General features: G+C 71.6%; 72 protein-coding genes, 1 tRNA gene and 1 rRNA gene (1 of these 74 cut by a window edge). 49 read left to right on the top strand and 25 right to left on the bottom strand.

What is annotated here, in order from left to right; all coding sequences use genetic code 11:
• The 3 genes from rrf to ACZ4U1_RS34195 all read left to right on the top strand — a co-directional run.
• Positions 1-93 (top strand): 5S ribosomal RNA (gene rrf, locus ACZ4U1_RS34205); the annotation flags it as partial.
• A gap of 115 nt (positions 94-208) precedes the next feature.
• Complete coding sequence (locus ACZ4U1_RS34200; protein WP_467908063.1) at positions 209-871, top strand: DegT/DnrJ/EryC1/StrS family aminotransferase; 663 nt, start codon at positions 209-211, stop codon at positions 869-871.
• Positions 872-955: 84 nt separating this feature from the next.
• Positions 956-1031 (top strand) — tRNA-Thr (locus ACZ4U1_RS34195).
• 58 nt (positions 1032-1089) lie between these two features.
• Here ACZ4U1_RS34195 and ACZ4U1_RS34190 read toward each other — a convergent pair.
• Entirely contained in the window at positions 1090-3849 is a 2760-nt protein-coding gene (locus tag ACZ4U1_RS34190; RefSeq protein ID WP_467908057.1) for a SpoIIE family protein phosphatase, read from the bottom strand.
• Between the two features lie 411 nt (positions 3850-4260).
• On the opposite strand from ACZ4U1_RS34190, the gene ACZ4U1_RS34185 reads away from it, so the two are divergent.
• From ACZ4U1_RS34185 to ACZ4U1_RS34145, 9 genes are all read left to right on the top strand, one after another.
• The gene (locus tag ACZ4U1_RS34185) at positions 4261-9726 is read left to right on the top strand and encodes a HAMP domain-containing protein (protein WP_467908056.1); all 5466 of its coding nucleotides are present in this window, start codon (positions 4261-4263) and stop codon (positions 9724-9726) included.
• A 283-nt stretch (positions 9727-10009) separates the two neighbouring features.
• Positions 10010-10690: a response regulator gene (locus ACZ4U1_RS34180; RefSeq protein ID WP_059252944.1), complete on the top strand. Its 681-nt coding sequence runs from the start codon at positions 10010-10012 to the stop codon at positions 10688-10690.
• A 124-nt stretch (positions 10691-10814) separates the two neighbouring features.
• Positions 10815-13595 carry a DNA translocase FtsK gene (locus ACZ4U1_RS34175; RefSeq protein ID WP_467908055.1) on the top strand — a complete coding sequence of 927 codons (2781 nt, stop codon included), beginning with the start codon at positions 10815-10817 and terminating at the stop codon, positions 13593-13595.
• A 282-nt stretch (positions 13596-13877) separates the two neighbouring features.
• Positions 13878-14720 carry a helix-turn-helix domain-containing protein gene (locus ACZ4U1_RS34170; protein ID WP_467908054.1) on the top strand — a complete coding sequence of 281 codons (843 nt, stop codon included), beginning with the start codon at positions 13878-13880 and terminating at the stop codon, positions 14718-14720.
• A gap of 97 nt (positions 14721-14817) precedes the next feature.
• Entirely contained in the window at positions 14818-16290 is a 1473-nt protein-coding gene (gene rimO, locus ACZ4U1_RS34165) for a 30S ribosomal protein S12 methylthiotransferase RimO (protein WP_467908053.1), read from the top strand.
• On the top strand, positions 16287-17051 hold the full coding sequence (pgsA, locus tag ACZ4U1_RS34160) for a CDP-diacylglycerol--glycerol-3-phosphate 3-phosphatidyltransferase (protein WP_467908052.1): 765 nt from the start codon (positions 16287-16289) through the stop codon (positions 17049-17051). Before rimO ends, pgsA begins: the two co-directional genes overlap by 4 nt.
• Entirely contained in the window at positions 17048-17593 is a 546-nt protein-coding gene (locus ACZ4U1_RS34155) for a CinA family protein (RefSeq protein ID WP_467908051.1), read from the top strand. Before pgsA ends, ACZ4U1_RS34155 begins: the two co-directional genes overlap by 4 nt.
• A 109-nt stretch (positions 17594-17702) precedes the next feature.
• Entirely contained in the window at positions 17703-18077 is a 375-nt protein-coding gene (locus tag ACZ4U1_RS34150) for a helix-turn-helix domain-containing protein (RefSeq protein ID WP_053666341.1), read from the top strand.
• Between the two features lie 206 nt (positions 18078-18283).
• Complete coding sequence (locus ACZ4U1_RS34145) at positions 18284-18754, top strand: Dps family protein (RefSeq protein ID WP_467908050.1); 471 nt, start codon at positions 18284-18286, stop codon at positions 18752-18754.
• A 360-nt stretch (positions 18755-19114) separates the two neighbouring features.
• Here ACZ4U1_RS34145 and ACZ4U1_RS34140 read toward each other — a convergent pair whose 3' ends face one another.
• From ACZ4U1_RS34140 to ACZ4U1_RS34130, 3 genes are all read right to left on the bottom strand, one after another.
• Entirely contained in the window at positions 19115-19879 is a 765-nt protein-coding gene (locus tag ACZ4U1_RS34140) for an SDR family NAD(P)-dependent oxidoreductase (protein WP_467908049.1), read from the bottom strand.
• Between the two features lie 121 nt (positions 19880-20000).
• Positions 20001-20846, bottom strand: a complete 846-nt coding sequence (locus ACZ4U1_RS34135; RefSeq protein ID WP_467908048.1) for an Fpg/Nei family DNA glycosylase — start codon at positions 20844-20846, stop codon at positions 20001-20003.
• Between the two features lie 198 nt (positions 20847-21044).
• The gene (locus ACZ4U1_RS34130; protein ID WP_467908047.1) at positions 21045-26084 is read right to left on the bottom strand and encodes an ATP-dependent helicase; all 5040 of its coding nucleotides are present in this window, start codon (positions 26082-26084) and stop codon (positions 21045-21047) included.
• A gap of 109 nt (positions 26085-26193) precedes the next feature.
• On the opposite strand from ACZ4U1_RS34130, the gene ACZ4U1_RS34125 reads away from it, so the two are divergent.
• The 3 genes from ACZ4U1_RS34125 to ACZ4U1_RS34115 are packed head-to-tail and all read left to right on the top strand — an operon-like array spanning position 26194 to position 28135.
• On the top strand, positions 26194-27051 hold the full coding sequence (locus tag ACZ4U1_RS34125; protein WP_467908046.1) for an AraC family transcriptional regulator: 858 nt from the start codon (positions 26194-26196) through the stop codon (positions 27049-27051).
• Positions 27052-27074: 23 nt separating this feature from the next.
• Complete coding sequence (locus tag ACZ4U1_RS34120; RefSeq protein WP_467908045.1) at positions 27075-27830, top strand: AzlC family ABC transporter permease; 756 nt, start codon at positions 27075-27077, stop codon at positions 27828-27830.
• A complete protein-coding gene (locus ACZ4U1_RS34115) occupies positions 27827-28135 on the top strand; it encodes an AzlD domain-containing protein (protein ID WP_467908044.1) in 309 nt (102 codons plus the stop codon). Before ACZ4U1_RS34120 ends, ACZ4U1_RS34115 begins: the two co-directional genes overlap by 4 nt.
• 168 nt (positions 28136-28303) lie before the next feature.
• Here ACZ4U1_RS34115 and ACZ4U1_RS34110 read toward each other — a convergent pair whose 3' ends face one another.
• Positions 28304-29248 (bottom strand): hypothetical protein, encoded by a 945-nt coding sequence (locus tag ACZ4U1_RS34110; protein ID WP_467908043.1) that lies wholly within the window; start codon positions 29246-29248, stop codon positions 28304-28306.
• A gap of 80 nt (positions 29249-29328) precedes the next feature.
• Between ACZ4U1_RS34110 and ACZ4U1_RS34105 the strand changes: the two genes are divergently transcribed.
• A complete protein-coding gene (locus ACZ4U1_RS34105; RefSeq protein ID WP_467908042.1) occupies positions 29329-29523 on the top strand; it encodes a DUF3046 domain-containing protein in 195 nt (64 codons plus the stop codon).
• Between the two features lie 283 nt (positions 29524-29806).
• Positions 29807-30943: an AI-2E family transporter gene (locus ACZ4U1_RS34100; RefSeq protein ID WP_467908061.1), complete on the top strand. Its 1137-nt coding sequence runs from the start codon at positions 29807-29809 to the stop codon at positions 30941-30943.
• Positions 30944-31007: 64 nt separating this feature from the next.
• Here ACZ4U1_RS34100 and ACZ4U1_RS34095 read toward each other — a convergent pair whose 3' ends face one another.
• Entirely contained in the window at positions 31008-31511 is a 504-nt protein-coding gene (locus ACZ4U1_RS34095; protein ID WP_467908041.1) for a hypothetical protein, read from the bottom strand.
• Positions 31512-31656: 145 nt separating this feature from the next.
• Here ACZ4U1_RS34095 and ACZ4U1_RS34090 point away from each other — a divergent pair, with 145 nt between their 5' ends.
• Positions 31657-32193, top strand: coding sequence for a hypothetical protein (locus ACZ4U1_RS34090; RefSeq protein ID WP_467908040.1), 537 nt, complete (start codon positions 31657-31659; stop codon positions 32191-32193).
• Between the two features lie 12 nt (positions 32194-32205).
• Here the strand turns inward: ACZ4U1_RS34090 and ACZ4U1_RS34085 are convergent, their stop codons facing one another.
• Positions 32206-33147 carry an aminoglycoside phosphotransferase family protein gene (locus ACZ4U1_RS34085; protein WP_467908039.1) on the bottom strand — a complete coding sequence of 314 codons (942 nt, stop codon included), beginning with the start codon at positions 33145-33147 and terminating at the stop codon, positions 32206-32208.
• A 282-nt stretch (positions 33148-33429) separates the two neighbouring features.
• On the opposite strand from ACZ4U1_RS34085, the gene recA reads away from it, so the two are divergent.
• From recA to ACZ4U1_RS34070, 3 genes are all read left to right on the top strand, one after another.
• Entirely contained in the window at positions 33430-34557 is a 1128-nt protein-coding gene (gene recA / locus ACZ4U1_RS34080; protein ID WP_467908038.1) for a recombinase RecA, read from the top strand.
• A 3-nt stretch (positions 34558-34560) separates the two neighbouring features.
• Positions 34561-35493, top strand: coding sequence for a recombination regulator RecX (gene recX, locus ACZ4U1_RS34075; RefSeq protein WP_467908037.1), 933 nt, complete (start codon positions 34561-34563; stop codon positions 35491-35493).
• A 263-nt stretch (positions 35494-35756) separates the two neighbouring features.
• Complete coding sequence (locus ACZ4U1_RS34070; RefSeq protein WP_467908036.1) at positions 35757-38285, top strand: ABC transporter permease; 2529 nt, start codon at positions 35757-35759, stop codon at positions 38283-38285.
• A 39-nt stretch (positions 38286-38324) separates the two neighbouring features.
• On the opposite strand, the gene ACZ4U1_RS34065 is transcribed toward ACZ4U1_RS34070, so the two are convergent.
• From ACZ4U1_RS34065 to ACZ4U1_RS34050, 4 genes are all read right to left on the bottom strand, one after another.
• Positions 38325-38756, bottom strand: coding sequence for a rhodanese-like domain-containing protein (locus tag ACZ4U1_RS34065; RefSeq protein WP_467908060.1), 432 nt, complete (start codon positions 38754-38756; stop codon positions 38325-38327).
• Between the two features lie 23 nt (positions 38757-38779).
• A complete protein-coding gene (locus tag ACZ4U1_RS34060) occupies positions 38780-39325 on the bottom strand; it encodes a cupin domain-containing protein (protein ID WP_467908035.1) in 546 nt (181 codons plus the stop codon).
• 70 nt (positions 39326-39395) lie between these two features.
• Positions 39396-39467, bottom strand: a complete 72-nt coding sequence (locus tag ACZ4U1_RS34055) for a putative leader peptide (protein WP_309544753.1) — start codon at positions 39465-39467, stop codon at positions 39396-39398.
• Positions 39468-39715: 248 nt separating this feature from the next.
• Entirely contained in the window at positions 39716-41350 is a 1635-nt protein-coding gene (locus tag ACZ4U1_RS34050; protein WP_467908034.1) for an FAD-dependent monooxygenase, read from the bottom strand.
• Positions 41351-41843: 493 nt separating this feature from the next.
• Between ACZ4U1_RS34050 and ACZ4U1_RS34045 the strand changes: the two genes are divergently transcribed.
• From ACZ4U1_RS34045 to ACZ4U1_RS34025, 5 genes are all read left to right on the top strand, one after another.
• A complete protein-coding gene (locus tag ACZ4U1_RS34045; RefSeq protein ID WP_467908033.1) occupies positions 41844-42071 on the top strand; it encodes a hypothetical protein in 228 nt (75 codons plus the stop codon).
• 108 nt (positions 42072-42179) lie between these two features.
• Positions 42180-42719: a MauE/DoxX family redox-associated membrane protein gene (locus ACZ4U1_RS34040; RefSeq protein WP_467908032.1), complete on the top strand. Its 540-nt coding sequence runs from the start codon at positions 42180-42182 to the stop codon at positions 42717-42719.
• A 40-nt stretch (positions 42720-42759) separates the two neighbouring features.
• A complete protein-coding gene (locus tag ACZ4U1_RS34035; protein WP_467908031.1) occupies positions 42760-43284 on the top strand; it encodes a TlpA family protein disulfide reductase in 525 nt (174 codons plus the stop codon).
• A 14-nt stretch (positions 43285-43298) separates the two neighbouring features.
• Positions 43299-45179 (top strand): ABC transporter ATP-binding protein, encoded by a 1881-nt coding sequence (locus ACZ4U1_RS34030; protein ID WP_467908030.1) that lies wholly within the window; start codon positions 43299-43301, stop codon positions 45177-45179.
• Positions 45180-45260: 81 nt separating this feature from the next.
• Positions 45261-45707 carry a S26 family signal peptidase gene (locus ACZ4U1_RS34025; protein WP_467908029.1) on the top strand — a complete coding sequence of 149 codons (447 nt, stop codon included), beginning with the start codon at positions 45261-45263 and terminating at the stop codon, positions 45705-45707.
• A 20-nt stretch (positions 45708-45727) separates the two neighbouring features.
• Here the strand turns inward: ACZ4U1_RS34025 and ACZ4U1_RS34020 are convergent, their stop codons facing one another.
• The 4 genes from ACZ4U1_RS34020 to ACZ4U1_RS34005 form a co-directional block, all read right to left on the bottom strand.
• Positions 45728-46666 carry an amino acid ABC transporter permease gene (locus tag ACZ4U1_RS34020; protein ID WP_467908028.1) on the bottom strand — a complete coding sequence of 313 codons (939 nt, stop codon included), beginning with the start codon at positions 46664-46666 and terminating at the stop codon, positions 45728-45730.
• Positions 46663-47310 (bottom strand): amino acid ABC transporter permease, encoded by a 648-nt coding sequence (locus ACZ4U1_RS34015; protein WP_467908027.1) that lies wholly within the window; start codon positions 47308-47310, stop codon positions 46663-46665. The genes ACZ4U1_RS34020 and ACZ4U1_RS34015 overlap by 4 nt, the downstream gene beginning before the upstream one ends.
• A 164-nt stretch (positions 47311-47474) precedes the next feature.
• On the bottom strand, positions 47475-48392 hold the full coding sequence (locus ACZ4U1_RS34010; RefSeq protein WP_467908026.1) for a glutamate ABC transporter substrate-binding protein: 918 nt from the start codon (positions 48390-48392) through the stop codon (positions 47475-47477).
• A 75-nt stretch (positions 48393-48467) separates the two neighbouring features.
• The gene (locus tag ACZ4U1_RS34005; RefSeq protein WP_467908025.1) at positions 48468-49244 is read right to left on the bottom strand and encodes an amino acid ABC transporter ATP-binding protein; all 777 of its coding nucleotides are present in this window, start codon (positions 49242-49244) and stop codon (positions 48468-48470) included.
• 296 nt (positions 49245-49540) lie between these two features.
• Between ACZ4U1_RS34005 and ACZ4U1_RS34000 the strand changes: the two genes are divergently transcribed.
• A complete protein-coding gene (locus tag ACZ4U1_RS34000) occupies positions 49541-50227 on the top strand; it encodes a response regulator transcription factor (RefSeq protein WP_467908024.1) in 687 nt (228 codons plus the stop codon).
• Positions 50228-50236: 9 nt separating this feature from the next.
• Entirely contained in the window at positions 50237-51667 is a 1431-nt protein-coding gene (locus ACZ4U1_RS33995; RefSeq protein WP_467908023.1) for a sensor histidine kinase, read from the top strand.
• 129 nt (positions 51668-51796) lie between these two features.
• Here the strand turns inward: ACZ4U1_RS33995 and ACZ4U1_RS33990 are convergent, their stop codons facing one another.
• Positions 51797-52795, bottom strand: a complete 999-nt coding sequence (locus ACZ4U1_RS33990; protein ID WP_467908022.1) for a TAXI family TRAP transporter solute-binding subunit — start codon at positions 52793-52795, stop codon at positions 51797-51799.
• Positions 52796-52888: 93 nt separating this feature from the next.
• Here ACZ4U1_RS33990 and ACZ4U1_RS33985 point away from each other — a divergent pair, with 93 nt between their 5' ends.
• Positions 52889-53296, top strand: a complete 408-nt coding sequence (locus ACZ4U1_RS33985) for a pyrophosphohydrolase domain-containing protein (protein WP_467908021.1) — start codon at positions 52889-52891, stop codon at positions 53294-53296.
• A 21-nt stretch (positions 53297-53317) separates the two neighbouring features.
• On the opposite strand, the gene ACZ4U1_RS33980 is transcribed toward ACZ4U1_RS33985, so the two are convergent.
• From ACZ4U1_RS33980 to ACZ4U1_RS33970, 3 genes are all read right to left on the bottom strand, one after another.
• Positions 53318-54787, bottom strand: a complete 1470-nt coding sequence (locus ACZ4U1_RS33980) for a hypothetical protein (protein ID WP_467908020.1) — start codon at positions 54785-54787, stop codon at positions 53318-53320.
• Between the two features lie 222 nt (positions 54788-55009).
• Positions 55010-55453 carry a MarR family winged helix-turn-helix transcriptional regulator gene (locus tag ACZ4U1_RS33975; RefSeq protein WP_467908019.1) on the bottom strand — a complete coding sequence of 148 codons (444 nt, stop codon included), beginning with the start codon at positions 55451-55453 and terminating at the stop codon, positions 55010-55012.
• An 89-nt stretch (positions 55454-55542) separates the two neighbouring features.
• Entirely contained in the window at positions 55543-55902 is a 360-nt protein-coding gene (locus tag ACZ4U1_RS33970; RefSeq protein ID WP_467908018.1) for a DUF6204 family protein, read from the bottom strand.
• A 221-nt stretch (positions 55903-56123) separates the two neighbouring features.
• Between ACZ4U1_RS33970 and ACZ4U1_RS33965 the strand changes: the two genes are divergently transcribed.
• The 5 genes from ACZ4U1_RS33965 (at position 56124) to ACZ4U1_RS33945 (ending at position 59818) form a co-directional block, all read left to right on the top strand.
• Positions 56124-56666 carry a hypothetical protein gene (locus tag ACZ4U1_RS33965; protein WP_467908017.1) on the top strand — a complete coding sequence of 181 codons (543 nt, stop codon included), beginning with the start codon at positions 56124-56126 and terminating at the stop codon, positions 56664-56666.
• Positions 56667-56854: 188 nt separating this feature from the next.
• Positions 56855-57538 (top strand): hypothetical protein, encoded by a 684-nt coding sequence (locus tag ACZ4U1_RS33960; RefSeq protein ID WP_467908016.1) that lies wholly within the window; start codon positions 56855-56857, stop codon positions 57536-57538.
• The gene (locus ACZ4U1_RS33955; protein ID WP_467908015.1) at positions 57538-58209 is read left to right on the top strand and encodes an RES family NAD+ phosphorylase; all 672 of its coding nucleotides are present in this window, start codon (positions 57538-57540) and stop codon (positions 58207-58209) included. The genes ACZ4U1_RS33960 and ACZ4U1_RS33955 overlap by 1 nt, the downstream gene beginning before the upstream one ends.
• 32 nt (positions 58210-58241) lie before the next feature.
• Positions 58242-58811: a DUF1697 domain-containing protein gene (locus ACZ4U1_RS33950; protein WP_467908014.1), complete on the top strand. Its 570-nt coding sequence runs from the start codon at positions 58242-58244 to the stop codon at positions 58809-58811.
• Positions 58812-59005: 194 nt separating this feature from the next.
• Positions 59006-59818, top strand: coding sequence for an SDR family NAD(P)-dependent oxidoreductase (locus ACZ4U1_RS33945; RefSeq protein ID WP_467908013.1), 813 nt, complete (start codon positions 59006-59008; stop codon positions 59816-59818).
• Positions 59819-60588: 770 nt separating this feature from the next.
• Here ACZ4U1_RS33945 and ACZ4U1_RS33940 read toward each other — a convergent pair.
• Entirely contained in the window at positions 60589-61740 is a 1152-nt protein-coding gene (locus ACZ4U1_RS33940) for an MAB_1171c family putative transporter (RefSeq protein WP_467908012.1), read from the bottom strand.
• Entirely contained in the window at positions 61733-62275 is a 543-nt protein-coding gene (locus ACZ4U1_RS33935) for a regulator component (protein ID WP_467908011.1), read from the bottom strand. The genes ACZ4U1_RS33940 and ACZ4U1_RS33935 overlap by 8 nt, the downstream gene beginning before the upstream one ends.
• 334 nt (positions 62276-62609) lie before the next feature.
• Here ACZ4U1_RS33935 and miaB point away from each other — a divergent pair, with 334 nt between their 5' ends.
• Together miaB and ACZ4U1_RS33925 are read left to right on the top strand one after the other, a co-directional pair.
• The gene (gene miaB / locus ACZ4U1_RS33930; RefSeq protein WP_467908010.1) at positions 62610-64139 is read left to right on the top strand and encodes a tRNA (N6-isopentenyl adenosine(37)-C2)-methylthiotransferase MiaB; all 1530 of its coding nucleotides are present in this window, start codon (positions 62610-62612) and stop codon (positions 64137-64139) included.
• A gap of 237 nt (positions 64140-64376) precedes the next feature.
• Positions 64377-65090 (top strand): class III extradiol dioxygenase subunit B-like domain-containing protein, encoded by a 714-nt coding sequence (locus ACZ4U1_RS33925; protein ID WP_467908009.1) that lies wholly within the window; start codon positions 64377-64379, stop codon positions 65088-65090.
• Positions 65091-65271: 181 nt separating this feature from the next.
• On the opposite strand, the gene ACZ4U1_RS33920 is transcribed toward ACZ4U1_RS33925, so the two are convergent.
• Both ACZ4U1_RS33920 and ACZ4U1_RS33915 read right to left on the bottom strand, forming a co-directional pair.
• Complete coding sequence (locus tag ACZ4U1_RS33920) at positions 65272-65559, bottom strand: antitoxin (protein ID WP_467908008.1); 288 nt, start codon at positions 65557-65559, stop codon at positions 65272-65274.
• 24 nt (positions 65560-65583) lie between these two features.
• The gene (locus tag ACZ4U1_RS33915; protein WP_467908007.1) at positions 65584-65880 is read right to left on the bottom strand and encodes a hypothetical protein; all 297 of its coding nucleotides are present in this window, start codon (positions 65878-65880) and stop codon (positions 65584-65586) included.
• 183 nt (positions 65881-66063) lie between these two features.
• On the opposite strand from ACZ4U1_RS33915, the gene miaA reads away from it, so the two are divergent.
• From miaA to hflX, 6 genes are all read left to right on the top strand, one after another.
• A complete protein-coding gene (gene miaA, locus ACZ4U1_RS33910; RefSeq protein WP_467908006.1) occupies positions 66064-67002 on the top strand; it encodes a tRNA (adenosine(37)-N6)-dimethylallyltransferase MiaA in 939 nt (312 codons plus the stop codon).
• Positions 67003-67109: 107 nt separating this feature from the next.
• Entirely contained in the window at positions 67110-67718 is a 609-nt protein-coding gene (locus ACZ4U1_RS33905; RefSeq protein ID WP_467908059.1) for a hypothetical protein, read from the top strand.
• Between the two features lie 99 nt (positions 67719-67817).
• The gene (dapF, locus tag ACZ4U1_RS33900) at positions 67818-68687 is read left to right on the top strand and encodes a diaminopimelate epimerase (RefSeq protein ID WP_467908005.1); all 870 of its coding nucleotides are present in this window, start codon (positions 67818-67820) and stop codon (positions 68685-68687) included.
• 185 nt (positions 68688-68872) lie between these two features.
• Complete coding sequence (locus tag ACZ4U1_RS33895; RefSeq protein WP_467908004.1) at positions 68873-71176, top strand: RelA/SpoT family protein; 2304 nt, start codon at positions 68873-68875, stop codon at positions 71174-71176.
• Between the two features lie 85 nt (positions 71177-71261).
• Complete coding sequence (locus ACZ4U1_RS33890; RefSeq protein ID WP_467908003.1) at positions 71262-72791, top strand: M1 family metallopeptidase; 1530 nt, start codon at positions 71262-71264, stop codon at positions 72789-72791.
• Between the two features lie 175 nt (positions 72792-72966).
• On the top strand, positions 72967-74457 hold the full coding sequence (gene hflX, locus ACZ4U1_RS33885; RefSeq protein ID WP_467908002.1) for a GTPase HflX: 1491 nt from the start codon (positions 72967-72969) through the stop codon (positions 74455-74457).
• A gap of 65 nt (positions 74458-74522) precedes the next feature.
• On the opposite strand, the gene ACZ4U1_RS33880 is transcribed toward hflX, so the two are convergent.
• Positions 74523-75749: a trypsin-like serine peptidase gene (locus tag ACZ4U1_RS33880; protein ID WP_467908001.1), complete on the bottom strand. Its 1227-nt coding sequence runs from the start codon at positions 75747-75749 to the stop codon at positions 74523-74525.
• A 357-nt stretch (positions 75750-76106) separates the two neighbouring features.
• Between ACZ4U1_RS33880 and ACZ4U1_RS33875 the strand changes: the two genes are divergently transcribed.
• The 4 genes from ACZ4U1_RS33875 to ACZ4U1_RS33860 all read left to right on the top strand — a co-directional run bounded on the left by ACZ4U1_RS33875 (position 76107) and on the right by ACZ4U1_RS33860 (position 83345).
• Positions 76107-77564: a diaminobutyrate--2-oxoglutarate transaminase family protein gene (locus ACZ4U1_RS33875; protein WP_467908000.1), complete on the top strand. Its 1458-nt coding sequence runs from the start codon at positions 76107-76109 to the stop codon at positions 77562-77564.
• Positions 77565-77777: 213 nt separating this feature from the next.
• A complete protein-coding gene (locus ACZ4U1_RS33870) occupies positions 77778-79841 on the top strand; it encodes an IucA/IucC family protein (protein WP_467907999.1) in 2064 nt (687 codons plus the stop codon).
• 122 nt (positions 79842-79963) lie between these two features.
• The gene (locus ACZ4U1_RS33865) at positions 79964-80734 is read left to right on the top strand and encodes a GNAT family N-acetyltransferase (protein ID WP_467907998.1); all 771 of its coding nucleotides are present in this window, start codon (positions 79964-79966) and stop codon (positions 80732-80734) included.
• A 619-nt stretch (positions 80735-81353) separates the two neighbouring features.
• On the top strand, positions 81354-83345 hold the full coding sequence (locus ACZ4U1_RS33860; RefSeq protein WP_467907997.1) for an ATP-dependent DNA helicase: 1992 nt from the start codon (positions 81354-81356) through the stop codon (positions 83343-83345).
• 175 nt (positions 83346-83520) lie between these two features.
• Here the strand turns inward: ACZ4U1_RS33860 and lexA are convergent, their stop codons facing one another.
• The gene (lexA, locus tag ACZ4U1_RS33855; protein ID WP_030750750.1) at positions 83521-84300 is read right to left on the bottom strand and encodes a transcriptional repressor LexA; all 780 of its coding nucleotides are present in this window, start codon (positions 84298-84300) and stop codon (positions 83521-83523) included.
• Between the two features lie 585 nt (positions 84301-84885).
• Here lexA and nrdR point away from each other — a divergent pair.
• From nrdR to ACZ4U1_RS33840, 3 genes are all read left to right on the top strand, one after another.
• Entirely contained in the window at positions 84886-85437 is a 552-nt protein-coding gene (nrdR, locus tag ACZ4U1_RS33850) for a transcriptional regulator NrdR (RefSeq protein WP_467907996.1), read from the top strand.
• A 164-nt stretch (positions 85438-85601) separates the two neighbouring features.
• A complete protein-coding gene (locus ACZ4U1_RS33845; RefSeq protein ID WP_467907995.1) occupies positions 85602-88490 on the top strand; it encodes a vitamin B12-dependent ribonucleotide reductase in 2889 nt (962 codons plus the stop codon).
• Between the two features lie 185 nt (positions 88491-88675).
• Positions 88676-89358, top strand: partial view of a hypothetical protein gene (locus ACZ4U1_RS33840; protein ID WP_467907994.1) — the 5' portion only. Its footprint extends 436 nt past the window's final position; 683 of the gene's 1119 nt are visible here — the first part of the coding sequence; the start codon lies at positions 88676-88678; its stop codon lies off the right edge, out of view.

The raw sequence follows: 89358 nt of genomic DNA, 5'->3' as shown, positions 1-89358 counted from the left end.
ACGCCCGGTTACATTCCGAACCCGGAAGCTAAGCCTCACAGCGCCGATGGTACTGCAGGGGGGACCCTGTGGGAGAGTAGGACGCCGCCGAACAAATTTTGATAAAGGTCGGATCCTGAACTTCGGTTCGGGGTCCGGCCTTTTTCTGTTGTGCGTAACGTGTCGTTCACGTTGCGAGCCCAGCATCCCAGACATGGGTACAGCAGCAATGCTCAGGGCCGCCGGCGTAGGCGTCGGTGACGAGGTCGTCGTACCGGCCTTCGGGAACGTCGAGGTCGCCGAGGCCGTGACCCTGGCCGGTGCGCTCCCGGTGTTCGCGGACATAGATCCGGTGACCTACTGCCTCGACCCGGACGCGGTCGAGGCGGCCGTAACCTCCCGTACCGCTGCGGTCGTTGCCGTACACCGCTTCGGACGGCACGCCGACATCGCGCGGTTGCACGCGCTCGGGCAGCGGCACGGGCTGCTGGTGCTGGAGCAGGGCGAGTCCGAGGCGCCGTACGACGAGATAGCGCAGCGCAGGCAGCGGGCCGCCTATCTCGACGCCCGGCTGAAGGGCGTACGGACGCCGGACGGTGGGGACGGGCACACCTATCAGCAGTACGTCGTGCGTGTGCCGGGGAACGGCCGGCCGGACCGGGACGCCTTCGCACGGGCCGTGCGCGCCAAGGGAGTTGAGTGCCGGGTGCCGGTGAAGACGCCCGTGCACCGGCTGCCGGAGTTCCGTCGGTACGTGTCGCTGCCGGAGACCGAGCGGGCCGCCGACGAGACGCTCGCGCTGCCAGTGGACGCCGCGCTCACCAAGCGGGACATGCACCGCGTCGTGTCCGCCTGCAACGCCCTCGGCGGCCTGCTGCAGCCCGCCTTCTGACCGGGCACCGAACGAATTTGGGAACTGGGGCCTGCTCGGGGTACAGTTTCTTTGTCGCCGCGAGGGAAACCTCGAAAACGACAGGCCCCTATAGCTCAGTCGGCAGAGCGTCTCCATGGTAAGGAGAAGGTCAACGGTTCGATTCCGTTTGGGGGCTCCAGTAAAAGGGCCCCACCCTTTCGGGTGGGGCCTTTTCGTGCTTCCCCGGGGCTCCCCCCTCAGGCCTCCGTGTGGATTCCCGGGACTCGCATCGCCAGAATCGCCATGTCGTCGGAGGGTGCGTCCGAGGCGAAGCGCTCCACCGCGCGCATGATGCGTGCCGCGACCGCTCCCGCCGTCAGACCCGTGCACGTGGTGAGGACGTCGGCGAGGCCGTCGTCGCCCAGCATGCGCGTGCCCTCCCGGCGCTCGGTGACGCCGTCCGTGACGCAGAGCAGCACGTCACCGGGGTCGAGGGTGACCGTCTCCTCGTACAGCTCCAGATCCTCGATCACCCCCAGCAGCGGCTGTGGTTCGGCCGCGGCCACCACCGTGCCGTCCTGGCGCAGGCGCAGTGGCAGCGGATGGCCGGCGCAGACCACCTTCAGCTCGGCGCTGCCGTCGTCCTGTGGGCGCAACTCGCCGTAGAGCAGGGTCAGGAAGCGGCTGCGGTCGCCCTCGTCGAGGATGGCGGAGTTCAGGCGCTCCAGCACGGCCGGGCCGGACAGGCCCTCGCGGGCGAGCAGGCGCAGGGCGTGCCGGGCCAGGCCGGTGACCGCCGCCGCGTTGGGGCCCGTACCGCAGACGTCGCCGATGGCGAAGCCGTACGCGCCGTTGCCGATCGGGAAGAGGTCGTAGAAGTCGCCGCCGACCTCGTTGCCCTCGCCGGCCGCGCGGTAGATGACCTCGACCTCGACGCCGTCGATCTGGGGCAGACCCGGGGGGAGCAGGCTGCGCTGGAGGGACTGGCTGATGGCCGTGCGCTCCGAGTACAGGCGGGCGTTGTCCAGGGCGAGGGCGGCCCGGCGGGACAGGTCCTCGGCGAGTTCCAGGATCTCCTGGCGGAAGTGTTCGTCGGTGGGCTTGCCGAGGGTCAGCATGCCGATGACGCGGTTGCGGGCGACGAGCGGCAGCACGACCGTCTCGCCGCCGACCGCGGAGGCCGTCGCGAGGGTCGGGCCGATGCCGGAGGCGACCCGGTGGGTGGGGCCGCCGGCCAGGCCGAGGCTGCGCATGGAGCTGCGCAGGGCCGCCTGGTGGGCGACCTCGCCGGGGGTCGTCCACACGCGGGCGCCGGGCGTCGGTACCGGATCCGGCGGGGGGATCTTCGACAACAACGACTTGATGCCGTCGATGAGTTCCTCGTCCTCGTGCAGGACGTACGACAGGTAGGGGTCGGAGGCCTGGTCGGCGATCGTGTACACCGCGCACCAGGTGGCCAGGGTGGGGACCGTCATCTGGGCCATCAGGGCCAGCGTCTGGTCCCGGTCCAGGGTGCCGGCCAGCAGGTCGGAGGCCTCGACCAGGAAGCTCAGGGAGCCGCGGCGTAGCCGTTCCAGTTCGCCGAGGCGGGCCGACTCGACGGCCAGGGCGATGCGGTCGGCGGCGAACTGCAGGCGCAGCGCCTCCTCGTTGGTGTACCGGCCGGGTGCTTCCGCCGCGACGCCGAGGGAGCCGGTGAGGCGGCCCTCGACCTTGAGCGGGACGGTGACGACCGAGCGCATGCCGGTGCCGGCGAGCAGCGGTACGGCCCCCGGGACGGCGGTGAGGTCGTCGTGGACGGCGGGCATGCGGGCGGAGCCGTAGCGGCCGGGGCCCGCCTCGACGGGCACGCGCGCGAAGCGCTGGCGTGCGGAGGGCAGGCCGGTGGAGGCGCGGACCTCCAGTTCCGTCTCGTCGTCGGTGGCGAGCAGCAGGAACGCGGAGTCGCCGTCGAGCATGTCGCGGGCGCGTTCCACCGTGCGCTGGAGCAGGCCGTCGAGGTCGTCCGGGGCGGGGGAGCCGATGAACAGTTCGAAGGGGTCGGCGCTCTGCCCGTCGGATGATTGGGGCTGGTCGGTGGCCGGGACGCGGGACGGCGTCTGCAGGACGGCGCGTTCGTGGTCGCGGACCAGGAGGCAGACGGTGGAGGGTTCGCCTCCGGTGTCGCGGACCCTGAGGTGGGAGGCGTACACCTGGGCCACGCGGCCGTCGGCGCCGCGGATGCCGTAGGTGCCCTCCCAGCGGGAGAGCTGGAGGGCCTCGGCGATGCCGGTGCCGGTACCGGGCGTGTGCGGCCAGGCGGCCAGGTCGGTGAGGGGCTTGCCGATGACGTCGCCCGCCGGGTAGCCGAACAGCTCTTCCGCGTCCTCGTTCCAGGCGCTGACGCTGCCCTTCCGGTCGACCTGGAGGACGGCGACGCGGACCCGGCCGTCGGCCAGGGGGAGGAGGTCGGCGGGCAGGGCGGGGCCGGCGGTGCGGGTGCCGACCGGGCGTTCGGGGAGGTTGAGCTGGAACCAGACGTTCTTGTGGGTCGGCGTGTAGTCGACGCCCCAGCGGGTGGCCAGGGCCGCGCACAGCTGGAGGCCGCGGCCGCCCTCGCGGTCGGGGCTGCCCATGGTGGCGGCGGAGTTCTGGAGCGGGACCTCGCGCTCCGGGTAGCGGTCGGAGACCTCGATGCGCACGCCGTCCTCCGTGCGCAGGCACAGCACGTCCGCGTGCGTGCCCGCGTGGACGACAGCGTTGGTCACCAGCTCGCTGGTGAGGACGACCGCGTCGTCGACGATGTCGGCGAAGCCCCAGCCCTGGAGGGTGTCACGGACGAAGGACCGGGCGGTCGCGACCGATCGTCCGACGGGCTCGAAACTGGCGGCCGCGCGCGCGGTGATCACAGAACTCCTCGGCCGGTTGTCGACATGCGGGGCTGCGTGGCCGGGCGGCTCGCGCCGCTGCTGCGGCATCAACTCGCCCGTCGGCTGTGGCTCCGGGGGCTGTCCCCCGGGGATCAGTCCGGTGGTCATGGTGTCCGGCCGCCCCTCCGATGCCCGCTGGTACTCGTGCCACCGCCCAGGCCGGTCGGACCGGTGCGGCTGGACAGCCGCATGCAAGGTTACTTACCTTCGCGGTCCGAGCGGATGCCGGTCGTAGGTGTTTACGCCCCCAGGGTGTGCGGACGATGTGCGAAGCTGCCGAACTGTTATGGCCTGGTTCGGCCGGGGTGAAACACTGGGCAAGCTTCTGACGAAGGTCGGGTCGGGTTGCGTGTGTTCCGTGTACGGCGGGCAGCAGCCCCTGGTGTGGCCGGATCTCGTCTGGCAGATATACGCAGCAGTAACCGGTACGCGGAAGTAACCGGTATGCCGATGACCGGCACGCCGGGGCCGAAGCGGCCGAGCACAGCAGTAACGGTCTACCCCTCCGGGAGGGACACAGTGGAGTCTGGCGCGGCGACGCGAGGCACGAGGACGCGCGCGAAAGGCGGACCTTCCCTGGGCAGGAGCGGCGGCACCACCGCCGTGGACACGGCTGCCCTGAACCGGCTGCTGACGGCTCTCGTGGCGATGCGTGACGGGAACTTCCGCAAACGGCTCACGGTGTCCGGTGACGGCGTGATGTCGGAGATCGCGGCCGTCTTCAACGAGGTGGCCGACCGGAATCTGCATCTGACCGGTGAGCTGGCGCGGGTGCGGCGCATGGTCGGGCGTGAGGGAAAGCTCACGGAACGGCTGGAGACGGGGGCCTGCGAGGGCTCCTGGGCGACGGCCATCGAGCACTCCAACGCGCTGGTGGACGATCTCGTCTGGCCGGTCTCGGAGGTCAGCCGGGTGCTCACGGCGGTCGCCGACGGCGATCTGTCGCCGCGGATGGAGCTGCGGACGCAGGCGCAGGACGACGGTGCGGGCCATCCCCTGCGGGGTGAGTTCCTGAAGGTCGGCCGGACCGTCAACAACCTGGTCGACCAGCTGTCGACGTTCACCGACGAGGTCACGCGCGTGGCCAGCGAGGTCGGGACCGAGGGCAAGCTCGGCGGTCAGGCCCGGGTGCGCGGTATGTCCGGTTCGTGGAAGGACCTGACCGAGTCCGTCAACACGATGGCGTACCGGCTGACCGCGCAGGTGCGGGACATCGCGCTGGTGACCACGGCGGTCGCCAAGGGTGACCTGTCGCGCAAGGTGACCGTCCATGTCGCCGGCGAGATGCTGGAGCTGAAGAACACCGTCAACACGATGGTGGACCAGCTGTCGTCCTTCTCCTCCGAGGTCACCCGGGTGGCCCGTGAGGTGGGTACCGAGGGCATCCTGGGCGGTCAGGCGCAGGTGCCCGGGGTGGCCGGCGTGTGGAAGGAGCTGACCGACTCCGTCAACACGATGGCGGGCAACCTGACCGCGCAGGTGCGGGGGATCTCCCAGGTCACGACCGCTGTCGCCAACGGTGATCTGTCGCAGAAGGTGACCGTCCCCGCGCGCGGGGAGGTGGCGCAGCTCGCCGAGACGATCAACCAGATGACCGAGACGCTGCGGATCTTCGCGGACGAGGTCACGCGGGTGGCGAACGAGGTCGGCGCGGAGGGCCGGCTCGGCGGGCAGGCGAACGTGCCGGGGGCGGCCGGTACGTGGAAGGACCTGACGGACTCCGTCAACACGGTCTTCCGGAACCTGACCACGCAGGTGCGGGACATCGCCGCTGTGACGACCGCGGTGGCCAGCGGTGACCTGTCGCAGAAGGTCACCGTGGACGTGGCCGGCGAGATGCTGGAGCTGAAGAACACCGTCAACGGGATGGTGGACCAGCTGTCCGCGTTCGGTGCCGAGGTGACCCGGGTCGCGCGGGAGATCGGTGTCGAGGGTGAGCTGGGCGGCCAGGCGCAGGTGCCGGGGGCGGCCGGTACGTGGAAGGACCTGACGGACTCCGTCAACACCGCGTTCCGCAACCTCACCGGGCAGGTGCGCAACATCGCCCAGGTGACCACGGCGGTGGCCAACGGTGATCTGTCGCAGAAGGTCACCGTGGACGTCTCCGGTGAGATGCTCCAGCTGAAGAACACCGTGAACACGATGGTCGACCAGCTGTCGAGCTTCGCGGACCAGGTCACGCGGATGGCCCGGGACGTGGGTACGGAGGGCCGGCTGGGCGGTCAGGCCCGGGTGGACGGTGTCTCCGGCACCTGGAAGGAGTTGACGGACTCCGTCAACTTCATGGCCGGCAACCTGACCTCCCAGGTGCGGCAGATCGCCCAGGTGACGACGGCCGTGGCGCGCGGTGACCTGTCGCAGAAGATCGACGTCGACGCGCGCGGCGAGATCCTCGAGCTGAAGAACACGATCAACACCATGGTTGATCAGCTGTCCGCCTTCGCCGACCAGGTGACCCGGGTCGCGCGCGACGTGGGGACGGAGGGCCGCCTCGGCGGGCAGGCGCAGGTGCCCGGTGTCGCCGGTGTGTGGCGGGACCTGACCGACTCCGTGAACGGCATGGCCGGCAACCTGACGGCCCAGGTGCGCAACATCGCGCAGGTCGCCACGGCGGTGGCGCGCGGTGACCTCTCCCAGAAGATCACCGTGGACGCGCGCGGGGAGATCCTGGAGCTGAAGAACACCCTGAACACGATGGTGGACCAGCTGTCGTCGTTCGCCCAGGAGGTCACGCGCGTGGCCCGTGAGGTGGGTACGGAGGGCATCCTCGGCGGTCAGGCCGAGGTGCAGGGTGTCTCCGGCACCTGGAAGGACCTCACGCAGTCCGTGAACTTCATGGCGAACAACCTGACGATCCAGGTGCGCAACATCGCCGAGGTGACGACGGCGGTCGCCAAGGGTGACCTGTCGAAGAAGATCACTGTTGACGCGAAGGGCGAGATCCTTGAGCTCGTCACGACGGTCAACACGATGGTTGATCAGCTGTCAAGCTTCGCCGAGCAGGTGACCCGCGTGGCCCGTGAGGTGGGCACCGAGGGCATCCTGGGCGGGCAGGCGCACGTACCGGGCGTGACCGGTATCTGGAAGGACCTCAGCAACAACGTCAACCTGATGGCCAACAACCTGACCATGCAGGTGCGGAACATCTCCCAGGTGGCCGCGGCCGTCGCCAACGGTGACCTGACGCGGCAGGTGACGATCGAGGCGCGCGGTGAGGTCGCGCAGCTCGCGGACACCATCAACACCATGGTGAAGACGCTGAGTTCGTTCGCCGACCAGGTCACCAAGGTGGCCCGCGAGGTGGGCACGGACGGCATCCTGGGCGGCCAGGCGCACGTGCCCGGCGTGGCCGGAACCTGGAAGGACCTCACCGAGTCGGTGAACCAGATGGCGTCCAACCTGACCGGGCAGGTGCGCAACATCGCCATGGTCACCACGGCCATCGCCAAGGGTGACCTGACGAAGAAGATCGACATTGACGCCCGCGGCGAGATCCTCGAGCTGAAGACGACGATCAACACGATGGTCGACCAGCTGTCCAGCTTCGCCGAGGAGGTCACGCGGGTGGCCCGTGAGGTGGGTACGGAAGGACAGCTGGGCGGTCAGGCACGCGTGCGCGACGTCGACGGCACCTGGCGGGACCTGACCGAGTCCGTGAACGAGATGGCCGGGAACCTGACCCGGCAGGTGCGGGCCATCGCGCGCGTGGCGACCGCGGTGACCCGCGGCGACCTGAACCTCAAGATCGACGTGGACGCGTCCGGCGAGATCCAGGAGCTGCAGGACTACATCAACAAGATGATCGCCAACCTGCGCGACACCACGATCGCCAACAAGGAGCAGGACTGGCTCAAGGGCAACCTGGCCCGGATCTCCGCCCTCATGCAGGGCCGCCGGGACCTGGAGGACGTCGCCTCGCTGATCATGAGCGAGCTGACGCCGGTGGTGTCCGCGCAGCACGGCGCGTTCTTCCTGGCCATGCCGCTCATGGAGGGCAAGGACGTGGGCACCGGCGAGGACGACTACGAGCTGCGGATGCTGGGCTCGTACGGCTACTCGATGGGCTCCATGCCGACGTCGTTCCGGCCCGGTGAGGCCCTGATCGGCACGGCCGCCCAGGAGAAGCGCACGATCCTGGTGGACCGGGCGCCCAGCGGCTACCTGAAGATCTCCTCCGGGCTCGGCGAGGCACCGCCCGCGCAGGTGATCGTGCTGCCGGTGCTGTTCGAGGGCAAGGTGCTCGGCGTGATCGAGCTGGCGTCCTTCACGCCGTTCACGCAGATCCAGAAGGACTTCCTCAACCAGATCGCCGAGATGATCGCGACCAGCGTCAACACCATCTCGGTCAACACCAAGACCGAACAACTGCTCAAGCAGTCGCAGGAGCTGACCGAGCAGCTGCGGGAGCGGTCGGCGGAGCTGGAGAACCGGCAGAAGGCGCTGCAGGCCTCCAACGCCGAGCTGGAGGAGAAGGCCGAGCTGCTGGCCCGGCAGAACCGGGACATCGAGGTGAAGAACACCGAGATCGAGGAGGCCCGGCAGGTCCTGGAGGAGCGCGCCGAGCAGCTCGCGGTCTCCATGCGCTACAAGAGCGAGTTCCTCGCCAACATGTCGCACGAGCTGCGCACCCCGCTCAACTCGCTGCTCATCCTGGCGAAGCTGCTCGCCGACAACGCCGAGGGCAACCTCTCGCCGAAGCAGGTGGAGTTCGCCGAGACCATCCACGGTGCCGGCTCCGACCTGCTCCAGCTGATCAACGACATCCTGGACCTGTCGAAGGTCGAGGCGGGCAAGATGGACGTCTCCCCGACGCGGATCGCGCTCGTCCAGCTCGTGGACTACGTCGAGGCCACCTTCCGGCCGCTGACCGCGGAGAAGGGCCTGGACCTGTCCGTACGGGTCTCCCCGGAGCTGCCGGCCACCCTGCACACCGACGAGCAGCGGCTGCTGCAGGTGCTGCGCAACCTGCTGTCCAACGCGGTGAAGTTCACCGACTCCGGGTCGGTGGAGCTGGTGATCCGGCCCGCCGGCGCGGATGTGCCGCAGTCCATCCGGGAGCAGTTGCTGGAGGCCGGTTCGCTGAGGGATCCGGACGGGGACCTGATCGCCTTCTCGGTGACGGACACCGGCATCGGCATCGCGGCCAGCAAGATGCGGGTGATCTTCGAGGCGTTCAAGCAGGCGGACGGCACCACCAGCCGCAAGTACGGCGGCACCGGCCTCGGCCTGTCGATCTCGCGGGAGATCGCGCAGCTGCTCGGCGGTGAGATCCACGCGCAGAGCGAACCGGGCCGCGGCTCGACGTTCACGCTCTACCTGCCGCTGCACCCGAGCGAACTGCCGCCGCAGGGCTACCAGCAGTCGTTGCCCGCGCTGGAGGCCGGCGACCTGGTCGCCTCCGCCTCCGAGGCGCACCTGTCCTCGGAGCTGTCCGCGGTGGAGATCGAGACGCCGGCCGAGGTGAAGTCGTACCAGGAGACGCAGAACGGTCCGGCCGCGCTCTTCCGGCGCCGGCGGCGGAGCCGGCCGGAGGAGGGGCAGCGGACCGAGCAGTGGACGGCCGTCCCCGAGCAGGACCGTGCGCCGCAGCAGGGCCGCGCGGTCCGGTTCGGCGGCGAGAAGGTGCTGATCGTCGACGACGACATCCGCAACGTGTTCGCGCTCACCAGCGTCCTGGAACAGCACGGCCTGTCGGTGCTGTACGCCGAGAACGGCCGTGAGGGCATCGAGGTGCTGGAGCAGCACGACGATGTGGCGGTCGTCCTGATGGACATCATGATGCCCGAGATGGACGGGTACGCGACGACCACCGCGATCCGCAGGATGCCGCAGTTCGCGGGGCTGCCGATCATCGCGCTCACCGCGAAGGCGATGAAGGGCGACCGCGAGAAGGCGATCGAGTCGGGCGCCTCCGACTACGTCACCAAGCCGGTCGACCCCGATCACCTGCTGTCGGTGATGGGCCAGTGGATGAGGCCGGAGTGAACACGGCGGACGGTACGGCAGGGCGCGATGTGAACGCCGGGGGAACCTCCGGCGGGCCTCGGGAGTTGCTGCATGATGAAGGCCGGGAACACGAGGGAATCCCGGATTCCGGGAACCATCCGGGGTCCCACCGCGTTTCCGGTACGTGCACAGTGACATCGCGGTGACAGGGTGTGGCGACAGGCGGGGTGCGGCTACGATGACCGGCACAAGGACGGGCGGCGAAAGGGAGTCGTCCCCTGGGGCGGCGCCCGGTGTACCGCCGGGGCGAGGAGGGCGGGCCATGGTGCAGAAGGCCAAGATCCTCCTGGTCGATGACCGGCCGGAGAATCTGCTGGCGCTGGAGGCCATCCTCTCTGCGCTCGATCAGACGCTGGTGCGGGCATCGAGCGGGGAGGAAGCGCTCAAAGCGCTGCTCACGGACGATTTCGCGGTCATTCTGCTGGACGTCCAGATGCCGGGCATGGACGGGTTCGAGACCGCCGCGCACATCAAGCGGCGGGAGCGGACCCGGGACATCCCGATCATTTTCCTCACGGCGATCAACCACGGCCCGCACCACACCTTCCGGGGCTATGCGGCGGGCGCGGTGGACTACATCTCCAAGCCCTTCGACCCGTGGGTGCTGCGCGCGAAGGTCTCGGTGTTCGTCGAGCTGTACATGAAGAACTGCCAGCTGAGGGAGCAGGCGGCACTGCTGCGGCTCCAGTTGGAGGGCGGTGGCAAGGGCGGCGTCGCCGGCAAGGAGTCGGCCGGGCTGCTCGCCGAGCTGTCGGCGCGGCTCGCGGCCGTCGAGGAGCAGGCGGAGGCCCTGTCCAAGCAGCTGGACGACGACTCCGCGGACGCGGCGGCGGTGGCCACTGCGGCCCATCTGGAGCGCAAACTCACCGGATTGCGCCGTGCCCTCGACGCCCTGGAGCCGGGTTCGGGCGGCGCCGGAGCCTCGGTGCCCTCGCAGAACTGACCTGCGCCGGGACCGCAGTTCCGGATGAGCGTGCGTCAGTTCTGGTCCTCGGCAGGCACGACACGAACGGGTGAAGCTGTGGGCACACGTGTCCGCTGTCGTCTCCCCCGGTAACCTCACACCCATGGCCTCACGTCCCTCCGCAGCCAAGAAGCAGCCCGCCAAGAAGGCGGCGGCTCCCGCGAAGGCTCCGGCGAAGAAGGCCGCCGCGAAGAGGGCCCCGGCCAAGAAGGCGCCCGCCAAGAAGGCCGCGACGAAGAAGGCCGCGCCGCCGAAGCCGGCACCCAGCCCCACCGGGGGCGTGTACCGGGTGGTACGCGCCCTCTGGCTCGGCCTCGCGCACGCCGTCGGCGCGGTCTTCCGCGGCATAGGGCAGGGCGCGAAGAACCTCGACCCGGCCCACCGCAAGGACGGCATCGCGCTGCTGCTGTTCGGCATCGCCCTGATCGTCGCCGCCGGCACCTGGGCGGACCTGCGCGGGCCCGTCGGCGACCTGGTCGAGATCCTGGTCACCGGCGCCTTCGGCCGGCTCGACCTGCTCGTGCCGATACTGCTCGCGGTGATCGCCGTACGGTTCGTCCGGCACCCGGAGAAGCCGGAGGCCAACGGGCGGATCGTGATCGGCCTGTCCGCGCTCGTCATCGGCGTGCTCGGCCAGGTCCACATCGCCTGCGGCTCACCCGCGCGCAGCGCCGGCATGCAGGGCATAAGGGACGCCGGCGGCCTCATCGGCTGGGCGGCGGCCACCCCGCTGACGTCCACCATGACCGAGGTGCTCGCCGTACCCCTGCTGGTGCTGCTGACGGTCTTCGGGCTGCTCGTGGTGACCGCCACCCCGGTCAACGCCATCCCGCAGCGGCTGCGGATGCTCGGCGTCCACCTCGGCGTGCTGCGCGACCCCGAGGAGGACCGGCTCCCCGGGGACGAGGAGGCATACGACGAGCAGTGGCGCGAGGCGACGCCCGTGCGCCCCCGGAGGCGCTCCAGCGCCCCTCAGGCGTACGACGCGGCGCGCGCCGAGGAGGAGGCCCTCTCGCAGCGCCGCGGGCGCCCCAGGCGCTCCGCGGTGCCCCAGCCGGATCCACAGCGCCAGCTGGACGCCGTGGACGTCGCCGCGGCCGCCGCGGCCGCGCTCGACGGCGCGGTGCTGCACGGTATGCCGCCGTCCCCGCTCGTCGCCGACCTCACCCAGGGGGTGAGCGCGGGCGAGCGCGAGGACACCACACCGGTGCCCGCCCCCGCGGCGGAGCCCGCACCGGCGCCGGTCCCGGCGGCCCGGCCCAAACAGGAGAAGCTGAAGGCCGAGGCCGTACCGGACCTGACCAAGGCCGTACCGGACCTCACCAAGGCCGTACCGGACCTGACCAAGAAGGCCCCGGAGCAGCCCCGCGACCTGCCCGCGCGCGCGGAGCAGCTCCAGCTGTCCGGCGACATCACCTACGCGCTGCCCTCACTGGACCTGCTCCAGCGCGGCGGCCCCGGAAAGGCGCGCAGCGCCGCCAACGACGCGGTCGTCGCCTCGCTCACCCAGGTCTTCACCGAGTTCAAGGTCGACGCGCGCGTCACCGGCTTCACCCGCGGCCCGACGGTCACCCGCTACGAGGTCGAGCTGGGCCCCGCCGTGAAGGTCGAGCGGATCACCGCGCTGACCAAGAACATCGCGTACGCCGTCGCCAGCCCGGACGTGCGGATCATCAGCCCGATCCCCGGCAAGTCGGCGGTGGGCATCGAGATCCCGAACACCGACCGCGAGATGGTCAACCTCGGCGACGTCCTGCGTCTCGCGGAGTCCGCCGAGGACGACGACCCGATGCTGGTGGCCTTCGGCAAGGACGTCGAGGGCGGGTACGTCATGCACTCGCTGGCGAAGATGCCGCACATGCTGGTCGCCGGTGCCACCGGCTCCGGCAAGTCGTCCTGCATCAACTGCCTGATCACCTCGGTCATGATGCGGGCGACCCCGGAGGACGTCCGGATGATCCTGGTCGACCCCAAGCGCGTCGAGCTGACCGCCTACGAGGGCATCCCGCACCTGATCACGCCGATCATCACCAACCCCAAGCGGGCCGCCGAGGCGCTGCAGTGGGTGGTCCGCGAGATGGACCTCAGGTATGACGACCTGGCCGCCTATGGCTACCGGCACATCGACGACTTCAACCGCGCGGTGCGCGAGGGCAAGGTCAAGCCGCCCGAGGGCAGCGAGCGGGAGCTGCAGCCGTACCCGTACCTGCTGGTGATCGTGGACGAGCTGGCCGACCTGATGATGGTGGCCCCGCGGGACGTCGAGGACGCGATCGTGCGCATCACGCAGCTCGCGCGCGCGGCCGGCATCCACCTGGTGCTCGCCACCCAGCGCCCGTCGGTCGACGTCGTCACCGGTCTGATCAAGGCGAACGTGCCCTCCCGGCTGGCGTTCGCCACCTCCTCGCTCGCCGACTCCCGGGTCATCCTCGACCAGCCCGGCGCCGAGAAGCTGATCGGCAAGGGCGACGGCCTGTTCCTGCCGATGGGTGCGAACAAGCCGACCCGTATGCAGGGCGCGTTCGTGACCGAGGAGGAGGTCGCGGCCGTCGTCCAGCACTGCAAGGACCAGATGGCGCCCGTCTTCCGGGACGACGTCACCGTGGGGAGCAAGCAGAAGAAGGAGATCGACGAGGACATCGGCGACGACCTCGACCTGCTGTGCCAGGCGGCCGAGCTGGTCGTCTCCACCCAGTTCGGGTCGACCTCCATGCTCCAGCGCAAGCTGCGCGTCGGCTTCGCCAAGGCCGGACGGCTCATGGACCTCATGGAGTCCCGCAACATCGTGGGACCGAGCGAGGGCTCGAAGGCACGTGACGTTCTGGTGAAACCTGACGAACTGGACGGCGTGCTCGCCATGATTCGCGGGGAGTCTGAGGGGTGAGGGACGAAGGGCCGTTCGGCGGAAGCGGGTTACGCCGGGTGGCGGGATCGCCGTGATGCACCCGTTAGGGATCGGTGAGCAACCGTTTCCGTCAGTCGTACGTCCAGTTGAGCGAAAGGACAGCTACAGGCCTCATCATGGGGTACCTGCCTGTCAAACCATCGGATTGTCCGGCCAGTCCGACGGCGTACAAAGTCCTACCGCCCGGTTGCCCCACCCTTTCGTACCCCCCCTAGACTGAGCTTCCAGCACAGGTGGCTACACGCTCGAAAGGCGCCCCCCGTGTCCATCGGCAACTCCCCTGAAGACGAGCGTCCGTTCCCAGACCAGTCCCAGGAAGCCCGACCCTCCGTGGGCCGCGCCCTCCAGCAGGCGCGGATCGCGGCCGGGCTCACCGTGGACGACGTCAGCAATGCCACTCGTGTCCGTATCGCCATCGTGCACGCCATCGAGGCGGACGACTTCGCCCCCTGCGGCGGCGACGTGTACGCCCGCGGCCACATCCGCACGCTGGCCAGGGCCGTCCGCCTCGACCCCGAACCGCTGATCGCCCAGTACGACGCCGAGCACGGCGGCCGGCCCGCGCCCACCCCCGCCGCACCCCTGTTCGAGGCGGAGCGGATCCGGCCCGAGCGGCGCGGCCCGAACTGGACCGCGGCCATGGTCGCCGCGATCGTCGTCGTGATCGGGTTCGTCGGGTTCACCGCGTTCAAGGGCGGCGACGACTCCGGCGACTCGAAGTCGCAGGTCGCCGAGGGCACCACGCCCACCGCCGGCAAGTCCGCCTCGCCCACGCCGAAGAAGAACAAGCCCGCCGAGCCGACCGGCGAGCCCTCCGACAGCGCCATCGCCGCCGCGCCCCAGGACAAGGTCACCGTCCAGGTCAGCGCGCCCAACGGACGCAGCTGGATCTCGGCCAAGGACCACAACGGCCGGATGCTCTTCGACGGGCTGCTGAAGAAAGGCCAGTCCAAGACCTTCCAGGACAGCTCCAAGATCAACCTGATCCTCGGCGACGCGGGCGCGATCGAGCTGTACGTCAACGGCAAGAAGATCGAGGACACCTTCCGGCCCGGCGCGGTCGAGCGCCTCACCTACACGAAGGGCGACCCGGTGGCGGGCTGACGGGCCGCCCCCGGCGGACCGGGATGTGACGGAGTCGGCCACAATCGGCCAACCCCGTCGACGTGGGCTGTCAGTGAGACAAAGTAGTCTTGAGCCCATGCCTGAACGCCGTACCGTCGCACTCGTCACTCTCGGCTGCGCTCGTAACGAGGTGGATTCCGAGGAGCTCGCAGGCCGTTTGGAGGCGGACGGCTGGCAGCTCGTGGACGACGCCGCGGACGCCGACGTCGCCGTGGTCAACACCTGTGGCTTCGTGGAGGCCGCGAAGAAGGACTCCGTCGACGCCCTGCTGGAGGCGAACGACCTCAAGGGCCACGGGAGAACCCAGGCCGTCGTGGCGGTGGGCTGCATGGCCGAGCGGTACGGCAAGGAACTGGCCGAGGCGCTGCCCGAGGCCGACGGCGTGCTCGGTTTCGACGACTACTCGAACATCTCCGACCGCCTGCAGACCATCCTGTCCGGCGGCATCCACGCCGCCCACACCCCGCGCGACCGGCGCAAGCTGCTGCCGATCAGCCCGGCCGAGCGCCAGGAGTCGGCCGCCTCGGTGGCGCTGCCCGGCCACGCGCCGGCCGACCTCCCGGAGGGTGTCGCGCCCGCCTCGGGCCCCCGCGCGCCGCTGCGCCGCCGGCTGGACGGCTCCCCGGTCGCCTCGGTCAAGCTGGCCTCCGGCTGCGACCGGCGCTGCTCCTTCTGCGCCATCCCGTCCTTCCGCGGCTCCTTCATCTCCCGCCGCCCCAGCGATGTCCTGAACGAGACCCGCTGGCTGGCCGAGCAGGGCGTGAAGGAGATCATGCTGGTCTCCGAGAACAACACCTCCTACGGCAAGGACCTCGGCGACATCCGCCTGCTGGAGTCCCTGCTGCCGGAGCTGGCCGAGGTCGACGGCATCGAGCGGGTCCGCGTGAGCTACCTCCAGCCGGCCGAGATGCGCCCTGGCCTCATCGACGTCCTGACCTCCACCCCCAAGGTCGCCCCGTACTTCGACCTCTCCTTCCAGCACTCGGCGCCCGACGTGCTGCGCGCCATGCGCCGCTTCGGCGACACCGACCGGTTCCTGGAGCTGCTCGACACCATCCGGAGCAAGGCCCCCGAGGCCGGCGTGCGCTCCAACTTCATCGTCGGCTTCCCCGGCGAGACCGAGTCCGACCTGGCCGAGCTGGAGCGTTTCCTGAACGGCGCCCGGCTGGACGCGATCGGTGTCTTCGGCTACTCCGACGAGGAGGGCACGGAAGCGGCGACGTACGACAACAAGCTGGACGAGGACGTCGTCGCCGAGCGCCTGGCCCACATCTCCCGGCTCGCCGAGGAACTCGTCTCGCAGCGCGCCGAGGAGCGCGTCGGCGAGACCGTGCGGGTCCTGGTGGAGTCCGTGGACGAGGAGGAGGGCGTCCACGGCCGTGCCGCGCACCAGGCGCCGGAGACCGACGGCCAGGTGCTCCTCACGAGCGGCGAGGGCCTGAGCGTCGGACGTATGGTCGAGGCAAAGGTGGTCGGTACGGAAGGTGTCGACCTGGTGGCCGAGCCGCTGACCGGCTCGCTCGCGTGTAGTGAGGAGGCGGGCAGATGACCGGAGTCCCGGCATCCGCCGCGGGCGGCTCCTCCGGCGCGCACGGCGCCCGGGGTTCCGCCGCCGACGGCGCCCGGTCCGAGGTCTCCGGTTCTGCTTCGGGTCCGGCCACGGCTCCCGAGAACGGCGGCAAGCCCGCCCGCGGCGGGAAGATCGCGGCAGCGGCCGTCAACCAGGCGAGCGTCTGGAACGTCGCCAATCTGCTGACGATGCTCCGGCTGGTCCTGGTGCCCGGCTTCGTGGCCCTGATGCTGGCGGACGGCGGCTACGACCCGGCCTGGCGCTCCCTCGCCTGGGCGGCCTTCGCCATCGCCATGATCACCGACCTGTTCGACGGGCATCTGGCCCGCACCTACAACCTGGTCACCGACTTCGGGAAGATCGCCGACCCCATCGCCGACAAGGCGATCATGGGGGCGGCGCTCATCTGTCTGTCGGCCCTCGGTGATCTGCCGTGGTGGGTGACGGGGGTGATCCTCGGCCGGGAACTCGGCATCACCCTGCTGCGTTTCCTGGTCATTCGCTACGGCGTGATCCCCGCCAGCCGGGGCGGCAAGCTGAAGACGCTCACCCAGGGCGTCGCCGTCGGGATGTACGTCCTGGCACTGACGGGGTGGCTGGCCACCCTGAGGTTCTGGGTGATGGCCGTGGCGGTCGTCCTCACGGTCGTGACCGGCCTCGACTACGTAAGACAAGCCATTGTGCTGCGCCGGCGGGGAATCGCCGAGCGCGCCGCGGCGTTGGAGGAGAAGGAAGCGTGAGTTCCGCGGCCACCGAACTGGTGCGACTACTGACCGTGAGGGGCGAGACCCTCGCCGTCGCGGAGTCGCTGACCGGTGGCCTGGTAGCGGCGGAGATCACCGGGGTACCCGGGGCCTCCCGGGTGTTCCGGGGCTCGGTCACCGCCTACGCCACCGAGCTGAAGCACGAGCTGCTGGGCGTCGACGCCACCCTGCTGGCCCAGTGCGGAGCGGTGGATCCGCAGGTCGCGGCCCAGATGGCGGCCGGAGTGCGCAAGGCGCTGGGTGCCGACTGGGGCATCGCGACCACCGGGGTCGCAGGCCCGGATCCGCAGGACGGAAAGCCCGTCGGGACGGTCTTCGTGGCCGTCGACGGACCCCTCACCGCCCGGTCCGGTTCTGCCGGTGGCGGAAAAGTCGAGGCTCTGCGGTTGAACGGCGGCCGTGCGGAAATTCGTATGGAGAGTGTACGGAGCGTACTCGCAGTGCTTCTGGAGCAGCTTGCGGGCGAACAGACTGGGAATGAGCGGGCACAGGATACGGAACGGAACGGGGGGTTTTGATGTTTGCAGCCCTGAGTGAACACGACATCGCTCCCCGCACGGCCGCGGCGCAAGGCGGTACGGTGGGGCGAGAAGGATGCGGCTACGCGGTCCGAGGAGGGAGCCACCGATGATTCTGCTCCGTCGCCTGCTGGGTGACGTGCTGCGTCGGCAGCGCCAACGCCAGGGCCGTACTCTGCGCGAAGTCTCCTCGTCCGCCCGAGTCTCACTCGGCTATCTCTCCGAGGTGGAGCGGGGGCAGAAGGAGGCTTCCTCCGAGCTGCTCGCCGCCATCTGCGACGCGCTGGACGTACGGATGTCGGAACTCATGCGGGAAGTGAGCGACGAGCTGGCGCTCGCCGAGCTGGCCCAGTCCGCCGCGGCCACCGAGCCCGTGCCCACGCCGGTCCGACCGATGCTGGGTTCCGTGTCGGTGACCGGTGTGCCACCGGAACGGGTGACCATCAAGGCGCCCGCGGAGGCCGTGGACGTGGTCGCCGCGTGACATACGCCTGCGCGGCCTAGCAACCCGATACGGCTGATTACGCCACGGCCGGCTGCTCCAGGGAGACCTGGGCGAGCCGGCCGTGGCTTTTTGCCGTCGGGGGGAGCTTTCCGCCCCTTCTTCGCGTGATGCGCCCATTTGCCGGTACCGCGCGGTGCGGTCATCGTGGGAGGGACGTGACGGCGCCCACACACCGGAGGAAGCGGATGTACGTCGTGAAGAGCCCGTTGGCGGACGCGGATCTGAAGACCGTGGCGGAGGCGCTGCAGGGCGCCCTGGTCGACCTGGTGGACCTCGCCCTGGTCGCCAAGCAGATCCACTGGAACATCGTCGGCCCCCGCTTCCGCTCCATACACCTCCAGCTCGACGAGGTCGTCGACTCCGCCCGCGCCCACTCGGACACGGTGGCCGAGCGGGCCTCGGCGCTGGGCGTACCGCCCGACGGGCGCGCCGCCACGGTGGCCTCCAGCAGCGGCATCAAGACCACTCCGGCGGGGTGGATCAAGGACGCGGACGCGGTCGGGGCGATGGTGGACGCGCTCGGCTCGGTGATCACCCGCATGCGGGAGCGCGTGGAGGCGACCGGGGAGCCGGATCCCGTGTCCCAGGACCTCCTGATCGGGATCACCGCTGATCTGGAGAAGCACCACTGGATGTTCCAGGCGGAGAACGCCTAGCGGGTGCGGCCGGCGGCCGGGGGCGGTCGTCGCCTGCGATGCCGGGTGGACCCGTGTTGCATCGGTGAGCCCGTGGTGCGCCTCCCGCGCGGGACAGGCGACGGTCTAGCGTCCGGCTGGAGGTGGTGGCGGGCATGGTGGGGCGGACAGTGCGCCGGACGATCGCGCTCGGGGCCGGGGCGGTGTGGTGGTGGGCCGTGCTGCGGCTCGCCGCGGGCGAGGGCCCGGGCGTGCTGGAAGCGGCCGTCGTGACCGGCGGGTGGGGGCTGAGCCTGCTGCCCGTGCACTGTGTGCCGAAGGGGCGCGCGACCGGGGCCGTCCCGACGGGGCGCTGGCTTGCCGCCTGGCGGGCCGGGAACGTCACCAGGGCATCGCCACACCCCCGTTCGGGCGAAGTATCTGACCCGTCGTGAAAGCCGACGCGTCCGACGCGAGATACAGCACCGCGTGCGCGACGTCGTCCGGTTCGCCGACCCGGCCGAGTGGGGTCAGCCGGGTCATCGCGGCCTCGGTGTGCGCCTGTGCCGCGCGGTCGTGGCGGTCGGTCATGGGGGTGCGGATCCAGCCCGGCGCGACCGCGTTGACCCGGATGCCGTGCGGGCCGACCTCGGTGGCCAGCGTCTTCGTCAGCTGCACCACGGCCGCCTTGGCCGCGCCGTAGCAGAGCAGTCCGGCGCCGCCGGTGTCGACCGCGCCCGAGGCCATGGTGACGATGCTGCCGCGGGTGCCCCGGGCGAGCATCAGCCGGGCCGCCTCCTGGCAGGCGTACAGCACGCCCTTGAAGTTGACGTTCAGCACCCGGTCGAGATCCTCGTCCCGGGTCTCCAGCACCGGGCTGCTGTGCATGATCCCGGCAATCGCCGCCAGTACGTCCAGTCGCTCGCAGGACCGCACCGCCTCGCCGAGCCGGTCCCGGTCGGTGACGTCGAGGACGTGGACCCGGGCCGTGCCGCCGCGCTCCTTGATCAGCGCGGCCGTGCCGTCCAGGCCGTCCGCGTCCCGGTCGGCACAGTGCACCGTCGCCCCCGCCTCGGCGAGCAGGACGGCGGAGGCCCGCCCGATCCCGCCGGCGGCTCCGGTCACGAAGGCGGTGCGTCCGCTGAGGTCGTACGCGGTGAGGGCCATGCCAGCGACGGTACGAGCACATCTGACGGGTCGTCAATTAGGGGGAAGTCTTTGCGGAGGCCTTTGGGGAGGCCTTTGGGGAGCGCTGCCGGCGGAGGCGCCCGGGGCGGGCGTCGGCCGGTCAGCCGGTGCGGCGGGGGTACTTGTCGCGCCAGCGTTGGGGTGCGCCCGGTGCGGGAGCGGGGCCCGACTGGCAGGTGGGGCACCAGTAGGTGGGGCGCTCCTGGGAGCCGTCGCCCTGGTCGGCCACCCGGACGGGGGTGTGGCAGCGCAGGCACGGGCGGGGTGCGCGGCCGTAGACGAACAGGTCGTACCGGTGCAGGCCGGTGGTCTGCCGGACCGGGCGGTCGCGGTTCGTCTCCAGGAGCCGCTTGGCCAGGCCGGGCAGTTTCTCCGCGCGGTCCGCGGGGAGCGCGCCGGCCGGCAGCCACGGGGTCACGCCGAGCAGGAAGCACAGCTCGCTCTTGTAGACGTTGCCGATGCCGGCCAGATTGCGCTGGTCCAGTAGGGCCTCGCCGAGTTCGCGACCGGGGTCCGCGAGGACGTTGGCCAGCGCGCGCTCGGGGTCCCAGTCCGGGCCGAGCAGGTCGGGTCCCAGGTGGCCGACGACCCGCTCCTCGTCGGTCGTGCGCAGCAGCTCCAGGACCTGGAGGCGGTAGCCGACGGCCGTACGGTCGACGGTGCCGAGAACCGCCCGGATCTGGTGCGCCGGCCCGCCCCGCCAGCGCTCACCCGCGCCGTACACCTTCCAGGTGCCCTCCATGCGCAGATGGGTGTGCAGGGTCAGGCCCCCCTCGAACCGGGTGAGCAGGTGCTTGCCGCGCGGAATCGTGTTCAGCACCCTGCGGCCGGTGAGGTCGACGGTCGCGTACTTCGGCACGCGGAAGTCGCTGCGGGTCAGCGGCTTGCCCGCGAGCGCCTCGTGCAACCGCCGCGCGGCCTGCCAGACCGTGTCACCTTCGGGCATGCGTCAAGGGTGCCACGAGGGGGTGAGGCGGGGAGCCTGCCGGCCTTACCGGGCGCGGGGCTGTCGGGCTGTGCCGGGCGGAGGCCCGTGGTTGGGTCGGGTGTGGGGGTGTCGGCTGTGCCGGGTGTGGGTGTGTCGGCTGTGCTGGGCGGGTGGGGGATGCTCGGGGCCCGCTCGTGGTGCCGGGTGCCGTGCCGGTCATGCTCTCAGGCGCAGGCCGCGCGGTGTCGCCACGAACCCGGCCGCCTCCAGGAGGGCGCCTATGGGGGAGGTCAGGGCTTGGGCGCCGTTGATCCGCTCGACCGTGACCGTGCCGAGCGAGCCCGCGCGGGCCGCCGCGGCCAGCGCCTCGGCTGCCGTCCGCAGGCGGGGATCGTCCGCCGCCGCGGTGTCCGGGGCGGCGGACCAGGCCAGCAGCGTCTTGCCGCCGCGCTCCATGTACAGCACCAGTTCGCCCTCCACCAGGACGACCAGCGAACCCGCCTTGCGGCCCGGCTTGTGCCCGGCTCCGGTCGGCGGCTCCGGCCAGGGCAGCGCGGAGCCGTAGGCGTTCGCGGGGTCGGCCGCGGCGAGGACGACGGCACGGGGGTCGGGTGCGGGGGCGCCGCCTGTTCGACCGGTGCCGTAGCCGCGGTGGGGCGCCTGGCCGTAGGGAGCCGTGCCGTAGGAGGCGGAGGAGCCGTAGGGGGCGGGCGAGCTGTGGCGGGTGGATCCGCCGCCGCGGGGGCCGCCGTAGCCGGGGAAGGCGAACGGGTCGGCGAGGTCGCGGGAGCCGTCGGCGGTGGGGCCGTCCTCCGGCGGCCAGATGAAGTCGCCGTCCAGGCCGGGGTGGGCGAAACCGCCGTCGGCCGCGTCGAAGGCGCCGGGGGACGTACGGCCGTGCGGGGTGCCGTCCATGCCGTCGAACGGGTTCGGGAAGCCCGGCTCGGCGAAGCCGTTGGCGGCGGCCGGGGTGCCGAAGCCGTTCCGGCCGGCCGGGGCGGGCAGGCCATCGGTGCGCTCGCGGGCGTTCGCCACCGCGCGGAGGCGGTCCACCGCGCCGTCCATCGCGAACTGGGCCGCGCCCAGCCCCTCGACCACGTAACCGCGCCGGGCCTGGCCGCTCTCCTCGAAGACCGACAGCACCCGGTACACCGCCGAGAAGCCGCCCTCGACGCCCTCCGCGGCGACCGCGCCGCGGGTGACCACGCCGTGCCGGTCCAGGAGTGTGCGGGCCAGTGCGTGTGCGCGCACGGTGGTGTCCGGCTCGGCCGCCGGCAGCAGCGACCAGCGGCCGGCCACGGTCGGCGGGCCGGTTCGGGAGGCGGTGCGCGCGGCGGCCGTCAGCGAACCGTAACGCCCGCGCGGCACGGCTCGCTTGGCGCGGTGCGCGGTCGAGCCCGCCGTACGGCCCGAGCCCAGCAGGGCCCGCATCGGCGCCAGCGTGTCGTTGGTGAGCCAGCCCGACCAGGCCAGGTCCCAAAGCGCATCGGCCAGTTGGGGATCGGTGACGTCGGGGTGCGTGGTGGCGCGGACCTGGTCGGCGATCTGACGGAAGAACAGGCCGTAGCCGCCCGACAGGATGTCGAGGACGGACTGGTGGAGTGCGGTCAGCTCCAGCGGGTGGGGCGCCGGGAGCAACAGCGGGGCCGCGTCCGCCAGATAGAGGGAGACCCAGCCGTCCTTGCCCGGCAGGGCACCCGCGCCGGCCCACACCACCTCGCCCGCGGCGGTCAGTTCGTCCAGCATCGAGGGCGTGTAGTTGGCCACGCGCGAGGGCAGGACCAGCTTCTCCAGCGCGGAGGCCGGCACGGAGGCGCCCTGCAACTGCTCGACGGCGCGCACCAGCCCGTCGATGCCCCGCAGCCCGTGCCCCTTCCCGATGTGCTGCCACTGCGGCAGGAACTGAGCGAGCGCGGCGGGTGGCACGGGCTCCAGCTCATGCCGCAGGGCCGCCAGGGAACGGCGGCGCAGCCGGCGCAGTACGGCCGCGTCGCACCACTCCTGGCCGATGCCCGCCGGGTGGAACTCGCCCTGCACGATCCGGCCGGCCGCGGCCAGCCGCTGCAGGGCGCCCTCGGTGACCGCCACGCCCAGGCCGAACCGGGCCGCCGCCGTGGCCGAGGTGAACGGCCCGTGGGTACGGGCGTACCGGGCGAGGAGATCACCCAGCGGATCCTTGACCGGCTCGGTGAACGCCTCGGGGACACCGACCGGCAGCGCCGTGCCGAGCGCGTCGCGCAGCCGGCCCGCGTCCTCGACGGCCGCCCAGTGGTCGGCGCCCGCGATCCGCACCTTGATGGCGCGGCGGGCCCCGGCCAGCTCCCGCGCCCACTGCGCGTCCGCGCCCCGCGCGACCAGCTCGGCGTCGGTCAGCGGGCCGAGCAGCCGGAGCACGTCGGCGACGCCCTCGACGTCCTTGACCCGGCGGTCCTCGGTGAGCCACTGCAGCTCGCGCTCCAGCTCGGTCAGCACCTCGGCGTCGAGCAGTTCGCGCAGCTCCGCCTGGCCCAGCAGCTCGGCCAGCAGCCGCGAGTCCAGGGACAGCGCGGCGGCGCGCCGCTCGGCCAGCGGGGAGTCGCCCTCGTACAGGAACTGGGCGACGTACCCGAAGAGCAGGGAGCGGGCGAACGGGGACGGCTCCGGGGTCGTGACCTCGACCAGGCGCACCTTGCGGGACTCGATGTCCCCCATCAGCTCGACAAGACCGGGGACGTCGAAGACGTCCTGGAGGCATTCGCGGACCGCCTCCAGGACGATCGGGAACGAGCCGAACTCGCTCGCCACCTGCAGCAGCTGGGCCGCCCGCTGGCGCTGCTGCCACAGCGGGGTGCGCTTGCCGGGGTTGCGGCGCGGCAGCAGCAGCGCACGGGCGGCGCACTCGCGGAACCGGGAGGCGAACAGCGCCGAGCCGCCGACCTGGTCGGTGACGATCTGGTCGACCTCGCCCTTGTCGAAGGCGACGTCGGCCGCGCCGACCGGCGCCTGCTCGCTGTCGTACTCGGTGCCTGCCTTCACCGGCTCCTGGTCGAGCAGGTCCAGGCCCATCAGATCGGCGTCGGGCAGGCGCAGCACGATGCCGTCGTCGGCGTGCATGACCTGCGCGTCCATGCCGTACCGCTCGGACAGCCGGGCGCCGAGGGCGAGCGCCCAGGGGGCGTGGACCTGAGCACCGAAGGGGGAGTGGACGACGACCCGCCAGTCGCCCAGCTCGTCGCGGAAGCGCTCGACGACGATCGTGCGGTCGTCCGGGACATGGCCGCAGGCCTCGCGCTGCTCGTCCAGGTACGACAGCACGTTGTCCGCCGCCCACGCGTCCAGGCCCGCCGCCAGCAGTCGCAGCCGGGCGTCGTCCTTCGTCAGCGAGCCGACCTCGCGCAGGAACGCGCCCACCGCGCGGCCCAGCTCCAGCGGACGGCCCAGCTGGTCGCCCTTCCAGAACGGCAGCCGGCCCGGCACGCCCGGCGCGGGCGAGACCAGGACGCGGTCGCGCGTGATGTCCTCGATCCGCCAGGAACTCGTGCCCAGCGTGAAGACGTCTCCCACGCGGGACTCGTAGACCATCTCCTCGTCCAGCTCGCCGACCCGGCCGCCGCCCTTCTTGGGGTCGGAACCGGCGAGGAAGACGCCGAACAGACCGCGGTCCGGGATCGTGCCGCCGGAGGTGACGGCGAGGCGCTGGGCGCCGGGGCGGCCGGTGACCGTGCCGGCCACGCGGTCCCACACCACGCGCGGGCGCAGCTCCGCGAACGCGTCCGACGGGTAGCGGCCCGCGAGCATGTCCAGGACCGCCGTGAACGCCGACTCCGGCAGTGAGGCGAACGGGGCCGCGCGCCGGACCACCGCGAGCAGGTCGTCGAACTGCCAGGTGTCCAGCGCCGTCATGGCGACCAGCTGCTGCGCGAGCACGTCCAGCGGGTTCGCGGGCACCTTCAGGGACTCGATCGAGCCCGAGCGCATCCGCTCGGTGACCACGGCCGCCTGGACCAGATCGCCCCGGTACTTCGGGAAGACGACACCGGTGGAGACGGCGCCGACCTGGTGTCCCGCACGGCCCACACGCTGCAGGCCCGAGGCCACCGAGGGCGGGGACTCGACCTGGACGACGAGGTCCACGGCACCCATGTCGATGCCGAGTTCGAGGCTGGAGGTGGCGACCACCGCGGGCAGCCGGCCGGCCTTCAGGTCCTCCTCCACCAGGGCGCGCTGCTCCTTGGAGACCGAGCCGTGGTGCGCGCGGGCGATCACCGGGGGCGCGCCCGCGGCCGCGCCGGAGCCGCCCATCAGCTGGGCGGGCGAGTGGTGCTCGTCCAGGGTCTCGCCGGTCGCCCGCTCGTACGCGATCTCGTTGAGCCGGTTGCACAGCCGCTCCGCCAGGCGGCGGGAGTTGGCGAAGACGATCGTGGACCGGTGCGCCTGGACCAGGTCGGCGATCCGCTCCTCCACATGCGGCCAGATCGACGGCCGCTCCCCGCCCTCGGCCGCGTCGGCCGCCGGGGAGCCGCCCAGCTCGCCCATGTCCTCGACCGGGACGACCACGGAGAGGTCGAACTCCTTGCCGGACTCCGGCTGGACGATCTCCACCTTGCGGCGCGGGGACAGATACCGGGCCACCTCGTCCACCGGGCGGACGGTCGCCGACAGGCCGATCCGGCGGGCGGGCTTCGGCAGCAGCTCGTCCAGCCGCTCCAGAGAGAGCGCGAGGTGCGCCCCGCGCTTGGTGCCCGCGACCGCGTGCACCTCGTCCAGGATCACCGTCTCCACGCCCGTGAGCGCGTCGCGCGTGGCCGACGTCAGCATCAGGAACAGCGACTCGGGGGTGGTGATCAGGATGTCCGGCGGGCGGGTGGACAGAGCGCGGCGCTCGGCGGCCGGGGTGTCGCCGGACCGGATGCCGACCTTCACCTCGGGCTCGGGCAGGCCGAGTCGCACGGACTCGTGGCGGATACCGGTCAGCGGACTGCGCAGATTGCGCTCGACGTCGACCGCCAGGGCCTTCAGCGGGGACACGTACAGCACCCGGCAGCGCTTCTTCGGGTCGGCCGGGGGCGGGGTCGAGGCCAGCTGGTCCAGGGCGGCGAGGAACGCGGCCAGCGTCTTGCCCGAGCCGGTCGGGGCGACCACCAGCACGTCCGACCCCTGCCGGATGGCCTGCCACGCGCCCGCCTGGGCCGCGGTGGGCGCGGAGAACGCCCCCGTGAACCAGCCGCGGGTCGCGGGGGAGAAGCCGTCGAGGGCTCGGTGTGCGGAGCTGACCATGCGTCCATCCTGCACCCGCCCACTGACAATCGGCCTGACCTGCACAAACGGGAGGCGGGCGCGGCGGGTGCGACGGAGCCGGGCGGAGGCGATGGCGGACAATGGCCGTATGGCGGGTTCAGGGGAGCGGGCACGGCACTGGCAGTACACGGATCTGCCCGGGGTCGACCTGCTGCGGGCCCGGTACATCCGCAAGACCTTCATCCGGCACACCCACGAGAACTTCGTGATCGCGGCCATAGCGGACGGTGTCGAGGTCTTCCACCACCACGGCTCGGACGTCTCCGCCGGCGCGGGGGCGCTCGCCCTGATCAACCCCGACACCCCGCACACCGGCCGGGCCGGCGTGCCCGAGGGCTGGCGGTACGGCGCGCTCTACCCGTCGCCCGATGTGGTCGCCGCGATCGCCGCCGAGACCACCACCCTGCGGGGCACGCCCGGCTTCGTCAGCCCCGTCCTCGACGACTCCTACACCGCCCGTCTGGTCCACCAGGTGCTGCGCGCCGCCGACGAGGGCAACGCGCTGGCCGCCGACACGCTCCTGCGGGTCGCCGTGACCAGGCTGCTGCGGCTGAACGGCGGCCCCCTGCCCCAGCGGCGGCTGCGGACGGCCGGCGCCGGGATCGCGGCACGCGCGCGTGCGGTGCTGGAGGAGCGGATGGCCGAGCCGCCGACCCTGGAACGGCTGGCCGTGGACCTCCGGACCAGCCCCTTCGCCCTGCTGCGGGCGTTCCGCGACGCCTACGGCATGCCGCCGCACACCTGGCTGACCGACGCCCGCGTGCGCCGCGCCCGGCGGCTGCTGGACGCGGGGACGGCCCCCGCCGAGGCCGCCGTCGCCGTCGGCTTCACCGACCAGCCCCACCTCAACCGGCACTTCACCCGGATCGTCGGCGTGCCTCCGGGCGCGTACCAGCGCGAGCGCACGAGCCGGGGTGAGCGCAAGAACGTACAAGACGCGGGCTGACGGCCGCCCGTACCGTCCGGGGCGTGACACAGCACATAGCTCTCAGGGACCAGACCGCCGAAGGAGCGGACAAGCCGGACCTGGCCGTCGTACGGGACGCTCTCGGGGTCGGCGTCGCCGTGGGCCTGTCCGGATTCGCCTTCGGGGTGACCTCGGCCGGCAGCGGACTCGGACTGCTCCAGACCTGCGCGCTCAGCCTCCTGGTGTTCACCGGCGCCTCCCAGTTCGCGCTGGTCGGAGCGCTCGCCGCCGGGGGCAACCCGTTCACGGCCGCCGCCGGCGCCTTCTTCCTCGGCGTGCGCAACGCCTTCTACGGGCTGCGGCTGTCGCAGCTGCTCGCCCTCCCGCGCGCGGTGCGGCCGTTCGCCGCCCAGTGGGTGATCGACGAGACCACCGCGGTGACCCTGGCACAGCCGACCCGGCGGGCCGCGCGGCTCGGCTTCACCGTCACCGGCCTCAGCCTGTACGCGCTGTGGAACCTCACCACGCTGCTCGGCGCGCTCGGCGCCAGGGCGATCGGCGACACGCGCGCGTGGGGCCTGGACGCGGCAGGGCCCGCCGTGTTCCTGGCGCTGCTCGCCCCGATGCTGAAGACGGCCACCGAGCGCGCGGTCGCGGGCCTCGCCGTCCTGCTCGGCCTCGGTCTGCTGCCCGTGCTGCCGGCCGGCGTGCCGGTGCTGGTGGCGGCGCTGGCGGCCCCGCTCGCCCTCTTCACGGAGGGCCGGCGCAGGGACCGTACCCGACAGGACGCACGAGACGGCGCGGAGGAGGACCGGTGAACGTCTGGATCGCGATCGGGGTGACCGCCCTCGGATGTTACGCCGTCAAGCTGGCCGGCCTGCTCGTGCCGGCGCACACCGTCGAGCGGCCGTACGTGCGGCGGCTCGCCGCCCTGCTGCCGGTCGCCCTCCTCGCCGCGCTCACCGCGCAGCAGACGTTCGCCGACGGGCACGCGCTGGTGCTGGACGCGCGGGCCGCGGGGCTCGGCGCGGCGGCCGTGGCACTGGTGCTGCGTGCGCCGTTCCTGCTGGTCGTGGCGGCGGCTGTGGTGGTGACGGCGGGCGTACGGGCCCTCGCCGGGTGAGGCCGGCCGCCGGCGGGTGAAGCGGCGCTCGGCGGGTGAGGCGGGGTCGGCGGGTGAGGCGGGGTCGGCGGTGAGGCGGGGCTTCGGCGGGTGAGGCGGGGTCGGCGGGCGAGGCGGGCCGGCCCGGTCCGCCGACCGTACGGATCCGGCCCGTGACGGAGTGCCGGCTCAGCCCACGAAGCGGCCGTAGGCCCGCAGGGTGCGCAGGGCCTCGATCGTCACCATCGGGCGCGCCTCCAGCGCCGGGGCCGGGGCCCAGCGGCGCCACCGGATCGGCCAGCCGCCGTCCTCCTCCTGCTCGGCGGCCAGGTGGTCCAGCGAGCGTGCCATCTCGTCGTCGGTGAACCACGCGCGCGCGAGCGAGTCCGGACTACGGGCGAAGTCGTGCGGAAAGTGGTGCTCTCCCGGGGCGTAGCCGGCGGCGACCGGGAAAGCGTCGAGCCGGTCCGGGTCCAGCACCACGAGCCGCTGCTCCCGCACCAGGCGGCCCAGCCGGTCGGCGGCGGCCTCCGCGCGCGGGCGGTCGGGAGCGGAGTCCAGGAAGGTCACGGCGGCCTGGGCCTCGTAGGGGTGCGTCTTGTCCAGGGACTCCACCGCCTGCCAGCAGAAGTCGGTGGCCCGGAAGAGCCAGGCGTGCCAGACCTCGTTGCGGTGCAGCAGTCCGACCACCGGACCGGTGGCCAGCAGTTCGCTGGGAGGGGCGTCGACGACCGGGACGAACGGCGCCGTCGGATATCCGCGCTGGCTGGGGTGGACGGCGGGCAGGGCGCCGTCCGGGGTGGAGACGGAGGTCAGATAGCGGCACACGCGCTCCACGCGCTGTCCGCCGCAGTGCCCGATGGCGTCCAGCACGCGCAGCGCGTGCGCGGTGTGCAGGGGCTGGCTGACCGGACCGCGCAGATCGGGCTCCAGCGCGTGTCCGTACCCGCCGTCGTCGTTGCGGTAGGCGTCCAGCGCCGCTTCCACCGCCTCCGGGCTGCCGTGCAGGAAGTGGTACGCGAAGAGATGCTGTTCCAGCACGCGCGCGGTGAGCCACACGAACTGTTCGGCGCGGAAGAGGGGGGAGCGCGCCGGGGGCGTGGAGGGGAGTGGGGAAGCTCCGGTTTCGGCCATGCGTCAGACCGTAGGACGGAAAGCGGTCTCGCAGGCGCTCCCGGGCAGGGCCCACCCCCCGGGGGCGGGATACTGGAGGCATGCGGTTGACGGTCTTCTGGCAGCGGATGGCGGAACACTTCGGTCCGGGGTACGCCGACACCTTCGCGCGCGACCACGTCATGTCGGACCTGGGCGGACGCACGGTGAACGAGGCGCTGGACGCCGGCTGGGAGGCCAAGGACGTCTGGCGCGTGGTCTGCGCGGTCATGAACGTGCCGGGTGAGAGGCGCTGATGCACCGGCCGCGCTGATGCACCGGCCGAGCTGGTGCACCGGCCGAAATGCCGGGCTTGCCGGAGAAGAGCGTGACGGTACGGCACCGATCTGTCACGAAGATCGCCGGGGGGCACCGGTTGTCGGTGGCGTGGGTGAGACTGGGCGCGTGGCACCCACTGACGAGGACCCTCTGGCATCCCCCGCCGAGGACGGCGAGCCGTCCCCCCGGCAGGCAGCACCGGCAGCTACCACTCCGCCCGGCCGGCCCCCGGTCTCCGGCGCCGTCGCTCCCGACGGCCGGATGCCGCGCTGGCTGCCGCGCGCCATGGTGCTCGCGCTCGCGCTGATCGCCACGTTCCAGCTCGGCAGCTGGGCCTTCCATCAGCTGACCGGGCTCTTGATCAACATATTGATCGCGTTCTTCCTGGCCCTGGCGATCGAACCCGCGGTGAGCCGGATGGCGGCCCGAGGCATGCGCCGGGGGCTCGCCACCTTCCTGGTCTTCCTCGGCCTGACCATCCTCGCCGCCGGGTTCGTCACCTTGCTGGGGTCGATGCTGGCCGGCCAGATCATCAAGATGGTCGAGGGTTTCCCGGACTACCTCGACTCGCTCATCAACTGGATCAACGAGACCTTCCACACGGAACTCAGACGCGTGGACATCCAGGAGGGCCTGCTCCACTCCGACTGGCTGCGCAAGTACGCGCAGAACAGTGCCGCCGGTGTCCTCGACGTGTCCGCCCAGGTGCTCGGCGGGCTGTTCCAACTGCTGACGGTCGGGCTGTTCTCGTTCTACTTCGCGGCGGACGGCCCCCGGCTGCGCCGTGCCCTGTGCTCCGTGCTGCCGCCCGCGCGCCAGGCCGAGGTGCTGCGCGCCTGGGAGATCGCCGTCGACAAGACGGGCGGCTATCTGTACTCGCGCGGCCTCATGGCACTGATCTCCGGGATCGCGCACTACATCCTGCTCGAATTCCTGGAGGTGCCGTACGCGCCGGTGCTCGGCGTCTGGGTCGGCCTGGTCTCGCAGTTCATCCCCACCATCGGCACGTACCTCGCGGGCGCGCTGCCGATGCTGATCGCGTTCACCGTCAACCCCTGGTACGCGGTGTGGGTGCTGGTCTTCGTCGTGATCTACCAGCAGTTCGAGAACTACATGCTGCAGCCCAAGCTGACCGCCAAGACGGTCGACATCCACCCGGCGGTCGCGTTCGGCTCGGTCATCGCCGGCACCGCGCTGCTGGGCGCGGTCGGCGCGCTGATCGCCATCCCGGCGGTGGCCACGCTGCAGGCGTTCCTGGGCGCGTACGTGAAGCGGTACGACGTCACGGACGACCCCCGCGTGCACGGGCACCGCGGCAGGAGTTCGGCCGGTCCCGGGATGCTCACGCGCGCGCGACGGCTCTGGGCCGGCCGCCGCCCCGGCGAGCAGCAGCCGTAACCCGTCTCCGCCCCGGCGAGCAGCAGCGGCCGTAACCGCCTCCGCCGCCCCGCAGGGGCCGCGGTCAGAGATAGCCGAAGAAGCGGGTCCACCAGGTCGCGTGGTCCCCGTCCTCCTCGGCGAGCCAGGTCACACCGTCGTACGGCCGGTGGAGCAGCCGTTGCGGTACCAGCCGGTAGCCGAGATCGGACAGGGCGGCCGTGATCCGGACGCGGTCCGCCTCGGACAGCGCTCCGTCGCGGACGGCGTCGTCCAGGTCGTCGTGGCTGTCCGGCGCCGGCGTGGTGACCGCCGCCAGGTCGCCGTAGTTGCTCAGCCGCACGGCGAGCGGCACTCCGGCCCCGGTCGCCTCGGCCGGGACGTCGACGCAGAAAGAGGAACTCGAGTCCTGGATGCCTTCGTCGAGCAGGCAGGGGCTCCCGAGATCCCGGGTCAGCCGGTCCCGGAGCCGGGTCGCCCGGAGCCGGGCCCCGGGGTGGTCGAAGCCGTCGGGGTGCTCCAGGTGGTGCGGTGCGGGCACCCGGTCCAGCGCGTGGAACAGGGCGAGCATCCGGTTGTCGTCGTTCATCTCCGCCATACCTTACGGAGGCTGTTCCGAGCCGCCGACATCGTGAAAAACCCCTCCATCGGGATTCGCCAGACCCCCGTCCGATCGGCGGTCTACCGTACGGACATGCCGCGTCACGTTCCGCGGTCACCGAAGGAGGAACCCTGTGTCATCCCCCTGCGACCCCCAGTACGCCCCCGCCGGCGATGTGGGTGCGGCCCTCATGGTGATCGATTCCCGGCTCAAGGCCGTCTACGACGGCAAGACCGAGACCGACCCCGAGCAACAGCAGCTGATCGACCAGTTCGCCGCGTCCTTGGGTCGCAGTGGGATCCAGGACCTGCTGGACGGTGCGTGCACGCTCATCTACATGTACATGAAGTGGCTGCGGATGGCGTACGAGGACCACGACAAGGACGTGATCGAGTACGTGGTGCCCAACCTCGTGGCCACGATGCGCATGATGCCCAAGAGCGTCCGTCCCGAGGCCATCCCCACCATGGCCGGCCTGGTCATCGCGGCAGGCACGGACCTGAGCCCCAGCCTGTGGCGCCAGCAGTACGGGGACTGGACCAAGGACGAGATGAACCCCCTGGAAGTCACCGCCTTCCTGCTCGCGGAGCACATCAACCGGGTCACCGGCGACCAGGACTTCGCCACCCGCCTGATCACCAAGGCGCTGGCCGGCGCGGACCAGGACTGACGGGCCGCGCGGTCACTTCCTTGACGCCGGGGAGCCGGGGCGGTGGACCGTCGCGGTGAGGCGTCGCAGCGCGGCGTGGGCGGGTGGGCCCCAGGTGCGTTTGCCGCCCGGGCGGCCGTGGACGCCTGCCTCTCCGATGAAGACGCAGGCGAGGGCTTTCAGCACCGCCCAGCCGCGGGCGCGGCGAAGGGTCGCCGGGTCCGGGGCCGGCTGATACGCCTCGTAGAAGCGGTCGACGGCGCCGTCCGGCAGCAGGATCCACGCGGCGGCGAGGTCGCAGGCCGGATCGCCCGCGAAGAGGTCGCCGAAGTCGATCACGCCGCAGAAGGCGCCGTCCGCGGTGAGGACGTTGGCCGGATGCAGATCGCCGTGAAGCCACAGTGCCGGCCCCGTCCATCCGGGCGCGGCGACGGCGTCCTCCCAGACCGCGCGGACGGCGTCCGGGTCGGGGATCAGCCCCAGTTCGGTGGCAGAGGCCAGCTGCCCGGCGAACCCCTCGGCATGGTCGGCCAGCGGACCGCCACGGTCGCGGCCGGCCGGTGCCCCTTCGGGGGCGGGGCGGTGAAGAGCGGTCAGGAAGGCGGCCAAGGTGTCGGCCGCCTCCGCGGCGCGCGTGGCGGGGGCACGGTCGGCGGGCGTTCCCGGCACCCAGGTGGTGACCAGCCAAGGCCGCGGAAACCGTTCGGAAGGCTCGCTGAGGCGCTGCGGGACGGGGACCGGCAAGGGGAGGCGCGGGGCGAGCGCGGGCAGCCACTCGTGCTCTTTGCGCAGCAGCGCGTCCGCGGACAGCGTCGCCCAGGGCAGCCGGACGGCGAGGTCGTCACCGAGCCGCCACAGCTGGTTGTCCCAGCCGCGGGCGCCGAGCCTCAGAGGGAGACCGGCCAGGTCCGGATGCTGGTCGCGCAGCAGATCCCGGACCAGCTCCGCGGTGATCTCGATCTCTGTAGGGGCCATGCGGAGCCACGATAGTCGGCCGGCGAGCGCCGCTCGTGACGCCCGCAGGGGACGGGGGCTCCTCCTGCCGAGGCGACGCCGCGTGGTGCGCTTGACACGAAAATCGAACATCCATTCATATGGGGGCTCAGGCGAGGCTTTGGGTGGGGGACTTCCTCCCGATTCAGGGGTATATGTCCCACAGTTATCCACAGGCTGGGCCTGCGTCGGGGCGCATTGTCAGTGGCAGGCGTTAGCGTCTTTGACGTGAAGCGATCGACTCAAGCAAACCGGGTGGAACCCATGGCAGGAACCGACCGCGAGAAGGCACTCGATGCCGCGCTCGCGCAGATTGAACGGCAATTCGGCAAGGGCGCGGTCATGCGCATGGGCGAGCGGTCCAAGGAGCCGATCGAGGTCATCCCGACCGGCTCGACCGCGCTCGACGTCGCCCTGGGCGTCGGTGGCCTGCCGCGCGGCCGTGTCGTGGAGATCTACGGACCGGAGTCCTCCGGTAAGACGACCCTGACCCTGCACGCCGTGGCGAACGCGCAGAAGGCCGGCGGCCAGGTCGCCTTCGTGGACGCCGAGCACGCCCTCGACCCCGAGTACGCACGCAAGCTCGGCGTCGACATCGACAACCTGATCCTCTCCCAGCCGGACAACGGCGAGCAGGCCCTGGAGATCGTGGACATGCTGGTCCGCTCCGGCGCCCTCGACCTCATCGTCATCGACTCCGTCGCCGCTCTCGTCCCGCGCGCGGAGATCGAGGGCGAGATGGGCGACAGCCACGTCGGTCTGCAGGCCCGTCTGATGAGCCAGGCACTCCGCAAGATCACCAGTGCGCTCAACCAGTCCAAGACCACCGCGATCTTCATCAACCAGCTCCGCGAGAAGATCGGCGTGATGTTCGGCTCCCCGGAGACCACGACCGGTGGCCGGGCGCTCAAGTTCTACGCCTCGGTGCGCATCGACATCCGCCGCATCGAGACCCTGAAGGACGGCACGGAGGCGGTCGGCAACCGCACCCGCTGCAAGGTCGTCAAGAACAAGGTCGCGCCGCCCTTCAAGCAGGCCGAGTTCGACATCCTCTACGGCCAGGGCATCAGCCGTGAGGGCGGCCTGATCGACATGGGCGTGGAGCACGGCTTCGTGCGCAAGGCCGGCGCCTGGTACACGTACGAGGGCGACCAGCTCGGCCAGGGCAAGGAGAACGCGCGCAACTTCCTCAAGGACAACCCCGACCTGGCCAACGAGATCGAGAAGAAGATCAAGGAGAAGCTGGGCGTGGGGGTCCGGCCGGAGGAGCCCGCCGCCGAGCCGGGCGCCGACGCCGCGGTCACCACCGCGGCCGACGACGCGGCCAAGTCGGTGCCCGCCCCGGCAGCCGCCAAGGCCACCAAGCCCAAGGCCGCCACCGCCAAGAGCTGACCCGTGACACGACGAACCGACTGGGCCGAGTACGAGTACGCCACCCCCGGTGCCCCACGGGGGAGGGGCACCGGGGGCCACCCGGACTCCGCCCCGGACGGTGCCGACGGACACCGGGACGACGGGTACGGCCAGTACGGCGGACAGGACGAGTACCGCGGGCACGATGAGTACCGCGAGCGGGACGTGCACGGCTATGGCGGGACCGACGCGTACCGCGGAACCGGCGGGTACGAGGGTGGCGGCGCAGGCGCGGGCGGCGAGGGCGGTGAGCCGCCCGGGGGCGGTTCGCTCGGCGGCCGCGGATCCGGCGGACCCGGCGGCGCGCGGGGCGGTGGCCGGGGGCGCGGCCGCCGGCGGCGCGGCTTCGGGGACGCGCCCGGTGAGGACGAAGGCACCCCTTCCTCGGCGAGGGACGAGCGGGGGGAGTCTTCAGGGGACCCGGCTGAGCGGGCCCGGGCGATCTGCCTGCGCCTGCTCACCGGGACCCCGCGCACCCGCAAACAGCTCGCGGACGCCCTGCGCAAGCGGGAGATCCCCGAGGACGTCGCCGACGAGGTGCTGAACCGGTTCGAAGAGGTCGGGCTCATCGACGACGGCGCCTTCGCGGACGCCTGGGTGGAGTCCCGGCACCATGGCCGGGGCCTCGCCCGCCGCGCACTCGCCCGGGAACTGCGCACCAAGGGCGTCGACTCGGCGCTGATCGAGGACGCCGTCGCCCAGCTCGACTCCGAGCAGGAGGAGGCGACCGCCCGCGAACTCGTCGCCCGCAAGCTGCGCGCCACCCGCGGTCTCGACCGCGACAAGCGGCTCCGCCGGCTCGCGGGCATGCTCGCCCGCAAGGGCTACTCCGAAGGCATGGCCCTCCGCGTCGTCCGCCAGGCCCTGGAGGAGGAGGGCGAGGACACGGAGTTCCTCGGGGACGGGGACCTCTGACGCGGTCCGGCCGCACCGCCGCCTTCTGACGCGGTCCTGCCGCACGGCAGCTTCTGGCGTGGTTACCGGGCACGGCTCTCAAGGGGCAGAGCGGTGTGAACCCGCGTCGGGGTGGGGTTAACCCCCGCGCCGGACGGGCGGGGTGACCCCCGGCGCAAGACGCCGGGCCACCGCAGTGCTCTTCCACCCCCGCACCGGCGAGTCTGTACGCGCGCCCAGCGCACGACTCAGCCGACGCGCACAACAGAAGAGAGCCCGTCCCCATGATGCTGCGTTACGCCCTGCAGACAGTCCGCGCCCGCAAGGCGGGTTTTCTCGGCGCCTTCCTCGCCCTGATGTGCGCGGCGGCTCTGATCACCGCGTGCGGCACCCTCCTAGACACCGGCCTGCGCGGCACCATCCGTACCGAGCGCTACGCCGCCGCTCCCGTCGTGGTCTCCGCCGACCAGTACGTGCACCGCACCACCGTCAAGCACAAGAAGGGCAAGACCAAGGTCAAGCACAAGGCGAAACCCATCGCCGAACGAGCCTGGCTTTCCGAAGGGCTGAGCGGCACGCTCGCCCACATCCCCGGCGTGTCCCGGGTCGTCCCCGAACTCACCTTCCCCACCCAGCCGTTGACCCCGGTCGGCACCGGTGGCCGTACCGCCTACGGCCATGCCTGGGACTCCGCCGTGCTCACCCCGTACCGGCTGACCGCCGGCCGAACCCCCGAGGCCCCGGGGGACCTCGTGATCGACGACAGCCTCGCCGCGCGGGCCGGGCTGCGGCCCGGTGACCGGCTCACCGTGCAGTCCACACAGGCCCCGCGGGACTACCGGATCACCGGTATCGCCACCCCGGCCACCACCGTGCGCCACCAGACGTCCCTGTTCTTCTCCGCCGCCGAGGCCCGCCGACTGGCCGGACACCCCGGCCAGGTCACCGCGTTCGGTGTGCTGCCGGCCAAGGGGGCGGACCCCGAGCGGGTGCGCGGGGCCGTGACGCGGGCGCTGCACGGCACCACGGCCCAGGTGAGCACCGGCGACGCCCGCGGGCCCGTCGAGTTCCTGGACGCCGCTGCCGCCCGCACCCGGCTGGTCAGCATGGGCGGTGCCATGGGCGGGACCTCGCTGCTGGTGGCGGTGCTCGTGGTCGTCGGCACCTTCGCGCTCACCGTCCAGCAGCGCCACCGTGAACTCGCCCTGCTCCGGGCCATCGCCGCGACGCCCGGGCAGATCCGCGGGCTGCTCGGCCGGGAGGCGCTGATCGTCGGCGCGGCGGCAGGCACCGCCGGCGCACTGCTCGGTCTGCCGCTGGGCGGCTGGCTGCACTCCCGGTTCGTCGCTCTCGGCGCCGTACCCGACACGCTCGAACACACCGCCGGTGTCTTCCCGCCGCTGGCCGCTCTCGCCGCCACCCTGCTCGGCGCCTGGGCGGCGGCCCGGATCGCCTCCCGCAGGATCGCCCGGATCCGCCCGGCCGAGGCCCTGGCCGAGGCCAGGACCGAACGCAGCCGGCCCGCCTGGGGCCGGACCGTCGCCGGGCTGCTGCTCCTCGCCGGCGGAGTCGTCCTCGTCGTCGTACTCACCTCCCTGCGCACCGAGCCCGCCTCGACTCCCGTGACCTTCCTCGCCGTCGTCGTCCTGTCCACCTCCGTCGCCCTGCTCGGCCCGCTCCTGGTCAGGGCCGCCACGCTGCTGCTCGCCGGCCCGCTCCGGCTCACCGGCCACGGCGGCAGGCTCGCCACCGCCAACCTGCGCGGCAACGCCGCCCGCATGGCCTCCGTCGTCACCCCCCTGACTCTGCTCGTCGGCATGACCTGCACCGTCCTGTTCGTCCAGGAAACCCTCGGGGACGCGGCCCGCACCCAGGTCCGCGAAGGTGTCCGGGCCGACTGGGTCGTGGCCGCCCAGGGGCCGGGCGTCCCCGGCGAGGCCGCCGAACGACTGCGCGCACAGCACGACACCGTCACCGAGGTGGTCCGCACGACCGTGCGCGTCGGCCTCGACAAGTACCCCGCACAGGGCGTCACCCCCGCCGGACTGACCCGCACCTGGGACCCCGAGGTCACCGCCGGCTCCCTCGACCGGCTAGGTCCCGGCACCGTCGCCGTCAGCGAACTGGCCGCCGACCAGCAGCACCTGAAGCCCGGAAGCCCCCTGAAACTCACGCTCGGCGACGGCACGCCGGCCACGCTCACCGTCGCCGCCGTCTACGCCCGGGGTCTCGGCTTCGGCGATCTCACCTTCGCCCACGACCTCGTGGCCCCCCACGTCGACAACCCGCTCGCCTCCTCGGTCCTCGTCAGCACGACCCGTACACAGATACAACTCGCGACTACGCTGCGTGAGTTCCCGGGGCTGCGGATTCTTTCGCCGGCCGCCGCCGACGCGCTCCAGGCAGACCGGCAGCAGACGAACGCCGAGGTCAACTACCTCGCCATGGGCCTCGTGCTGGCCTTCACCGCCATCGCCGTGGTCAACACGCTCGCCATGTCGGTCGCCGAGCGTGTCCGGGAGTTCGCGCTGCTGCGGCTCGCCGGCGCGACCCGCCGTCAGGTGCTGCGCATGCTGCGCACCGAGGTGCTGTCCGTCCTGCTCCTCGCCACCGCGCTCGGCAGCGGTATCGCCCTCGCCGTGCTCACCGCGTTCAGCGTCGGCATGACGGGCCGGGCCGCACCGGCGGTCACCCCGCTGCTCTACCTCGGCGTGGTAGCGGTCGCCGGCCTCCTCGCGCTCGTGGCCAGTGCCGTGCCGGGGCGGGCGGCGCTCCGGGTGCGGGCGGTGACGGTCGCGACGGCGAAGGAGTAGCACGGGCGCCGTCCTCGGCAGGCGCGCCGCACCTACCGCTCAGGACGTCACCGGTGCCACCGGCAGCCCCTCCGCGCGCCAGGCCTGGAAGCCGCCGACGAGGTCCGTGGCCCGGTGCAGGCCCAGTTGGTGGAGGGAGGCGGCGGCGAGGCTGGAGGCGTAACCCTCGTTGCAGATCACCACGACACGCAGGTCGTGTCCGGTGGCCTCGGGGAGGCGGTGGCTGCCCTGGGGGTCGAGGCGCCACTCCAGTTCGTTGCGCTCGACCACGACGGCGCCGGGGATGAGCCCGTCCCGTTCGCGCAGGGCCGCGTATCGGATGTCGACCAGCAACGCCTCACCGGACCGCGCCACCTCGTACGCCTCCCGCGCCTCGACGCGCCGGTATCCGGCCCGCACCCGCTCCAGCAACGCGTCGATACCGAGGGGCGCTTCACCCGAAACGGCGCTCTCGCCGGTCACCTCGGCCACCGCCGACCGCTCGCTCGTGCCGCTCACTGCCAGTCCTCCGGGCGTTCGACCTGCTCCAGGCGCAGCACCTGGCCCGAGCGACTGTAACGGCGGATCCGGGGCAGCGGCGGGTAGTAGGCGTGGACGGAGATCGCGTGTCGGTCGCGGGACTCGTTGAGCACCTCGTGCACATGGTGGCGGCCGAAGGCGCGGCCCTGTCCGGTGGGCAGCCGGCGTACGCGGTCCACGCCCTCGGTGAGTTCCAGGGTCTTCCAGCCGTCGGTGGGCAGCCGCGCGGCGAGGGAGTACTCCGTGAGATCGCCCGAGGCGGTGAGGAAGGCGCCGACCGAGTCGGCGTGGTCGTGCCAGCCGGTGCCGGAACCGGGCGGCCAGCCGATCAGCCAGGCCTCGCTGCCGCCGGGGCCGTCCAGCCGTACCCAGGTACGGCCCTCCGGATCGAGCGGCAGGGAGGCGATCAGCTCGGCGTCGGCCGCCGTTCGCCGGACGAAGTCGAGGAGGTCCGCCTGGGTGGGCGCCGCGCCGGTGGTCGGGGACGCGGACGAGGGCAGGGAAGGGGAGGGGACAGACACGTGCACCGTCCTGAGGAAGGTTCGCGGAAACGGGCGCACGACGGCGCCCGGAAAGGGAAGGGGGTGCGAATCAGCAGGACGGGCGACACACGCAGCCCGCGTAGCGGACGAGGTCCATATGGACCCTCCGCCACAGGCGCACACAGGTGTCGGTCACGATCGGGAGTACAGCATGCTGCCGTAGCCCGGTCAACCGAGTGTCACTCTGCGGACGGAGGGTGCGGAGGGGTGCGTTCCGGCGCACGCCGACCGCCTCCGGGGACCACGGCCGGCGTGCGCGGGAGCCGCTGTGGGGCGTGCGGTCAGCGCACCCGGCCGTCTCCCCGGCGCACGTTCGGCGCGCGGGGAAGCAGACGGCGGCGCGTGGTGATCGCACGCCCCGGCGTACGGTCAGCGCGCGCCGGAGCCGGCCCGCGCCGCCGCCTGCTCCTCCTGCGGTTGCTCCTGCTCCGCCGGGACCGCGCCGCCCAGCGTGGCCTCGGCCGCCGCGTACAGGTCGGCCGGGCGGACGCCGCTCAGCGCGGTGACCAGGTGGCCGTCGGGGCGTACGAGCAGCACGCTGTGCGCCGGCGCACCCGGGTAGCTCTCGGCGACCAGCAGCTCGGCGGGGTGCGGCAGTGCGGTCACGGCCGCCGCGAGCCGGGGCATCACCCCGGCGGACACCCAGTGCTTGCGCTCCCAGACACCCGTACCGGGCGCGATCAGCACGACGAGCAGCGCACCGCGGCCGAGCCGGTCGCGCAGCCGGACGAAGGAACCGTCCTCCGCCGTGACCCGGACGTCGGCGACCGGCGCCCCGGGCGCGGTGTCGACCGGGATGGCCGCCTCCAGACGCCGGGGCGCGAGCGGCGAGTCGCCGTACGTGCCGGGCGCGCCCAGCGGACCACGGCCCAGGTGACCGTCGGTGAGCAGCGCGTCGTGGCTGCGGGCCGCGCCCGGCACGATGTGGCGCAGCCCGCCCCCGCCGCGCAGCACCGGCAGCACCTGGTCGGCGGCGCGCAGCCGGGCGGCGACCACCGCGCGCCGCTCGGTCTGGTAGCTGTCCAGCAGGGCCTCGTGCGGGCCGTGGTGCCAGGCCGTGGCCAGCTTCCAGGCGAGGTTGTCGGCGTCCCTGAGCCCCTCGTCGAGCCCCTGGGTGCCGAGCGCGCCGAGCAGATGCGCCGCGTCCCCGGCGAGGAAGACCCGGTCGGCGCGCCATCGGCGGGCCAGCCGGTGGTGCACCGTGTGAACGCCGGTGTCGAGCAGGTCGTACGCCGGTGAGGGGCTGTCCGACCAGCCCGCGAGGGTCTCGCGGATCCGGGAGAGCAGCATCTCGGGCGTGACCAGGTCCTTGCCCGGCGGCAGCAGCCAGTCCAGGCGCCACACGCCGTCCGGGAGGGGGCGGGCGGTCACCTCCCCGGCCGAGGGCCCGGACGACCGCCACGGCGGCATCCGATGGAGCAACGCCTGACCCTCCCACGGAAGTTCCGCGCGCAGCGCGGCCACCGCGTGCCGCTCCACCGCCGTACGGCCCGGGAAGCGGATGTCCTGGAGTTTGCGCACGGTCGAGCGGGGGCCGTCGCAGCCGACCAGGTAACTGCCGCGCCACCACGTGCCCTTGGCGCCACGGGTGTGCGCGCTGACGCCGGAACGCTCCTGCTCGATCGCGTCCAGGCGGCTGTCCGCCACCAGCTCCACCGAGGGCTCGCCGGCGAGGGCCGCGCGCAGGGCGCCCATGACGACGTGCTGGGCGATGTGCAGCGGTGCGGCGGGGTCGTCCTCGGCGAAGGGGATCTCGTTCATCACCTGCTTGCGCCTGACGGACCGCCATCCGGCCCAGCGCACGCCGTGGCCCGCGAGCGCGACTCCGGTCAGCCGCTCCAGCAGGGCGGCCGTGTCCTCGCGCAGGACGACGGTGCGTGCCGGGCGGGGTTCGTCCTTGCCGGGGTTTTCGTCCAGGACGACGGTCGGCACCTGCTGACGCGCCAGAGCCAGGGCGAGCGTGAGCCCGACGGGCCCCGCTCCGACGATGATCACCGGGTCCACGAGGTGGCGCTCCCTGCTCGCGGCGATGCCTTGACGGACTGGTGTGAACACACTAGGGGAGCAGGGCGAACGATCACAGAACGTATGCAACCTATTGCCGGGGCCTCCGTCAAGCGAGGCGTGCGGGCGCTGGTGTGCAGCCGTTCGGCGAGGGCGCGGGGAGTGACGGAGGACGCGGGCCAGGGGCGTTGTCCGGTGCGGTCCGCGAATTTCCCGGTACGATAAATTCCGTTTTCTTTACGGATGGTGAGCAGAAGGCCCGGCCGTTCTTCCGTGCCGTATTTCGACATAACGCTCGCAAACGTTTTGAGCCTGTCCAGTGAGCCTGCGCACATTAGAAAGTCATTGCCATGGCTCTAGCCGCTACATAGGATCACTCGCAGTAGGTCGAAGTCGCGCGACGTTCCTACTACGGGGTGGCTCTTCCCTGCTATTCGACCACGCGGGGCCGAGCCTTCCGGACAGACCATCCGGACACCAAAAGGAGAAGCACATGCTCCTCAAGGAAATGACGAACAAGCTGGGCGACCGACTTCTCGGCCGCCTCGTTCCCAGCACCACCGCGGATGCCGACCAGTTCGAGTGCACCTGGGAGTACAAGTGCACTTTCCCGTACTGTGGCGGCGCATCGCGTCTCACCCGGTACCGCCGTCAGGTGTGCGCGGAGAGCACCGGCGGTCCGAGCAAGGGCCCGTGGGAGAGGCTCGGCTGCTGCTGGTAAGCACGGCTGATCACATCTGATTGAGCCAGTCCGGCCGGCCCGGCGAGGGGAATACGGGCCGGCCGGACCAGCCTGTCATGCCTTTTCTGTGAAATAGGGCCCGTTACGATGACCTATCTGCACCTTTCCTTGAGGCTGTCACTCGCGGGCGTTTTCCTTGTGTCCGGGCTGGCGAAAGCGCGTGCCATCGACGGTGCCGTTCTGATGTGCAAGAGCCTGTTCGGCACCTTCTGGCCGGCCCGGAAGAACTGGGCCCGACCCGCCGCCGGCGCGCTCGTCGTCGCCGAGGTGGCGACCGGCCTCGCGCTTGTCGTCCCCGGCTCCGACGCCACCGCCGTGCTCGGCCTGCTTGCGGCGATCGGCCTGCTCATGGGGTTCACCGCGCTGGCGATCGTGACCTCGCGCAGAAAGCTGGCGCTCGTCTGCGCCTGCTTCGGCCGTGCCGGCGCGCCACTGGGCCGGCGCCACGTCTGGCGCAACCTCGCCCTGCTCGCCATCGGCGCCGCGGCCCTGTTCCTCCTGCCCCAGGCCGGGCGCGGGACGTGGGACTCCGGCGGGACCGGCGTTGCGGTGACCGCGGCGGCCGTCGTCACGCTTGTCACCTTCTATTACGACGAGATAGCAGACCTGCTCAGCGGCAACTGGTGATCTGCCGCCCGCGCACGACGGAATCTGGAGTAATCCTGTAATGGTATTCCTCGTCCCGGTCGTCGCCCTCATCGGCGCGTTGGCCGTGTTCAACCTGTTCCTCACCATGGCGGTGATCCGTCGGCTCAAGCAGAATGCTCCCGACCTGGCCGAACCAGATCTTCCGGAACTTCCTCCCGGCAGCCGCCTCCCCGATTTCCACGGGGAATCCATTTCCGGAACGCCCGTCACCGCCGACACGGTGGCGGGAACGGATTCGATCTTCGCGTTCTACGACACCGGCTGCTCGGCGTGCAAGACGACCATTCCTCAGCTCATCGGCTATGCCCAGGGCAAGGGCCTGAAGCCCGACCAGGTCATTGCGGTGGTGGGAGGCGACCGAGCGGCGGCCGACGTGTACGCCGCCGAACTGGATGGCGTGGCCACGGTGATCGTGGAGGACACGCTCGGTCCGGTCGCGTCGGCGTTCTCGATCTCCGGCATCCCGGCGTTCGTCCAGGTCGACAGCGGCGGCACCGTGGTGCGCTCGGGCACCGCGCGCGGTGTTCTGACCGCAGGGATCTGAGCGGGCGGAGCACGGTGTCCGCACGCACGCACAACGGTCCCGGCGAACTGGTCCGCCGGGGCCTGGAGGCACTCAGACTCACCTGGCAGGCGGGGCCGGTCACCGCTTCCCTCTACCTGTTGATCACGGTCGCGGAAGGCACCCTGCCCGCGGCCGTGGCCTTGCTGACCAAATGGCTCATCGACGGCATACAGCTGGGTGCCGCGGGCGCGGCCGACGTGCCGGACAAGCCCGCGGCGCCTGGCGTCACCCCCTTGCAGGCGGTTGTCTGGATCGGCGTGCTGAGCGCTGTCCTGGCGGCACTTCCGCCCCTGAGGGAGTTCTGGAAGTCCCGGCTCCAGCGCGGTGTGAGCCTCCTGGTGCAGTACCGGCTGTACTCGGCGGTGAGCCGCTTGCAGGGGCTGGCCCGCTTCGAGCGCCCGGAGTTCCTCGACCGGTTGCGGATGGCACAGCAGGCAGCCACGACTGCGCCCGAACAGGTGGTCGCCTCGTGTTTCGGGTTGCTCCAGGCCGGGCTGACGGTGTCCAGCTTCCTGGGCGTCCTCGTCTCGATCAGTCCGCTCATGGCGATCGTCACCGTGGCGGCCGTCGTGCCCGCCCTGTTCGTCCAGCTGTCCATGACCCGACAGCTGTCCGACATGATGTGGGAGATGAGCCCGCGCAGCAGGCGCCAGCTCTTCTACCAGAGGATGCTGTTCGACCTCGACGCGGTGAAGGAGACGCGTCTGTTCGGGACGGGCCGGTTCCTGCTCGAACGCATGCGCGCGGAGACCGAGGAGATCAACCGCGCGGAGGAGGCGCTCGACCGCAGGACCGTCGTACGCCATGGACCGCTCTCCGTGCTCGGTGCCCTGGTCGCGGCGGGTGGCCTCGTCTGGACCGTCGTGGAGGCGACCGAGGGCCGGCTCAGCATCGGCGACGTCGCCGCGTTCATCGCCGCGGTGGCCGGTGTGCAGGGCTCGCTCGGTGGCGCGGTGGCGGATGCGACGAGCGCCTACCAGGCCTTGCTGCTGTTCGGTCACTACCGCGACGTCATCCGCGCGGAACCGGACCTGCCGGAGCCCGCCCGGCCGCGCGCCCTGGCCCAACTGCGGCACGCCATCCACCTGGAGGACGTCTGGTTCCGTTACACGGACGAAGGGCCGTGGGTGCTGCGGGGGGTCACACTGACCATCCCGTTCGGTGGTTCCCTCGCTCTGGTGGGACTGAACGGAGCCGGCAAGAGCACCCTGGTGAAACTGCTCTGCCGCATGTACGACCCGACGAAAGGCCGCATCCTCTGGGACGGCGTCGACATCCGGGACGTGTCCGTCGGGGACCTTCGGGAACGCATCACCGCGGTGTTCCAGGACTTCACCGCCTACGACCTGACCGTGCAGGAGAACATCGGCATCGGTGATGTCCGTGTCCTGGACGACCTGGGGAAGGTGCGTGCCGCCGCCGAGCAGGCCGGCATCCACCCCGTCGTGGAGAAACTCCCCCGGGGCTACCGGTCCATGCTGTCCAGGATCTTCTACCAGGAGGGCGAGTCCGGGGAGTCGGAGCACGGCGTGACCCTGTCCGGCGGACAGTGGCAGCGCATCGCGCTCGCTCGTGCCTTCGTCCGCAGCGGAAGAGATCTGCTCATCCTCGACGAGCCCAGCTCCGGCCTGGACCCGGCGGCGGAGCGGGAGGTGCACGACTCGTTGCGGAACTACCGCTCCGACGCCACCAGCGTGCTCATCTCCCACCGGCTGGGGGCGGTCCGGGAGGCCGACCGCATAGTCGTCCTGCAGCACGGCCGGGTGGTCGAGGAGGGGACCCACGGCGAGCTGCTGCGCAAAGACGGGGAATACGCGCGGCTGTATTCACTGCAGGCGTCGAGTTATGTGGACGCCGTCGGCAGTTCCGAATGACAGGAGCCGTCGGCTCTCCGGCCTCTTCGGCTCATCCTCTTTTTCGACGAATTTCAGGCGGTGGTGCGGGTGCTGTGGCTGATGACGCTTGCTGCCCTGATTGTCTTCGCAGTTGCGATGGCCATCTTCTGGGCCCGGCGGAACCTCGTGGCGGTGACGGTGAACGGCCTCAGCATGAGTCCGACGTTCACCACGGGTGACCGGGTGCTCGTCCGACGGGGCACGGGAGGGCTGCGCAGGGGCCGCATCGTGGTGGTGGCCCGGCCGGACCGCAGGAACGGCTGGGGCACGACACCGCTCACCAGCCGCGACGTGGACGCGAGCCGCTGGTACATCAAGCGAGCGGTCGCCCTGGGGGGCGACCGCTATCCGGCTCAGGCACCTGCCGGCGGTGTGGTACCGGCCGGCCACCTCATGGTGATCGGCGACAACCCGGTGAGCGTGGACTCGAAGCAGCACGGTCCGTGCCCCGCTCACCAAGTGCTGGGCGTCGTCGTCCGCAGGCTTCCGCGGCGCCTTCAGGGGTGACGTCCGGGCCGGCGGCCCCGTCAGGCCTGGGGGTCACGGTCGGTCGTGGGACCGAGCGGCCCCTTCGAGGCGTCGAGCACTCCCGGTGCTTCGGCGGGCTCGGCCGCTGCCGCGACAGCGACACCGGTCTTCGCACGGCGCCCTCGTCGCTCGATCCAGGTCGCGAGCGAGGAGAGGGCGAGGCACATCGCGATGTAGATCGCGCCGACGACGATGGTGACCGCCGTGAACGGGTTCTCCCCGTTGACGATGATGTTGTTGGCCATCGTCCGGGTGGCGAACAGAAGCTCCGTGTAGGTGATGACGTAGCCGAGCGAGGTGTCCTTCAGCGTGACCACCAGCTGGCTGATCATCGTCGGCAGCATGGTGCGGATCGCCTGCGGCAGCAGGAGCATCGTCATCACTTGGTACTTGCGCATGCCGAGCGCGTAGGCGGCCTCCACCTGCCCCTTGGGCACGGCGTTGATGCCCGCGCGGAACACCTCGGCCTGCACCGAGCCGTTGTAGACGGTGAGCCCGATGACGAGGCCCCAGAACGCGGTGTAGTCGCCGATCACGCCGAGGTCGGTCTTGTAGGTGAGGAACAGCACCCACAGGGCGTAGATCGTGATGAGCAGCGGGACGGCACGGAACAGCTCGATGAAGCCGGTCGCCAGCCAGCGGACCGGCCGGTGCTCCGACAGCCGCGCGACGGCGAGCAGCAGTCCGAGGACCAGGGACAGTGCCCCCGCCACGGCGAACACCTTCAGGGTGGTCAGCACGCCGTCGCGGATGTTCGTGCGCACGCCGGCGTTGTTGAAGATCTCCCAGACCTTCGGATCCAACTGGCCCTTGGCGTCGAGGCGGTACACGGCGAAGGCGAGCAGGGCGATCAGCGCCAGCGAGCCGAGCACCGTGTAGACGCGGTTGCGCACGCGGGCCTTCGGGCCCGGAGCGTCGTACAGAACGCTTGCAGTCATCGGGCAACCCCCAGGCGCCGCTCCAGCAGTCGGAACAGACCGCTGATCGAGAAGGTGACGACGAGGTAGCCCAGGGCCACCCACAGGAAGATCCACGCGATGGGGAAGCCCTTGTCGCTCAGCAGCTTCTGCACCCCGAACAGCTCGGTGACGCTGAACGCGCCCGCGATCGCCGAGTTCTTGGTCAGCGCGATGAAGATGGAGCTGAGCGGCGCGATCACGCTGCGCGTCGCCTGCGGCAGGATGATCATCCGCAGGGTCTGCGAGAAGGTCATGCCGAGGGAGCGGGCGGCCTCCGCCTGGCCCATGGGAACCGTGTTGATGCCCGAGCGCACCGCCTCGCAGACGAAGGCCGAGGTGTAGAAGCCCAGGGCGAGCAGCGCCTTCGTCCAGGGGCTCAGACCCGGCACGAAGATGACCGGGACGACGAACCACGCGATGAGGAAGAGCAGGGTCAGAGGGGTGTTCCGGAACAGGGTGACCCACGCGGTGCCGAACATCCTCAGCGGAGGTACCGGGGAGACGCGGAACCCGGCGATGACGACACCCAGGATCATCGCGAGGAGCCCGCTGGCGAGGGTCAGCAGGACGGTGCCTATGAACCCCTCGCGGAAGTCCGCGAGATGGTCGAGCAATACGTTCACGGGGAGGTCCTCGTGGCGGTGTACGGGCAGGGAAGTCCGTTCCCGGGGCGGTGCGCGGGACGGCGGCAGCGAGACGGACCGGCCGGCGGCCGCCGACCCGCAGGGCAGCGGGTCGGCGGCGGCCGGTTCACGCGGCGTCGCGCGGGCGAAGCCTCAGCGGCACATCAGTAACGGTTGACGGCCGGCGGCTCGGAGTACGGGGAGCCGGAAAGGCCGAGGGTCGCCTCGTACGCCTTCTTGTAGTCGCCGTTCTTCTCGTGCTTCTCCAGGGCGTCGTTGACGGCGTCACGCAGGGCCTTGTCGTCCTTGTTCATGCCCACGCCGTACGGCTCCTGGGTGAACGGCTTGCCGACCACCTTCAGCTTGGTGGGGCGCTGGGCCGCGTAGCCCTTGAGGATCGCGTCGTCCGTGGTGACGGCGTCGACCTCGTTGTTGAGCAGCTGCTGGACGCACTCGGAGTACTTCGACAGCTCGACGGTCTTCGCACCGTACTTGGGCTTCTTGATCTCCTGGAGAGGAGTCGAACCCTTGATGGAGCAGACCGTCTTGCCCTTGAGCGAGTCGGCACCGGTGATGTCCTTCTCGTCCTTGCGGACGAGCAGGTCCGCGCCGGCCTGGAAGTACGGCCCCGCGAAACCGACCTGCTTCTTGCGCTCGTCGTTGATCGTGTACGTGCCGACGTAGAGGTCCACCTCGCCCTTGGAGATCGTGGTCTCGCGGACGTTGGAGTCGACGGTCTTGAACTCGATCTGCTCGGGCTTGAAGCCGAGGTCGGCGGCGATCATCTTGGCGATCTCGATGTCGAAGCCGGACCGCTTGCCGGTGGTGTCCTCGAAGCCGAGGTACGGCTGGTCGTTCTTGGCGCCGATGACGAGCTTGCCGGCCTGCTGCGCCTTCTTCAGCGTGGGCGAGTCGATCTTCACGCCCGTGGCGACGGAGTACGTCGGCAGCTTCGGCGCGTTCTTCCCGGTGCCGTCGCCCGCGGTCTGGTCCCCGGCGTTGCCGGATTCGCCGCCACAGGCGGTCAGGGCCAGGGCCAGGGTGGTGAGCACTGCCGCGGAGGCAGCCATACGGAGCTTCATCGTGGACATCCTTGGAGTCGGCGGATTCGGTGGTGCACGGACCGGACACTCGTGGGGCGGGCGCCGGCGGCGGGGTCAGTGGTGAAGGATCTTCGAGAGGAACTCTCTGGCCCGGTCGCTGCGCGGGTTGCTGAAGAACTGGTCGGGCGAGGATTGTTCAACGATCCGCCCGTCCGCCATGAAGACCACACGGTTCGCGGCAGAGCGTGCGAAGCCCATCTCGTGGGTGACCACGATCATCGTCATGCCCTCGCGTGCGAGCTGCTGCATGACCTCCAGGACCTCGTTGATCATCTCGGGGTCGAGGGCGGAGGTCGGCTCGTCGAACAGCATGACCTTCGGGCCCATCGCCAGCGCCCGCGCGATCGCGACCCGCTGCTGCTGGCCGCCGGACAGCTGGGCCGGGTACTTGTCGGCCTGCGTGCCCACGCCGACCCGGTCCAGCAGGGCCCGGGCCTTCTCCTCGGCCTGCTTCTTGTCCGCCTTGCGGACCTTGACCTGGCCCAGCATCACGTTTTCGAGCACGGTCTTGTGCGCGAAGAGGTTGAACGACTGGAACACCATCCCGACGTCCGCCCGCAGCCGGGCCAGCTCGCGGCCCTCGTGCGGCAGGGGCTTGCCGTCGATCGTGATCGTGCCGGAGTCGATCGTCTCCAGCCGGTTGATGGTGCGGCACAGGGTCGACTTTCCGGACCCGGAGGGCCCGATGACCACGACGACCTCGCCGCGGGCGATCGTCAGGTCGATGTCCTGGAGCACGTGCAACGCGCCGAAGTGCTTGTTGACGCTCTTCAGGACGACCAGTTCGTCGGACGTGGCCGCGTCCTCCTTGGCCACCGTTACTTTGGTCATCGCTCTCAGGCTCCGTCCTCCTCGGGTTTCCGAGGACAGTAGTGAGGGGCTGTGACCTGCGTCATCACATCTGAGGGAGATCTGAGCATCACGATCCGATAGCAATCGGACACATGTCGTAGCACTTGCGGCCTGTGCGCATATCGGCCGGGTAACGGAAGCGGCGGGCAACCGGAACCCCCTTGACGCCGTCCTTATCCATCAGCGTCACTGCCATGGTGCACACGCGTGTGTGCGTGATCTACAAGACCGACGAAAACCGAGACCGTACGACCACTGAACCGGAGGGGGCCGGGATGAGACTGCTCCTCGTCGAGGACGACAACCACGTCGCCGCGGCCCTGTCGGCCGTTCTGGCGCGGCACGGCTTCCAGGTCACCCACGCGCGCAGCGGCGAGGAGGCCCTCCAGGCACTCGTCCCCGAGGGCGCCGGGTTCGGTGTCGTCCTGCTCGACCTCGGCCTGCCCGACCAGGACGGCTACGAGGTCTGCGGCAAGATCCGCAAACGCACCAGCACCCCGGTGATCATGGTCACCGCCCGCTCCGACGTCCGCTCCCGCATCCACGGGCTCAACCTGGGCGCCGACGACTACGTCGTCAAGCCGTACGACACCGGGGAACTGCTCGCCCGGATCCACGCCGTCAGCCGGCGCACCGCCCACGAGGACCCGGCGACCGGCGGCGACAGCGCCCTGCTCCTCGGCTCCGTCCGGATCGAACTGCCCACCCGGCAGGTCAGCGTGGACGGCTCCGTGATCCAGCTGACCCGCAAGGAGTTCGACCTGCTCGCGCTGCTCGCCCAGCGGCCCGGGGTGGTCTTCCGGCGGGAACAGATCATCAGCGAGGTCTGGCGCACCAGCTGGGAGGGGACCGGCCGCACCCTGGAGGTGCACGTCGCCTCCCTGCGGGCCAAACTGCGCATGCCCGCGCTGATCGAGACCGTACGCGGCGTCGGCTACCGGCTCGTCGCCCCGGCCGCCTAGCGGGGACGGGTGCGCACACGCCTCCTCCCGCTGCTCATCGTCCTGCTGGCGGCCGTCCTGCTCGCGCTCGGCATCCCGCTCGCCGGCAGCGTGGCCGCCGCCCAGCAGCAGCGCGTCGTCGTCGACCGCATCGACGACACGGCGCGCTTCGCGGCGCTCGCCCAGTTCGTCACCGACGCGCCCGGCGGCTCCCGCCGCACCAGCACGGACGAGCGCCGGGAGAGCCTGCGCAGCGAGCTGGAGAGCTACTACGGCGTCTACGGCATCCGCGCGGGCGTCTTCTACCGCAACGGCTCCGCGATGGCCAACGCCCCCGACGACTGGCTCGTACCGGAGACGGGGGAGGTCCGCCGGGCGTTCGACGAGGCGCTGCTCAGCCGGCGCAGCCACGACCCGCGGCAGGTGTGGCCCTGGCAGCGCAGCCGGCTCGTCGTCGCCTCGCCGGTGATCCGGGACGGGGACGTCGTCGCGGTCGTGGTCACCGACTCGCCCACCGGACAGCTGCGGTCCCGGATCCTGCGCGGCTGGCTGTTGATCGGGGCCGGCGAGATCGCGGCCATGCTGCTCGCCGTCGGCGCGGCGCTGAGGCTGACCGGGTGGGTGCTCAGACCGGTACGGATCCTGGACGCCACCACCCATGACATCGCCACCGGGCGTCTGAAGTCCCGGGTCGCGGTCGGTGGCGGACCGCCGGAACTCAGACGGCTGGCCCGTTCGTTCAACGAGATGGCGGACAACGTCGAGGCCGTGCTGGAGCAGCAGCGCGCCTTCGTCGCCGACGCCTCGCACCAGTTGCGCAACCCGCTCGCGGCGCTGCTGCTGCGCATCGAACTCCTCGCCCTCGAACTCCCGGAGGGCAACGAGGAGATCGCCTCGGTCCGCACCGAGGGCAAGCGTCTCGCGCAGGTCCTGGACGACCTGCTCGACCTCGCGCTGGCCGAGCACGCCGAGGCCGACCTCCGGCTGACCGACATCGGCGCGCTGGCCGAGGAGCGGGTGGCCGCGTGGGCACCGGCCGCCCAGGCCAAGGGTGTCCGGCTGACCGGCGACTGCCCGCCGACCACCGCCTGGGCCGACCCGATCGCCCTGTCCAGCGCCCTGGACGCGGTGATCGACAACGCTGTGAAGTTCACCCCCGAGGGCGGCACGGTCGAGGTCGCCGTCTCCGTTGACGGCGACACCACCACCGTCGTCGTCACGGACACCGGGCCCGGACTCACCGACGAGGAACTCGCGCGCGTGGGCGACCGTTTCTGGCGCAGCGGCCGGCACCAGAACGTGAAGGGCTCGGGCCTCGGCCTGTCCATCACCCGCGCCCTGCTCGCGGCGGGCGGCGGCTCGATCGACTACGCCCACCACGAGCCACGGGGGCTCCGGGTGACGGTCAGGGTGCCGCGGCACGGGGAGACGGGCGGGGACACGGCGGGCGTCGCGCCGTAGCGGGGGCAAAGCGGGCGTTGCGCCGTAGAAGGCGTGCGGGCACGGCGGTACGGCCGTGCCCCCCTGTGTCCCCCTGTGTCCCCCTGGTCCTCCTTGCCTCCGCCGTCGGTCTCCGCCCAGGGGCGGCCCCTACGGCTTCACCGACCGGTAGTAGCGACGGGCGCCCTCCTGGAGGGGCAGCGGGGCGGTGTAGATGGCGGTGCGGAGGTCGACCAGTTGGGCGGAGTGGACGTGGGCGCCGATGCCGTCGCGGCTCTTGATCACCGTGCGGGTCACCCACTCGGTCAGCCGGGGGTCGACGTCCTTACGGGTCATCAGCAGGTTGGACACGGCGATCGTCGGCACCTGCGCACCCTGCTGCACGTTGGGGTAGGCCGACTCGGGGATGTTGGTGGCCCGGTAGTAGTGCGAGCCCTCGCCCTGGTCGTGCAGCCGGGCCACGAGGTCGTCGTCGATCGGCACGAACCGGAAGGCGCGCTTCTGCGCCAGCGCGACCAGCCCCTTCGTGGGCAGCCCGCCGGACCAGAAGAAGGCGTCGATCTTCCCCTCGCGCAGCCGCGCGGGCCCGGTGTCGATGCCGTCGGCCACCGGCGTGATGTCCTTGCGCGGATCGATACCGGCGGACCGCAGCACCCGCTCGGCGATCAGCCGCACCCCGGAATCGGGCAGCCCGGTCGCCACCCGCTTGTGCCGCAGGTCCGCGACGGTCCTGATGTCCGAGTCGCGGGGTACGACGAGATGCACGTAGTCGTCGTAGAGCCGGGCCACGCCGCGCAGCCGCCCGGCGCCGCTGCCGTGCCGCAGCTCGTACGTCGCCACCGCGTCGGCCGCCGCGATCGTGAAGTCGGCCTGGCCGGTCGCCACCCGCTGGACGTTCTCCTGGGAACCGGCGCTGTTGAGCAGCTTCACCTTCAGGCCCGGCATGTCCTTGCCCAGCTCGGTGCGCAGCCGCTCGCCGTACTCCTGGTAGACCCCGCGGGGCGTGCCGGTGCTGAACACGATCGTCCCGCTCGGCGGCTTCTCGCCCAGGGGCAGCAGCCACCACAGCAGCAGCCCGAGGGCCACGGCACCGACGACCGCGCCCTGCAGCGCTCGGCGCCTGCCGAGCCGGGGGAACACCTTGGACATGCGGCGATCCTGCCAGGCGACGTGCGGCACTGACCAGGGCCGGGGTCACTCCGGGGGCGGGGGAGTGTCAGTGGCGGCCGTTAGAGTCGCCGTATGACCACTTCGCCCGCCCGCCTCGTCCGTGAGTTCCACCACGCCTTCGGTCTCGACGCCCGCACCACACCGACGGAGGTGGACCCGGAGCTGGCCGCCCACCGCGGTGAGCTGCTCGCGGAGGAGGCCGCGGAGGTCGCCGAGGTCGCGGTGGAGGGTCCGCTGGACCGGCTCGCGCACGAGCTGGCCGATGTCGTGTACGTCGCCTACGGCACGGCCCTGGTGCACGGCATCGACCTCGACGAGGTGATCGCCGAGATCCACCGCGCCAACATGAGCAAGATCGGCCCGGACGGGAAGGTCGCCCGCCGGGCCGACGGCAAGGTGCTCAAGGGGGAGCACTACCGGGCGCCGGACGTCTCGGCCGTACTGCGCCGCCAGGGCTGGATACCCGGCGGCGCGGCCTGACCCCTGCCCGGCCTCCGGGGGCTATGAGTTCAGGGAGCCGCCCGCCAGCTTCCACTCGCGGTGCAGGGCGCCCAGCGGGACGCTCCGCTGGACGACCGGGGTGCCGAAGATCGACAGCTGGAGGCGCAGGGTGCCGGACAGGTCCACGCCGCCGTAGACGGCCCAGGTGCCCGTCGGCTTCGGTCCGCTGCCGTCGGAGGCGGCGGTGAGCGTGCCGGAGGCCTCGCCGCGCAGATACGGGGCGAGGTCGGCGGTGACGCCGACGGCGCCGTAGAGGCCGACCGTGGCCTCGGCGCCGAGTGCCGTCTTCACCTCGCCGGCGGCGGTGACGGAGGCGCGTACGGGGGTGCTGCTCATGTGCGAGGAGCTGACCGGCGTCCAGCCCCGGGTCGGGCCGAAGGTGCCGCCCGCCTTGAAGTCGCCCTTCAGGCTCTGCTCGACGTCGACGGTCACCCGGCCCTCGGCACTGATCTGGAGGTAGCAGGTCAGATCGAGGTTGACGACGACGGGGACCGGACCGACCTGCAGGACGGGATCGGCGTGCAGCTTGGCGAAGGGGATGCGCAGCGGGGTGCCGGTGGTCGCCGCGGCCCGCCCCTTGACCGCCCAGCCGGAGGTCCAGTCACCGGACACACCGAGGTACGCCGAACCGGGCGGCGCGTCGGTCCCGGCGCCGCCGTAGGCGAAGTCGACCTGCGGGGCGACCTGGACGAAGCCGTGCACGGAGGCGGTGGCCGAGGCGGGGGCGTCCTTCGCGGTGGGCACCTCGGCGCCGACGTCGAGCCGGAGGCTGCCGAGCGGCACCGTCGCGCCCTTCGGTCCGGCGTGCACGTCACCGGTCTTCGACCAGGAGACCCGCACATCGGGCAGCAGCTTGTCGACGGTGAAGGACGACGGGTCGACCGGCACGTCACCCTTGGCCGTGGCATCGCCCAGCAGCGCGTTGAGGGTGGCCGGTTCGGTCTGCACCTCGGTGCCGCCGTCCGTCTCGCCGATCACCTCGGTGACTTTGGCGAGCAGTCCGTGCGGTGCCCCCGGCGCGGGCGCGCTGGCGATCACGTCGCCGACGGCGGCCCGGCGGGGTGCGGCGGAGGAGCCGGCGGAAGGTGCGGAGGAACGGGCGGAAGGTGCGGACGAACCGGCGGAGGGGGCGGACGAGCCGGGTGAACTGCCCTTCCCCTTCGGCTTGTCGGCGATGACGGCACGCCGGGTGTGGCCGTCGTACGAGCTGACGGTGAGCGAGGTCTTGTGGGCCCGTTGCCCGGTGCGGCCGGGGCTCGCCGTGGCGGTCGCGGTCGCGGCGGTGGTGGGAGCGGCGGCGACGGTGAGCGCGTGGTCCGTGCCGTCGGCGGGCTGCTCGGTGGCCCGGATCTGCTGCCCCGCTCCGGCGGCCGGCCCATCGGCGGCCTGCGGTGCGGCCGAGGAGCAGGCCGCGGCGAGGAACAGAGAGGTCACGGCGAAGGCGGGCAGCAGGGCTCGCCTGTGCCTCATGCGTCTGTGCAAGGTGGGTCCTGTGTGGAGTGGGGGGTGGCAGAGAGGTACCGGCAGGGCCTCTACTCACGGGTAGAACCGGTCGGTAACTCGGTGACGAGCATGAGCATGCCACCCTCTGTGCACAGGTCGCGCACATTCAGGCCACAGCTCAACGTGAGCTGCACCACGAGGAGTTGCGGCGGGGCTGGTGCAGGTGCGCGGTGCGCGGCAGGGGCGGACTCAGCGGCCGGACAGGCCCGTACCGCCGAGGCGGGTCAGCAGGTCCGCGAGGCCGGCGATGTCCGCCGCGGGCCACGCCGGGCCGGCGAAGATCTCGGCGGCGGCCTCCTCCGCCGTGGCCAGCATCTCCGTCAGCCGCTGCCGGCCCGTCGCGGTGAGCGCCGCGTACGCCACGCGCGCGTCCCGGGCGTCCGGCTCCCGGGTCACCAGCCCGATCCGCTCCAGCGGAGCCAGCCCGCGCGTGACCCCGGAGGCGGTCAGCCCCAGGGCCTCGGCAAGGTCGACCCGGCGCATCCGGCCGCCGGGCGCCTGCCCCAGCCGGAGCAGCAGGGTGAAGTCGGCGAGACTGACGCCGTGCAGCCCGCTCAGCCGGGCGTCGAAGCGTCGTACGAGCGCCGTCTGGGCTCGTACGAGCCGCAGCGCGGCGTCCAGAGCCTCACTCATGCCCCGCCTCCTCCACATCTTCTTTCTCGGCTAACTTTCTTGCTGGATCCTTGACTACGCAAGTTTATGGGCGCGTTAGTGGGCGTGTTTCATTGGCCGGCCTTTCGGGCGGCGCGGCGCTGTCGCTTGCCCAGGGGGGCCTGGGAGAGGTCCTCGGCGGTGCTCCGCAGGTGCTTGAAGCCGTAGCCGCGCTCGGTGAGCCAGGCCTTCGCCGCTTCCTCGGCGTGTTCCGTCGCCTCCAGGATGTCCTCCTCCTTCTCGCCCGTCGCGGAGAAGCGGAAGACGAAGGCGGACCGGGCGGCGATGTCGTAGGTGAGGTTGCCCTCCGGGGTGAAGGCGGCGCGCAGGACGTCGTGTTCGGCGGCGTCGGCCAGCAGGGCGGCGCGCTGGTCGTCGGTGAGGGCGTCGAAGGCGCCGCGGACGGTGATGCGGAAGGTTCGCGTACTCATTCGGCGACTTTACGCACGGCGGGGGCCGGCCCTCCACCCGGTTTCACGGCGGCTGCCCGGCACCGGTGCGGTCACCGGCACGGAGCGAGCATCCGCGCCCCGGTCGTCGGCGGGGCGAACACCGGGCGAGGTCCGGGTCGGCCGTTCACGCGGGACGGGGGTCGCTGGTTCCCTGATGTCGGGAGTCGGTGTCGCGAGGAACCACCGGGGTGGGAGGCGGGGTGGATGTCGGGGACGCGACCGCGCCCTTGGTCGCGGTCGTCGGGGTCGTCGGGACGTTGCTGTCCGCGCTGCTGACCCAGCGCGCGGCGGACCGCAGCCGCCGGCGTGAGCAGGAGCGCGTCGAGGAGGCCCGGGAGCGGCGCCGGCACGCCCAGGAGCTGCGTGCGTGCTACGTCGCCCTGAACACCTCCGCCCGCCAGTACCTGGCCGCGCTGACCGACCAGGTGCACGCGCTGGGCCGGGACGAGGAGTTGCGGACCGTACGGCAGCGGCTCATGGAGGCACGCGACCAGTACCGGGACGTGTACGCCGAGGCCCAGCTGCGGATGCCGGACCGCGTGCTCGTCCTGGCGGGCGGCCTCAGCCACGACCTCGGGATGGTCTACGGCATGGTCCGGCGCCTGGACGACGGCGCCCCGCGCGCCGGGGACTCACCGGCCGCCGTACGGGAGAGCATCGACGATCTGTGGGGCCGGCTCCGGCGGATGCGGCGCGAGATGCGCTCCGAACTGGGCGCACTCGGGGCGGATTCCGGGCGATGAGGAGTCCGGACGCGGGATCTTGTCGCCCCGCGCGCCGGGGCTCGGCATAGTGGCGGTGATCCCCGCCGGTCGCGCCGAATACCGCGGGTACGGCGACGACGGCGAACGCAGAGGACAGAGGGCAGAGGACAGAGGGCAGGGGACAGAGGGCAGAGGGACAGAGGGCAGAGGGCAGAGGGGAGGACGGCGTGAACGAGCAGGGTGCGGGGGCGGCGGAGCGGCTGCTCGCCCTGATCGGCGAACACCGCGACACGATCCGCCAGGCGCTGGGCGACGAGCAGCACGCGGTGCTGCTGGCCAGGCTGACGGCGCTCGCCGGAACGCCGCCGGACGACGACAGGGCGGTCCGCAGGGCACTACAGGCCGTCAGGCTGGCGCTGCTGAAGCTGCCGTCCGGCCACCCGGTGCGCAGGGAACTGGACTCCCCGCGCGTCACGGTGACGCCGCCCGGGCCGGGAACCGTGGCCAGTGCGCAGGAGCTGATGGCCTGGTTGGCCCTCCCCTCACCGGCGCGTGGACCGTCGTACGACCCGGACCCCGAGCAGAAGCGGCTGCTCAGGCAACCGGCCCTGTCGGACGCCGAGGTACGGGCCCGCTGCGGCGGCGCGCCGCCTCCCGAACTGATCCGCCTGCGCGACCCGGACGGCCACGACCGCTACCCGGACTTCCAGTTCGGCCCGGGCGGCGGCACCCCGCAGGGGGTCGTCCTGGAGGTCAACCGGCTGCTGCTCGCGGACATCGACCCGTGGGGCGCGGCGGCCTGGTGGTTCAGCGGCAACACCTGGCTGGACGGCACGCCCGCGGCGCTGCTGGGCCGGCTCCCCGACCACCGGCTGGTCGGCGCGGCCCGGGAACTGGCGGAGGGGGAGTGATGGGCGGCTTCTTCCCCATGATCGACCTGAAACTGCGTCCCAACCGCCGCGTGATCCCGGCGGGTACGGAGCTGTGGCGGGTGCACCTCACCCGGTACGCGCCGGACGAGTTCAATCCGAGACTCGCGGACATCCACTTCCACGGGGGCCGTTTCGACGGCACGGTGCTGGACCAGTACCACAGCCTGTACGTGGCGGAGTCGGCGCTGACCGCGCTCGCGGAGAGCGTGCTCCGCTCCCGGCCCTTCGAGGCGCCGGGCGAGCGTACGATCCCCTACCGCGCCGTCTGGCAGCGCTCGCTGAGCTGTCTGCGCACCCGGTCCGACCTGATCCTGGTCTCCCTGGTCAGCGGCGCGGACCTGGCCGCCGTGTGCCAGGACGCCACCCTCCTGGAGGACGAGAGCAACTACGCGCGGGCCCGGCGCTGGTCGAGCGAGATCCGGGCGCAGGCCTCCGACGCCATGGGGCTGATCTGGGAGTCGCGGCGCAACCGGTCCGAACACGCCATGGTGCTCTACCACGACCGCTGCGCAGGCCCGGACGGCCCACCGCTGGAGGTGCTGCCGGGCCGCGGCATCCCCGACCTCGGCTCCGAGGAGGGCCGGGAACGGGCCGACGAACTCCTCGCACCGCTGTCGGCGAGGATCGCCGAGCCCGAGTGGGGGCCGTGATCCCGCAGCGCTCCGCATGAGAGGTTGGTGCCATGACGAAGCACATCGCGCTGCTGCGCGGGGTCAACGTCGGCGGCAGCGCGAGGATCGCGATGAAGGACCTCCGCGGCCTGTTCACCGACATGGGGTTCGAGGCCGTACAGACCTATCTGCAGAGCGGGAACGTGGTGTTCGGCACCCCCGGCGCACACGGCACGCCCGGCGCGCAGCGGCCCCGCCCCGCGGAACTCGCCGCGCGCATCGAGCGGCGGATCGCCGACGACCTCGGGGTGTCCGTCACGGTCCTGCTGCGCACCGGCGACTCCCTGGCCCGTACCCTCGCCGCCAACCCGTACCAGGGCCAGGAGGACGACCCGGCCAAGCTGCACGTCACCTTCCTCGCCGAGGCGCCGACCGCCGAGCAGGCCGCCCGCCTGGAGGTGCCGGCGGGCGAGACCGGCGTGTTCACCCTGATCGGCGACGAGATCCACCTGCACGTCCCCGACGGCTACGGCAGGACCAAGCTCAACAACGCCTTCATCGAGCGCCGCCTCGGCATGCGGGCCACCACCCGCAACTGGAAGACGGTCACCGCCTTGCACGAGCTGGCCTCCGGGGACTGAGCCGGGGCGTCTCGTTCTGGTCGGTGATGCCGTTCATGGACGAGATGCCCATGTCGCGGGAGGTCAGAGCAGACGCTGGCTGGAAGTCATCACCAGTGGATCAGTGGGCCAATAAGCTCAGGGCGCCTGGCGTTCCAGGCGGTCTTGTCAATCCGGCCGGACTGGTCGATCTCGAGGAAAGGGCCTGAACTGCGGTGGAGGACAAGCGCGTTGTCGTCGTGACCGGCGGAGGCTCGGGCATCGGGCAGGCCACGGCCCGGCTGCTGAGCGAGGCGGGTCACCATGTGGTCGTCTCCGGCCGGCGGACCGAGCCCTTGCAGCGCCTCGCGCAGGAGACGGGGGCGCTGGCGCATCCGTCCGACGTCGGAGATCCCGACGCGGCCGAGGATCTCGTCCAGGCCGCCCTGACCGCGTACGGACGGCTCGACGGGCTGGTGCTGAACGCGGGCATCGGACGCGGGGGAGCCGTCGGCGACATGTCGCTGCGCGACTGGGACGAGGTGATGCGGACCAACCTGACCGGCCCGCTGCTCCTGCTCCGCGCCGCCATCCCGCACCTGCTGGAGTCCGCTGGCTCGGTGGTCGCCGTCGCCTCGGTGTCCGCGCTGCGCAACGGTACGAGCAACGCCCCGTACGCCACCTCCAAGGCGGCCCTGCTCCAGCTGTGCCGCTCCGTCGCCGTCGACTACGGACGTCAGGGCGTGCGGGCCAACATCGTGTGTCCCGGCTGGGTACGGACCGAGATGGCCGACCGACGCATGGCGCGCTTCGCCGAGGAGGCCGGGCTTCCGGGCGGCGGGGTGGACGCCGGTTACGAGGAGGCGACCCGGCTGCTGCCCCAGGGGCGCCCGGGCGAGCCGCGCGAGGTCGCGGAGGCGATCGGCTGGCTGCTGTCGCCGGCGGCGTCGTACGTCAACGGAGCGGTGCTCACCGTCGACGGCGGGGCGACGGCCCTCGACCCCGGAACCCTCGCCTTCGACTTCCAGATCACGCCGCGGGGGGTGTAGGACTCCGGCGTCATCGGTGCCCGGGTGCCGGTGATCCGTTGGGTGGGGTGGGGGCCTGGTGGGCCGTTGGGGGCCCTGGTGACCCCCTTGGCTCGGTGACCGGTCGGCCCTTGGCTCGGTGCGGCCCTTGGCTCGGTGACTCGGTGACCCGGTGACTCGGTGGTCTGGTGAGCCGTTGGGTGGCCTGGTGGCCACATGGCTCGGTGGGCCGTTGGCCCCTTGGCCCGCCCGATGACTCTGCGACCTGGTGGCCTGGCGGCCTGGTGGGCCGTTGGGCGTTCTGGTCGCCCCCTTTGCTCGGTAGGCCGGTGGCCCCTGGGCCCGGTGGTCGTGTGGCCCGGGCCTGGTCGGCCTCTGGCCCAGTGGCTGTCCTGGTGTCCCATTGACCCGGTCGGCCCTTGGCCTGGTGCCCCGGTGCCCTCGTGGCCGGTGTCCCGCTGCCCCATCGGGCCTGTGACCGCGGTCCTCACTCATGCCCCCGTGATCAGGGCCGACCCCGTGATCAGGGCCGACCCCGCGATCACGCCCGCCCCGCGTTCCAGCCCCGCACCCGGACCCCGCGCTCACACCCGCCCCTGTCCCGGCCCGCCTCCCGGCTCGACCCGCCTCCTGGAGTCGGTCCGTCTTCTGCCCGCCCCTGCTCCTGGCCCAGTCCGAATCGCGAGCAGCCCCCCGGCCCAGCCCGCCCCCAGCCCGGCCCGGCCCGCCCCTGTCCCGGCCAGCCCACCCCGTGCCCCTCACGCCCGGCCCCCCCGAGCGCGTCAGCCCTGCTACGCCGAAGACGTCCGGCCCTGGCAGGGCAGCGCGTTCGTCATGGTCGGCCACATGCGGGCGATTTCCAGCAGTGTCTCGGAGCTGCCATGGGCCACGCCGGGCAGTGGGCGGGCCACGGACGACGGCGGTACGCCGACGAGGACGGCCCGCCGGGCCTGACCCACCGCGCCGGCGAGCGCGGCCGACGCGAGCCGGTCGTCCCGTACCCCCGCCTGCCGGGCGAGCCGGTGTGCCCGCTCGTAGGCGTCCGGCTGGACGTACTGCTGCAGGGTCAGCAGCGCGTCGTACGTCTCGATGGTCTGCCGGTGCGCCAGCAGCGCCGGGGGATACCGCGGCCACAGCACTTCCTGGAGCCGGGTCCGGCGGGGCCGGGCGAGGGCCACATGGGGTACCGCCGTCACCAGGTCGCGCCACAGCGGCCACAGCTGCCACGTGGTCCGCAGCGCGGTGGCCGACCGGGCCAGCGCGGTCGCGGACGGGACCAGCAGTGACGCCGCCCGAAGGAAGCCGTGCACGCCCATGATCACGGACAGGTAGGGCAACAGCTGCGGAGCGGGGTCGTAGAGGTGGAACAGATAACCGGACCAGAAGACGAGGGCGAGCACGCTGCCCGCCGCGAACAGCCGCAGGGACCAGACGAGATCGCGCTCCGTCGTCCGCAGGCTGTACCCCCAGCACACCACGACGGCGACGGCGTCCCCGGCGAGGTGGGCGGCGATGAGGATCAGCCAGTAGGCGGAGGAGGCGGACGCGGGCCGCTGAGCGGCCGCCGCTCCCGCGCCCCCGTTGTCCACCTGCAGCAGATCGAGCACGAGCAACGCGAGCAGGGCGGCCGTCATCCCGACCGTCACCTGGAGGCGCAGGCGCGGAGTGCGGCTTGAGTCGATCACGAACAGCAGGACCAGTCCCGCGCTGAGGACGCCGATCAGGTTGCGGGTGAGGGAGACCGTGTGGACGTCGATCCCGGCGGCCGTGAGCCCGGCGACGATCCTCGGCTGGAAGAGGGTGATCGCGGTGGTCGCGGCCAGGACGGTGATCCACAGTCCGCGCAGGCTGGGCTGGCGCAGCGCGGGCCGGGCCCGCCAGACCAGGGCGAACCACAGGGCGAGGACGCTGGCGAGTCCGACGTGCGCCGCCAGTTCACTCACCGGCGTCCGCCGTCACTCCGAGGAACGCGCCGAGCCGTCCCAGCGGGCCGGCCACAGGACCGGCCGTCCCGGCACTCTGGATCAGGCTGGCGATCATCTCGGCCTCCTGCTCCTCGGTGGTCGTGTAACTGGTCCTGGCCATCACCCGCCGGACCAGGTGCGGCTGGAGACCCTCGAGGAGATGGTCCGTCAGGTCGTCACCGTCGTCCGTGATGCTCCGGTGGTGGTCGCACAGCACATGGCCGATCTCGTGGAGGATGATGTGCTCGCGGTGGAGCGGGGCGGTCCGGGGCTCGTAGAACACGTAGTCGGCGTTGTCGGTGCCCAGCCAGAGCCCGCAGGCTCCGCTGGCCGCCGCCTCCTCGGGCAGCTCTCTCAGCACGAGCGGACGGCCTCTGAGTTCCTCCACCCGCGCGCAGAGCGCGTCCAGGGACAGCGACCGGGGCACTCCGAGATCACGCAGAATCGCGGCACACCGGCGCTGCAGCGCGGCGAACTCCCCGGATCTCCTCACCTGCCGTACGCGGATGGTCAAATCTCCAACTCCCGGGCGAGAAAACACTTCCCGTCTCCAGCGGACAAGGTGTGGCTCACACCTAAGCAGGTCGCGCACCCCCTTGAACACGTCTGCCGGGCCTTTCGGTCTCCCTTTGGCGAAAACCTTCCCCTGCCGGGCGCAGGCGGCACCGCGCAGGGCATCGGATCAAGACAAGGCCGAGGTCGCGTCGTCGGTGGCGCCCTCGGGTTCCCGGCAGGGAGCGCATCCCACGCGTGACCGTCGCACGGCGGGCGGCCGGGCCGGGGCGCCGGTGACGGCCGATCCGGATGAGGCGGGCGGAGCGCCTCCCGGCACCACCTACCCTTGAAGCATGACCAGCAGCAGCGACCGGAGCCCGGCAGTGGACGTTCCCGCCCCCAAGAGTTATGAGATCCGCACCTACGGGTGCCAGATGAACGTCCACGACTCCGAGCGATTGGCCGGTCTGCTGGAGGATGCCGGATACGTGCGTGCCCCCGAGGGGTCGGACGGCGACGCGGACGTCGTCGTCTTCAACACGTGCGCGGTCCGCGAGAACGCCGACAACCGGCTGTACGGCAACCTCGGCCGGCTCGCGCCGAAGAAGGCCTCGCGCCCCGGTATGCAGATCGCGGTCGGCGGCTGTCTGGCGCAGAAGGACCGCGACACCATCGTGAAGAAGGCGCCCTGGGTGGACGTCGTCTTCGGCACGCACAACATCGGCAAGCTGCCCGTCCTGCTGGAGCGCGCCCGCGTCCAGGAGGAGGCGCAGGTCGAGATCGCCGAGTCCCTGGAGGCCTTCCCCTCCACGCTGCCGACCCGCCGCGAGAGCGCGTACGCGGCCTGGGTGTCGATCTCCGTCGGCTGCAACAACACCTGCACCTTCTGTATCGTCCCGGCCCTGCGGGGCAAGGAGAAGGACCGCCGCCCCGGCGACATCCTCGCCGAGATCGAGACGCTGGTCGGCGAGGGTGTCTCGGAGATCACCCTGCTCGGCCAGAACGTCAACGCGTACGGCTCCGACATCGGCGACCGCGAGGCCTTCAGCAAGCTGCTGCGGGCCTGCGGGAACATCGAGGGCCTGGAGCGGGTCCGCTTCACCTCGCCGCACCCGCGCGACTTCACCGACGACGTCATCGCCGCCATGGCCGAGACGCCGAACGTGATGCCGCAGCTGCACATGCCGCTCCAGTCCGGCTCGGACACCGTCCTGAAGGCGATGCGCCGCTCCTACCGGCAGGAGCGTTACCTGGGGATCATCGAGAAGGTCCGCGCCGCCATCCCGCACGCCGCGATCACGACCGACATCATCGTGGGCTTCCCCGGCGAGACCGAGGAGGACTTCGAGCAGACGCTGCACGTCGTCCGTGAGGCCCGCTTCGCGCAGGCCTTCACCTTCCAGTACTCCAAGCGCCCCGGCACCCCCGCCGCGACCATGGAGAACCAGATCCCCAAGGAGGTCGTCCAGGCGCGCTACGAGCGGCTGGTCGCCCTCCAGGAGGAGATCTCCTGGGAGGAGAACAAGAAGCAGGTCGGCCGCACCCTGGAGCTGATGGTCGCCGAGGGCGAGGGCCGCAAGGACGGCGCCACCCACCGCCTCTCCGGCCGCGCCCCCGACAACCGCCTCGTCCACTTCACCAAGCCGGACCAGGAGGTCCGCCCCGGTGACGTGGTCACGGTCGAGGTCACGTACGCCGCCCCGCACCACCTCCTCGCCGAGGGCCCGGTCCTCGGCGTGCGCCGCACGCGCGCGGGGGACGCCTGGGAGAAGCGCAACGCCGCGGCGGCCGCCGAGCCGGCGGGTGTCATGCTCGGCCTGCCCAAGATCGGCGCCCCCGCGCCGCTGCCGGTGGCCACGGGGAGCGGCTGCGGCTGCGACTGACGGCCGGCCGCACCGTACGTGATCGGCGACGGCAAGCTCGTCGTGCTCGTCCCGAGGGGCCGTGCACTCCTGAGGGGCCGTGCACTCCTGAGGGGCCGTGCACTCCCGAGGGGTCGTGCTCGTCCTGAGGAGTCGGCTCGTCCTCAGTGGCCGTGCTCGTCCTGCGCGGGAGCGACCTCACCGACGTGCTGATCGAGGAGTGACACCCGGCCGTCCTGCCGGGTTACGCTGCCGATCATGCTTGTCGCCGCCGCCGTATGCCCCTGCCCGCCGCTGCTCGTGCCCGAGGTCGCCGCGGGTGCCGCCCCGGAACTGGACGCCGCGCGCGCGGCCTGCACGGACGCGCTCGGCGTGCTCGCCGCCGCCCGCCCCGACCTGCTGGTGGTCGTCGGTACGGCCGGGCAGAGCGGGCCGGGCCGGTACGCGCAGGGCACCCCGGGCACCTTCCGCGGCTTCGGCGTCGACCTGGACGTACGCCTGGGGCCCGTCGGCCACACCGTCCCGGAGCGCGAGCTGCCGACCTCGCTGACCGTCGCCGCGTGGCTGCTGGAGCGGACCGGCTGGGCCGACGCCCCGATCGAGGGACTCGCCGTCCCGGACACGCTGGAGCCGGAGCGGTGCGCCGAGACCGGGCGTGAGCTGGCCGGCCGGGCCGGGCGGGTGGCCCTGCTGGTCATGGGAGACGGCAGCGCCTGCCGCACGCTCAAGGCACCTGGTTACCTGGACGAGCGGGCGGCCCCTTTCGACGCGGAGGCCGCCCGGGCCCTCGGTGCGGCCGACGTGGCCGCCCTGCGGGCACTGGACCCCGGCCTGGCCCACGAACTGCAGGCGGCCGGCCGCGCCCCCTGGCAGGTCCTGGCCGGCGCGGCCGAGCACACCGATCTCACCGGCAGTCTGCTGTACGAGGACGCGCCGTACGGCGTGGGGTACATGGTGGCGACCTGGTCCTGACCCTGGCCCAGGCGCCGCCCGGTGGCCGGCCCTGGTCCTGGGCCTGGCGCGCGCTGCCTGGTCGGCGGCCTGGTTCCGGGCCCCGGACAGCCACCGGGGCGCCCCGTACCTCACGGGACGCCCCGGTCACATGGTCACCAGGCCACATGGTCACCAGGCCGGTGGCCCGGTGGCCGGTTCCTCAGGAAGCCGGCGGTGGGCCCTCCGGAGGGGCCGGGCGGGTCGGGGTCGTGGGGGTGTGGGGCGCCGCCTCCGGGCCGCTCTTGTGCGCGAGGCGGTCCATCGCCTCCTTGGCCTTGCCCGTGCCCGCCTGGATCTTGTCGCTGTACTTGTGTTTGGTCCGGTCGTCGACGGCCTTCGCGGCCCTGTCGATCCCGTGCTGGACCTTGTCCCCATGCTGCCGCGCGAGGTCCGACACCTTGTCCTTGGCCGGGCCCAGCTTGGCCTTCATGTTGTCCATCAGACCCATGGTCCACCTTCCCTCGCGGGACAGTTATCGGCGGGCGCCCTCACCGGCCTCCGTGTCGGCGGCCTCCCCGGCGGACTGCTGCCGGGGGATCCCGGCACCCTCGGACGCGTCGTCCGTACCGGAGTCCGACCGCACGGCCACGTCCTCGTGCCCGTCCCCGGACGCCTCCTCGGCCTCCGCCGCCCCGGCCTCGCTCGCCGGCACCGTCGCCTCGGCCTGCTCCGCCTCGGATCCCTCCGGCTCCGAGCCGGAGTTCGCCGGTGCGTCCGACGCCTCCGGAGTCGCCTTCGACCTGCCGAGAAGCCGTGCAAACACGCCCATATCCACTCCATACGGTACTCGTGCGGGCGAATTCCCGCGTCGCCCGGTGCGTACGGTTGCGCCGCCCGGGCCACCGCCTCCGGCACCCCGGAGGGCGGTACCTCGCCACGGGCAACGACCTGGGACGCGCACCGTCACGTAACTCGTTCGAGACCTCACCGGGAGGTTTGCGAGACTGGTGCGGTGAGCAGTGCACCCCCCGCCCCCCGCGTCATCGCCGTCGTCGGACCCACCGCGGCCGGCAAGTCCGATCTCGGCGTCTTCCTGGCCCAGCAACTCGGCGGCGAGGTCGTCAACGCCGACTCCATGCAGCTGTACCGAGGGATGGACATCGGTACCGCCAAGCTGACGCCCGAGGAGCGCGGCGGCGTCCCGCACCATCTGCTGGACATCTGGGACGTGACGGTCACCGCCTCGGTCGCCGAGTATCAGAAGCTGGCCCGCGCGCGGATCGACGCACTGCTCGCCGAGGGCCGCTGGCCGATCCTGGTCGGCGGATCCGGCCTGTACGTCCGCGGTGCCGTCGACAATCTGGAGTTCCCCGGCACCGACCCGGAGGTACGGGCCCGTCTGGAGGAGGAGCTGGCGCTGCGCGGATCCGGCGCGTTGCACGCCCGGCTGGCCGCCGCCGACCCCGAGGCCGCCCGTGCGATCCTGCCGAGCAACGGCCGCCGCATCGTCCGTGCCCTCGAAGTGATCGAGATCACCGGCCAGCCTTTCACGGCCAACCTGCCCGGCCACGACTCGGTCTACGACACCGTCCAGATCGGCGTCGACGTGGCCCGGCCGGAACTGGACGACCGCATCGCGCGGCGCGTCGACCGCATGTGGGAGGCGGGCCTCGTGGACGAGGTGCGCGCACTGGAGGCGCAGGGACTGCGCGAGGGGCGCACGGCGTCGCGCGCGCTCGGCTACCAGCAGGTGCTCGCGGCACTCGCCGGGGAGTGCACCGAAGCGGAGGCGCGGGCCGAGACCGTTCGTGCCACCAAGCGCTTCGCGCGCCGTCAGGATTCGTGGTTCAGGCGCGATCCCCGGGTGCACTGGTTGAGTGGGGCCGCGGCGGACCGCGGGGAACTTCCGCAGCAGGCCCTGGCGTTGGTCGAACGACCGGTCACAGCCTGATCACGTCATGGCATCGGGATGCGCCGCCGGTCATCGCGGCCTTCGGCGCCGTGCCATCATCGAGCTTCGATCGACCAAGTGGAGCCTAGTTGGGAGGGCGCGTGGCGATGGAGGCCGGCCCTCGCGACACCGCACCAGGTGCCGAGCACCTCACCGCCGAGGGTGACGAAACGGGCCGTGACGAGCCCTGCCCCGGTGAGGACCGTGCACAGCCGAACGACCTGCTCGCGGACCCGCTGTCCGACAGTTCTCCGTCCGACGACCCCCTGGTCGGCGACCCCCTGTCCGAGGACCGTCTCACCGACGACGGCCCCGACGACACCCCGGACGGTGTGACCGACGACGGACCGGAGCCCGAGGAGATGTACCCGGGCGGCCCGGAGGTCGAGGTCGAGCTGCGCCCGCAGCGCCGGCTCCGCATCTGGCAGCTCGCCCCCATCGTGGGCCTCGCCGCCGTCGGCTCCCTGATGTTCGCCTTCCCGCTCGCCTTCGACTTCGGCGACAGCGGCGCGGTCATCGCCATGCTCGGCCTGCTGATCTGCTCCTGCGCGGCCGGCTGGGGCATGATGGCCGCCCGCCGGGTGGGCTACACCTGGCCCGGCCTGCCCCCGCGCGGCTCCGGCCGCCGACCGGACTGGCGGGTCGTGCTCGGGTACGTACTCCTCGTGATCGTGGTGGTCGTGCTCGCGGTGTGGCGCGTGGCCCGGCTCCGCTAGCCCCTGCCAGGACGGGCGCTGCACGGTCGGGCCCTTCCGGACGGCACCGTCGGACCCCGCCGGGACGGCACTGTCGTACCCACCCCGTACGATCGAGGAATGAGCGCACGGATCGCCTTCCTCAAGGGTCACGGCACCGAGAACGACTTCGTGATCATCCCGGACCCCGAGAACGCCCTCGACCTGTCCCCGGCCGCCGTCGCCGCCCTGTGCGACCGCCGGGCGGGCATCGGAGCTGACGGTGTGCTGCACGTCGTACGGTCCGCGGCGCACCCGGAGGCCCGGGAGATGGCCGCCGAGGCCGAGTGGTTCATGGACTACCGCAACGGCGACGGCTCGGTCGCCGAGATGTGCGGCAACGGCGTCCGTGTGTTCGCGCGCTACCTCCAGCACGCCGGACATGTGGCCGAAGGTGACCTCGCGATCGCCACGCGCGGGGGCGTGAAGACCGTCCACCTCGCGAAGGACGGTGACGTCACTGTCGGCATGGGCCGCGCCCGCCTCCCCGAGGGCGATGTCACGGTGACCGTCGGCGAGCGCAGCTGGCCCGCGCGCAACGTGAACATGGGCAACCCGCACGCGGTGGCCTTCGTCGCCGACCTGGCGCACGCCGGCAACCTGCACACCGCCCCGCCGGTCAGCCCCGAGGGCGCCTACCCGGACGGGGTGAACGTCGAGTTCGTCGTCGACCGAGCCCCCCGCCACGTCGCCATGCGCGTCCACGAGCGCGGCTCCGGCGAGACCCGCTCGTGCGGCACGGGCGCGTGCGCCGTCGCCGTGGCCACCGCCCGGCGCGACGGCACCGACCCGGCCGTCACCGGCACCCCGGTGACGTACACCGTGGACGTGCCCGGCGGGCGCCTCGTCATCACCGAGCGGCCCGACGGCGAGATCGAGATGACCGGGCCCGCCGTGATCGTCGCCGAGGGCGAGATCGACGCGGAGTGGCTCGCTCACGCTGTCGGCTGACCGAAAACCTAAACCTCGTTTCCATCGCTCGAATGGGTGATCCGTTTCACGCTCGGCGAGAGGCGGTCGGTCGCGCGTGGTGGGCTCGATAGCATCAAGCACCGGCACGGACGGGGGAACGTCGCCAACCCTGAGCCGCGTACGCCCTGGGGCCCCGTCCGCCGGTCCACGAGCCGGAGGTGCCCATGAGTGCGGAGGCCACGAACCCTGCGACCGCTGGCCCGGTAGCGCCCCCAGCGCCACAAGCGCTCACCGCGTCCGCGGCGCCCGCGGCGGCGCGCAGAAAGTCCCGGCCCCGGATCGACCTGCGCCGGCTCGGCCGGGCCGCGTTGCTCGGCCCCGCCGCCCGCGACAAGCTGCCCGACGCCATCAGCCATGTCGTGGAGGCGCACCGGGCCCACCACCCCGACGCCGACCTCGAACCCCTGCGCCGGGCCTACGTCCTGGCGGAGTCCTCGCACCGCGGACAGATGCGCAAGAGCGGCGAGCCGTACATCACGCACCCGCTCGCCGTCACCCTGATCCTCGCCGAACTCGGCGCCGAGACCACCACCTTGACGGCCTCTCTGCTGCACGACACCGTCGAGGACACCGAGGTGACGCTGGATCAGGTGCGGGAACAGTTCGGCGAGGAGGTTCGTTATCTGGTCGACGGCGTCACGAAACTGGAGAAGGTCGACTACGGAGCCGCCGCCGAGCCGGAGACCTTCCGCAAAATGCTCGTCGCCACCGGCAACGACGTGCGCGTGATGTCGATCAAACTCGCCGACCGTCTGCACAACATGCGCACCCTCGGCGTGATGCGCCCCGAGAAACAGGCGCGCATCGCCAAGGTCACCCGTGACGTCCTCATCCCGCTCGCCGAACGCCTCGGCGTGCAGGCCCTGAAGACCGAGCTGGAGGACCTGGTCTTCGCCATCCTCCACCCCGAGGAGTACGAGCACACCAGAGAACTCATCGCGCGGAACGCCGCCCGCCCCGGCGACCCCCTCGCCGAAGTCGCCGACGAGACGCGCGGGGTGCTGCGCGAGGCCGGCATCCCGGCCGAAGTCCTCATCCGGCCCCGGCACTTCGTCTCCGTCCACCGCGTGTCCCGCAAACGCGGACAGCTGCGCGGCAGCGACTTCGGCCGCCTGCTGGTGCTGGTGAACGAGGACGCGGACTGTTACGGCGTCCTCGGCGAACTGCACACGTGCATGACCCCGGTGGTCTCGGAGTTCAAGGACTTCATCGCCGTACCGAAGTTCAACCTCTACCAGTCCCTGCACACCGCCGTCGCCCGCCCCGACGGCCAGGTCGTCGAAGTCCTCATCCGCACCCACCAGATGCACAAGGTCGCCGAGGCCGGCGTCGTAGCCCTCGGCAACCCCTACGCACCGGCGTCCGACACCTCCGCCTCGGACACGTCAGCCTCCGACACCCCCGCCTTCGCCGACGGTGAGCGCGCCGACCCCACCCGCCCCGGCTGGCTCTCCCGCCTCCTCGACTGGCAGCAGGCAGCCCCCGACCCCGACACCTTCTGGTCCACCCTGCGCGAGGACCTCGCCCAGGACCGCGAGATCACCGTCTTCCGCCCCGACGGCGGCGCCCTGGGCCTTCCCGAGGGCGCCACCTGCGTGGACGCGGCCTACGCGCAGTACGGCGAGGACGCCCACGCCTGCATCGGCGCCCGCGTCAACGGCAGGCTGGCCACCCTCAGCACGGTCCTGCGCGACGGCGACACGGTCCAGCTCCTGATGGGCCAGGACCCGGCCTCCGAGCCCTCCCGCGAGTGGCTGGAGCACGCCCACACACCGGCCGCCCGCATCGCCATCCAGCGCTGGCTGGCCGCCCACCCCGGCGGCGGCACCGACACGGCCGAGCCGGACGGCGGCCCCGCCGCGCCCGCCGGGACCACCCGCCCGGTCGCGGCGCCGGACGGGGACCCGGCCGAGCCCCCTCCCGCCGCTGCCGCCCGCCCTGCCGCCCGCCCCGGCGCCCCCGAAGGCGCCCCGCCCGCGCGCCCCGCGGACGAGACCCCCGCCCCCCGCCCCCGGCGCGCCGACGTGCTCGCGGACCGGCCCGGTGCCGCCGTACGGCTCGCCGGGTGCTGTACGCCCGTACCGCCGGACGAGATCACCGGGTTCGCGGTACGCGGCGGAGCGGTGACCGTGCACCGCGTGGAGTGCGCCGCCGTGGCGCACATGAAAAGCAGAGGGCGCGAGGAGATCGGCGTGCGCTGGGGGGACACCACCGAGTGCCGGGTCACCCTGGTCGCTGAATCGTTCGGCCGCCCCCATCTCCTCGCCGACCTCACCGAGGCGATCGCCCTCCAGGGCGCCGAGATCGTCTCCGCCACCGTCGAACCGCCCAGCCAGCAGCGGGTGCGCCACACCTACACGCTCCAGCTCCCCGACGCGGCCCACCTGCCGGCCCTGATGCGCGCCATGCGGGACGTACCCGGGGTGTACGACGTGAGCCGCGCCCAGCACCAGGCACCCACCTCCTGACGACGCCGCCGTCCGGCCTACCCGATCGGGTGGGCCGGTCGCGCGTCGCCGCCGCGGAGGGAGCACGCACTGGTAGCGATGGTCCATGCCGCTCACCCCCCGCCCCCGGACCCGGCCGGGGCTCTCCCGCCTCCGGCTCCGGCACACGCTCCGCCGACGCCGCAAGGCGGCCCTGCTCGCCTCCGCCGTCTCCGTCTGCCTCGTCGCCGCCGCGGCCCCGGCCGAACCGCTCGGCGTCGGCGACCGCCTCTACCCGTACCTGGGCAACCCCGGCTACGACGTCGCCTCGTACGACCTGTCCCTCACCTATCCCGGCACCAACGACAAGCCGCTGCAGGCCGTCACCACCATCGACGCCTGGACCACCGCCGACCTGGAGCGGCTCAACCTCGACTTCGCGCACGGCACCGTCCGGTCGGTCGAGGTCGACGGACGTCCCGCGGGCTTCACCCGCGCCGGCGAGGACCTGGTCGTCACCCCCGAGCACCCCCTGACCGAGGGCAGCTGGACCCGGATCACCGTGCGGCACACCAGCGACCCCGTCTACGGCGACGACCAGCCGGGCGGCTGGGTGCGCACCTCCGACGGCCTCGCCATGGCGAACCAGGCCGACGCCGCCCACCTGGTGTTCCCGTGCAACGACCACCCGTCCGACAAGGCGATGTTCACCTTCCGCATCACCGCGCCGAACGGCTACACCGCCGTCGCCAACGGCCTGCGCGCCGGAGCCGACCGGGTCGGCACCACCACCACCTGGACCTACCGCACCCAGCACCCCATGGCCACCGAACTCGCCCAGGTGTCCATCGGCCGCTCCGCCGTGGTGCACCGCGAGGGCCCGCACGGGCTGCCCCTGCGCGACGTCGTGCCCGCCGACGACCGCAAGGCCCTCGAACCATGGCTCGCGAAGACCCCCGACCAGATCGCCTGGATGGAGAGCAAGGTCGGCCGGTACCCCTTCGAGACCTACGGCGTGCTCATGGCACAGGCCGACACCGGCTTCGAACTGGAGACCCAGACCCTCTCGCTCTTCGAGAAGGGCCTGTTCACCGAGCCCGCCTACCCCAAGTGGTACATCGAGTCGGTCATGGTGCACGAGCTGTCCCACCAGTGGTTCGGGGACAGCGTCACCCCGCGCAGCTGGTCCGACGTCTGGCTGAACGAGGGCCACGCCACTTGGTACGAGGCGCTGTACGCCGAGGAGACGGCGCACCGGCCCATGGCGGAGCGGATGAAGGCCGCCTACGGCGCCTCCGACCGCTGGCGCGAGACCGGCGGCCCGCCCGCCCGGCCCAAGCCGCCCGTCCCCGGCCAGAAGATCAGCATCTTCCGCCCCAACATCTACGACGGCGCCGCGCTCGTGCTCTACGCCCTGCGGCAGGAGATCGGCCGGCCGGCCTTCGAGCGGCTGGAGCGCATCTGGGTCCAGGAGCACCGGGACGCCACCGCCACCACCGGCGACTTCGTCCGGCTGGCCGCCGCCGTCTCCGGCCGCGACCTCAGAGACTTCTTCCAGGCCTGGCTGTACGGCGAGAAGACCCCGCCGATGCCCGGCCACCCGGACTGGAAGCCGCTCCCGCCGACCCGGACCGCCGAGCCCCGCGTCCGGCGATAACCCGGTGACGAGACGGGCCGTACCGTGCGACCATCTACGGGTCGGCACGCGCACGGGTCACGGGAATCTCCCGGGGTACTCATGCGTTGAACCCCACGTGCGGCCCGGGCGACCGACCGCCGTACCGACGCCGTAGGGCACTCCCATCGACGTATCTCATCGACGTAAGGATCCAATGACCTCCTCTTCTTCCCCTTCCCAGGACACCAAGCGCCTCGCGCACGCCTATCCCGAGGGTCTTCGGGCCGATGCCCTGATGGAAGAGGACGTCGCCTGGAGCTACGAGATCGACGGCGAGCGGGACGGCGACCAGTTCGACCGCTCCGAGCGCGCGGCCCTGCGCCGCGTCGCGGGCCTCTCCACCGAGCTGGAGGACGTCACCGAGGTCGAGTACCGCCAGCTCCGCCTGGAGCGGGTCGTGCTCGTCGGCGTGTGGACCACCGGCACCGCGCAGGACGCCGACAACTCCCTCGCGGAGCTGGCCGCCCTCGCGGAGACCGCGGGCGCGCTCGTGCTCGACGGCGTGATCCAGCGCCGTGACAAGCCCGACGCGGCCACCTACATCGGCTCCGGCAAGGCCGCCGAGCTGCGCGACATCGTCATCGAAACGGGCGCGGACACCGTCATCTGCGACGGTGAGCTGAGCCCCGGCCAGCTGATCCAGCTGGAGGACGTCGTCAAGGTCAAGGTCATCGACCGTACGGCCCTGATCCTCGACATCTTCGCCCAGCACGCCAAGTCCCGCGAGGGCAAGGCGCAGGTCGCGCTCGCGCAGATGCAGTACATGCTGCCGCGGCTGCGCGGCTGGGGTCAGTCGCTGTCCCGGCAGATGGGTGGCGGTCGCGGCGGCCTCGCCACGCGTGGCCCCGGTGAGACCAAGATCGAGACGGACCGGCGCCGGATCCGCGAGAAGATGGCGAAGATGCGCCGGGAGATCGCGGACATGAAGACCGGCCGCGAGGTCAAGCGCCAGGAGCGCCGGCGCAACAAGGTGCCGTCCGTCGCCATCGCGGGCTACACCAACGCCGGCAAGTCCTCCCTGCTCAACCGCCTCACGGGCGCCGGCGTCCTGGTCGAGAACGCCCTGTTCGCGACCCTGGACCCGACCGTCCGCCGGGCCGAGACCCCGAGCGGCCGGCTGTACACGCTGGCGGACACCGTCGGCTTCGTCCGGCACCTGCCGCACCACCTGGTCGAGGCGTTCCGCTCCACCATGGAGGAGGTCGGCGACTCCGACCTCATCCTGCACGTGGTGGACGGCTCGCACCCGAACCCGGAGGAGCAGCTCGCCGCCGTACGCGAGGTGATCCGGGACGTCGGCGCCACCGACGTGCCCGAGATCGTCGTGATCAACAAGGCGGACGCGGCCGACCCGCTGACCCTCCAGCGGCTCCTGCGGGTCGAGAAGCGCTCCCTCGCCGTCTCGGCGCGCACCGGCCAGGGCATCGAGGAACTGCTCGCCCTGATCGACAACGAGCTGCCCCGCCCCTCCGTCGAGATCGAGGCGCTCGTGCCGTACACCCACGGCAAGCTCGTCGCCCGCGCCCACACCGAGGGCGAGGTGATCTCCGAGGAGCACACCGCGGAGGGCACCCTGCTCAAGGTCCGGGTGCACGAGGAGCTGGCGGCGGACCTGGCGCCCTACGCGCCGGTCTCCGCGGCCTGAACCACCCCGGCACGAAGGCCCGCCACCCGCTCGGGTGACGGGCCTCCGTCATGTCTGGGGCCTGCTCACCGCCCGGCGAACTGCTTGCTCACCGACTCGTACACACCCTTGGCCACCTCACCCAGCCGGGGACCGGCCAGCCAGCCCGCGCTCACCGGGCCGATGGACGTGTTGGACACCAGCGCGGGCTTGCCGTCCGCGCCCGTCTCCACCCAGCCGCCACCGGAGGAACCACCGGTCATCGTGCACCCGATCCGGTACATCGTCGGGTCGGACTGCTCGATGGAGAGCCGGCCCGGCTTGTCCTGGCACCGGTACATCAGCTGACCGTCGTACGGCGCCGCCGCCGGGTAGCCGGTCGCCGTGATGCTCTTCACGTTCGCCACGGCCGGCGCGTCGAAGTTCACCGGCAGCGCCCCGCCGACGGTCTCCTCCAGCGACTTCCCGCCGCTGCCCTGCTCCGGCGTCACATGGATGACGGCGAAGTCGTACGAGGCACCGTCACCGCCCGTCTGACCACCCTCGCTGATCCACTGCTGCGAGGTCTTCGCCGCGTCGGCCCACCACACGCCCAAGGGGGCGATGTCGGACCGGCTGGCGTTCTCCAGCTCGGCCGCCGACTTGCCCTGGTTGTTGTACGACGGCACGAACGCGATGTTCCGGTACCAGCCGCCCTTCTTGCCGGCGTGCACACAGTGACCCGCCGTCCACACGAGGTTCGACTTGCCCGGATGCGCCGGGTCCTGCACGACCGTCGCCGAGCAGACCATGGTGCCCTCGGGGGAGTCGAAGAGCAGCTTGCCCGAGGTGGCCGCGCTGGTGTGGTACGGCGGCGTGACCGCCTGCGCCTTCACCGGCTGCGGCGTCGGGTCCGTCACGCCCTGGTCACCGGAGATGTCGTTGTCGTCGACGCCCTGGTCCGGGTCATCGGCGTCGCGCATGCGGTCCGGGTCCCACAGGCCCTTGATGATCGGGTTGATGAAGTCGTTGGCCTCGCGCAGCCAGTCGTCCCTGTTCCAGTTCTTCCAGGCGCCGTTCTTCCACTTGTCGATGTCGATCCCGTGCTCTTTGAGCCTGTGCTTCAGGTCTTCAGGGATCGTGATCTTGCCGTCACCGGTGCCCCCCGCGGTCGCGGTGGCGGTCGGCTCGCCGTTGGCGTTGTCGTCACCGTCGTTGCAGGCGGTGGCGGTCAGCGCCAGCGCCGACACGAGGGCGACCGCCGTCAGCGAGGTGGAGGCGCGGCGACGACCCCTCCCTCGCCGAGCGGTGAACGACGGCCGTATGGATCGCATGTTCTTGACTCCCCCTGCTGTGAAAGGAACTCGGCGCTTCGGCCCCGACACCGGCGGCGAACTCATGGAAGGTTCATGCCGGTCTCACGACCTTCTGGGAACGGCATCACACACTATGCCGTCGCTGTGGGGGAGTTCTGACGGCAGGGCAACGGTTCCGTCACAGGCTGCCTGGGCAGGCCGTGTCAGGGCGCTGCCTGAACAGGGCGTGCTGCCAAGGAACTCGGGGCGACCCCGTAACCGCCCGAACGGTCCGCGGTTGTAGCCGGTGGGGCCAGCTGTCCGTGTCCGGTCCCCGGGGATCAACTCGCCCTTGAACAGCGGGGAGGACAACGCGCAGTGGCCGCTACGGAGTCGATGGCTGGAGGCACGCCCGGAGAGGCACGGGCCGTGCACGAGGGGATCCTGAGACGCCAGTCGGCGCGGGAGTCCTCGGCGCGCACCTACGCCCGCGCCCTGCCCATCGTGCCGGTCCGGGCGCGCGGGCTCACCATCGAGGGCGCCGACGGCCGCCGCTACCTGGACTGCCTCTCCGGCGCCGGCACCCTCGCCCTCGGCCACAACCACCCGGTCGTCCTCGAAGCCATCCGCAAGGTCCTCGACTCCGGCGCTCCCCTCTCCGTCCTCGACCTCGCCACCCCCGTCAAGGACGCCTTCATCACCGAGCTGTTCCGCACCCTCCCGCCCGGCCTCGCCGACCGGGCCCGCGTCCAGTTCTGCGGACCGGCCGGCACCGACGCCGTCGAGGCCGCCCTCAAACTCGTCCGGGCCGCGACCGGCCGCACCGGCATCCTCGCCTTCACCGGCGCCTACCACGGCATGACCGCCGGCGCCCTGGCCGCCTCCGGCAGCGCCCGCGACGTCCAGGTCGCCCGCCTGCCCTACCCCCAGGACTACCGCTGCCCCTTCGGCGTCGGCGGCCGGCCCGGCGCCGAACTCGCCGCCCGCTGGACCGAGTCCCTCCTCGACGACCCGAAGTCCGGCGTCCCCCTGCCGGCCGGCATGATCCTCGAACCCGTCCAGGGCGAGGGCGGAGTGATCCCCGCACCGGACGGCTGGCTGCGCCGCATGCGCCGGCTCACGGCCGACCGGGCCATCCCGCTGATCGCCGACGAGATCCAGACCGGAGTCGGCCGCACGGGCGCCTTCTGGGCCGTCGAGCACAGCGGCATCACCCCCGACGTCATGGTCCTGTCCAAGGCCATCGGCGGCAGCCTCCCACTGGCCGTGATCGTCTACCGCGACGATCTCGACGTCTGGCAGCCCGGCGCCCACGCCGGCACCTTCCGCGGCAACCAGCTCGCCATGGCCGCGGGGACCGCCACACTCGCCCATGTCCGCGAGAACGCCCTCGCCGAACGCGCCGCCGCCCTCGGCACCCGCATGCTGACCCAACTGGCGGAACTCACCCACCAGTTCCCCTGCGTGGGAGACGTACGGGGACGCGGACTGATGATCGGCGTCGAACTGGTGGATCCGGACGCCCGCCACGCCCCCTCTCCCACGGCACCCCTTCCGGGCCACCCCGATACCGAACCTACCGGCCTGGAGCCCACCCGCACTCCGCACCCGGCCGCGCCCGAACTGGCCGCCGCCGTACAGCGGGAGTGTCTCCAGCGCGGACTGATCGTCGAACTCGGCGGCCGCCACGCGTCCGTGGTGCGGCTGCTTCCACCCCTGACGATCAGCGACGAACAGGCGACGGCCGTACTCGACCGCCTGGCCGACGCGGTGGCAGCGGCGGCCGCCCGCCACCACACATCCCACGACCCACACCAGCAAAGACACCACGGCTCTGCCCAGCGCGCAGGCTGACCACCTCACACGCCTTGCCTGTCCCCTCACCCACTTCACCTCCTTCCCCGGGCCTTCCCGGCATCCAGGCCGACACCGACCGTCGGCGCATCGCTTCCGTACACGTCCCGCTCTCCTCCCGGTCCCGCTTTCCCACGAAGCAACGGCGACGGAGCCGGGACCGGACGACGGAACGAGCCCGCACCACCTCACTCCAGCCCCAGAGGAGCCGTCATGAACGCCACCCCCGCCCCCGACGGCCGCTCCGGCACACCCGACGACCAGGGAGCCTCGGGCGCCCCGTCCTCCGCCGCACCGCTGCCCGAGTCGGTCCCGCCGCAGAAGAAGCGGGAAGCGCATCCCACCCGACGGACAGCCCCCGGTACCGACCCGCTGGAGAACCCCGACCCCGGCGCCGTGGCCCAGGCCGCCGCCGTCGAGAACCTCCTTCGGTGCTGGGTCCGCGAGACCGGCCTCGCCGCTCCCACGACCGGCAGCCTCCGCATCCCGCTGCCGGCCAGCGGCACCGCCCTGATCGCGCCGGTCCGCCACTGGTCCCCGACGGGCTGGCACCGCTTCGACCCACCACGCCTGGCCTACGCACCCGACACCGCACCCCCGGTCGACGCCGTCACCCTCGCCGCACTGCTCACCAGGGAATCCGCCGGCGGATGGGCCAGCACCTCGCACTCCGCCGTCCCGACTGTCGCCGCCCCCGGTGAGGGTGGGTGCGAGGGCGACGGCACCAGGCCGGGCGGCGGTGACGGCACCGAGCCCGAGCCCCGCGACGGCACGGGGCACAGCCAGGGTCCTGGTTCCGGCGACGGCGCCGACCTCGTGGCCAGGGTGGCCGACTCCGTCCGCCGTACCGCGACCTTCATCCGGCACCGGCGCCGGCACCCCGCCGACACCCCGGACCTCTTCCTCAGCGCCGAACAAGCCCTCCTTCTCGGACATCCCCTGCACCCGACCCCGAAGAGCCGGGAAGGCCTGACCGAGGCCGAAGCCGACCGGTACTCACCGGAGTCGGGCGGCTCCTTCTCCCTGCACTGGCTGGCCGTCGCCCCCTCTCTCCTCGCGACCGACTCGGCCTGGACCGAGCGCGGCCGTCCCGTTCCCGCAGGCCACCTCATCCGACGGCTCGCCGGAGCCGGAACCGAACTGCCGCTCCCCGACGGTTACACCGCCCTGCCACTGCACCCCTGGCAGGCCCACGAGGTACGGCACCGTCCTCCCGTCGCCGCGCTGTTCGACTCCGGACTCCTCCACGACCTCGGACCCCTGGGCATTCCCTGGCACCCCACCTCCTCCGTAAGAACCGTCCACCGATCCGGTGCGCCCGCGATGCTCAAGCTCTCGCTGGCCCTGCGCATCACCAACTCCCGCCGCGAGAACCTCCGCAAGGAACTCCACCGCGGTGTCGAGGTGCACCGGCTGCTGCGCACCGGCCTGGCCCGCCAGTGGCAGGCGGCCCACCCCCGCTTCGACGTCGTCCGCGACCCGGCCTGGCTGGCCGTCGACGACCCGGACGGCCAGCCCGTACCGGGACTCGACGTGGTGATCCGGCACAACCCGTTCGCCCCGACCGACGACGTCGGCTGTGTCGCCGGGCTCGTCTCACCCCGCCCCCTCGCCGAGCCGTCCGCCAACAGCGCGCCGCGCCACAGCACATGGCCGCTGCGGTCCCGCCTGGCCCAGCTCGTCGCCCGCCTCGCCACCCGCACCGGCCGGCCCGTCGGCGCCGTCTCCGCGGAGTGGTTCCTCCGCTACCTGGAGCACGTGGTCCGGCCCGTCCTCTGGCTGGACAGCGAGGCCGGCATCGCCCTCGAAGCCCACCAGCAGAACACGCTGCTCCTCCTGGACGGCGACGGCTGGCCCGCCGGCGGCCGCTATCGGGACAACCAGGGGTACTACTTCCGCGAGTCCCGGCGAGCCGAACTGGATGCCCGGCTCCCCGGCATCGGCGAGCACAGCGACACCTTCGTCTCGGACGAGGTCACCGACGAACGCTTCGCCTACTACCTCGCCGTCAACAACGTGCTCGGCCTCATCGGCGCCTTCGGCTCCCAACACCTCGCCGACGAGCGACTGCTCCTCGCGGCCTTCCGCCGATTCCTTACCGACCTCGCCTCAGGGCCCACCCCGTTGCGCACCTCCCTGCCCGGCCGCCTGCTCGACTCACCCGTCCTGCGCTGCAAGGCCAACCTGCTGACCCGGCTGCACGGTCTCGACGAACTCGTCGGCCCGGTCGACACCCAGTCCGTCTACGTCACCATCGCCAACCCCCTCCATTCCTGACCTTCATTCCTGAGCAGGCTGTCTCTCCGTACCACCTGAGCGGACCGCACCCGCGGCGAGCCGCACCACCTCCCGCACATCCGAGGAACATGACCCACCTCGTCTCCTGAGAGGAGCGCATAGTGCCTCCCACCGACGCGAGCGCCGGAACCGGCCCCGCCTCTGCCCACCCGGACAGCGCCGGACCCCGAGCGGACGCCGCGGGCCCCCGGAACTCTCCGTTCGGCCGGTTCACCGTCGAGGACGACGACCCCGACAGCGAGGACACACTGGAGCTGTGCCTGCCTGCCCAGTTCGTCGCCCTCTGCGCCGGGGCGACGGTCGGCCTCCTCGCCCGACTCGCCGCGTGGGGCCCGGTCGCGACTCCCGTCGGCTCCTTCCAACTGGTGCCCGTACGCATCGACCAGGACCTGCCGCTCGTCCACCGCTGGATGAACGACCCCGCCGTCGCGGAGTTCTGGGAACTGGCCGGGCCCCGCAACCGGACCGAGGACCACCTGCGCGCTCAACTCCACGGCGACGGGCGCAGCGTGCCGTGTCTCGGCGTACTCGACGGCACCCCGATGAGTTACTGGGAGGTCTACCGGGCAGACCTGGATCCACTGGCCCGCCACTACCCGGCCCGTCCGCATGACACCGGGATCCACCTTCTCGTCGGTGACCCCGCCGACCGGAGGCGCGGGCTGGGATCCACCCTGCTCCGAGCCGTGGCCGACCTGATTCTCGAGCGGTGTCCCACCTGTGCACGTGTCGTGTCAGAACCTGATCTTCGTAACACCCCCTCCGTCGCCGCGTTCCTGAGCGCCGGCTTCCGGTACGCGGACGAGATCGACCTGCCCGGCAAGCGGGCCGCCCTCATGATCCGGGACCGAGTCCTGCGCGATGTGTTGTAGCGTCACGTGACTGGTCGCTCACAATGAGATACGAGCGGCGGGTCCGCGGTGTTCCCGGTCGGAGAAAAAAATTTCGACGGTCGTCTGCGTGCCGGAGGACCGGCGGCGTCGATGGGAAGAGATGGGCGTCCGACCGGCCGGGAACGGGTGCCCGCGTGCCGGAGAACGGGTGCCCGTATGCCGGAGAACGGGTGTCCGCGTGCCGGAGAATGGGCGCCCGTATGCCGGAGAACGGGTGTCCGCGTGCCGGAGAATGGGCGCCCCTATGCCGGAGAACGGGTGTCTGCGTGCCGGAGAATGGGCGCTGCGTCACAGCCGAGCGGCTGCTCAGCGTCGCCCGACCGTCGGCACAGGCACCCATCCGCTGCCTGCCGAGTGCCGCCGCGGCGCAAGGCAGCCGTTCGGATTCGCCGCCCGCCGACGTTCCGCTCCGTCCGGTCGCCGGTGCCGGTGCGCGCCTCCAGTGCCGCCGCGGCCCCGCACACCGCGAGCCCACACCACTCCCGTCCGTCCCGCCCCGTCCCAGCCCACTGCACCCAGGAGCCCTGGCCGTGATTCCACCCCCTGCCTCCGCCGCGACCCCCCGTCTGTCAGTGCAGGGCCGTAGGGTGGTCTGGCTATGACGAAGCCCCCACTCTCCGAACTCCTTCATGCCGCCGTCTCAGCCGTCGGCGGCACGGAGCGCCCTGGCCAGGTGACCATGGCCGAAGCGGTCGCCGAGGCGATCGACGACGGATCCCACCTGCTGGTCCAGGCCGGCACCGGCACCGGAAAGTCGCTCGGCTATCTCGTGCCCGCGCTCGCGCACGGAGAACGGGTGGTCGTCGCGACGGCCACGCTCGCCCTGCAGCGCCAGCTGGTGGAGCGGGACCTGCCGCGCACGGTCGACGCCCTGCACCCGCTGCTGCGGCGCCGCCCCGAGTTCGCGATGCTCAAGGGCCGCTCGAACTACCTGTGCCTGCACCGCCTGCACGAGGGCATGCCGCAGGACGAGGAGGAGGGGCTGTTCGACCAGTTCGAGGCCGCCGCGCCCACCAGCAAGCTGGGCCAGGACCTTCTGAGACTGCGGGACTGGGCGGACGAGACGGAGAGCGGCGACCGCGACGATCTCACTCCCGGTGTCTCGGACCGCGCCTGGGCACAGGTGTCGGTGTCGTCGCGAGAGTGCCTGGGCGCGTCGAAGTGTGCGTACGGCGCCGAGTGCTTCGCGGAGATGGCCCGCGAGCGGGCCAAGCTGGCCGAGGTCGTCGTCACCAACCACGCTCTGCTGGCGATCGACGCGATCGAGGGCGCCCCGGTGCTGCCCCAGCACGAGGTGCTGATCGTGGACGAGGCGCACGAACTCGTCTCCCGTGTCACCGGTGTCGCCACCGGCGAACTCACGCCCGGCCAGGTCAACCGTGCCGTGCGCCGTGCCGCCAAGTTGGTCAACGAGAAGGCCGCCGATCAGCTCCAGACCGCCGCCGAGGGCTTCGAGCGGGTCATGGAACTGGCGCTGCCGGGCCGACTGGAGGAGATCCCGGAAGATCTCGGCTACGCGCTGATGGCGCTGCGGGACGCCGCCCGCACGGTGATCACCGCGATCGGCGCGACCCGTGACAAGTCCGTCCAGGACGAGGACGCGGTCCGCAAGCAGGCGCTGGCCTCGGTGGAGACGGTGCACGACGTGGCCGAGCGGGTCCTGAACGGCTCGGAGTGGGACGTCGTCTGGTACGAGCGGCACGACCGCTTCGGCGCGTCCCTCCGCGTCGCCCCCATGTCGGTCTCCGGCCTGCTCAGGGAGAAGCTTTTCGCCGACCGGGCCGTCGTCCTCACCTCGGCGACGCTCAAGCTGGGCGGCGACTTCAACGGCGTCGGCGCTTCCCTGGGACTCGGTCCCGAGGGAGCGGAGGGCGATGACCTGCCGAAGTGGAAGGGCGTCGACGTCGGCTCGCCCTTCGACTACCGCAAGCAGGGCATCCTGTACGTCGCCAAGCACCTGGCGCGTCCCGCGCGTGACGGTGAGCGCGCCGACATGCTGGACGAGCTGACCGAGCTGATCCAGGCCGCCGGGGGGCGCACCCTCGGCCTGTTCTCGTCCATGCGGGCTGCCCAGCTCGCCGCTGAGGAGCTGCGCTCCCGGATCCCGGAGTTCCCGATCCTGCTCCAGGGTGAGGAGACGCTCGGTGAACTGATCAAGAACTTCGCCGCCGATCCGAAGACCTGTCTCTTCGGCACACTGTCGCTGTGGCAGGGCGTCGACGTCCCGGGCCCCAGCTGCCAGCTGGTCGTCATGGACAAGATCCCGTTCCCGCGACCCGACGATCCGCTGATGAGCGCACGCCAGAAGGCGGTGGAGGACGCCGGCGGCAACGGCTTCATGGCGGTGGCCGCCACGCACGCGGCCCTGCTGATGGCGCAGGGCGCCGGCCGTCTCGTCCGGGCGTCCGGTGACCGGGGCGTGGTGGCCGTACTGGACCAGCGGCTGGCCACCGCGCGGTACGGCGGCTATCTCAAGTCCTCACTGCCGGACTTCTGGTACACCACGGACCGTAACCAGGTCCGCAAGTCGCTCGCAGCGATCGACGCGGCGGCGAAGCAGGCGGAGACACCGGCAGTGGCAGCGAAGTGATCATGGTGGCGTGACCAGCACTGGTCACGCCACCCCGCGCCGAAACCCGCCCCGACGGCGCAGGACCGGACACACGCAGTCCCACACGGCCCCAAACACACGCAGGGCCCCGGAACCGGCGCAGGGGTTCCGGGGCCCGGTCAGGGAGCGAGCGGCCGCCCGCCCGCCGCGGCCGTCACACGCGGCGCAGCACGGCGACGACCTTGCCGAGGATGGTCGCGTCGTCGCCGGGGATCGGCTCGTAGGCTGCGTTGTGGGGGAGGAGCCACACGTGGCCGTCCTCGCGCTTGAAGCGCTTGACGGTGGCCTCGCCGTCGAGCATGGCGGCCACGATGTCACCGTTCTCGGCGACCGGCTGGCGGCGCACGGTGACCCAGTCGCCGTCACAGATGGCGGCCTCGATCATGGAGTCGCCGACGACCTTGAGGACGAACAGTTCACCGTCACCGACGAGCTGGCGCGGCAGAGGGAAGACGTCCTCGACGGACTCCTCCGCGAGGATCGGGCCACCGGCGGCGATGCGGCCGACCAGCGGGACGTACGACGCGGCGGGCTTGCCGGCGGTGTCCGTGGGCTGCACGGTGACGGCCTGGTCCGATCCGCGCACCTCGTACGCGCGAGGGCGGTGCGGGTCGCGGCGCAGGAAGCCCTTGCGTTCCAGCGCCATCAGCTGGTGGGCCACGGAGGACGTGCTGGAAAGGCCGACGGCCTGGCCGATCTCCCGCATCGACGGCGGGTAACCGCGCCGCTGTACGGAGTCCCTGATGACCTCGATGACCCGGCGCTGCCGGTCGGTGAGTCCGGAGCTGTCCGCCCGGATTCCTGGAGGTCGCCCCGGCAGGGAGCGCTTGTGTCCCTCGGGATTCGTGGCTTCGTTCATCGCGTGTACCGGCTCGACTCGGCCCTGGGAGCGGTCCTGGGCGGTGATGGTGGCACTGTCTGCGGTGGTGGTCACGTCGGCCCCTCTCGATGGTCTCCCTGCTGCACAACGGTAGTTGCTTTCGAAAGGTTGCGCCAAACACACGTTCGAGTGAAAAAGTGCGTTTCACCTGACGCGATCACGTGTCTGGGTGTATGGCTAACGCGACACTTGGCGGGCAAAAGCGCCCATTGTTGTACTCTTCACCGCCGGGGTTGTTCGCCTCGTGGGCTGCGCCCCAGTCTGCCATCCGGAACCCCGCAGTCCGGGATCCGGGGTCCTTTCTGTGCGGGAGTGCCACGCGTCCTCCCTGCGGCGCCCACGGTATCCCCGCAAGCGCTCGCCGGCCCGGCTCGGCGCCCGCGTGTCCGCGCTGGTCACCGCCGATGCCGGTGCCGCTGTCCCCCGCGGCACGCGCGCGTGCCCCGACCTGCGCGACACGCGCGTACCCCTGATGTGTGAGTCAAGCCCCACATCTAGTGGTTGGATGGCTACAGCAGCCCAGAAGTTGTGGTCCCCCGGGTCGGAGACTGCTCGCCGATCGCCTATGCTTAGGGCTGCCTCGCGAGACCTATGGGTCTGGCGAGGCTGACGAGTCTGCTGTGAGGAGGGTTGGAGAACATGCACTGCCCCTTCTGCAGGCACCCCGACAGCCGTGTGGTCGACAGTCGTACGACCGACGACGGCACATCCATCCGCAGGCGCCGCCAGTGCCCTGACTGCTCCCGTCGGTTCACGACCGTGGAGACGTGCTCGCTCATGGTGGTCAAGCGGTCCGGAGTCACCGAGCCTTTCAGCCGTACCAAGGTCATCAATGGTGTGCGCAAGGCATGCCAGGGGCGGCCTGTCACCGAGGACGCACTCGCCCAGCTCGGCCAGCGGGTCGAGGAGGCGGTGCGCGCGACGGGAAGTGCCGAGCTGACCACCCATGACGTGGGTCTGGCCATACTCGGCCCGTTGCAGGAGCTCGACCTCGTCGCCTATCTGCGGTTCGCCTCCGTCTACCGGGCGTTCGAATCGCTCGAGGACTTCGAGGCCGCCATCGCGGAGCTGAGGGAAGCGACGCGAGGCCCCGCCGCGGACGAGGGCGACGCGGGACCGGGGAGCCAGGAAGACGATCGCGGGCCCGGCGGGACCACTCAGGTCCCCGTGCCCGCCCGCGCCGCCGACTGACCGGCGGGCCGGAAACCGGGAGAAGGCCCGGGTTCCGGCCGGAGGCGGCGAACGAAGACCTGTTGCGGGCGGCAGCTGAGGGTGCCCGCAACGCAAGACGGAAACACGTGCCCACGGGAACAAATGGGCACTTCAGGGCGTTTTTGCCCGTACAGGGAGGCGGCATGACAGAGACGGCGAGCGGTCCGGCACGAGGTTCCCGAGCCAAGGGCGCCAAGGCCACCAAGGGGCTGCGTGTCGAGCGCATCCACACCACCCCCGGCGTACACCCGTACGACGAGGTGTCGTGGGAGCGCCGTGACGTCGTCATGACCAACTGGCGCGACGGCTCGGTCAACTTCGAGCAGCGTGGCGTCGAGTTCCCCGACTTCTGGTCGGTGAACGCGGTCAACATCGTCACCAGCAAGTACTTCCGGGGTGCCGTCGGCACCCCGCAGCGCGAGACCAGCCTCAAGCAGCTGATCGACCGCATCGTGAAGACGTACCGGAAGGCCGGTGAGGACTACAAGTACTTCGCCTCGCCCGCCGACGCCGAGATCTTCGAGCACGAGCTGGCGTACGCGCTCCTCCACCAGATTTTCAGCTTCAACAGCCCTGTCTGGTTCAACGTCGGCACCCCGCAGCCCCAGCAGGTCTCCGCCTGCTTCATCCTGTCCGTCGACGACTCCATGGAGTCGATCCTCGACTGGTACAAGGAAGAGGGCATGATCTTCAAGGGCGGCTCCGGCGCCGGCCTGAACCTCTCCCGCATCCGCTCCTCCAAGGAGCTTCTCTCCTCCGGCGGCAACGCCTCCGGCCCGGTTTCCTTCATGCGCGGCGCCGACGCCTCCGCCGGCACCATCAAGTCCGGTGGTGCCACCCGCCGCGCCGCCAAGATGGTCGTGCTCGACGTCGACCACCCCGACATCGAGGACTTCATCGAGACCAAGGTCAAGGAAGAGGAGAAGATCCGCGTCCTGCGTGACGCGGGCTTCGACATGGACCTGGGCGGCGACGACATCACCTCCGTCCAGTACCAGAACGCCAACAACTCGGTCCGTGTGAACGACGAGTTCATGAAGGCGGTCGAGGACGGTGGCAAGTTCGGCCTGCGCGCCCGTATGACCGGTGAGGTCATCGAGGAGGTCGACGCCAAGGCGCTCTTCCGTAAGATCGCCGAGGCCGCCTGGGCCTGCGCCGACCCGGGCATCCAGTACGACGACACCATCAACAACTGGCACACCTGCCCCGAGTCCGGCCGGATCACCGCGTCGAACCCGTGCAGCGAGTACATGCACCTGGACAACACGTCCTGCAACCTGGCCTCGCTGAACCTGATGAAGTTCCTGAAGGACGACGGCAAGGGCCACCAGTCCTTCGAGACCGAGCGCTTCCAGAAGGTCGTCGAGCTGGTCATCACCGCGATGGACATCTCGATCTGCTTCGCGGACTTCCCGACCCAGAAGATCGGCGAGAACACGCGCGCGTTCCGCCAGCTCGGCATCGGCTACGCCAACCTCGGCGCCCTGCTGATGGCCACCGGCCACGCCTACGACTCCGACGGCGGCCGCGCCCTGGCCGGCGCCATCACCTCCCTGATGACGGGTACGGCCTACCGCCGCTCCGCCGAGCTGGCCGCGGTCGTCGGCACCTACGACGGCTACGCCCGCAACGCCGACGCCCACAACCGCGTCATGAAGCAGCACGCCGACGCCAACGACAAGGCCGTCCGCATGGACGACCTGGACACCCCCGTGTGGGCCGCAGCCACGGAGGCCTGGCAGGACGTTGTCCGCCTCGGCGAGAAGAACGGTTTCCGTAACTCCCAGGCGTCCGTCCTCGCGCCGACCGGCACCATCGGCCTGGCGATGTCCTGCGACACCACCGGTGTCGAGCCCGACCTGGCGCTGGTGAAGTTCAAGAAGCTGGTCGGCGGCGGCTCGATGCAGATCGTCAACGGCACCGTCCCGCAGGCCCTGCGCCGCCTGGGCTACCAGGAGGAGCAGATCGAGGCGATCGTCGCCCACATCGCCGAGAACGGCAATGTGATCGACGCCCCGGGCCTCAAGCACGAGCACTACGAGGTGTTCGACTGCGCCATGGGCGAGCGCGCCATCTCCCCGATGGGCCACGTCCGCATGATGGCCGCGATCCAGCCGTGGATCTCCGGCGCCATCTCCAAGACGGTCAACATGCCGGAGACGGCGACCGTCGAGGAGGTCGAGGAGATCTACTTCGAGGCGTGGAAGCTGGGCGTCAAGGCGCTGGCGATCTACCGCGACAACTGCAAGGTCGGCCAGCCGCTCTCCGCCAAGAAGAAGGAGACCGAGGAGAAGAAGGCCGAGGAGACCCCGGCCGTCGAACCCAAGGTCGAGAAGGTCGTCGAGTACCGCCCGGTCCGCAAGCGCCTCCCGAAGGGACGTCCCGGCATCACCACGTCCTTCACCGTCGGCGGCGCCGAGGGCTACATGACCGCCAACTCCTACCCGGACGACGGTCTCGGCGAGGTCTTCCTGAAGATGTCCAAGCAGGGCTCCACCCTCGCGGGCATGATGGACGCCTTCTCCATCGCCGTCTCCGTGGGTCTGCAGTACGGCGTGCCCCTGGAGACGTACGTCTCGAAGTTCACCAACATGCGCTTCGAGCCGGCCGGTATGACGGACGACCCGGACGTGCGGATGGCGCAGTCGATCGTCGACTACATCTTCCGCCGCCTGGCACTGGACTTCCTGCCCTTCGAGACCCGCTCCGCGCTCGGCATCCACTCCGCCGAGGAGCGCCAGCGGCACCTGGAGACCGGCTCCTACGAGCCGGCCGAGGACGAGGTCGACGTCGAGGGCCTGGCCCAGTCGGCCCCGCGCGCCCAGGAGCTGAAGGCCGTCGCCACGCCCAAGGCCGAGTCCGAGGCGGCCAAGCCCGCCCCCAAGCAGGCCCACACCAGCGCAGAGCTGGTGGAGATGCAGCTGGGCATCCAGGCCGACGCCCCGCTGTGCTTCTCCTGCGGTACGAAGATGCAGCGGGCCGGCTCCTGCTACATCTGCGAGGGCTGCGGCTCGACCAGCGGCTGCAGCTGAACCGGGCGCCATGGTGCCGGACATCACCTCCGGCGTAAGCGGCGCACGTAGCTGACCAGCAGCTCACGAAGGGGACCGACCCACGGGCGGTCCCCTTCGTCGTGCCCGCGTAACGCCTTGCAGGCGGCGACGGACCGTGTCATGCTCCCCGACATGATCAAGAGAATCGAGTCCTCCGTCAGCCGATGAGCGAGACGGCCGGGACGCAACCGCCCGAATCACGGACAACCCTGTTCGAACACGCGCTGCGTTTGCACGCGCTTGCTCCAGGAGAGCCCCTGCCCCGGGACGGGGCGCCCTATCCCGACGATGCCTCGCACCGCCGTAAACCTGGACCGAGAGCGCCGAAGGACCGGCGCCTGGCCGGCAAGGGCGCTGCGCACATCCTGGACGCGCATTTCGCCCGAGCCGCCGCTCCTCCCAGCGATCTGCTCGACGCCTTCCACGACGTCCACGTCCCGATCCACCCCGACGAACACATCACCGCCGCGGCGGAGCGCGCGGACCCGCGTCGCGTGCGCGAAACGGGCCGTTGGCTCGTCCGGCACGGCAGCGATCGATGCGCGGTCACTGTGGGGCTCGCCCTGGTCGCGACTGTGGGGACCGCCGAGGACATCCCGCTGATCCAGACGATCGGGCTGCTGTCCAACCGCTTCGCGCCCCTGGCGGCGCACGCTCTCGAGAGGCTGCCGGGAGGCACCGAGGGCCTGCTGTGGCTCGCCGACCGAGTCACCGGCTGGGGCCGCGTCTACGTCGTCGAAGCCCTGTGCCGACTGGACGATCCGGCTGCCCGGCCCTGGCTGCTTCGCAGAGCCTGCGACGGTGACTTCCTCAACGGGTACTTCGCCGGAAAAGTGGCCACGGTCGC

Source organism: Streptomyces sp. NPDC028928, from assembly GCF_055564915.1.
This window is presented reverse-complemented; position numbering and strand designations above follow the sequence as displayed.

Coding starts and splice junctions, on each gene's coding strand:
- ACZ4U1_RS34200 (WP_467908063.1), top strand. CDS start 209: ATGCTCAGGGCCGCCGGCGTAGGCGTCGGTGACGAGGTCGTCGTACCG.
- ACZ4U1_RS34190 (WP_467908057.1), bottom strand. CDS start 3,849: ATGACCACCGGACTGATCCCCGGGGGACAGCCCCCGGAGCCACAGCCG.
- ACZ4U1_RS34180 (WP_059252944.1), top strand. CDS start 10,010: ATGGTGCAGAAGGCCAAGATCCTCCTGGTCGATGACCGGCCGGAGAAT.
- ACZ4U1_RS34175 (WP_467908055.1), top strand. CDS start 10,815: ATGGCCTCACGTCCCTCCGCAGCCAAGAAGCAGCCCGCCAAGAAGGCG.
- rimO (WP_467908053.1), top strand. CDS start 14,818: ATGCCTGAACGCCGTACCGTCGCACTCGTCACTCTCGGCTGCGCTCGT.
- pgsA (WP_467908052.1), top strand. CDS start 16,287: ATGACCGGAGTCCCGGCATCCGCCGCGGGCGGCTCCTCCGGCGCGCAC.
- ACZ4U1_RS34150 (WP_053666341.1), top strand. CDS start 17,703: ATGATTCTGCTCCGTCGCCTGCTGGGTGACGTGCTGCGTCGGCAGCGC.
- ACZ4U1_RS34145 (WP_467908050.1), top strand. CDS start 18,284: ATGTACGTCGTGAAGAGCCCGTTGGCGGACGCGGATCTGAAGACCGTG.
- ACZ4U1_RS34140 (WP_467908049.1), bottom strand. CDS start 19,879: ATGGCCCTCACCGCGTACGACCTCAGCGGACGCACCGCCTTCGTGACC.
- ACZ4U1_RS34135 (WP_467908048.1), bottom strand. CDS start 20,846: ATGCCCGAAGGTGACACGGTCTGGCAGGCCGCGCGGCGGTTGCACGAG.
- ACZ4U1_RS34130 (WP_467908047.1), bottom strand. CDS start 26,084: ATGGTCAGCTCCGCACACCGAGCCCTCGACGGCTTCTCCCCCGCGACC.
- ACZ4U1_RS34125 (WP_467908046.1), top strand. CDS start 26,194: ATGGCGGGTTCAGGGGAGCGGGCACGGCACTGGCAGTACACGGATCTG.
- ACZ4U1_RS34110 (WP_467908043.1), bottom strand. CDS start 29,248: ATGGCCGAAACCGGAGCTTCCCCACTCCCCTCCACGCCCCCGGCGCGC.
- ACZ4U1_RS34105 (WP_467908042.1), top strand. CDS start 29,329: ATGCGGTTGACGGTCTTCTGGCAGCGGATGGCGGAACACTTCGGTCCG.
- ACZ4U1_RS34100 (WP_467908061.1), top strand. CDS start 29,807: ATGCCGCGCTGGCTGCCGCGCGCCATGGTGCTCGCGCTCGCGCTGATC.
- ACZ4U1_RS34095 (WP_467908041.1), bottom strand. CDS start 31,511: ATGAACGACGACAACCGGATGCTCGCCCTGTTCCACGCGCTGGACCGG.
- ACZ4U1_RS34085 (WP_467908039.1), bottom strand. CDS start 33,147: ATGGCCCCTACAGAGATCGAGATCACCGCGGAGCTGGTCCGGGATCTG.
- recA (WP_467908038.1), top strand. CDS start 33,430: ATGGCAGGAACCGACCGCGAGAAGGCACTCGATGCCGCGCTCGCGCAG.
- ACZ4U1_RS34070 (WP_467908036.1), top strand. CDS start 35,757: ATGATGCTGCGTTACGCCCTGCAGACAGTCCGCGCCCGCAAGGCGGGT.
- ACZ4U1_RS34045 (WP_467908033.1), top strand. CDS start 41,844: ATGCTCCTCAAGGAAATGACGAACAAGCTGGGCGACCGACTTCTCGGC.
- ACZ4U1_RS34040 (WP_467908032.1), top strand. CDS start 42,180: ATGACCTATCTGCACCTTTCCTTGAGGCTGTCACTCGCGGGCGTTTTC.
- ACZ4U1_RS34035 (WP_467908031.1), top strand. CDS start 42,760: ATGGTATTCCTCGTCCCGGTCGTCGCCCTCATCGGCGCGTTGGCCGTG.
- ACZ4U1_RS34025 (WP_467908029.1), top strand. CDS start 45,261: ATGACGCTTGCTGCCCTGATTGTCTTCGCAGTTGCGATGGCCATCTTC.
- ACZ4U1_RS34020 (WP_467908028.1), bottom strand. CDS start 46,666: ATGACTGCAAGCGTTCTGTACGACGCTCCGGGCCCGAAGGCCCGCGTG.
- ACZ4U1_RS34010 (WP_467908026.1), bottom strand. CDS start 48,392: ATGAAGCTCCGTATGGCTGCCTCCGCGGCAGTGCTCACCACCCTGGCC.
- ACZ4U1_RS34005 (WP_467908025.1), bottom strand. CDS start 49,244: ATGACCAAAGTAACGGTGGCCAAGGAGGACGCGGCCACGTCCGACGAA.
- ACZ4U1_RS34000 (WP_467908024.1), top strand. CDS start 49,541: ATGAGACTGCTCCTCGTCGAGGACGACAACCACGTCGCCGCGGCCCTG.
- ACZ4U1_RS33990 (WP_467908022.1), bottom strand. CDS start 52,795: ATGTCCAAGGTGTTCCCCCGGCTCGGCAGGCGCCGAGCGCTGCAGGGC.
- ACZ4U1_RS33985 (WP_467908021.1), top strand. CDS start 52,889: ATGACCACTTCGCCCGCCCGCCTCGTCCGTGAGTTCCACCACGCCTTC.
- ACZ4U1_RS33980 (WP_467908020.1), bottom strand. CDS start 54,787: ATGAGGCACAGGCGAGCCCTGCTGCCCGCCTTCGCCGTGACCTCTCTG.
- ACZ4U1_RS33975 (WP_467908019.1), bottom strand. CDS start 55,453: ATGAGTGAGGCTCTGGACGCCGCGCTGCGGCTCGTACGAGCCCAGACG.
- ACZ4U1_RS33970 (WP_467908018.1), bottom strand. CDS start 55,902: ATGAGTACGCGAACCTTCCGCATCACCGTCCGCGGCGCCTTCGACGCC.
- ACZ4U1_RS33955 (WP_467908015.1), top strand. CDS start 57,538: ATGGGCGGCTTCTTCCCCATGATCGACCTGAAACTGCGTCCCAACCGC.
- ACZ4U1_RS33950 (WP_467908014.1), top strand. CDS start 58,242: ATGACGAAGCACATCGCGCTGCTGCGCGGGGTCAACGTCGGCGGCAGC.
- miaB (WP_467908010.1), top strand. CDS start 62,610: ATGACCAGCAGCAGCGACCGGAGCCCGGCAGTGGACGTTCCCGCCCCC.
- ACZ4U1_RS33925 (WP_467908009.1), top strand. CDS start 64,377: ATGCTTGTCGCCGCCGCCGTATGCCCCTGCCCGCCGCTGCTCGTGCCC.
- ACZ4U1_RS33920 (WP_467908008.1), bottom strand. CDS start 65,559: ATGGGTCTGATGGACAACATGAAGGCCAAGCTGGGCCCGGCCAAGGAC.
- ACZ4U1_RS33915 (WP_467908007.1), bottom strand. CDS start 65,880: ATGGGCGTGTTTGCACGGCTTCTCGGCAGGTCGAAGGCGACTCCGGAG.
- ACZ4U1_RS33905 (WP_467908059.1), top strand. CDS start 67,110: ATGGAGGCCGGCCCTCGCGACACCGCACCAGGTGCCGAGCACCTCACC.
- dapF (WP_467908005.1), top strand. CDS start 67,818: ATGAGCGCACGGATCGCCTTCCTCAAGGGTCACGGCACCGAGAACGAC.
- ACZ4U1_RS33895 (WP_467908004.1), top strand. CDS start 68,873: ATGAGTGCGGAGGCCACGAACCCTGCGACCGCTGGCCCGGTAGCGCCC.
- ACZ4U1_RS33890 (WP_467908003.1), top strand. CDS start 71,262: ATGCCGCTCACCCCCCGCCCCCGGACCCGGCCGGGGCTCTCCCGCCTC.
- hflX (WP_467908002.1), top strand. CDS start 72,967: ATGACCTCCTCTTCTTCCCCTTCCCAGGACACCAAGCGCCTCGCGCAC.
- ACZ4U1_RS33880 (WP_467908001.1), bottom strand. CDS start 75,749: ATGCGATCCATACGGCCGTCGTTCACCGCTCGGCGAGGGAGGGGTCGT.
- ACZ4U1_RS33875 (WP_467908000.1), top strand. CDS start 76,107: ATGGCTGGAGGCACGCCCGGAGAGGCACGGGCCGTGCACGAGGGGATC.
- ACZ4U1_RS33870 (WP_467907999.1), top strand. CDS start 77,778: ATGAACGCCACCCCCGCCCCCGACGGCCGCTCCGGCACACCCGACGAC.
- ACZ4U1_RS33860 (WP_467907997.1), top strand. CDS start 81,354: ATGACGAAGCCCCCACTCTCCGAACTCCTTCATGCCGCCGTCTCAGCC.
- nrdR (WP_467907996.1), top strand. CDS start 84,886: ATGCACTGCCCCTTCTGCAGGCACCCCGACAGCCGTGTGGTCGACAGT.
- ACZ4U1_RS33845 (WP_467907995.1), top strand. CDS start 85,602: ATGACAGAGACGGCGAGCGGTCCGGCACGAGGTTCCCGAGCCAAGGGC.